At 48.5% G+C, this 88373-nt stretch carries 84 protein-coding genes and 2 tRNA genes; 34 read left to right on the plus strand and 52 right to left on the minus strand.

Annotated features, from left to right (window positions below; genetic code table 11):
* Both AAX04_RS02575 and AAX04_RS02580 read right to left on the minus strand, forming a co-directional pair.
* A partial coding sequence (locus AAX04_RS02575) for an ABC transporter permease (RefSeq protein ID WP_156519662.1) occupies positions 1–351 on the minus strand: 351 nt, incomplete at its 3' end.
* 5 nt (positions 352–356) lie between these two features.
* The gene (locus tag AAX04_RS02580; RefSeq protein ID WP_066793556.1) at positions 357–1361 is read right to left on the minus strand and encodes an ATP-binding cassette domain-containing protein; all 1005 of its coding nucleotides are present in this window, start codon (positions 1359–1361) and stop codon (positions 357–359) included.
* 98 nt (positions 1362–1459) lie between these two features.
* Here AAX04_RS02580 and AAX04_RS02585 point away from each other — a divergent pair, with 98 nt between their 5' ends.
* On the plus strand, positions 1460–2260 hold the full coding sequence (locus AAX04_RS02585) for a glycosyltransferase family 2 protein (protein ID WP_156519663.1): 801 nt from the start codon (positions 1460–1462) through the stop codon (positions 2258–2260).
* Positions 2261–2801: 541 nt separating this feature from the next.
* Here the strand turns inward: AAX04_RS02585 and AAX04_RS02590 are convergent.
* The 3 genes from AAX04_RS02590 to AAX04_RS02600 all read right to left on the minus strand — a co-directional run bounded on the left by AAX04_RS02590 (position 2802) and on the right by AAX04_RS02600 (position 4493).
* A tRNA-Ser gene (locus AAX04_RS02590) sits at positions 2802–2890 on the minus strand.
* Between the two features lie 50 nt (positions 2891–2940).
* On the minus strand, positions 2941–4335 hold the full coding sequence (locus AAX04_RS02595) for an ATP-binding protein (protein ID WP_066793561.1): 1395 nt from the start codon (positions 4333–4335) through the stop codon (positions 2941–2943).
* 38 nt (positions 4336–4373) lie between these two features.
* Positions 4374–4493: transfer RNA gene (locus AAX04_RS02600), tRNA-Tyr, on the minus strand.
* A gap of 237 nt (positions 4494–4730) precedes the next feature.
* Between AAX04_RS02600 and AAX04_RS12455 the strand changes: the two genes are divergently transcribed.
* Entirely contained in the window at positions 4731–5297 is a 567-nt protein-coding gene (locus AAX04_RS12455) for a DUF2961 domain-containing protein (protein ID WP_066793564.1), read from the plus strand.
* A gap of 10 nt (positions 5298–5307) precedes the next feature.
* Positions 5308–5796, plus strand: coding sequence for a DUF2961 domain-containing protein (locus AAX04_RS12460; protein WP_066793569.1), 489 nt, complete (start codon positions 5308–5310; stop codon positions 5794–5796).
* Positions 5797–5817: 21 nt separating this feature from the next.
* On the opposite strand, the gene AAX04_RS02615 is transcribed toward AAX04_RS12460, so the two are convergent.
* The 4 genes from AAX04_RS02615 to AAX04_RS02630 all read right to left on the minus strand — a co-directional run bounded on the left by AAX04_RS02615 (position 5818) and on the right by AAX04_RS02630 (position 10535).
* Entirely contained in the window at positions 5818–7473 is a 1656-nt protein-coding gene (locus tag AAX04_RS02615; RefSeq protein ID WP_066793768.1) for a (Fe-S)-binding protein, read from the minus strand.
* Between the two features lie 202 nt (positions 7474–7675).
* Complete coding sequence (locus AAX04_RS02620; protein ID WP_238377773.1) at positions 7676–8590, minus strand: electron transfer flavoprotein subunit alpha/FixB family protein; 915 nt, start codon at positions 8588–8590, stop codon at positions 7676–7678.
* A gap of 5 nt (positions 8591–8595) precedes the next feature.
* Positions 8596–9390 carry an electron transfer flavoprotein subunit beta/FixA family protein gene (locus AAX04_RS02625; RefSeq protein ID WP_066793572.1) on the minus strand — a complete coding sequence of 265 codons (795 nt, stop codon included), beginning with the start codon at positions 9388–9390 and terminating at the stop codon, positions 8596–8598.
* A 647-nt stretch (positions 9391–10037) separates the two neighbouring features.
* Complete coding sequence (locus AAX04_RS02630; RefSeq protein WP_066793574.1) at positions 10038–10535, minus strand: PaREP1 family protein; 498 nt, start codon at positions 10533–10535, stop codon at positions 10038–10040.
* 221 nt (positions 10536–10756) lie between these two features.
* Between AAX04_RS02630 and AAX04_RS02635 the strand changes: the two genes are divergently transcribed.
* Complete coding sequence (locus tag AAX04_RS02635; RefSeq protein ID WP_066793576.1) at positions 10757–11851, plus strand: ATP-binding protein; 1095 nt, start codon at positions 10757–10759, stop codon at positions 11849–11851.
* Between the two features lie 162 nt (positions 11852–12013).
* Here AAX04_RS02635 and AAX04_RS02640 read toward each other — a convergent pair whose 3' ends face one another.
* Positions 12014–12229 (minus strand): hypothetical protein, encoded by a 216-nt coding sequence (locus AAX04_RS02640; RefSeq protein ID WP_238377774.1) that lies wholly within the window; start codon positions 12227–12229, stop codon positions 12014–12016.
* 118 nt (positions 12230–12347) lie between these two features.
* Between AAX04_RS02640 and AAX04_RS02645 the strand changes: the two genes are divergently transcribed.
* The 3 genes from AAX04_RS02645 (at position 12348) to AAX04_RS02655 (ending at position 16308) form a co-directional block, all read left to right on the plus strand.
* Complete coding sequence (locus tag AAX04_RS02645) at positions 12348–12680, plus strand: hypothetical protein (protein ID WP_066793578.1); 333 nt, start codon at positions 12348–12350, stop codon at positions 12678–12680.
* 361 nt (positions 12681–13041) lie between these two features.
* Positions 13042–15027: a 3-hydroxyacyl-CoA dehydrogenase/enoyl-CoA hydratase family protein gene (locus AAX04_RS02650; protein ID WP_202904413.1), complete on the plus strand. Its 1986-nt coding sequence runs from the start codon at positions 13042–13044 to the stop codon at positions 15025–15027.
* 63 nt (positions 15028–15090) lie between these two features.
* The gene (locus AAX04_RS02655; protein WP_066793580.1) at positions 15091–16308 is read left to right on the plus strand and encodes an acyl-CoA dehydrogenase family protein; all 1218 of its coding nucleotides are present in this window, start codon (positions 15091–15093) and stop codon (positions 16306–16308) included.
* A gap of 75 nt (positions 16309–16383) precedes the next feature.
* Here the strand turns inward: AAX04_RS02655 and AAX04_RS02660 are convergent, their stop codons facing one another.
* The gene (locus AAX04_RS02660) at positions 16384–16974 is read right to left on the minus strand and encodes a DNA-directed RNA polymerase (RefSeq protein ID WP_066793584.1); all 591 of its coding nucleotides are present in this window, start codon (positions 16972–16974) and stop codon (positions 16384–16386) included.
* A gap of 113 nt (positions 16975–17087) precedes the next feature.
* Between AAX04_RS02660 and AAX04_RS02665 the strand changes: the two genes are divergently transcribed.
* The gene (locus tag AAX04_RS02665) at positions 17088–18935 is read left to right on the plus strand and encodes an aldehyde ferredoxin oxidoreductase family protein (RefSeq protein ID WP_066793587.1); all 1848 of its coding nucleotides are present in this window, start codon (positions 17088–17090) and stop codon (positions 18933–18935) included.
* Here AAX04_RS02665 and AAX04_RS02670 read toward each other — a convergent pair.
* The 4 genes from AAX04_RS02670 to AAX04_RS02690 form a co-directional block, all read right to left on the minus strand.
* Positions 18909–19523 carry a LysE family transporter gene (locus tag AAX04_RS02670; protein WP_066793589.1) on the minus strand — a complete coding sequence of 205 codons (615 nt, stop codon included), beginning with the start codon at positions 19521–19523 and terminating at the stop codon, positions 18909–18911. The genes AAX04_RS02665 and AAX04_RS02670 overlap by 27 nt on opposite strands.
* A gap of 426 nt (positions 19524–19949) precedes the next feature.
* Positions 19950–21095, minus strand: coding sequence for a mandelate racemase/muconate lactonizing enzyme family protein (locus AAX04_RS02680; RefSeq protein WP_066793595.1), 1146 nt, complete (start codon positions 21093–21095; stop codon positions 19950–19952).
* Positions 21096–21101: 6 nt separating this feature from the next.
* Entirely contained in the window at positions 21102–22268 is a 1167-nt protein-coding gene (locus AAX04_RS02685; protein WP_066793776.1) for a UxaA family hydrolase, read from the minus strand.
* Between the two features lie 5 nt (positions 22269–22273).
* The gene (locus AAX04_RS02690) at positions 22274–22573 is read right to left on the minus strand and encodes a UxaA family hydrolase (protein WP_066793597.1); all 300 of its coding nucleotides are present in this window, start codon (positions 22571–22573) and stop codon (positions 22274–22276) included.
* Between the two features lie 149 nt (positions 22574–22722).
* Between AAX04_RS02690 and AAX04_RS02695 the strand changes: the two genes are divergently transcribed.
* Positions 22723–23070, plus strand: coding sequence for a hypothetical protein (locus AAX04_RS02695; protein WP_066793599.1), 348 nt, complete (start codon positions 22723–22725; stop codon positions 23068–23070).
* 70 nt (positions 23071–23140) lie between these two features.
* Positions 23141–24298 (plus strand): aminotransferase class V-fold PLP-dependent enzyme, encoded by a 1158-nt coding sequence (locus AAX04_RS02700; protein ID WP_066793601.1) that lies wholly within the window; start codon positions 23141–23143, stop codon positions 24296–24298.
* Between the two features lie 170 nt (positions 24299–24468).
* Here AAX04_RS02700 and AAX04_RS02705 read toward each other — a convergent pair whose 3' ends face one another.
* Positions 24469–24681 (minus strand): hypothetical protein, encoded by a 213-nt coding sequence (locus tag AAX04_RS02705; RefSeq protein WP_066793604.1) that lies wholly within the window; start codon positions 24679–24681, stop codon positions 24469–24471.
* Positions 24682–24859: 178 nt separating this feature from the next.
* Between AAX04_RS02705 and AAX04_RS02710 the strand changes: the two genes are divergently transcribed.
* Positions 24860–25321: a PaREP1 family protein gene (locus tag AAX04_RS02710; RefSeq protein WP_066793607.1), complete on the plus strand. Its 462-nt coding sequence runs from the start codon at positions 24860–24862 to the stop codon at positions 25319–25321.
* A 21-nt stretch (positions 25322–25342) separates the two neighbouring features.
* Here the strand turns inward: AAX04_RS02710 and AAX04_RS02715 are convergent, their stop codons facing one another.
* From AAX04_RS02715 to AAX04_RS02735, 5 genes are all read right to left on the minus strand, one after another.
* Positions 25343–26782, minus strand: a complete 1440-nt coding sequence (locus AAX04_RS02715) for an L-aspartate oxidase (protein WP_066793610.1) — start codon at positions 26780–26782, stop codon at positions 25343–25345.
* Positions 26779–27729: a quinolinate synthase NadA gene (nadA, locus tag AAX04_RS02720; RefSeq protein WP_066793612.1), complete on the minus strand. Its 951-nt coding sequence runs from the start codon at positions 27727–27729 to the stop codon at positions 26779–26781. Before nadA ends, AAX04_RS02715 begins: the two co-directional genes overlap by 4 nt.
* A gap of 401 nt (positions 27730–28130) precedes the next feature.
* The gene (locus AAX04_RS02725) at positions 28131–28676 is read right to left on the minus strand and encodes a DUF996 domain-containing protein (protein WP_066793779.1); all 546 of its coding nucleotides are present in this window, start codon (positions 28674–28676) and stop codon (positions 28131–28133) included.
* A 270-nt stretch (positions 28677–28946) separates the two neighbouring features.
* The gene (glmM, locus tag AAX04_RS02730; protein WP_066793614.1) at positions 28947–30317 is read right to left on the minus strand and encodes a phosphoglucosamine mutase; all 1371 of its coding nucleotides are present in this window, start codon (positions 30315–30317) and stop codon (positions 28947–28949) included.
* Between the two features lie 72 nt (positions 30318–30389).
* Positions 30390–31154 carry a helix-turn-helix domain-containing protein gene (locus AAX04_RS02735; RefSeq protein ID WP_162270103.1) on the minus strand — a complete coding sequence of 255 codons (765 nt, stop codon included), beginning with the start codon at positions 31152–31154 and terminating at the stop codon, positions 30390–30392.
* A gap of 273 nt (positions 31155–31427) precedes the next feature.
* Here AAX04_RS02735 and AAX04_RS02740 point away from each other — a divergent pair, with 273 nt between their 5' ends.
* Positions 31428–32858 carry a cytochrome ubiquinol oxidase subunit I gene (locus AAX04_RS02740; protein ID WP_066793619.1) on the plus strand — a complete coding sequence of 477 codons (1431 nt, stop codon included), beginning with the start codon at positions 31428–31430 and terminating at the stop codon, positions 32856–32858.
* Positions 32859–32869: 11 nt separating this feature from the next.
* Positions 32870–34135: a cytochrome ubiquinol oxidase subunit I gene (locus AAX04_RS02745; protein WP_066793782.1), complete on the plus strand. Its 1266-nt coding sequence runs from the start codon at positions 32870–32872 to the stop codon at positions 34133–34135.
* 126 nt (positions 34136–34261) lie between these two features.
* On the opposite strand, the gene AAX04_RS02750 is transcribed toward AAX04_RS02745, so the two are convergent.
* The 3 genes from AAX04_RS02750 to AAX04_RS02760 all read right to left on the minus strand — a co-directional run bounded on the left by AAX04_RS02750 (position 34262) and on the right by AAX04_RS02760 (position 37184).
* Positions 34262–35275: a zinc ribbon domain-containing protein gene (locus AAX04_RS02750; RefSeq protein ID WP_238377775.1), complete on the minus strand. Its 1014-nt coding sequence runs from the start codon at positions 35273–35275 to the stop codon at positions 34262–34264.
* Positions 35179–35589 (minus strand): transposase, encoded by a 411-nt coding sequence (locus tag AAX04_RS12350; RefSeq protein ID WP_066793625.1) that lies wholly within the window; start codon positions 35587–35589, stop codon positions 35179–35181. Before AAX04_RS12350 ends, AAX04_RS02750 begins: the two co-directional genes overlap by 97 nt.
* Before the next feature lie 425 nt (positions 35590–36014).
* Positions 36015–37184: an NAD(P)/FAD-dependent oxidoreductase gene (locus AAX04_RS02760; RefSeq protein ID WP_066793628.1), complete on the minus strand. Its 1170-nt coding sequence runs from the start codon at positions 37182–37184 to the stop codon at positions 36015–36017.
* 155 nt (positions 37185–37339) lie between these two features.
* Here AAX04_RS02760 and AAX04_RS02765 point away from each other — a divergent pair, with 155 nt between their 5' ends.
* The 5 genes from AAX04_RS02765 (at position 37340) to AAX04_RS02785 (ending at position 42148) form a co-directional block, all read left to right on the plus strand.
* Positions 37340–38410, plus strand: a complete 1071-nt coding sequence (locus tag AAX04_RS02765) for a MupG family TIM beta-alpha barrel fold protein (protein WP_066793631.1) — start codon at positions 37340–37342, stop codon at positions 38408–38410.
* A gap of 36 nt (positions 38411–38446) precedes the next feature.
* Entirely contained in the window at positions 38447–39367 is a 921-nt protein-coding gene (pyrB, locus tag AAX04_RS02770; RefSeq protein WP_066793634.1) for an aspartate carbamoyltransferase, read from the plus strand.
* 112 nt (positions 39368–39479) lie between these two features.
* Positions 39480–40184, plus strand: coding sequence for a phosphoribosyltransferase (locus AAX04_RS02775; protein ID WP_066793641.1), 705 nt, complete (start codon positions 39480–39482; stop codon positions 40182–40184).
* 167 nt (positions 40185–40351) lie between these two features.
* Positions 40352–40954, plus strand: coding sequence for a hypothetical protein (locus AAX04_RS02780; protein ID WP_066793645.1), 603 nt, complete (start codon positions 40352–40354; stop codon positions 40952–40954).
* Positions 40955–41242: 288 nt separating this feature from the next.
* A complete protein-coding gene (locus AAX04_RS02785; protein ID WP_066793648.1) occupies positions 41243–42148 on the plus strand; it encodes an MBL fold metallo-hydrolase in 906 nt (301 codons plus the stop codon).
* On the opposite strand, the gene AAX04_RS02790 is transcribed toward AAX04_RS02785, so the two are convergent.
* The 3 genes from AAX04_RS02790 to AAX04_RS02800 all read right to left on the minus strand — a co-directional run bounded on the left by AAX04_RS02790 (position 42149) and on the right by AAX04_RS02800 (position 47668).
* Positions 42149–43831 (minus strand): glycoside hydrolase family 2 TIM barrel-domain containing protein, encoded by a 1683-nt coding sequence (locus AAX04_RS02790; protein ID WP_066793652.1) that lies wholly within the window; start codon positions 43829–43831, stop codon positions 42149–42151.
* A 94-nt stretch (positions 43832–43925) separates the two neighbouring features.
* Positions 43926–46250 carry an ABC transporter substrate-binding protein gene (locus AAX04_RS02795; protein WP_084761159.1) on the minus strand — a complete coding sequence of 775 codons (2325 nt, stop codon included), beginning with the start codon at positions 46248–46250 and terminating at the stop codon, positions 43926–43928.
* A 353-nt stretch (positions 46251–46603) separates the two neighbouring features.
* A complete protein-coding gene (locus AAX04_RS02800; RefSeq protein ID WP_066793658.1) occupies positions 46604–47668 on the minus strand; it encodes a histidinol-phosphate transaminase in 1065 nt (354 codons plus the stop codon).
* An 86-nt stretch (positions 47669–47754) separates the two neighbouring features.
* On the opposite strand from AAX04_RS02800, the gene hisD reads away from it, so the two are divergent.
* The 4 genes from hisD (at position 47755) to hisI (ending at position 50684) form a co-directional block, all read left to right on the plus strand.
* Positions 47755–48969 carry a histidinol dehydrogenase gene (gene hisD, locus AAX04_RS02805; protein WP_084761157.1) on the plus strand — a complete coding sequence of 405 codons (1215 nt, stop codon included), beginning with the start codon at positions 47755–47757 and terminating at the stop codon, positions 48967–48969.
* A gap of 41 nt (positions 48970–49010) precedes the next feature.
* Positions 49011–49304: a phosphoribosyl-ATP diphosphatase gene (gene hisE / locus AAX04_RS02810; protein WP_238377776.1), complete on the plus strand. Its 294-nt coding sequence runs from the start codon at positions 49011–49013 to the stop codon at positions 49302–49304.
* 2 nt (positions 49305–49306) lie between these two features.
* Positions 49307–49915 (plus strand): imidazole glycerol phosphate synthase subunit HisH, encoded by a 609-nt coding sequence (gene hisH / locus AAX04_RS02815; RefSeq protein ID WP_066793664.1) that lies wholly within the window; start codon positions 49307–49309, stop codon positions 49913–49915.
* A 355-nt stretch (positions 49916–50270) separates the two neighbouring features.
* Complete coding sequence (gene hisI / locus AAX04_RS02820) at positions 50271–50684, plus strand: phosphoribosyl-AMP cyclohydrolase (RefSeq protein WP_202904414.1); 414 nt, start codon at positions 50271–50273, stop codon at positions 50682–50684.
* Here hisI and hisF read toward each other — a convergent pair.
* The 9 genes from hisF to AAX04_RS02865 all read right to left on the minus strand — a co-directional run bounded on the left by hisF (position 50665) and on the right by AAX04_RS02865 (position 59593).
* A complete protein-coding gene (gene hisF, locus AAX04_RS02825) occupies positions 50665–51429 on the minus strand; it encodes an imidazole glycerol phosphate synthase subunit HisF (RefSeq protein WP_066793667.1) in 765 nt (254 codons plus the stop codon). The genes hisI and hisF overlap by 20 nt on opposite strands.
* Positions 51429–52007 (minus strand): imidazoleglycerol-phosphate dehydratase, encoded by a 579-nt coding sequence (locus AAX04_RS02830; RefSeq protein WP_066793789.1) that lies wholly within the window; start codon positions 52005–52007, stop codon positions 51429–51431. The genes hisF and AAX04_RS02830 overlap by 1 nt, the downstream gene beginning before the upstream one ends.
* Complete coding sequence (locus tag AAX04_RS02835) at positions 51991–52683, minus strand: HisA/HisF-related TIM barrel protein (protein ID WP_066793668.1); 693 nt, start codon at positions 52681–52683, stop codon at positions 51991–51993. Before AAX04_RS02835 ends, AAX04_RS02830 begins: the two co-directional genes overlap by 17 nt.
* Positions 52683–53534: an ATP phosphoribosyltransferase gene (hisG, locus tag AAX04_RS02840; protein WP_066793670.1), complete on the minus strand. Its 852-nt coding sequence runs from the start codon at positions 53532–53534 to the stop codon at positions 52683–52685. The genes AAX04_RS02835 and hisG overlap by 1 nt, the downstream gene beginning before the upstream one ends.
* A gap of 105 nt (positions 53535–53639) precedes the next feature.
* Positions 53640–55607 (minus strand): hydantoinase/oxoprolinase family protein, encoded by a 1968-nt coding sequence (locus tag AAX04_RS02845; RefSeq protein WP_066793673.1) that lies wholly within the window; start codon positions 55605–55607, stop codon positions 53640–53642.
* Between the two features lie 49 nt (positions 55608–55656).
* The gene (locus tag AAX04_RS02850; protein WP_066793676.1) at positions 55657–56931 is read right to left on the minus strand and encodes an RsmB/NOP family class I SAM-dependent RNA methyltransferase; all 1275 of its coding nucleotides are present in this window, start codon (positions 56929–56931) and stop codon (positions 55657–55659) included.
* Between the two features lie 161 nt (positions 56932–57092).
* On the minus strand, positions 57093–58685 hold the full coding sequence (locus tag AAX04_RS02855) for an NCS1 family nucleobase:cation symporter-1 (RefSeq protein ID WP_066793679.1): 1593 nt from the start codon (positions 58683–58685) through the stop codon (positions 57093–57095).
* A 76-nt stretch (positions 58686–58761) separates the two neighbouring features.
* Complete coding sequence (locus tag AAX04_RS02860) at positions 58762–59313, minus strand: hypothetical protein (protein WP_066793685.1); 552 nt, start codon at positions 59311–59313, stop codon at positions 58762–58764.
* A gap of 49 nt (positions 59314–59362) precedes the next feature.
* On the minus strand, positions 59363–59593 hold the full coding sequence (locus AAX04_RS02865) for a hypothetical protein (protein ID WP_156519664.1): 231 nt from the start codon (positions 59591–59593) through the stop codon (positions 59363–59365).
* Between the two features lie 316 nt (positions 59594–59909).
* Between AAX04_RS02865 and AAX04_RS02870 the strand changes: the two genes are divergently transcribed.
* The 3 genes from AAX04_RS02870 (at position 59910) to AAX04_RS02885 (ending at position 63388) form a co-directional block, all read left to right on the plus strand.
* Positions 59910–61082, plus strand: a complete 1173-nt coding sequence (locus AAX04_RS02870; protein WP_066793690.1) for an ATP-binding protein — start codon at positions 59910–59912, stop codon at positions 61080–61082.
* Positions 61083–61569: 487 nt separating this feature from the next.
* Complete coding sequence (locus tag AAX04_RS02880; protein WP_202904415.1) at positions 61570–62745, plus strand: hypothetical protein; 1176 nt, start codon at positions 61570–61572, stop codon at positions 62743–62745.
* A gap of 88 nt (positions 62746–62833) precedes the next feature.
* Entirely contained in the window at positions 62834–63388 is a 555-nt protein-coding gene (locus AAX04_RS02885) for a flavin reductase family protein (protein ID WP_066793699.1), read from the plus strand.
* A gap of 7 nt (positions 63389–63395) precedes the next feature.
* On the opposite strand, the gene AAX04_RS02890 is transcribed toward AAX04_RS02885, so the two are convergent.
* The 3 genes from AAX04_RS02890 to AAX04_RS02900 form a co-directional block, all read right to left on the minus strand.
* A complete protein-coding gene (locus tag AAX04_RS02890) occupies positions 63396–64724 on the minus strand; it encodes a sulfatase (protein ID WP_156519665.1) in 1329 nt (442 codons plus the stop codon).
* A 10-nt stretch (positions 64725–64734) separates the two neighbouring features.
* Entirely contained in the window at positions 64735–66210 is a 1476-nt protein-coding gene (locus AAX04_RS02895; RefSeq protein WP_066793706.1) for a sulfatase, read from the minus strand.
* Between the two features lie 153 nt (positions 66211–66363).
* Positions 66364–66825 carry a hypothetical protein gene (locus AAX04_RS02900; protein ID WP_066793710.1) on the minus strand — a complete coding sequence of 154 codons (462 nt, stop codon included), beginning with the start codon at positions 66823–66825 and terminating at the stop codon, positions 66364–66366.
* Between the two features lie 168 nt (positions 66826–66993).
* Here AAX04_RS02900 and AAX04_RS02905 point away from each other — a divergent pair, with 168 nt between their 5' ends.
* The 4 genes from AAX04_RS02905 to AAX04_RS02920 all read left to right on the plus strand — a co-directional run bounded on the left by AAX04_RS02905 (position 66994) and on the right by AAX04_RS02920 (position 71429).
* Positions 66994–67668, plus strand: coding sequence for a hypothetical protein (locus AAX04_RS02905; RefSeq protein WP_066793712.1), 675 nt, complete (start codon positions 66994–66996; stop codon positions 67666–67668).
* A 24-nt stretch (positions 67669–67692) separates the two neighbouring features.
* Positions 67693–69426, plus strand: coding sequence for an ABC transporter substrate-binding protein (locus tag AAX04_RS02910; protein WP_156519666.1), 1734 nt, complete (start codon positions 67693–67695; stop codon positions 69424–69426).
* A 137-nt stretch (positions 69427–69563) separates the two neighbouring features.
* Positions 69564–70880: a hypothetical protein gene (locus tag AAX04_RS02915; protein WP_066793718.1), complete on the plus strand. Its 1317-nt coding sequence runs from the start codon at positions 69564–69566 to the stop codon at positions 70878–70880.
* A gap of 102 nt (positions 70881–70982) precedes the next feature.
* On the plus strand, positions 70983–71429 hold the full coding sequence (locus AAX04_RS02920; protein WP_066793721.1) for a hypothetical protein: 447 nt from the start codon (positions 70983–70985) through the stop codon (positions 71427–71429).
* Here AAX04_RS02920 and AAX04_RS02925 read toward each other — a convergent pair.
* The 6 genes from AAX04_RS02925 to AAX04_RS02950 all read right to left on the minus strand — a co-directional run bounded on the left by AAX04_RS02925 (position 71422) and on the right by AAX04_RS02950 (position 78081).
* Positions 71422–72861 carry a hypothetical protein gene (locus AAX04_RS02925; RefSeq protein WP_066793724.1) on the minus strand — a complete coding sequence of 480 codons (1440 nt, stop codon included), beginning with the start codon at positions 72859–72861 and terminating at the stop codon, positions 71422–71424. The genes AAX04_RS02920 and AAX04_RS02925 overlap by 8 nt on opposite strands.
* An 87-nt stretch (positions 72862–72948) precedes the next feature.
* The gene (locus tag AAX04_RS02930) at positions 72949–73662 is read right to left on the minus strand and encodes a helix-turn-helix domain-containing protein (RefSeq protein WP_066793727.1); all 714 of its coding nucleotides are present in this window, start codon (positions 73660–73662) and stop codon (positions 72949–72951) included.
* Between the two features lie 111 nt (positions 73663–73773).
* Entirely contained in the window at positions 73774–74940 is a 1167-nt protein-coding gene (locus AAX04_RS02935) for a cation:proton antiporter (protein ID WP_066793730.1), read from the minus strand.
* Between the two features lie 50 nt (positions 74941–74990).
* Positions 74991–75842 carry a carbon-nitrogen hydrolase family protein gene (locus AAX04_RS02940; protein WP_066793733.1) on the minus strand — a complete coding sequence of 284 codons (852 nt, stop codon included), beginning with the start codon at positions 75840–75842 and terminating at the stop codon, positions 74991–74993.
* A gap of 36 nt (positions 75843–75878) precedes the next feature.
* The gene (gene nadC / locus AAX04_RS02945; RefSeq protein WP_066793735.1) at positions 75879–76763 is read right to left on the minus strand and encodes a carboxylating nicotinate-nucleotide diphosphorylase; all 885 of its coding nucleotides are present in this window, start codon (positions 76761–76763) and stop codon (positions 75879–75881) included.
* Positions 76756–78081, minus strand: a complete 1326-nt coding sequence (locus AAX04_RS02950; RefSeq protein WP_066793737.1) for an MFS transporter — start codon at positions 78079–78081, stop codon at positions 76756–76758. Before AAX04_RS02950 ends, nadC begins: the two co-directional genes overlap by 8 nt.
* A 142-nt stretch (positions 78082–78223) precedes the next feature.
* Between AAX04_RS02950 and hemL the strand changes: the two genes are divergently transcribed.
* Complete coding sequence (gene hemL / locus AAX04_RS02955) at positions 78224–79516, plus strand: glutamate-1-semialdehyde 2,1-aminomutase (protein ID WP_238377781.1); 1293 nt, start codon at positions 78224–78226, stop codon at positions 79514–79516.
* Between the two features lie 38 nt (positions 79517–79554).
* Complete coding sequence (locus tag AAX04_RS02960; protein WP_066793742.1) at positions 79555–80862, plus strand: MFS transporter; 1308 nt, start codon at positions 79555–79557, stop codon at positions 80860–80862.
* Between the two features lie 26 nt (positions 80863–80888).
* Here the strand turns inward: AAX04_RS02960 and AAX04_RS02965 are convergent, their stop codons facing one another.
* Positions 80889–81392 carry a PaREP1 family protein gene (locus AAX04_RS02965; protein WP_369818402.1) on the minus strand — a complete coding sequence of 168 codons (504 nt, stop codon included), beginning with the start codon at positions 81390–81392 and terminating at the stop codon, positions 80889–80891.
* A gap of 266 nt (positions 81393–81658) precedes the next feature.
* On the opposite strand from AAX04_RS02965, the gene AAX04_RS02970 reads away from it, so the two are divergent.
* The 3 genes from AAX04_RS02970 to AAX04_RS02980 all read left to right on the plus strand — a co-directional run bounded on the left by AAX04_RS02970 (position 81659) and on the right by AAX04_RS02980 (position 83217).
* Positions 81659–82027: a hypothetical protein gene (locus AAX04_RS02970; protein WP_066793744.1), complete on the plus strand. Its 369-nt coding sequence runs from the start codon at positions 81659–81661 to the stop codon at positions 82025–82027.
* A 75-nt stretch (positions 82028–82102) separates the two neighbouring features.
* Positions 82103–82711 carry a DUF2848 family protein gene (locus tag AAX04_RS02975; protein ID WP_066793746.1) on the plus strand — a complete coding sequence of 203 codons (609 nt, stop codon included), beginning with the start codon at positions 82103–82105 and terminating at the stop codon, positions 82709–82711.
* A 35-nt stretch (positions 82712–82746) separates the two neighbouring features.
* Positions 82747–83217 (plus strand): hypothetical protein, encoded by a 471-nt coding sequence (locus AAX04_RS02980; RefSeq protein ID WP_066793749.1) that lies wholly within the window; start codon positions 82747–82749, stop codon positions 83215–83217.
* 279 nt (positions 83218–83496) lie between these two features.
* On the opposite strand, the gene AAX04_RS02985 is transcribed toward AAX04_RS02980, so the two are convergent.
* From AAX04_RS02985 to AAX04_RS03010, 6 genes are all read right to left on the minus strand, one after another.
* Positions 83497–84465, minus strand: a complete 969-nt coding sequence (locus tag AAX04_RS02985; RefSeq protein ID WP_066793752.1) for a hypothetical protein — start codon at positions 84463–84465, stop codon at positions 83497–83499.
* Positions 84465–84776 (minus strand): hypothetical protein, encoded by a 312-nt coding sequence (locus AAX04_RS02990; RefSeq protein ID WP_066793755.1) that lies wholly within the window; start codon positions 84774–84776, stop codon positions 84465–84467. The genes AAX04_RS02985 and AAX04_RS02990 overlap by 1 nt, the downstream gene beginning before the upstream one ends.
* A gap of 60 nt (positions 84777–84836) precedes the next feature.
* Complete coding sequence (thiI, locus tag AAX04_RS02995) at positions 84837–86084, minus strand: tRNA uracil 4-sulfurtransferase ThiI (protein ID WP_066793758.1); 1248 nt, start codon at positions 86082–86084, stop codon at positions 84837–84839.
* Positions 86085–86146: 62 nt separating this feature from the next.
* Positions 86147–86707, minus strand: coding sequence for an inorganic diphosphatase (gene ppa, locus AAX04_RS03000; RefSeq protein ID WP_066793760.1), 561 nt, complete (start codon positions 86705–86707; stop codon positions 86147–86149).
* Positions 86708–86971: 264 nt separating this feature from the next.
* Positions 86972–87175: a hypothetical protein gene (locus tag AAX04_RS03005; RefSeq protein ID WP_156519667.1), complete on the minus strand. Its 204-nt coding sequence runs from the start codon at positions 87173–87175 to the stop codon at positions 86972–86974.
* 168 nt (positions 87176–87343) lie between these two features.
* The coding region (locus AAX04_RS03010) for an amino acid permease (protein WP_084761161.1) at positions 87344–88373 on the minus strand (1030 nt) is incomplete at its 5' end.

Here is an 88373-nt window from a genome sequence, read left to right on the forward strand (position 1 = left end):
CTGCATGAAAGCCCTAATGATTGATGCAGAGGATCTACCAAGTACTATGGCAATTCTGGGTGCTGGCGTCGTCAATAATTTCTTTAATATCCCTGATTCCCTCTCCCATACAATTGTTAATCCATAAAATATAGATACAAAGGTGATTGATTGCAGTATCACACCGGGCGTTATAAAGGCTACGTACGGTATACCGCCAGTTGGTAGTGCCCTAACCCTCGCCATAATTGGCCCAAAAACCACTAGCCAAAGTATCGGTTGAACAGCCCTCGTAATCACCTCAGTCATGTTGTACTTGATTCTACGTGCCTCAAGCTCCACAAAGGCAAGGACAGCGTCTACAAAGTACATGAAACTTACCCCCTCTTGATCATCGTTCTTACTATTCTTGCCTCATGTAATCCGCCCTCTTCCATAATTTTACCACCAGCGTACTTAAGGAATGCATCATCAAGTGTGGGCCTGGACATGGAGACCTTTATGATCCTTACACCAGTGTCTTTCAATGACGTAATTATTATTGGTAAAGCTTCTTCGGCGTTATCTACGATTATTCTAACAATATTTCTATCACTTTCGGTATTTACATCATTAATCCTGAGACCATTCATCTCATTAATTACATGAACAGCCCTATCAGCATCATCCACCGTAAGCTCCACCACCTCGCCACCGACGGATTTCCTTAACTCATCAACCGTCCCCTGAGCCACAACCTTACCTCTGTTGAGCATTACCAACCTATCAGCGTACATCTCTACCTCATCCATATAGTGGGAGTTGAAGACTATTGTTACACCTAATTCCTTATTCAACGTCTTTAGCTTATCCCACACATTCTTCCTAGCCGCCGGGTCGAGACCAACCGTTGGTTCATCTAAAAACAACACCTCAGGTTCTATTAAGAGCGCTGTCGCGATTTCGAGTCTCCTAATCATACCTCCAGAGTATGTTCCAACAAGTCTCCTTGATGAGTCAAGTAAATCCATGAATTCGAGGACCTCCCTAATCCTTTCGTTAACTTCATGCCTAGGTATACCGTATATCTTAGCGTATATCAACAAGTTCTCATAACCAGTTAAGTCGGTCCAGACGCTGAATTCCTGCGGCACATAACCAATGACTTTCCTCACTTTATCATCCTCACTAACAACGTTATACCCCAGAACATAGGCTTCCCCAGATGTAGGCTTCAACTGCGTAGTTAATATCCTCATTAATGTTGTCTTCCCTGCACCATTAGGACCTAGTACTGCAAAAACTTCACCGCGATTAACGTTTATCGAGACATCATCGAGGGCCCTAACAGAACCGCCGTAAACCTTTACCAGGTTACGTGTACTTACAGCAATACCAGCCATGCATGGCAGATGAAAGTAACACTTATAAAGCTTTCTTTGTTTCACCATATGAAAGTAAATAATGTAGGCGTGTCTCCTGCAATTACGTGGCGATTCATATGAGGATCAGCGTCGTGGTTATGAGTAACACGGAGACCCGGGTGCACTTCCTTAAGCATGCCATTAAGTCTGTTGTCAATCAGTGTAGGAGACCTGACGAGGTTATCGTAGTCATGTCTTATAGGGACCGTGAAGTTGAGGAGTTAGTTAACCCCCATGGATACGTCATTCACCGTGTCAGCAATAGGGTTGGTCCCATGTGGGCTACTGGTATTAAGGAGTCAACAGGTGATGTTATAGCTTTTCTCGACGATGATGATGAGTGGCTTGCAGGTAAACTGGGCGATGTTGAGAGAGTGTTTAGCACTGTTGATGACCTAGGCTTATATCATAATGCATTTCAATTTATTGACGAGTCAGGTAGGGCGTTAAGCTGCAGCGAGTTGCATCCATATTACTGCTCACTAGTACTCAAGGATAGGGTTATAGTTAAGGGTGGTGTGGATAGGTACCTGAGGTTAAGTTACCTGGATTGGTTAACAGCGGATTACTGGGCCTTGTACTACAATACATCAAGCCTATCCTCTCTTAGGGATCCTTTGATCAAGGACTTGGATGTTGTTGAAAGGACTAACCTGTACTCGGATGCAATGTTTTTCATCATTGCGCTTAGCCAAGGATATGTAATTCTTCATGACACTGTTGTCTTAACTAGGTACAGGATACATACTGGTCAGACATCAAGGCGCATATTAAGTAAGGAGTTCACGGATCTCGTTAACATGGACTATGAATTGTTTAGCTCAGTTATTAGAAGAACACTTGACCATTTTATTAATCCTTCCCACCCTGAGAAGTGAGACCAAAGAAGTGTCGTAAAATCAAGCGGCTCCATAAACCCGTAGGGAATTTAAGAGATATTATCATAGGTACCACGGCCATGAGCAATGATTCGAACTATTTTCGCCCAATTCTCATCAAATGGTTGAGACCATTAATATTAATATCCTTCAATATCACCGCTCCATTAGAGGCTCTATTCTTAAAGCCCCCATAACTACATAGCGGTACATTTGTTAATCATTCTTTACATAATTTCTTGCTATTCTTTAGAATATGTAGGCTATTAAACCTGTGATTCACGTTATTACGAGACCAATCCCAACCCCCTCTAAAGTAGACATTTCCTGCCATGTACGGCATTACAGGAAATACCAGTCTTAAAATCAATTCAAATACCATAGTACATTGCGATGCTAAGGTTCCCTTGCCATAACATGCTTTAATTAACCTCACCCCTTACTCATTACTAATGCTGTTGATGATTTTCACAGTTAATTCGCAATATACTGTAACAAGGTGAACTTAGATTAGAAAGAAGAAATCGCTAGGTTTCATTGCTGGCGCCGGGGCCGGGATTTGAACCCGGGCCCCCTTGCGGGGACGGGATCTCCAGTCCCGCGCCTTAGACCAAGCTCGGCCACCCCGGCTACACCCTTTGCCTCAATTCTACTCATATAAAGTTTTCCTAACGTTACCGCTACGCATGGCTTGGTTTAACAAGGCTTATTGCGCCCCTACTGCATGCATTAACGCATAGGCCACAGCCGATACACTCGCTTGGGTCTATTCTTGGGTAGCCCTGCTCATCAATCTTAATCGCCCTGCACTCCAAGGCTATGCAGTCGCCACATAGGTCACATAAACCCTTATCAACGTTAGCCCTTAACTCACTCCGGGATTCACTCAACTTAACCCACACCCTTCCCCCGCTTAACGCCTCATTAACCAATTGGCAAACCCTACTCAACTCACTACCAGTGCTAACCTCGGTCACATTGACCACCATTGGCGGTGGGCACTCCTCCATGGCGACTATTACGGCGTTGGGGCCTGCATCGTCAAGGGGATCGCATGAGGTGGTGATGGTGAGTCTACTGCCGTACTGGTAGTCGCCAATGCCCATTAAGACGCCGAGTGGGTTTACGTGAGTTGCATCAACGACGTCATTAATGTTCCTGGGCATGAAGTAGGTTGGGTCTGGGTTGTAGTCAGGGCGCATGGCGGTGCCACTGGGCCTAATTAAGTATGGTGACGACACGATGATTGGTACGTTGCCTAGTTTACCATCCCTAATAAGCTTAAGTAGGCAGAACCTAACTGGGGCCGCTGGGTCAATTGGTCCATTGTCTATCAGCCTCCAAGCCTCCCTAACAACCTCCTCGTACCTGACCCTAGAGTCCCTAAACTCAACATTAGGGTTAACAGCCCTAATGAGGTTAACCATGAATGGCCTACCCTCCTCAACAACCCTCACCTTGGCTAATTCATCAACTGGTAGTGGGTTAACGTACAGGCTCCTGGCAGCTGAGTTGTCGGCTTGTAGGTAACCCTCAACGAGCACATCACCCCCCTTCACATGTTCCCTAGCCCTACTTAAGGCGAGCCTAACCCACTCATCACTGCTAACCCACTGTTCAGGTAGTCTCCACCTATCCCTCAACTCCCAATTCCTGTTAAACACGGGCCTCTCGCCAAGAGTCCTTATTCCGCTTACCGCATTGCATAGTTGTCTTGCCAAGACTGGGTTAAGCCTAACCACGTAGGGCTTCTCAATGACCGAGCTGTAGCTGAACGCCTCCCTCAACGCCTCGCCGAGACTATCCTCATCCCAGGGTTCAAGGCAGGGGACGCTGATTGCCCTGCAGATTGGCCTAATGTCCCACAGGTCAACCACGGCCACCACCATAGACCCCCTCACTGAGGATAGGGCCAACTCACCCAGCCAATTCACGAAGCCGTAGGTGTCCAGTATGGTCAGTGAGTCCTGGGCTGTCATTGAGGCACCCTGGGCCACGGCCACCGGGTCATGGGCCGTTGAACCGCAGTTAACCAGCTTACTGACTACTGGCGACCTCTGCCTTATAATCCTCATTAAAGTTGATCAAGGCTTGGTTTTAATAAGGTTGACGCTGGTCGGCCCGCCGGGATTTGAACCCGGGACCCCCCGGTTTCCGACCACGGGGATTTTTTGGTGTTTGTCCCCCGTGGGGCTGACTACAGCCGGGTGCTCTGCCGCTGAGCTACGGGCCGCCTACATCCTCCTCTACCTCATGAGTAATTTTTAAGCTTTTCTGGCGGTGGTGTTGAGACCGCACCCCTTAATGATACTGCTCAGTGATTTAAAGATATAAAGAACCTTTGGGTTTCACATTACGGCAACCCACTCTGGAGCTAGCTCATAGTTATATTGAGGCATTTCTCTTTTTAATAAAATGTGTTTTTAGTAAAATGTGTGAAACTTTTAAGTAAGCGATGCCTCGAATCCACATGCTACTTCAACTACCTAGGTTAAAGGATCCTAAAATAAGAATGAGGTATGTCTCAAGCACGCATGATGTTGATGCTAAGGAATTACTTGGGACTTTACCCAACTGGTACGTTGATCACCTCAGGGAAAAGGGTATACTGAAGAATGAATTCGGCAAGGCATGGCGGGACTACTACACCCTTAAACCTGGAGGCAAGTTAGAAATCTTTAAGGTAGATGAACCTGGAGTAGTAGCAAGCCTCTGGGTGACAATAGCCGCTAAAGATCACCGGTTCCTAAGAAACATTGTAATCAGGGCGTACTGGGATGGTGAAGGCGAACCCAGCGTTGAGTCGCCAATCGGTGACTTCTTTCTACAGGGTCACAGGGTCCATCAATTGGGGACCTTCACTTCAACTCATGGTGCCCCTAATTGGAATGCCTATTCGCTACTGTTAGGTGCTAGCAGTGGTGGCTTTTACAGTTTCCTACCCATGCCGTTTGAAAAAGCCAGGATAGAAATAGAGAACCTAGGTGTAGAGGAGGTTAGTAGTCTTTATTATATTTGGTTACTACACTGGGGTTGATGTTTCCGAAATGGGTAGGCTTCACGCAGTTTGGCGGCGAGAGAGGCAGGTAAAACCAGGTGAATCCTACATGATTTTGAAGGCTAAAGGGCGGGGTCATTACGTTGGTGTTTACATGTATATGAGGGGGCTTAGCCTTAAAAACCCACCAGCCGGTGGTTTGGGCTTCCTTGAGGGGAACGTGAGAATTGAGGTTGATGGTGAGGTTGCCTATCAGGCAACCGGCACTGAAGACTACTTCCTTTCTGGCTGGTACTTCTCTGGTGGCCCTTACACGGCGCCATTCCACGGTTTAATACATAAGAGTGATGAGAACCATGAAATCGCGGCCTACAGGTTCCATATATTGGATCCAATTTCCTTCAGGGAATCGCTAACCGTCACCACCCCACATGGTGAGTGGAATGAGGTTGAGGCTGACTACAGCAGTGTGGCGTATTGGTACCAATTGGAGCCTCACATAAGCTTCTATAGGCTTAGGGAAGAGGATCTTTACTAGCTAATTGTGGGGGAATTTAACTCAAGACCTTAAATGAGCCCTAATCACCTCAGCGATGTCAATGACCTTAACCTTACCCTCAACACCCTTAACTCTGGCTGCATCGTTAAGCATTGCATTGCAGAATGGGCACAGCGTTACTATTGCCTGGGCCCCCGTTTCCATGAGTTGCCCAAGCCTAATGTGGCTTATCCTCCTCTCCTCAGGGACGTCATACCAGTAGTTGGCTCCACCTGCACCGCAGCAGAACGTCTGAGCTCCATGGTATCTAACTTCCCTCAACTTACCAATCCTGCTGATTAAAACCCTCTGCGGCTCAACAACACCATTGTACCTGGCTAGGTAGCAGGGATCGTGGATCGTGAACACGATGTTGCCCATTGACACCTTGACAACACCCTTCTCCACCAATCCCCTTAGGAACTCCACGTGGTGGTAAACCTCCACACCCCTCATCCAGGGGTCAACCTTGGCGTAGTCGTTCTTGAAGGTGTTGTACCCATGGGGGCATATTGTTATTATCCTCCTCACCCCATACTTCCTGAACAGTTCTATATTCCTCAGGGCAATCTCCTGGAACCTACCCTCCTCACCAAGTCTCCTAGCAGGGTCCCCACAGCAAGTCTCCTCATCACCCAGGACGGCTATCTCATCCAGTAGCCCAGCCTCCCTCAAGACCTCGATTAGTGCCTTCACAATCTCCCTAGCCCTACTATCGAAGCTACCCATGCAGCCAACCCAAAGTAGGTACTGGAAGTTTGGATTTTCCTCAACAGTCTTAACCCCCAGCTCCCTCAACCATTCATGCCTACCGTAATTGGGTGTCCCCATTGTGTTCCCGTACTGCGATAGGTTAAGTAGTAGGTTTGACTTCTTCTGGTCAAGCCTACCAAGCTCAACCAGCCTCCTCCTCAGGTCGATTATTATGTCTACGTGCCTAACCCCCACTGGGCAATTGTACGTGCATGCGCCGCATGTGGTGCAGGCCCAAAGCTCATCATCACTAACAACGTCAAGTGGGTTTGAGCCAGGGCCCGTGGTGCCCTTGAGCATGGCTAGCTTCCTAACAAGGACCCTAGGTGACAGTGGCCTACCAGCCACCGTGGCTGGGCACGACTCCTCGCAGGCACCTATCTCAACACATGCATCCAGGCTAAGTGTCTCATACCTATCTAGCTCGCTTAACCTACTAACCCCCATGCTCACCTGGGATGCGTCAACCCTACCCTCAATAACGTCCTTAATGTTGAAGGGCATTCTAATATCATGGAGTGCCCTGTCGAAGTCGGCGTACAGGTTAACCTCGGGTCTTACGTAGAAGATTGCCACAAGCATGTAATCCACGGCGGCTACGGTCAACTTCACGTTCAGGTAAAGCAACCCAGGCAGTATTGAAGTGGCCAGGGTGGTTGCCGTCAACGCTATTACGCCCATTAAAACGCCCTGAAGCCTAATCGACCTACCCCTAAACTCACCGCTAACGTTAAGCTTCCCGTGAACCCTAAGGGACCTGGCCAGGACCTGAACCCTCCACGCAAAGGCGCCAATGAGACCCACTATTAATGGCGACGCTACCCCGAACATGATGTAGTGGGCTAGTTGGCTCCGGTAAACCCAGGGGTATATTAACGTGTAGAGTATTGACAAGGATACTGCGCCTAGGATGGCTAGGTGCATAGCCCCAACAACGCTCTTCCTAATGCTCTTAACCTCATGCGTAATAAACCTAGTGAACCTATTCACGCTTATTGGCGCACCACTACCTAAGGCCTCCTTAACTAGCCTAGTGATTATCAACACTATTAAACCGACGTTGGCTGCGTATAGGATGTATGCCAATAACAACCCTTGGTTAATCACCCTTAAGCACCTCTGCAATTCACCTCTTCAAAATGTCCCTCAGCCTCCTGGTTAAGACCGGGATGAAGCTGTAGAGGTCCTCCACAACACCGTAGTCGCAGTTCCTGAAGAAGGGGGCATTTGGGTCGTTGTTAATGACCACCACGGTCCTGGATTCCATCATGCCTGCAAGGTGCTGAGGCTGTCCGCTTATGCCAATGGCTATGTATAACCTTGGCCTAACCCTACGTCCACTTAACCCAATCCAATGATCCTCACTAAGCCACTTAAGGTCAGCGGCTATGGGCCTTGAGCAACCCACCTCAGCCCCCAGGACCTCGGCGAGCTCGAAGGCTAGTTTCAAATCCTCCCGTCTCCTAAACCCCCTACCAACGGCCACTATGAGCTCGGCATCCTCAATCCTAACCCCACCCTTAGCCTTACCCTCCGTTGAAACGACTTTAACCACATTAACCACCCTAGGCTGGAGTGGCTCAATTGATGCGTTGACAGGGTTCTCACTTGGCTTAAACCTGGCGGGCGGTGCCATTAGTAATACCCTACCGGTCACCTTAACCGTAACCTGCGCCCTATTACCAAAACTGTTTAACACCACCTCAAGTTCATTGTCAATTGGCTTAACATCTATCACGTCAGTTAGGAGGGGTGCCGATAACCTCTGCGCAGCCATGGGCACAGCCGTCCTGTAAAACCTATTCACAGGCGTGATGATGATGGAGTAGCTCCCCCTATTGACTAGGTCTGTCAGGGTTTCGGAGAATGAATATTCATCGATGCCGGTGGTTAATTGGTAAACCCTGGATACGCCATACCTACCCAACTGCACCACATCACCCTGCCCAGTGAGTAGGTAATGCACATCCTGCCCCCTAAACCTCTGCGCCAGGCCCACTAGGCCAATGTCGCCTATGGAGCCAACCACGAGCACCCCCATGGCCATCACCTAGGTGTCAAAAGCCCCTCCTGGATTAAAGCCTGCACAAGCCTATCCGCTTTCTCGTCAACAGTCCCCTCCCTGATTACCACACCCCTCCTCTTAACCTGCATTGGCACCGCTGACTCAACCTTAATAGTAGGCTTCAATGTTAAGCCTAGGTCGGCTAGGGTTAGCTTACCTATGGGCTTCCTCACGGCTGCCCTAATCTGGAGTAGTGTCGGTATCCTGGGTGTGTTAATCTCCCTCGTAACAGTGACTAGGGCTGGTAGGGGGGTTTCCACAGTTTGCACAGCATCCTCAAGGTCCCTCTTAGCCACAACCCTACTGCCCTCAATCCTCAACTCCCTAACGTAGGTGACCACGGGTATGCCTAACTCAGCCGCAACCCTGGGGCCAACCTGCCCAGTGTAGCCATCCACAGTGGCCTCACCTGCAATGACAAGGTCGTATTTGCCCAACCGCCTTATGATGGATGCTATCACCTTAGCTGTCACCGACTGGTCACTGCCGATTAAGGCTTCATCAGCCACTAGGTACGCGTCGTCAGCCCCCATTGCCAACACCTCCCTAAGGAGCCCCTCAGCCTCCTGCAACCTCCTCTGAATGGGACCATACTTAAGGATCGAGACCACGTGAACTAAGCCACCAACCCTCTCCCTAACCCTAACAGCCTCCTCAACGGCATTCCTATCAATGTCACTCACCTTAAGCGGCGTCGACTCAACGTCAACCTTACCCTCACTAACCCTCAACTGCCCAGTATCCAGAGCCAGCTTTACAAGAACCACCACATCCATACGGCGTGGCCATATTGCATATTTTTAAATATAACCTATTATATAATGTATGTATATCACCACCATATTATATATTTATCCATAAAGTATACCGGTAACATCAATGAGGAGACCATTCTAAATTTAAACACTATAAAGACTAGCCAATCAACTACTCATCAATGCAATCAACCCCACAGTCATCCTCAGTCTCATTCTTAAAGGCCATGGTGTTAGGTAGTATATTGTTTTGAATGATGCTACCTAACACCTAATTTCGTAGGGTATGTTGCATATTCCCTGGAATTCATGCTGGGGCCTTAGTGTGAGCAGGGAATGTGTTAAGTGCTTATCATTCCGCGCTAAATTATTGAGGTGTTAGGTAGCATCATTCAAAACAATATACTACCTAACACCTTAATAGAAGGCTAAGAAGCTAGCCTACCCTCTTAAACTAAGAAACATCAACCTAAAACCTCACCGTCTCTCTGGAGGCGGCGAGCCTTGTCGTTAATTTTATTAATTTGGTGCAGGTGTCTCGAAGCGATGCTGCCTTAACTGTGAATACACCCATTGTTATTACTAAATTACCTTCTTACTGCTAAATTATTCCTTGAGTGTAGTGAATTAATTTATTTTTGCCATAAAGCCCGTTTCATGCGGCGCCATTATGCCTGGCTTAGGCGTTTTACCCACTCGATTGTCTTCTCGGCCAGGTACTTTACGTCCTTCTCCACATCGTTTAGGTTCGTGTATCGGCTCACTATGCCCTCTGGGTCTAGGCCGTTGTATTGGAATTCGTGTAGGTTTAATGCCATGTCTGTTAGGTGAATTAATTCCTTACCGTAAACTTCCTCAAGCATCGACGCCACTTCCCTTAGCCTAGTGGTTGGCATTAGTGCTATTATGAGGTCTGCCCTAGACCTAACCTTACCAGTCCTATCCCTAACCATGCCCGTATAATGCCTAGCGATTAATTCCCTGTTCTTCGCCGCGGCAGCCGATATCATGGCCTTCCAGGCTTGAAAGACTTTCCCCGAGGCATTCCTATGAAGACCTTGATCAAGGAATTTGAGGGCTAGCTCCGCCTCCTGCACAGCCTCCTCAAGCCTAAGCTTTATGTACTGTGAGGTGTCCAGCCATGGAGGTGTATGGGTTAGAGCCACGTACCTCAATCATCATGGGGAGTTTTAAATCTTAGAGGCGCCTTTAGGAGTTGTTCATTAACAATCCCATAAATCCAAGCAAAGAAATAGAGAAACCACCTAGCTCAAGAGAGCCCAATCTCCAAAATAGAGCAGGGTTGGTTCTTTTATATCTTAGGCTTGACTGGTATGGGAGTGAGTTTATTAACAGGGGTGTTAATAATTAACAGGGGTGTGAATTAATGCTCTTCGATCCGGGTCCGAAGGAGAGTAGGGCTGATTTGTTTGGAAGGGATGAGGAGTTAGGTGAGGTGGATCGTTTCCTTAAGGGTCCATCTAGGTTGTTGGTGATTTACGGCATTAGGCGTATTGGCAAAACCTCAGTGCTTAAGGCTGCCCTCAATGAGTCTGACATTCCATACTGCTACATTGATGCTAAGGGTCTTGAAGGTGATTTATCGGTTAGAAGGCTGTATGGGTTAATTTCTAGGTGTTTGGGTGAGGTTGGGGTTAGGTTTAGGCTTGAGGGTGTTTTGCGTAGGGTTGCTAGGTCTTTGCGTGGTGTTCATGTTTTTGGTAGTGGTGTTGATTTCTCCATTGATGTTGAGTGGAATAGAGTCCATCTAACCGATCTGCTAGGTAAGATTTCGGATAATGTGGATAAGTTCGTTCTAGCTATTGATGAGGCTCAGTGGCTTAGGTTACTTAGGGGCCATGGTAAGGTGAACATGGCTCTCGTGCTAGCCTACGTCTATGATAACCTAAGCAACATAAAGGTCATCTTAACTGGTTCCGAGGTTGGTCTCCTCCACGATTTCATAGGCTTTAATAACCCAAGGTCACCGTTGTACGGTAGGGTTATGGATGAGTTAACCCTCAAGCCCTTCGATAGGAACAGGTCCATGGAGTTTTTGAGACTTGGCTTTAGGCAGTGCGGTGTTGATGTTGGTGAGGATGAGATCGCAGAAGTTGTTGATAGGCTTGACGGTGTTGTTGGTTGGCTAACGTACTACGGCTACATGAGAGCCATCAAGGGCGTTAAACCAGTGGAGATCTACAACGAGGCCCTTGCACTAATCGATAATGAGTTGAAATCCCTCCTGGGCAGATCTAGGTATTACGAACTCATCCTCGAGGCCCTCGCCAGAGGTAGGTCCAGGTTTAGTGAGGTTAGGGATTACGTCTCCACTAGGCTTGGTAGGTATGTTCAACCCACGGAGGTGAGTAGATCCCTAAACAACCTGGTTAAGCTCGGCGTGGTAAGGAGAAGTAGCCATGGTGTCTACGAGGTAGTGGACCCCATGGTTAAGGCTATGTTTGGCCAACAGGTTAAGTAGCCAACCGCCATACATGGCTTAAAGTTCCTAGCAGTGAATACGCCATCCCATGCATGAATTACCCCATCAGCTTAACCATACTGGGATTTGGCTGCCTAGTAGAGGAGGAGTCTCCTCCCCCTAAGCCTACCGGTAACCGGATCCATCTTAAGCTTAAGGACCTCAAGCGTTGTCACGCCTACGAGGACCTTTTATCAATATATCAAAGATCACCACGGGTACGATCTCAGACTTACCCTCAACATCAATAAATGCTCTGGATCCATCAACCTCAACTACCCCTACACCAGTCTCAACCACCGTTAAAGTTGCTTCAGTGTCCATAAGAGCCTTAACCTCAATAACCCTTGACGCATCCTCACTACCTACCCTTGCCATTACCTAAACGTAACCCATCAGGTATAGGTGAGTCTCCACCTTTTTAAAGTGGAGGTAATGTTAGGCAATAGGTGCAGTGGGTATGGTTTATAGGCTCAGCGGCTCGCCTTAATGCGTAATGCCGGTATACTCATGGACATTAAGGACCTATGAAGTAGGCAAGGGTCTGCTTAAACTACCTAACGTCAAGGAGAGCCCACTCTACATTAAGCTTGGTGATAACATATGGAGGAGGGCTAGGAGGGAACTCGACGTATACACAGGTAATGTGCCTAGCCACCCAGGCCAACACACATACTGCCCTAGGTGCAGCGCGGTGCTTATCAAGAGGTCTGGGGATAGGGTCATTGACGTTAGGTTTAATGGTTTAAAGTGCCCCAGGTGCGGCTATGAGGTTAAGATAAGGGGCTTCATAGGCAAGTACGGTAACCTGTACAGAAGATTCATCTGAAAACAGTGAATGTTAACTCCCCTGAAATACCAGTTACAATTCCTCTATCAAGTACTATGTTACCACCAGTATCGTTAAATTGGTTATAACCCCTTCCCCACCCTGTAAGGTGGGGTTTTTCACCGTGGGAGTCTTGGTTGTTGCCCTCTTTGGGGCTACTGAATACCCTGCCTAGTGTTAGTTATAAAATCCACTGCCAATTAAACCTACACAGTGGGGTAACTCAGCCATAAAGAGCGAGATTTATTGTTTGTTTTATCACCGGTTCAAATGGTTCGTATTAATTCGTGGTGGTATGTAATGTAGGTGGGCTATAGTCTCTGTAATGTTTAAATAGCTATAAAGCTGTAGTTACCCACCCATGAGTGTTTCCATTAGGAGGGTTGCGGTGTTGGGCGCGGGTACCATGGGTCATGGGATTGCTGAGGTCTTTGCGATGGCTGGTTTTGAGGTTAGGCTCATGGACATATCCGATGAGATACTTAAGAATGCGCTTAGTAGAATTAGGGATAGCCTTGAACGGTTGGGTAAGAGGGGTGAGTTGAGGGAGGGTGTCAACTCCATAATGGCTAGGGTAACCACGACAACTAACCTAGCCGCGGCAGTTAGTGATGTTGATCTGCTTGTTGAGGCCGTTCCGGAGAATGCGGAGTTGAAGAGGAGGGTTTTTAGGGAGGCTGATGAGCATGCCCCACCCCACGCCATATTCGCCTCAAACACGAGCACAATACCCATAACCGAACTCTCTGAGGCTACCAATAGGGAGAGTAGGTTCATTGGCATGCACTTCATGAATCCACCACCGTTGATGAAGCTTGTCGAGGTGGTGAGGGGTAGGTACACCAGCGATGAGACGGTTAACACCGTGGTTCAACTTGTTAAGGCTCTTGGCAAGGAACCAGTGGTTGTTAGTAGGGATGTGCCCGGCTTCATAGTTAACAGGGTCCTATTCAGGGTAATCCTCGAGGCCTGTAGGGAGGTGAACCAGGAGGGTGTTAAGGTTGTTGACTTGGATGCCATGGCTAGGAACGTGCTCGGCCTACCCATGGGCCCCTTCGAGCTCCTCGACTACATAGGCCTAGACACAAGCCTATTCATAGTTAAGTCAATGATTGAGAGGGGGTTTAAGGCGCACCCATGCCCATTATTAGAGGACCTTGTTAACAGGGGAAGGCTTGGCGTTAAGTCGGCTGAGGGCTTCTATAAGTACCCTGCCCCAGGGCAGTACTCAAGGCCAAGGATGATGCCGGACCAGGGCCTTGACCTGGACCCAGTTAGGCTAATGGCGCCAGCCATTAACGAGTTGGCTTGGTTAATTAGGGAGGGTGTTGCCACGGTGGATGATGTGGATAAGGCGGTGAAGCTGGGTCTCAACTACCCATGGGGCCTATCGGACTTCGCCGATGAGGCAGGTATTGATAACATTGTCGACGCCTTAAACAACCTTAGGGAGGTCAGTGGTTGGGGTGAGTATGAACCTGACCAGTTGCTTTTAGACTATGTTAAGTCGGGTAGGTTGGGTAGGAGGGTTGGGAGGGGGTTTAGGGATTACCCTGAGGTTGAGGAGAGGAGGCTTGAGGAAATTGTCCTAAGGATTGACCCACCGGCAGCCTGGATTGTGCTCAATAAGCCTGACAAGCTCAACACGCTAACACCCAGGATGGCTGATGAAATAGTGAACGCCCTTAGGACCGTTGAGGAGGATCCGAGGGTTAGGGTCGTGGTCATAACAGGTAGTGGCAGGGCCTTCTCCGCCGGTGCTGACGTGAACCAGTTCCGTGGTGCATCACCAATGCAGATGTTCAAGGCGATGAGGCATTACCATTCCATGACCCTGGAGATCGAGTACTACACTAAACCCGTGATAGCGGCGTTAAACGGCTACACCCTAGGTGGTGGCCTGGAGTTGGCCATGGCCTGCGACCTCAGGATAGCCTCAGATGATGTAGTAATTGGGCAACCCGAGGTTAACCTAGGCCTAATACCGGGCGCTGGGGGTACGCAGAGGTTGACTAGGTTAGCCGGCCCAGGCGTCAGCAAGGAGATGATACTGATGGGTATTCAGATAGGCGCCAGGAGGGCCCTTGAGTATGGGGTTGTTAATAGGGTTGTACCTAGGCACACCCTTGAGTATGAGGTTAGGAGGTGGGTCAATGAACTGGCCTCTAAGCCGCCGCTGGCGCTTATGTTGGCTAAGTACGCCATTAACTACGGCGCCGAGTCACCCATATGGAGCGCCCTTAATAATGAGGCATCACTGTTCGGGGTAGCTATATCCACTAAGGATGCTCAGGAGGGTGTAGGGGCATTCCTGGAGAAGAGGAGGCCCAGGTTTACGGGGGAGTAGCTGCATGCTATCCACGTCGCCGTGGGCTACTATACTTTTATTACCCAATCCGGCTAGCCTACAATGGACTTCGAGTTGAGTAGGGAGGAGGCCCTGTTTAGGGATTCGGTCAGGGAGGTTGGTGAGCGTTACGTTAAGCCGCATTGGGTTGAGTTGGATGAGGGTAAGTACCCTATACTTGAGGTTGCCTCTAAGCTGGCTGAGCATGGCTTGGTTGGGTTAACCCTAAGCTCAAGGTATGGCGGCCCAGATGGAACATTCCTAATGGCCTCCATAGCCGCCGAGGAGTTGGCATACGCAGACCCAAGCCTAGCAGTACCAGTCTACTTCCTCCTGGAGGCTGCGTGGCCATTCATAGTGCAGAGGTACGCCAGGGAAAGCGTCAAGGAGGAGGTTCTACCGAGACTTACAACGGGGGAGGCTTGGGTAGGCATAGCCTCCACGGAACCCCAGGGGGGTAGTGATGTGGCTGGTGAGAGGACTGAGGCTAGGCTTGTGGATGGTAGGTGGTTATTGACTGGTGAGAAGAACATGGTGACTGGCGTATCAATAGCCCTCGCCTTACCCTACGGTGGGGGCTTCGTAACCGTGACCAGGACTGGGCCTGTTGAGGCTAAGCATAGGTCAATAACAACGATGCTGTTCATGGTTAAGAGGAATGGAACGGTGAATACGGGCTTTGAGACTAGGGATTATGAGGAGTGGGGTAGGAGGGGCATACCCACCAGTTACCTGAGGCTTAACAACGCCCCAGTCGACCCAGACTTCGTCCTGGGCGATGTTAATGGAGGCTTCAAGGTGGTCATGGAGGGCTTCAATGTAGCCAGGATACTAATCGGCGCAGCGGCCATTGGGGCCGCACGTTGGATGCTTGAGCAGAGTAGAGAGTGGATTAGGGGTAGGGTAGTGTTCGGTAAACCAATATCCTCATACCAGTCAGTCAGCTTTAAGTACGCCGAACTAAGCGCTAGACTTGAGGCCGCTAGGCTGATGGTCTACAAGGCAGCCTGGCTGGTGGACAGGTTCTATAGGGGTGAGGGCTCGGTCTCAATAATGGATGTAGCCAATGCAAGCGCCATGGCCAAGATGCTTACCGTGGAGTTAGCAGTGGAGACTGGTCTCGAGGCGGTGAAGTGGTTCGGTGGTGTCAGCTACTTCAAGGAGACTCCGGTAATGAGGGCACTACTTGGGGTGTTGAGCTACTATGTCGGCGCTGAGGGTACCCAAAACATAATGAGGCTTATAGTGGCTAGGAGCCTGCTGGGTAGGGAGGTTGAGTAGCCTGTGAAAACCGTGTTTGAATTTTAAAGATAAGGAGCATTTAATTGTGCAATGCATTGATAACGCATCACAGCCTTACTGCTGCCCCGGCTTAGCCTGGGGCTTCTTCTTAGCCTTAAGTGACTCCTCAATCCACTCCAACTTACCTAGGAAGGGCTGCCTCATCGTCATTGACACGTTTAACCTGACCCCATTGGCCGTGGACACGTAGCTAACGCCGACTATCCTAGCCCTAACCACATCTCCCCTCCCAACCCTCTTCTGCCTATTCTTCTCACCCATGAAGACACCACTCTGCCTATCGAAAAGGACAACGTTCTCATCCATAACCTGCGACCTATGCACAAAAGCCGTTAAGGCCCCAACCCTGACATGTGCTCCATACTCCTTAACATCAACCACATCACCCTCAACCACCTCGTTGATCAGTGGCACGAAGACTAACGCCTTGAAGGAGACCTTGTGGTATGTTGCCCCATCACCATACACTATCACGCCCCTCTTATCAACCTTAATATCAAACACAGTTATGAAGACGCCCAGCTCCCTATCCACCCTACCCTCATAACTGGTCCTCAACTGATCGTAGGCTATCTTCTCAATGGGTTCACTGAAGGCCGACGGGGGAACCCTAATGTAGTCCTCAACGGTAATTACCCTAAACACACCCCTACATTTATTAAGCTTATTTAAACCTTGCACCCTAAGCCGTGATGGGCGTAAAGGCTAATCGCCATCCCAGAAACATTTATTAACCAAATAGCTGCCCACCTAGCTTCATGTTCAGCTATACAGGTAAGATAGCCAGGGTTAACTTAACCACGGGTAAAGTTACCATTGAGGAAACCCCCAACTGGCTAATAAACCTCTTCATAGGGGGTAAGGGGTTCGTCTACGGCATATTGTCAAGGGAGGTTAAGCCGGGGACAAATCCACTGTCAAGTGAAAACAAGATAGTTGTGGCTGCAGGCGCATTAGCCGGTCTAGCCCCAGCTTCAGCAAAGACCATTGTAGGTGCGGTGAGTCCGTTAAGCGGGTTAATCCACGATACGAGCGTTGGTGAGTGGTTCTCATACATGCTTAGGGGTGCTGGTTTTGATGCATTGATAATCGAGGGTGCGTCAAGTAGCCCAGTTTACCTGTGGGTTAACAAGGGTAGGGTTGAGGTTAGGGATGCCTCCAGGATCTGGGGCATGACAACCAGGGAGGCAACTAAGACCGTTAGGGAGGAGACTAATAGGGCAGCCTCAGTCATGGTGATTGGGCCGGCGGGGGAGAACCTGGTTAAGATATCCAACATAATGGTTGAGGGTGAGAGGGCTGGTGGAAGGGGTGGACTTGGGGCTGTGTTCGGCAGTAAGAAGCTTAAGGCCATTGCTGCTCACGGCGTGCCTGACATTAAGGTAGCCGACCCAAGGGGCTTCCTAGATGCGGCGCTAGAGATATACAGGAGGTTCCAGACCTCACCCAATACCTCCGAGTCCAGGGAGTTTGGCACAACCAATGGCCTAATGTACAGTGGCTCAATAGGCACATCACCAGCCTTCAACTACGGCAGGCCTAAGCTTGAGGAGGATTTAGCCCGCAGGTTAAGTGGGGCACACTTCAAGGAGCTTGGACTTGAGGTTAATTTCCCCCAGAAGCCCATTAAGATCGTTGGGGCCCTATGCCCAATCAAATGTTCAAGGTGGTTTAGGGTACCTGGGGAGGAGGACTTCATCAAGCCTGAGTACGAGACGTTAGGCCTAATAGGCTCAGCCACCGGAGTCTTCGATGAGAGGTACTTCCTTAAGGCTAATAGGCTCGCCAATGACCTAGGGCTAGATGCGATAGGGGTTGGCAACGTGATTGGGTGGGCAATGGAGCTCTACGAGAAGGGCCTCATAACTAAGCAGGATACCGAAGGCTTAGAGTTGAGGTTCGGTAATGGAGAGGCCCTGGTTAAGATGATTGAGGACATAGCCTACCAGAGGGGACTTGGCAAGGTGCTGGCCCAGGGCGTCGCCGATGCAGCCGAGATCCTCAGCAAGGGGGCTGAGTACGCCGTTCACTTCAAGAAGATAGCCCTACCTGCATGGTACCCGAATGGCCCATTAAGGGGCCTTGTAATATCCTACCTAACGGCTGATGTTGGGGGTAGCCACCTGAGGGGTTGGCCGCAGATGCATGACCCAGATACCCCACTTAAGGATACTGTCGAGTCAATGATTAGGGATAGGGATAGGAAGGTGGCAATGGATTCACTGGGCCTATGTGTGTTCAACCCATACTCAGTGGATGACATGGTTAAGTTGTATAACCTGGCCACGGGTAAGAACATTGATGGCAATTACCTCTTAAGGGTTAGCACCAGGATTGACACAATAGCTAGGATATGGCACATACTCCTCGGTTACATTGACGTTTGGAGCCAAGTCCCGAGGAAGATGATTGTTGATGAGCAGGGTCCGAGGTTCAAGAGGGAAGAGATTGAGGAGGCTGTTAAGGAATTCTACAGGTTAAGGGGCTGGAACCCTGAAACTGGGCTGCCAAGCCACGAATACCTGAGGGACCTAGGGCTTGATTGGATGATTCCGTATAGGGATGAGGCTGAGAGAGTGCTAAGGCAGCACGGTATTGGTAAGTAAGTTTAAACTCATGTAAATGAAGTAGGCCGCAAAACCCATTATTGCAATGGTTGATGCCAAGTTAACGGCGTACTCATACTTACCCCCAAGGTACCTCTTACCTGCATGTATAGCCAGTGGGTACGTTAATATCCAGGACAGTATCCCCGTGAATAAACCGGCAACGCTCATGAGACCCATTATTGACATTAGTGTTAAACCCGCCGACAACCACCAACTAACTTGGTAGGGGTTGGTTAAACCTAAGGCATAGCCCTTAGCATAATTCTTAAGTAATCCACCCAAGCCACTAATCCTGTTGACACGTGTATTAGTCCTTGGCTTGAGCATTAATAGGGCTAGGTAAACCATGACCCCACCACCTATGAAGTACATGTACCTTGAGTAAGGCTTAATTAGTTGGTATAGGAAGTAGGTGATTACCATTAATGTAGCATCTGCGGACATAGCCCCAGCCCCAACGGCAGTACCATGTATAGGTGACTTCAATGCCTCCGAGGCTATTAGGGCGTTCATTGGGCCTGGTGGTACAGCCAATGATAGGCCGAGGACTAGGCCAAGGGCGTAGTCATATGTTGCATTAATCATCAACGTTGGGGCTGTTTCGGTTTTTATAATCTTTTGTAGTGTTTATTTTTCGTTGATGGTTAATCTCCAGTTAGGTTTTTAACCTAACCTTAGCGCCTTTATTAGTGCCCCTGGGGTCCCGAGATCCGCAGAGGCTGGGAGCCGCGGGTGACCGTTGGGGAGCTGCTGCGGTGAGCGGCCCCAGGGAGACCGTCGAGAAGGAGACGGTGGAGATATCAAGTCTCTACCGTCTCCGGAGAGACGGTAGGTGGTGGAATTTAAGCGTTAGTGTTCAAGATCACTAAACCGTTCCTCAGTAGTTCATGGGCTCCCCGCCATCTACTTCTCAACGGCTGTTTTTGCGGATGCCGCCCCTGTGTTGTGGGAATGTTACTTTGACTGGGTAGGTGTTTAGTAATGATGTTGAGGTTTTTAACACCGGTAGGATTAGTGGAAGATCAGCGGTGTGTATTTCCTCTCGTACGGGTACTTGCCCAGCATTTCCTCCCTTATACCGAGGCCCACGCCTTCCTTCTTTACAAGGTTTGTTATGTCTATTTCTCCATTTTTCACGGTGATTTCCTCATCATAGATTTCATTAATCCATACTAATGGCCACTCCACAAGGGCTATGCCATCGATTACGGAGGCAACGTGTAGTGTGTACGTGTGGGTTAGTATTGATTTATGGGGTCTATGGTGTGGTGCCGCGGGTCTCCCCAATTCATTGATTGCCTTAATAATCTCAATAAACCTAGTTAACCCACCAACCTTCGATATGTCAGGTTGGACATAGGCAAGGCCTAACCTAGCTAATTCCTTAAACCTATTCACGTAGTACTCATTCTCCCCAGCAGCTATGGGTACTGGTGATTTATCAGCGACTATACCAAGTAGCTCATAGTCATTTGGGGGCCATGTTGGTTCCTCAACCCAGTATGGTTCATACCTATGCACCTTACTTAAGAAATCAAGCGCCCTTTGGGGGTCATTGAATGCTGCATTTATGTCTAAGGCAACCTTTAAGTCATAACCAAACCTCTCTCTAACAGCCCTAATGGCATCGATTGCGTCGTCCGGGTGTTGGTGCAACTTGACCATTGTGAAGCCGCTATCCAATGCCTTACCCACAGCCCTAATAACATAATCCACGCTTGAGTACCTTGGGAAGCTCGCGTAGACAGGAACTTTATCCCTAACCCTGGCGCCAAGCAATTCACTAATTGATTTGCCCAAGTACTTACCCAAGGCATCCCACAGCGCCATCTCAAAGCCACCAATGGCTCCAGTAATGACGCCGCAAAGGCCACCTGTGAACAACAGCTTCTCGAGCCCATTAACAAGCCTTTCAATATCATTAATGCCATTGACCCCCTCATTGATTACTGCCGGCGCTATTACATCATTAATCACCCCTATATAGGCGTCAACTATGCCGCTACCGTAAACCAGCACCTCACCCCAACCAGCAACGTCACCAAGGGAAACCTTCACATAGAGTTGCACACCCCAGGAATCCCTGAATACCGTGGGTGGATCATCAACGTAAGGTATGGAAATGGGTATGGATTTTACATCCCTAATAATGGGCATTTTTAATCACGCACTTATGTAAAGCTTTATTGGCGAGAATTCATCGTGTTGAAGAACTTCAGCCGCGGTTAACCTACCATTCATGACCCTCAGGGCGTAGTTGAAGATCCTCTCACCAGCCTCAGTTAGGCTAACCTTAAGCTCCAGTAGATCTGAAACATCAACATCAATGTGCTCGCTCATCGCCTTAATGGTCTTGGGGTTGGCGGAAATTTTGATGACTGGTATTACTGGGTGACCCACTAGGTTTCCCTGGCCCGTGGTGAAGAAGTGCAGCACAGATCCCTTAGCGGCGAATAGCGTAATAGCCTCAGCTGCCGCTGATGAGGTGTTCACGAAGCATAATCCTGCATTCCTTGGCACAGGATCTAGGTAATCGGCTACGCAGGTTATTGGCCTTGTGCCCAGCTTCTGGATGTTGCCGAGGGCCTTCTCCTCTATTGTCGACAACCCACCCTTGATGTTGCCCTCCGTGGGTTGTGAACCGAGTAGATCAACCCCTTCACTCTCAATTATGCTAACGTACTCGTTGTATATCCTCATGAACTTGTTCCTCAATGCCGGATCGCTTATGCGACCTGCCACAATATCCTCACCGCCTGTTAACTCAGATGTTTCACCAAACATGACCGTGTTACCTAGGTCAACCAACTTATCCACTGTGTAGCCTAATGCAGGGTTTGAGGCTAGGCCTGATGTGGTATCTGACTCACCGCACTTAATACTGAACTGGATTCCGGTTAAATCAACCTCGGTTCTCTGAACCTCACTGGCCTCTTGGACTAGCTCCTTAGCCTTCCTGGAGGCCATTTCAATGGTCCTCAAGTCACCGTTACCCTCAATGCCGAATACGTAAACCGGCTTACCCGTCTTAGCTATGCCATCAGCCACCTTATTAGCCCAATTATCCTCAATGCCAATCACTATTGCACCGTAGACGTTTGGATTGGCGCCAGTGCCGGATAATATGTGAAAGAGCAAGTTTAGGTCTCTGCCGAACTGTAGCCTACCGTAGGGGTGTGGTATAGCCACGGTACCCCTGATTAACTTGGCAGCTCCTAACGCCGCTGTGTTAGAAAGGTCATCCACTGGGATAATCACTACGTGGTTTCTAATCCCAACACTACCATCTGGCCTAACGTAAGCCTTAATTGTTGGGTACTTGCCTGCCATGCCAATCACCTCCTCGCCAAGTTACCCCACTTTATGGATTTAACATTATGAATATGTACATGCTCCCCAACCTTAATATCCCTAGTGGCTACCCCAATAACCCTACCGTACTTAATGACACTCTCCCCAGCCTTAATGTCCCTTAACGCTATCTTATGGCCTAGTGGTATGTCCTCAAGCGCCTTAATGACAGGCCCCATAGACCTATCCTCTATATAAACCCCCTGAGCCTCATCCCCAGCCCTTATATCCTCAATAGCCACACCCACGTTATCCTCCCTATTATGTATGGCGAACCTGGGCATATTAGGTGTGCCGGCCTTGGAGTTTTATACTTTTCCGTATACTTAAAAACACGTTAATCATGACTGTGCATAATGCCAAGTGAGCAACATTGCACCTAGTGATTATTAGCACAACGTTTAAATACCTATACATTAGATATTAACCTAATATGCCTCCGAATCAACCAATAGGCGAAAAGGAGCCATTCTACTTCAAATCATTCAATAATGTAATCGGCATTGCGCATAACGTCACCGAACTTGAGGCAGAGTTAGCAAGGTTAATTAACGTTGATAAGGAGGCCGTGAAATACCATTTAAGGGAGGGTCACATAGTCCAGTGGTTAAGGTATATCGGGGAGGGTGAACTAGCCGAGAGACTAACCAACGTAACCGAACCCGAACAGGCACTCCAAATTGTGAGGGATTATCTAAGCGGTAAAGGTAGGAACGAGATGAGGGGTGGTAGGAGGGGTCAAGGCCCTAGGCGCCATCACAGGCATGCAAAACCCTACTAACCTTAAAGTGTGGTGCAGTTCGGCTCGAATAGAATTAAATAGTTAAATAAGACTACGTTAAACGTGACGCATGGGTATCTTGGAGAGGTTGGGGGTGCGTAGGATTGTTAATGCCTGTGGAACGTTAACCGTGCTTGGTGGAAATAGGGTTAGCCCATCGGTGATAGAGGCTATGAGGGAGGTGGCCGAATCCTTCGTAGACATGAATGAACTGCTCATTAAGTCTGGGGAGTATGTGGCCAGGTTACTCAATGTACCTGGGGCGTTAATCACAAGTGGTGCCGGTGCTGGGCTAGTGCTGGCAGTTGCCTCGGCGATAACCGGTGGTGATGTTGAGAAGATGAGTAGGTTACCGTTCACCGAGGGCATGAGGAATGAAGTTGTGGTTCAGTACCCACACACCGTGGGCAACCCATACGTCTACTTCATCAACATACCAGGTGGTAAACTTAAAGTCGTGGGATCTCCAGGCGGGGTCACTGAGGATGATATTAAAAACGCCATGAGTGAAAAGGTAGCTGCGGTAGTGCACTTCCAGTATGAACCACAGGAGGGTGAATTACCCCTCAGTAGGGTTATTGAGATAGCCCACGACCACGGCGTACCTGTTATTGTCGACGCAGCCGCTGAGCTACCACCAGTAACCAACCTGACTAGGTTCATTAAAATGGGGGCTGACTTGGTAGTGTTCAGCGGCGGTAAGGATATTGGCGCACCAAACGACACTGGGTTAATATTAGTCAATAACCTTAAGCTACTTGAGGCATGTAGGCTACTGGGCCCATTCAGCTATATCAACGTTAATGGGCAGGTCAGGGTATTCATAGGTAGGGCGATGAAGATCAGTAAGGAGGATATTGTCGCATTCGTCGCCGCACTGGAGAACTACGTTAAGGTTAACCATGAGGAGAGGTTAAGGGTAATGAATGAACTGGCGGATTACATAATAAGCGAATTGAAGTCCACATTACCTAAGTTACAGGTTAGGAAGAGGGTTAATGCCCCTAATGAACGTGTGAGGCCCGTCGTGGTGCCTAAAGTTGAGATTGAGTTACCCAGGGACCGCGTGAGGCTTTACATAGAACTTTTGAAGAGGGGTGATCCACCCATATACCTATGTGAATGCGACGGCCACCTATGCATAAGTACGCACACGTTAAGTAAGGATGAGACGGAACTGGTGGTTGAAAGGCTCAGGAACATAATGAATAAGTATCCACCGTATTAATGCAGCTCTAAACATCACTTAATTATTTCTTCAGATGAGTTATCTTTATCTTAGGAGTAGACGGTGAGCATGTATAATGATCATTTGAAGATGATTCTAGAGTTAGCTTTAACTTCTCAATAATAACCCTGATCATTTACCTGCATTATTAAAAAGGGATTTTAATTTAATTACGCCAGTTTATACATCCTATTTCTCCTATCGTATATTAGTGTTATTGGTTCATTTAGGTTCGGTATTATTATTACATTATCGAACTCCTGATTCCTTGCTACTGCGTCGTATTCATCGGTATGCTGTGCATTCACTGTACTAGCCATTACTAGGCCTCTCCTTATCCTAAACGCGGTACCCATAGCATTTACTACACCCCTTATGCTCATTCTTCTCACCTCGGGTGCATCACCCAGGTTAGGGTTTATATAGCTTATTGGTTTATTGGGTGGATCCTATAAATATACCCCAACAATAAATATATACTATATAGATAATGCCTAGGCTACGGTAAGACGAGTAATCATCCCAGAGTTAGGTATTTATACTACTACGCTGCATTAACTTATGCGAATACATCTAGATGTAAATGAAATTGGTGAAGCTAAGTTAATTGAATGTAAAGCTGAGTTAGAATTGGCTAAGATTCTCTTGAAATCAGGCCTGCTTAGAGGCGCCGCGGTTAAGGTTATTCAAGCTTGGAGAGCCTACTTATCCTACATCGCAAGCCTTAACGCAAACCTAATAAGGATTAATGGGGTTAGGAGGGTTAGTGAGAGTATTGAGGTTGATGCCAGTGAGTTCATTATTGCAACAATGCCAATTAAGTTAATGATGAGGGTTTCCGAGATGCTGAGGAGCGTAGACCCGGAGCTCATGGAGTTAACGGCATTGGCACTACTCACCTATGAGTATTGGTGCGCCAATTCATGCAGTGATAGTACGGGTAGGGTTATTGATGATGAATTGGCCAAGGGTATTATAGCCAAGTTACTCAGCAGGATTGAGAGGAAGATTAATTCAATTTAAGGAGTTGAATGATCCTGTAAATCACCTAGCCATTACCAAATACACCCGCCTCCCAGCCCAGTTATTCGATTTAAATGGGCAATCAACCCTGTAATGGCTCCCCCTACTCTCACACCTGGTTAAAGCAGCCTTAGCTGTTAGGTAAGATACCAAGGCTGCGTTTGACCAATCCTCACCCAGGGCATGCATGTTAACCTTCTCATACTTCTTTACTGCATCGGCTAAACCTTCACCATCCCTAACTATGCCCAACCTAAGCCAATTAATCCTCCTAATTTCACCAATGCTCAACTCTCCATTCCCATTAATCTTAACTGCCTCAACAATGCCATCACTTGGTACGAAGCCCACCCATTCATCAATGTATTGTGGAAGATTTACACCAAATACAAGGGCCTCGGCAAGTGAGTTACTGGCAAGCCTATTAGCCCCGTGTAGGCCGGTGTCGGCAACCTCACCTATGGCGTAAAGGTTCCTCACACTTGACTCACCCCTGGTATTAACCCTCACACCCCCTACGGTGAAGTGAGCTGCTGGGAATACGGGGACTTTATCCCTCCTTAACCCATGCCTACTTAGGAAGCTAGCTACCGACGGGAACCTAGACTCAAGGTCCTTGACATTGGTTAAATCCAGAAACACGCTGTTACCCTTCAGGTACTCCATGTATATTGCCCTCGCTAAAATATCCCTTGGAGCCAACTCACCTCTCTCATCGTACTTAAACGCAAACCTCTCGCCAAGGTTATTAACCAGCCTAGCACCCTCACCTCTGAGTGTCTCGGTTAGTAGAAAAACATCACCATCAGCTATGGTAACCGTTGGGTGGAACTGCACAAACTCCATGTCCGATACGTATGCGCCAGCCCTAAAGGCTATAGCCACACCGTCACCCATATTGGTGGGTGGGTTTGATGAGTACTCCCATAGATACGCATAACCCCCCGTGGCCAATACAAGCTTATCAACATCACTAACCTCACCCCTAGCCTTAGTTACAAAGCCCATTACCTCATTATCCCTAACCTTAATGGCTATGAGCTCATCCTCAACGATTGGGATCCCCTCCTTAATAGCCAGGTTAAGCAGGAAGGTTGACAATTCCCTGCCTGTCTCATCAAGCCTATGCAGAACCCTCCTCCTGGAGTGCCCACCCTCAAGCCTTAAGTCAGGGTCAAACTTAAACCCCCAATCCTCAATGGTATTAATTACCTTAGGGATTTCACTAGTGACGTAGTTGACAACAGCGGTGTCGCAAAGCCCATCACCCACCTTCAACGTATCCTCTGCATGCAGTTCAGGTGAGTCATCGGGGCTTATGGCTGCGGCCACGCCACCCTTCGCCTCATAGCTTGAACCCCCCTTAATCTTCTTAGTTATAATTGTGACCCTGTGGCCTGACTTGTGAAGGGATAAAGCCGCCGATAACCCAGCTATACCACTGCCTATTATGTAAATCATGCGACTCCGCCCTCAAGCAGCTTAATTGTTCTTTCAAACGCATCCTTAACAGCATCAGCAATGCTTTTAGGCAGCTTGACCTCATGGACCTCATCCCTTAAAGACCTGTAAACCTTATCCAACGTAACCATGGCCATGTATGGGCACCTGGCATACCCATACTCATCGAGATTTACAAGTGGGTGAAAGACCTTGCCAGGGACCTTAATCCTTAGTGAATTTAACATGCCTATTTCAGTGGCTACTATAAACTCTTTAGCGTCACTACTCTTAGCGTACTCAATCATTTGGTTCGTTGAGCCCACGAAGTCAGCTTGCTTAAGAACCTCAATTGGCGATTCTGGGTGAGCCATTAGTAGAGCGTTAGGGTGCCTCATCCTGGCAGCCTTAACCATATCTATGTTATAGCCCGAGTGGACTATGCATCTACCATTTTGCGGAACCTTAATGATCCTCTTACTATTGCCGATTAATGATTTAACATAGTTAGCCAGGTTTAAGTCAGGGCCGAATATAACCGTGTCATTGGGTATCTTCTTAATAACCTTAACAGCCGTTGACGACGTCACTATGTAGTCTGCAAGGGCCTTAACACTGGCACTTGTGTTGACGTAAAGCACCACTGGCGCATTTGGGTACATTTCCCTGTACCTCCTTAACTCATCAACACTCAACGAGTCTGATAAGGTGCAGCCAGCCCTAGGTTCCGGGGAAAGTACCTTCTTATCTGGGTTTAATGCAGCCGCCTGCTCAGCCATGAAGAAGACGCCGGCGAACACTATTAACTCAGCCCTAGTGCTCATAGCCTTTAATGCCAAATCATATGAGTCACCTGTGTAATCAGATATCAACTGAACCGCGTGTTCCATGTAATTATGGCCAAGTATCACTGCGTTCTTCTCAACCTTAAGCCTCCTAACCTCATTAATAACGGCATCCAGCTCCATATTAACCAACCCAGATTACCCACTGAAGTATTACCCTTATTGTGCAGTATCTGTACTGCTGTGTATACACCGGCATTAGTTAAGGTGCGTATTCTGCATATAGCCATATAGCAAAGGTTACCCATAATAATTTAAATAAAGAATCATGGCGTATTGAACCCATTGTTAAGTCACTAAACCATGCTGCATTTAAACCATGATGCAGTAAGTACCTAGTATTAAGCCCAATTCACTTTCACTTAAATCGAAAGTAACCGTGAATGAAGAGGGCCCTCTTCATGGGTAGTCCTAGTTCATTAAGCCTTTAAAGGTAACCCTACTATAATGACCGGTAGCATAAGGTTAACTACCCCTGAACAAAGAGTAACACAAGTTTCGAGCAAACAGGAAAAGAGGTGGGATTATTTACTAGGCTCCTTCACGCTTAACAATGCGACACCTATTATTATCCACGCTATCATAATTATGAACACACCTATAACTATGAAGGTTAACACAGCCCCTATTAGGTAAATCAAACCTCCAGTACTGAAGAGGCTTTCATTAGTGCGGGTACTCATGGTTTCCATAGCCCTACGTAGGTAAATAGCTGATAATAGGAAGAAAACCGCCGCAATGATAATGAATATTACGAGGGTTAATAAGCCTGGGAATATAAACCGCATACCACTGTAGGGTATCATGGGGTGGGTTACGATGGCTGAGTGGTATACGACTACCAAAGCCATGATGCCTGAGGCCAGTAGGATTAATGCTATTAAACCGAATATGAACCAGTAAATTACGTCTGACCTAAGCCTACTATCATTGAAGTAATTGGCCAATTCCAGCATACCAATTAGGAACAGGATTATGCCTATTATTGATGGTACAACATAACCAAATACACCCACACCCGCAAGTATAGCGCCTACCCCAGCAAGCACCTTAGCGGAGTCAAAACTCATGAGGCTAATTCTAAGCATCATTTTTAAGTATTTCGCAATTAACATGGGCTTATTCCGATAGAGCTTATCGCATATGCACTATAACTGCTGTGGATTTAAACTAGGATTAAGAGAGGTTAAAGGTTACTAAACATCAGTAAAAGCTATGATGGTAGGTGATGGGAATGCATTCTAGGCTTTTAGGGAATAGGTGCTCAGTTGAAGGCAGTGTAAAGCTGGGAGACAGGAAACCTCATACCTCAAAAGGAGTAGTCTCGCTTAGATTTTAGCCTATTGCCTTATGCTGTCGAGGAGTTCCTTTATACTCTTCATTACGCTTCCCCTTAGGTTATTGAACTTTTCAACGTTGGATGCCTCGATTGTAACCCTGAGTAGGTTCTCTGTACCACTTGGCCTAACTAGGAACCATGAGTCTGGGTAATTAACCCTAATGCCATCTATGGTTATAACCTCACCACCCCAATCCCTTTCCCTAAGCTTATCCACTAGCTTCCTGGCTGTTTCCCTATCCACCTCCAGCCTCTCCCTGGCTGTCACCATGCTCGGCATCCTTGAGTTTAACTCTGATAGCCTGGCCCTTTGCTCGGCTAGTACCTGCATCATCAGTAGTGTTGTGGATATCCCATCCCTTACCGGGTGGTGCCTTGGCCAAATGAACCCTCCATTATCCTCGAAGCCGCATAGGGCACCTATCTCCATGACCCTGTGGCTAACGTCCACTGAACCAACCCTAGTCCAAACAACCTCACCTCCAGCCCCCTCCACAGCCCACTTGACCACTATGCTTGAGGATACCGGCGTGACTACCCTATCACCCTTCTTAATCATTGACAACGCCAATATTGTACCAGTCCTATCACCCCACACCACGTTACCCCCCTCATCTATGAAGAGTGACCTATCACCATCACCATCATAGGCAACGCCGAAGTCGGCACTAGCCTCCACCACAGCTCTCGAAGCGACGTTAAGGTTATCCGGCCTAGGCTCGGGGACTCTACCTGGGAATTCACCGTCAAGGTGGCCGTTTATCGAGTTCACCTTGACGTTAAGCCCCCTGAGGACGTATGGTAACGCTATTGAGTTCACGCTGTTTGCGAAGTCAGCCACTATCCTGAATCCCCTACCCTTAATCAAATCCACGTTGACTAAGCTTAGTAGGTGTTCCCGGTATTCCCTTAACCCATCCTCAACATTTATGAACCTGACTCTTCCAATATCACGGTAATCCACCGTTTCCTTAAACCTACCGCTGTAGAATATTGACTCAACCTCCTCCTCAATGTTCCTATTAACCTCAACCCCATCACTACCCATAAGTTTAATACCGTTGTAGTGGGGTGGATTGTGGCTGGCGGTCACCATTACACCCGCCCTATAGCCCCACGCCTTAGTTAGGTATTGATGCACAGGCGTTGGTAATGGCCCAATCACGTCAACGCCAAGGCCATACATTGATAATACGCCGTACAGTGTACCCACTATTGATAGGCTGGTTAACCTAACGTCAAAACCCAGTAGGACATCGCCGTTGTTGATGTAGGTTGCAATTGCCTTACCAAGCCTAACTATGAACTCTGGGTCATAACTACCCCTCGTGAACTCCAACCTAACCCCATTGGTCCCAAATAGTCTGCCCACTCTTTAACCTCCGTTGATGTGTTTTAAATGCATGACTATTAATCTGCAGGAACTTTCATAGAGTGAATCAACTTAATGGATCCTTAGGTACTGGGCGCCTAGTATGTTTGACACCTCCTCAGCCTCCCTGCTATGCTCATCGCCAAGCAACACACTGCCGTTACTAGTTATGGCAGCGTATTTACCGTGGGTGTGCGCCAGTAGGTAGGACTCCTTGACCTTTAGGTTTAGTACGTGGTTTATCTCCACCCTCCTCTCCCTAATCCTCTGGTCTGGGTCCTTGACCTCAAGGCCCCACCCCTCCACGATATTCTCCCCGAAGAGTTCGATTAGCAGTTGAGCCTTCTCGACACTCACATCGATACTCCCCCTCTCATACTCGTAAACGCTCTTCCTACTAACCGACAGTAACTCGGCTATATCCCCCAGGCTTAAGCCGTGCCTTAACCTAAGCTCCCTCAGTAGCCAACCCTTTATCTTAACCTTGGTGACCCCACCCTCATTCTTCATCATTATCGGCTTGCCCCTAAGTAAATCCCCAAGCGTTTTGGGGGTTAGTTGAGGTATCCCAGATTGCTCATAGAGCACGCCGTCCTGAAGCTCCTCGTTCCTCCTGCTCTCACCCACTAGTATTGGCTTGGCGTTAAAGACCCTATGCATTATGAGTAGGTCTATTATGCGGCTCCTCGGTATTGCTGATGAATCCGCGCTCACCTTAAGCACAAGCCTACCCAGGCTACCCTTCACATCTGCGACTATGGTGTATGAGTAATCATCCTCATCAACAACTACAGATCTAGCCCCAACTCCATTAAGCTCCTCGGCCACCAAATCCATCAATCTCCCACTACCTCTCCCAGGCATCGCCGTTGCAGTATTATGCTGGAACCCTATTAATATTCCTTACGGTTTGCGGGTATTTAACATTCATAGAGGACTCAGAATGTCATTAAACTTAGATCTATCAAATAGGTTAAAATTGGCCTTGAATTGGTATATGAAATTAATATTGAGATTATTTTCCAATAGGTTAATTAATTTACATTTAAATAGATTTCTATTTAATGGAGTAAAATTTATAAACAATGCGATTAGATATACTTGATTAGTATGCCTATAGGCTACATCCTCCTTCCAGCGGCGTGGATTAGCTTACTGGATGAGGCTAGGTGGATAAGTGCAGTTGGTGTACTAGCTCACCTGGGCTTAGCATCAGCATTCCTTGGTACGATCTTAATGGCCGTGGTTGCTGAGTTCCTCTACATAACTAGGCATGATGAGACTTGGCGTGATAAGGCGAGGATGTTCTCCGTGGTTTCAACAATCTTCTTCGGGGTTGGTGCAGCCTTCGGTACATTGGTTGAATTTGGTCTAGTTACCATATGGAGCAATTTCATTACCATAATAGGCTCCGCGATAGTCCTACCATTCTACCTTGAGTTATTCGCCTTCCTAACCGAGGTCATAATACTGCCACTTTACGTATTCACGTGGAGTAAGATTAAGAACGCATGGGTCCATTGGGTAATTGGCCTAGCCGCAGCCTTTGGTGGTTACTGGAGTGCCTACAACATACTTGCCGTAATGGCGTCACTCAGCATGAGGCCACCTGGCCTCATAGTTCAGAACCTCGCCTCAACGACAGGGAAGACTGTTGCCGGCTTAACGGATTATTTAGTAACCTGGGCTAAGCCAACTGACGTTTGGAATATGTTTTGGTGGGGGGCTAACGTATTCATATTCCACGGTATTTTGGCGGCTGCCATATTGACCTGGTCAGTGATAAGTGCAATATACCTATATGGTTACCTGCGTGAACGCAGGCCAGATCAAATGAAGGTGCTTAGGGTTACCGTACCGGGTGTGGCTATTATGACCGCTGTCGAGGGCTTCATACTTGGCCATGAGCAGGGTGAGCTGGTGTTTCAATTTGACCCATTGAAGCTGGCCGCCATAGAGGGCTTATTCTGGAAGGGGCTCAAGGTTGATCCTTTAATGAGCCTCCTTGTCTATGGTACACTTAACCATGCCTTCTGGGGCTACTACTCATGGCCAGCTGACGTGAGGCCACCACTTGCACCATTCGACTTCCTGCCGATATTCTACCTAGGCTTCATGGTGACCCTAGGCGTGTTACTGGGCGTGTGGAGTGGTGGTCTGTCACTATGGTACCTGTTCAACGGCTTCTTCAGTAGGTTTAACTGGGCTAGGGCAATTGCCTCATTCCTGGAGAGGACTGGCCCATACGCCATGCCGCTCTTCGCAGCGTTAGCCTCCATAGGTGGTGCGGTAACCGCTGAGAGTGGGAGGGTTCCATTCATACTGGTTAAGGCCTCACCGGATCCGAACGGTGGGCCACCGGTAGTGTCAGGTGTCCCCATATACAGTGGTGGATTAATTAACCCAACCCTTAGCCTACCCGGCTGGTTAGTGGCCTTGGTTGTAATAGTTGAGGTTGCCATGCCGGCGTTAGCCGTATACATGGTCTACATATACATTAAGCGTAGGGCGGTTAGAGAGGCGCAGGTGGTTGAATACTAGGGGTGGTGGGTATGGTGTCCCCTGTGATTGTTGCGGTCGCCCTAATCGCATGGGCCTTCTCAGTGCACCTACCCCTAGTCTACACTGTGCTTGGCCTAGGTTGGTTGCTGCCGACGCTTGAGTTAATTGGTTATAGGAGTGGTAGGAGGGTTTACGTTGATGTGGCCCATGGCTTATCAAGCTACCTGATAGCCGTATATGCCATTGGAGGTGTCTTCGGGACTATAGTAACAGTGTTCCTGGCAGGTCTACTACCCGTCTTCACCAACATAGCTGGTGTCCTTCTTTGGCCGGTTTGGGGTGTTGCCATAGTGTTTGGTGTCGCTATTGCGCTACCCTTCATAGGGTTCTACAATAGGACCTTCGGTAGGGTGAGCCCGATGAGGCACATTGCCATAGGCTACGGCATGGCCATCGCCTTAACGGTTATACCAGCCATGTTTAGGCTTGTGTTCGCCTACATAAACTACCCAGTGGGCACCTCAATAACCCCAAGCAGCACCTCAAACACAGGCTTCACCCTATCCGTAAACGTAATGGAGGCGTTGGGCAATCCAACGTATCCACCGCTGTTGCTAGCCACCATATTTGGCGCCATAGCAATGACAGGCGTATTAGTCTCATCGATACATGGGTGGAGGTATGCCTCAAGCAGGAGCGAGTATCATGAGGTTGGCCACAGGGTCGGTAATATGGTTGGCCTCATCTTCGGTGTCCTTTACTCAATATTCGCATTCTGGTACCTATACACAGTCTACCAGTACTCACCCACAATGGCCTGGTCAATATTCGGCTACCCACCTTCATACTTACCATCAGCCTTCTACAGCGTCTATAAGCCAACCTTCACGTTAAGCTGGATGCTCTACATGAACATAGCCCTCGGCCTAATCATACTTGCGCTGCTGCTGATTTCACTTAAGGTGGTTAGCAGGCCCGTTGAGGCGCTTAAGCTTGTATTAACACCATTGCTAATGGACTCTGCCGAGTTGATGAATGGCTTAGCCCACATGCCCTATGCCGTAGTCCCACCTGTAAGCGCCGCTGAGGCGTTGATTAAGACCTATGGGTTAGACTTCACCCTTAACGTGGCTAAGTGGCTGACCGTTAGCCAACTCCTAACCCCAGAGATTAACGCTCTACTTAATGTGGTGTCCGTTGAGCCTGGTTTACTGGTGGGTAGCCTAGTCTTCTTCGCCTTCTTTAACGTACTGCTGCTCTACGTAATATACGCCGCCTTATCCTGGAGAAGGACAACCACGGCCATGGGGGTTTAATGCCCAGCGCCCGGGCCTTTCCCAGTGTCAAATCTTAATCATTATTCTTCCATTCCTCTCCGATGAGAACAACCTCATTAGGGCATCCCTGGCCTCATTAAGGTTGAAGTACCTATGACCCCCTCCCTACCTCGGGGAGGTAGGGTTAATCTTGGGGGTCTCGATTGTTACCCCCTCCATGGGGGTTAATGGTTTCACGCCGTTTGTTGTTACTATGTAGCTCAGTATCTTCTTTGGTATTGGTACTTCGTAACCTACCCTCTTCGCTATGTTTCTTGCCGCGTTTAGATCGGCATTGATTTTAATACCCGTTACTGGGCATATGTACAATCCACGCATTACTCTCCCGTTTTCATGCTTCATGCTGCATATTGAGCATTGCCTACTAGTACCGTACTCATTCACCATGTTTAGCCTTATCCCGTATTCCTCAAGAACATCACCAAGCCAATTAACGATTTTATTAAACCACCAAATGTTCACATTATACTCATTGCTGTTACTTTTGTTCACCATGTATGGGTAGCCAACGAACACCTCGTCAATGCTCATCTGCCACAGTGTCTTCGCCAAGAACCTAATTGCAGTCCTGTAGTAGTGTCTTAGCCTTTCATGCTGCTTGTATTCAGCGTGTAGGTAGTATGCGTGGTACTTGCGCCATGTCTTGAAGCCACGATTCCTTAGCCAGTCTCTTATTGCCTGGTAAGTGCCTACTTCCCTCTTCCAGTAATAGTACTCAGCCTTAATCGTCGAGCCCTTGATTAAAATCGCAGTATCACTGTGATTAAACACCACTGCGAATAGGTTATTCAAGCCAACATCAATAAACGCCTTATTACCACCCTTGGGTTTTTCAATTTGAATCTTCTCATAGATGCCCTTCACGTAACCCCTCGGGTTACTCCTAGCAGGCTTCTCACCAACACTAACCGGCACATAGGCGAACCACCTACCATCCTCAAACCTAATCACCAACGTGCCCTGTTTACCAGCCCACTTGATTCTACCAGCGTACTTGATTCTTAAATTCCAGTCCTTGAGGACTAAATAGCCCTCCCCACCATTGATTGGCTCCAAGTAATACCTATCATTCCTAACCAGAACCTTAGTTCCCTCTTCCCTAGGAGTCTGTCCTTCCAAAAACCAGGTGGTGATGGTTTATTCATGAACTTCAGTAGCTTGCCTTGTTCATACTGCCTAGATAGTTCGAAGAATGAATTCCACATCCAATTATTCAGGTTAATCACTTGACCAGCATTAACACCCAACACACTCTTATACCTGTGGTAGTATTCGTGCTCCGTACCCTTAAAATCAACATGCTTACCTTCCCTCCACTGAATCAGCCTAGCGTAATTCAACTCATTCCAAAGCCTAGCTGTTGTGTCGGCGATTCTTCTTAGCCTTCTCTCTTGAGAGCCATTAGGCAGTAGCCTAAGCCTAACAGTGCGCATATTTTCATCTCTCAATTTCCTACTCCCCTTTAGTTTAGGAGTGGAGGAGGAGGGAGTGCCTGGGTTGGTGGAAACAGTGGGGTATCGACCCACCGGCTCATCCAAAGAGATTGAACCCCCTCCCGGAGGCACCAACCCAAGCACCGAGAAAACACAAGGCAAAGGAGGAATTAAAGAGTAACCAGAAGCAAAAATACTGGACAATAGACTAAAACTTTAAGCTAACTCAGTTTAGCAAACACCTTAAACCCCACCGCAAACAACGAGCCTTAGGTCGTTTAAGTCATTCCTCTCGAAGACCACAGCCCTCATAGCTTAATATCCGAAATTGGGTAATTAAACCTAACTCGAGGACTCTGAAAGAATGGAAAACCTGACGGAATAGGGAATATTATTTGCGATAAAAGGTGGTTTTTCTCTATTTTTTAATATCCAAATAACTTGCTTAGGTACGTCTGCATCCAGCGGTCCTTCTGAACCGTGTACTCACGCTTGGGTTCAGGGTCCTTAATTGGCTTAGGAGTCTGCTGTGTATAGTCAAACCCAAACTGGAGACTTAACGTCTCTAACCTACCCTCAATATTGCCTAGGTACGCCCACCCAACGAAGGCGTATTGGACATTAACCCTATCGCCAACCCCCAGATCCTCAAGAATCTTATTCACGGCGAATAGGGTGCTTTCAAAGGCAATCTCCTGGTTCTTCGGGTAGGGTAACTTAGCCGCGTCACCGGCCGCCAACACATCATCGTACTTAACGTGCCTCAGGTCCGTTGGTGATCTGACTTCGAACCAATTATCACCAAGTCCAGCGTCCCTTATGAATGAGGGTGCCCTATTGGGCTCCAGCATAGCTAGTACGTCGAACTTATACCTCTCACCACTCCTCGTAACTACCTCATTACTGCTTAACTCGGTTATATCCTGGTTCGTAACCAGCTCTATGCCAGCCTTATCGTAAAGCTCCTTAACCTTATCCGCTATTATGGGCGGCTGTGTCTTGTCATTGGCATCCACGTGAATTATCCTAACCCTATCCCTAACACCCCTATGTTTAAGCACCGTGTGAGCCAGTAGGGCGGTCTCTGTGGGTGCAGGGGCGCAGCGGTATGGAGCCTTTGGGGCATATATGAGCACTGTGCCTTGGTTAATGCTCCATAGCTTACTCTTAAGCTCAGTCAACATACCTGGGTCGTAGACGTTACTGTTAACCCACCACCACTTCCCATACCCAGTAATCCCACTGCCATCGAAGACCACGCCGGGCGCCACTATAAGGTAGTCATAGCTTAACGCACCGCCTGCTGTGCCGTAGGGTGGGGATTCAACATACTTAACAACCCTATTACCAGGGTCAATGCTGGACACGGCACCGTAAACCACCTTAATACCCAGGGAACCGACGTAGCCGTAACCCCTAATTATCCTCTCAAACCTCTCCTCATCCGTAAGTATTAATGGCCTTGTTGGACCACTAACGTAGTAAGGCTCCTTAGTTAATACAATCACCTCTACCTTATCCCTCAGCCTCGAGGCTAACGTTGTGGCTGCGGTTAGGCCAGCTATCCCACCACCAATCACAACCACCTTAGCCATACGTGAACTTGGACTGAGGGTTAATAAATCTTTTCCGAGTCAAATATTCATTATTCTTTGGCGTGGTCAAATTTGTGACATAAAATTCCCTAACATTTTTGATTAGTGAAATATTTCAACGGTAATGCTTAAAATTATCCAGTTTAGTATCCGACATGGTTAAGAGGATTGGCATATCCTTCGCGGTGGGTAGGAGGGAGACTGTTCCAAGGACCATGGAGATTATGAAGAAGGCGGCTGAGCTCGGCTTCACTGAGGCTTGGTCTGGCGTGGGGCTTGATACCCTGGAGATTGTTAAGGAGATTGCTAAGCTAGCTAACTCACTGGGCTACTACTACTTCGTCGATATAAACCCCAAGGTACTCTCAGACCTGGGCGCCTCCCCAGGCGACCTGGGTGTTTTCAAGAGGATTGGGGTTGGGGGTGTTAGGGCTGATTGGGGGTTTAACCTGGAGCAGCTAGCCGCAATGGCTAATAATGACCTTGGCCTCAAGGTTGAGTTAAACGCAAGTGTGTTCCCGGTTGACGAATTAGATAACTTACTGAAGCTCGTTAAAAAGCCGGAGAACCTAATGGCGAGCCACGACTGGTATCCGTGGGAATACACTGGGTTAAGCCTTAATGACGCCCTGGCCAAGTCTAAGGAATTCCATGATAGGGGTATACCAGTGGGCATATTCATATCCGTTAAGGATGGTGAGAGGACTACGGTTGAAGGCCTTAGGCATATGGATATTGAGAACTCGGCAACAATACTCTTGAACTCGAAATACATAGACAGGGTCCTCATAGGGGACCCATTACCCACAGACGAAGACCTAGTTAAGGTTGCCAACGCCAGGAAGAGGACTAGAATAAGGGTTGTGGTTTACGATGGTTTAACTGAAGAGGAGGCTAAGGTGTTTAATAGGGAGTTTAGGGATGTTAGGATTAAGGAGAAGACCATTGGCCTAACAGCCGGTGGTAAGAATAGCATTAAGCCAAGGAACATTGTGAGGAGGTTTAAAGGAGCAGTGACTGTGATTAACAATAACCCAGATTACATACAGGTCTGGATATTTAAGGAGGATGCTCCACCAGACCCCAGGTTCAACGTGATAGGTGAGGTGTACCCGGAGGACATGGTTATCATTGAGCATCTTGCTGAAAGAACCAGGAGCATACTGTCAGTGCCAACTGGCGAGGAGGAGGTTCCCGTGGTTCTAATACCTTATAAATCCGCTTAACTTAAAAACCCCTCAACAGCGTTAAGTGAGGGTCCCTTGGGTTGGTTAAACAGGGACGTTATATCAGCCCTGGACTTCAATAGGGAAGACTTGGTGACGCTCTTCAATGAGGCTAGGGAAATGGAGAAGTACGCCAGGTCAAGGTTAAACATACTTGAAGGTAAGATAATGGCCACGGCTTTCTTCGAACCAAGCACAAGAACTAGGCTAAGCTTCGAGACGGCTATGATAAGGCTTGGTGGGCATGTGCTTGGATTCGGCTCGGTGGAGGCTTCATCCATGGCTAAGGGTGAGAGCTTGGGGGACACCATCAGGATGCTCGACTCCTACTCAGACGTGATAGTGATTAGGCATAGCCTTGAGGGGGCCGCCAAGTACGCTGCTGAGATAGCCACGGTGCCCGTCATCAACGCTGGTGACGGTACCCAGAACCACCCAACACAGGCTATGCTGGACGCCTACACAATTTGGAGGGAGTTCGAGAGGATTGACGGATTGACCATAGGGGTGCTGGGTGACTTGAGGTACGCCAGGGTGGTTGTATCGTTAATACAGCTGCTTAGCAACTTCAACGTTAAGCTACGCCTAATATCACCTGAACTGCTTAGGCCGAGGAGGGAGCTGGTTGACTTCATGAATAGTAGAGGCATGAGCTATAGTATGCATTCAAACCTAAGTGAGGTGTTGGGTGAGTTAGACGTCCTTTACGTGGTTAGGATTCAGAGGGAGAGGTTCCCAGACCCCGTTGAATATGAGAGGGTTAGGGGAAGCTTCAGGGTTACCCCAGAGACACTTGCCGGCGCCAAGGACACTTTAATAGTACTCCACCCACTACCCAGGGTTGATGAGGTTGACCACAGGCTGGACTCTACCAAGTACGCAAGGTACTTTAGGCAATCGGCACTGGGGGTACCATTAAGGATGGCCCTACTCAAACTGATACTGAAGGGTGAATAGGCCGCTGAAATGCCAAACCGATGAGTAATGGTTTAATAGTATTTAGTACGCAGAGGCGATGAGGTTATGATGAAATGTTTATAAATCTAGGGTATTCCCTTAAAAATTAATTGTGGTTAAGGTTCCGGTTAAACTGGTTACCTGGGATGACATAGTGACCTGGGCCTCAACGCTGGCTGGTAAAATAATCGAGAGTAGGTGGATGCCGGACATAGTAGTAGCTATAGCCAGAGGGGGGTATGTACCAGCTAGGCTACTCTGTGACCACATGGGGATTAATGACCTCGTTAGCCTGCAGGTGGTTCACTGGCCCAGTAGCGCCCAGGTGGCTGAGAAGGCCTACATAAAGTACCCCGTGGCCCAAATGGACCTTAACGGTAAGAGGGTTCTAATCGTGGATGACATTGTTGACACAGGTGACAGTGTGTTAATAGCTAGGGACCATGTGCTGTCAAGGTGGCCCAAGGCTGATGTGAGGACTGGTGCACTTCAATGGATATCCACAGTGGCCAAGTTTAAGCCGGATTACTATGCATATGAGGTTAAGGATTGGGTTTGGTTCATGTACCCATGGAACCTCACCGAGGATCTATCTAACTTCATAACTAGGATAATGGTGGAGGAGTATAAGGCCAGTGGTAAGGTTAACTGGAGTTTACTGGAGTTGACTGAGAAGTTAAGTGAGTGGTATGGTGATGAGATACTTAAGGTGCCTGTATCATACTTAGGTAAGGCCTTAGCTAACCTGGAGAGGAATGGTGTTGTTTTAAGGCTGAGGGAGGGTAACGTTGACCTCATTAAACTGGCTAAGGGTTAACACCTAAGGCCTTTACATTAATCAAGTTGTTAAAAGTTTAAACCAACACCTACCATTAAGCCCCAGCCCATTTATCATTCAACTCTTTATAAACCATTTTCTTATGATCGATATATTTAAATATTATTAGCGTAATACTTAAAAATGGGTTGAAAGTATAGGATACTGTGAGTCAGAATCAAGGGGGCTTAGTACCAGGGATAATAGTGGATATATTGTATTGGGGCGGCATATTAACGGTACTTGCAATAGCCTACACGATAGACTACATGCTGATACACCTATGGCTTTATGGAACCGCCACATTAAACATAGTGCTCGACGCTTTAATACTAGCGTCATTACTATCCTTCGACGCGCTATCACTAACCTCAACCATACTTTTCATTAAAAACGTGAGGAGTAGGGCTAACATGTGGATACTCCTAATCTACGCCATCGGTGCCTTCGTGGTTTTAACCTACTACACGTACATGGTTATGGCTAACCACACGGCTATACTAGTTGAGGTTTATGGTCAAGGTGTAGTTGGGGATAAGTACATTGGATACGGCATAGTCCTCTACAACCTAGGTGTGGCACTGTTAACCTGGCTTGTAATTCAAGGCAAAGGCACCCTAGACAGGTTACGCTCAATACCAATAATATTAACTCCCTCCCCGCCACTGCACAACAATAAGGGGGCTAACACGAGGAGGGAGAAGGAGTGTTCCGTTGTTGATGTTTACGATGAGGATGGGAACAGGATAAGCGAAATCTACAACTGCTAAAGAGTCAGAATCAAAGGTAACTACCCATTTAGATTACGGTTATTCAATGGGTATGCGAAATTGCTTATTTTTCATAGTCACATTGACGAATGGGGATTTATTGTAGTTCTTAGCATAAACTGATTACCCTAGTTTTTCAAGACCCACAGTTGGCCGAGATCCCCCCCAGCGACGGGTAAGAAGCCAACCGCGGTGAGGAGACAGGGAGATCGTTGGGATAGGTGGTTTGTTACCGCTACCTGCTGAGAAGCGGTAAAAGTAGATAACTGGGTTAATTTAGGGCTGAACGTGCTTAAGGTAACTATACTCGGGTCTGGTGGGGCAATACCTAGGACCTGCAGGGAGTTGGTTAGCGCACTCATTGAGGTTGATAGGTATAGGATACTCATAGATCCGAGTGAGGGGGTTACGAGGAGGCTGGAGGCTATTGGCGTCAGTGCCCTCAGGTTAACGCATGTAATGGTAACCCACCTGCACGCTGACCACGTTAATGGGTTACCCGGATTACTTGCAACCATGCTCATGCTCAGTAGGGTTACTCCATTAACCATAATAGGCCCCGTGGGCATCAGTGACCTAGTCCCCGCATCCGTTAACTCTTCATTCAAGGTTAACTTAATTGAACTTAAGCCCACCGACAAGGTTACTTTAATTGACGCCGCCGATAACGTTGAGCTTAGGTACGTGACCACTAGGCACACGATCCAGAATAACTCATACCTTGTTACCTTAAAGAGGCCAGTGGGTAGGTTTAACCCTGTTAAGGCTAGGGAACTTGGGGTGCCTGTGGCCTACTGGAGGAGGATACAGATGGGTGAAACTGTGAAGCTGCCTGATGGTAGGGTTATTGAACCGTCAATGATAATGGATGATATCGGGGCCAAGTCGCTCTCCGTGGCGTATACTGGTGACACGGCACCGAGCGGCAGCCTAGTGGATCTGGCTAGGGGGTCAACTATACTGATCCACGATTCATCATACCTGCCCAGTGATGTGAATGAGGCTAGGAGCCGGGGCCACTCAACATGCGTAGACGCCGCCTTGGATGCCAGGGAGGCTGGGGTTGGGTTACTGGTACTCACCCACATCAGTTACAGGTATGGTTGCGAATACCACTGGGACTTCCTCAAGTGCGCCGCCTCAATATTCCCACGCACACTTGTCGCCAGTGATGGCCTAGTCATCAGCGTTTAACTACCTTAACCCGGCGAACAACTCCCTAATCGCCCTAACAGCGAGTTTCGGTCTTCTATCCCTCGTGAACACGCCCTTAGTGTTCAGTATAACCCTGTAGACTCTTTGTGGGGTTCTGAAGTCTGCGTAGTTCCATATGTGCAACCCCCTCACGTAAGGTCTCTTACTCAACTCCTCAATGTACCTCCTTATGAATAATTCCTGGTACTCCTCACTCCACGCCACCGGTGGGTCGTGGTGAAGCCCTGGGTAACCCTCAGCACCGAACTCAGTTATTATGATTGGCCTATCAGGGTACCTCGCATGCACCTCATCAACCAGCTTAGTAACCCTAGCAACACCAGCCTCAATGTCACCAGTCTCACTGTACCAGCCGAAGTAGGTGTTTAGGGCTATTGCATCACCAAGGCCAAGGGCCTTATCCTCAAGGTGCCTATGCGACGTGTATATGACGGGCCTGGTTGGATCAATGGACTTAACGTGACTAATCAACTCACCTAGGAAAACCCTAGCCTCATCCACTATGCTGTTTGGCTCATTGGCGACACTATACATGACTACTGAGGGCCTATTCCTATGCTGCCTAACCATCTCACTAATAACAGCCTTGGCCTTAGCCAGGTAAGCCTGGTCCTTAAAGTGCTGCTCCCTCAAACCAACCAGCGGCGCCTCTAGGATGACTAGGATTCCGAATTCATCGGCAAGGTCAAGGTGTTGGTTTGAGTATGGGTAGTGGCTTGTCCTGAATGAGTTTGCGTTAATCCCCTTAAGCTCATGGAAATCCCTAACAAGCACTGGGCCAGGTAGGCTGCGGCCGAAGATTGGGAAGTCCTCATGCCTACCGAACCCCTTCAGGAAGATGGATTCACCGTTTAGGTAGAAGCCACTTGGCCTAACCTCAAATGTCCTGAAGCCAACCCTCTCCATGACCTCATCATGCTCCTCACCATTAATCAGCAGCTTAACGGCAAGCCTATAGAGGACCGGGTGCTCAATTGACCAAGGCTCAACCTTAACCCTATCCTCAACTGCCACAAGCCCCCTAGACTCAACAACCCTACTGTAAACCGTTGAGCCCCCTGAGTCAATAAGCTCAAGGGCTATGTTATGGGTCTTACCGCAATTCGACTCAACCTCAACCTTAAGGTAACCATCATGCCTAGTGGTCACGAATAAATCACTGATGAAGCATTCACGGGTAAACTCAAGGTAAACAGGCCTATGAATACCACCATAGTGGTAGAAGTCGAAGTACGTTGAAATCATACCCTCACCAGGTGGTATTGAATCTGGTTTAAGGGTGTTGTCAACCTTAACCACAACCCTATTCCAATCACCAAACCTAACACCATTAACCCTAAGCCTAAACTGGGTAAAGGAACCCTCATGACCACCTATGGACAAGCCATTAAACCAAACCCTAGTTAAATAACCGGCACCCTCAAAGACAAGCCAAGCCGTTAAACCACTAAACTCCCTCGGGATGTGGAAGTCATACTGGTACCAGGCAACACCACCGTAACCATCCCAATCAGGATTCTGCTCATTCCAGGAGGCTGGGACGTAAATCAAGTCACCGTCGAAACCCCTAAACCAACCACTAGACTCACCAACATCCCCAGGATCCGGTTTAAAACGCCAGAAGCCACTCAACTCAACCCTAGGCCTAACACCAACAACCATAGTAAACCAGGGCAAAACAACCTTTAAAGCATTAACCAGGGGTGAGGAAGGGAAAACAAGGCTTTTAAGATTAAGGACTCTAGGAGTTAAGCCGTCACCTCCTTCTTAAGGCTAATACAGCCGCAATAGCGGCAACAACAATAACAACCACGACAATGGCAACCACCACGCTAGTTGAAACCACAGGCTTCGTTACAGTAACAGTAGTTACCGCTGTTGTTGTTGCTACTGATGTGCTTGTTACGGTACTGGTCACAGTAGCCGTTGATGTGACTGTTGATACTGCCGTAGTGGTTACTGCAGTAGTCGTAGTGGTTGTAGTTGTAGTCGTTGTGGTTGTTGTTACTGGTGTGTATGGTATGTGGAAGTATGATGCTACGCAAGCCTGCACGTTGGTGTCTGGTGTTGGTAGGCCTATGAATGCCGCTAGCTGCGGGTACTTTGTCCATAGTGTGCCGTTTGCAATGACCTGAGCCATTGTTGGTACCTGGCCTGGTGGTGCCCATGCACCAAAGAATAAACCAGCCAACACAGTGTTAGGCCAGCCAAATGGCATACCGGACAGTGTATTCTCGTATATTAAGGTTTCCAACGTGTAGAATGGTAGGCACTGGTAAGCCCAAAGCGGATCCATAAGGCTCTTAGCATACTCGAGAGGCTCAATCTTCTCACCAAGTGGTATTATCGGTATGTAGTAGCCGTACCAACCGAAGATAGTCTTAACCATCTCATCGTAGAACGGTGTACCGGGGGCAGCCGCACCAAAGGCAATCTGCCAATTAGTCAAGTTAATGTAGCCGAATGTCGAGTTAACACACCAAACAATGGTACTGTTGGGCAAGTTCAGTGATGAGGGTGCTGTTACTGGTGTGCAGGTTCCATTAGGCCAGGCGAATGGGAAGACGCTGTGGTTAGTGTATGGCTGAATGGCAACACCAAAGACCCACCAAGGCCAATTCAGGAACGTCCACGCACTATCAAGACTCTTAATGTATGTGACCCACGATATTGCAGCCGGGTACTGACTCTGAGGTATCGTGGTACCCCAGTAAACACCCACATCCTGTCCGATTAACTTTGCGTTGACGCCAAAGGCTTGCATCTGCTCCACGGCGTCACTGGCCATCGTCATCCAGTCAGTCCAACCACTTGGGCCATAGACGTAGAGCGTTAACTGTGTTCCATTAGGCAGATACCAATACCCACCCTTCTTGTAGAAGCCCAGGCTTTGAAGCATCTGGGCAGCCTTACTTGGGTTGTATTCGCATGGTACTAAAACATCCTTGAAGCTTGGTGGGTATAGGTTAACCGTGTATGATAGGGCTGGTTCTGGGTAGTAGTCTGGGTAGTTTAAGCCCCATGCGGCAACAACCTCACTCCTATTAATCACATCACACAAAGCCTGCTTAAACTGTGGCAGGTTCCAAGGCCAACCCGACTGCGGATTTATAGCTATACCAAAGGCTGAGAAGTCAGGGCTCAGGTAAACACCAACAGTGCCAGTCTTGTTAAGTACAGCAACCTGCTGTAGTGATAAACCCACGAAACCCCAATTAGCCTTACCGGATAGGAAGGCGCTCATGGCCTGGGTGTTACCACCAACATACCAGTCAATGGCTGTTGGGTTGTATAGGCTCCAAGTATTCACTGGGAAAATCTCCAACCAACTGGCCAATAGCGGCACACCATTGTAGTACATCGGCTCGAGGGTATAGTCTATGTAGGTGGTGCTTATGTAGGATAGGTAGTATGGGTTAAGGCCCCAGTACGGTGCAACAAACTCAGTGACATTCGTCGAGTACTTAGCTGCCTGAGTAGCATTCATCGTCTTAAGCTTATCCACAATAGGCTTCCAAACCGGGTATGGTGTGCTTATCCAGCTTGGAAGCATCCAGTAGGGTATCATTGGGGTCCATTTCTGGAATAGGAACTGTATAGTCGTGTCGTTAAGGACCCTAATATCCTCATCAACGTAGGTTAGGTTGATCCAAGGCGTGTACCAGGCAAGGGACTTAATGCCTATGTAGAAGTATGCGTAAACATCCCATGCAGTGAATGGTATCGTGGCTGAGCCGTTAAACCAGTATAGGTTTGGCCTGAGGTAAATGGTGAAAATACCGCTACCATTAGGTAAGGTCTGAACAGTCCAATTCTCAGCCAAAACGGGGTAGAATTGGCCGGTGAATGGGTTGTAGAGTGCAAGTGGTAGGTAAGTCATGACAGTGCCCACCAGGTTACTTGGAGCATACGGATTATACACAGGAGTACCAGGAGTGTAGATTATCGTAGTAGGGGCAGCAACAATAATCTGAGGCGGGGAGGCTGCATAGGTGACTAGGCTGGGTACTACTAGGATTAGCGTAGCTACTACTGCAGCGGCCATTAGTAGATATGGGGTATACCTACCTATGGTAGACATAAAATGGTTATACTTAGTACCCTTATAAGTTTTATCCATATGATCAGTATTGATTGATCAATTATTTAAATGCCTTTTAAACCATATATATTTACTACTATAGTCTGTATTAATGAATTTGATGAACTTAGTCCCCCTTCAGGGATGAATCCCGTGTAATAGTGAATTAACCCTCTTGGGCTATTGGGGTTGTTGATGCGTAACTGGTTTAAACAATTGTTTACCGGTGAATTCAACAGCAAGGCACCTAAGGCCTGCTGAGATTGTTAACAGCGCCGTTAGACATGCCACTACATAGAGAATACTAAGCAATGTACCTTACAGGGCTTGTTAGCCAGTTAATGGTGAGGCGCCTATTGTTGAGACTTTAGTATATTGGCTAGGTTATTCACCAGTTCCTCGGCTATTGGTTCAGGTGGGACTGTTGCCCTTAGGCAATCCTCACACATTACCTTACCGCTTAGGTTCCTTAACACAAATCCCCGCTGGTACAGCTCTTCGTAGACCCTGTCCGTGTTGGGTGTGTGGAATGTTACGAAATTTGTGACTGTCCTCAGTGGTTTGAGGCCTATTTCAACCAACCTATTGGTTAGGTACTCCCTGGCCTTAACCATCCTCCTTATACTCTCCTCAACGTAATGCCTCAGCTGCAATGCCCTACTTAGCATGGCTATTGATGGGTAGGGTATATTGTGGGGTAGGGATATCCTCCTAAGCCCATCAATAACCCTCTCACCGCCAACCACGTAACCAACCCTAAGCCCAGCCAGGCCCCAGGCCTTTGAGAATGTCCTAACCACAGCCACGTTATCGTAATGCCTAACAAGATCCATTAAGGTCACATCAGCAAAGTCGGCGTAGGCCTCATCAATGATGATCAGTGAGTTCAGCCTAGACGCAACGTACTCCACGTCCGACTTGCTGAACAGGTTACCCGTTGGGTTGTTGGGGTTGCATAGGTAAACCACGTCAACATCACCCCCGCTCTTAACCACGGCCTCAGGGTCCAGTTGGTAATCCTGCCTTAGCAAAGTCTCCCTAACCTCAATATTCATCGACTCCGCTAAGGCCCTGGGCATTGAGTAGGTTGGCTCAACAACCAGTATCCTCCTACCGCCGTGTAGGGCCATCTGTATGAGGAGCCTAATACCCTCATCACCACCGGCCGTGGCGAACACACTGGCCTCATCAACCCCAAGGTGCCTAGCTATCAATCCGTTCAGCGTTGGGTTGAGAGGCTCAGTGTAGTACCTAACCAGGTCTGGGTCCATGGCAACTCTGAGGATTTCCTCATAGTACTCCCTGGGCAGGAAGAGGTTCTCATTGAAGTGCAGCCTATACTTGCTGTAACCCACGTTGGGCTCCTCGTAGAACTCAACGTTAAGCACCCTTAGCCACGAGGCCCCCTCACCACGCACCCTGGCTCTTCGACTGAGCCTAAATAAGCCTTACGTGAGGCCATATGTTACAATAATTATTATTAAGGGGCGTGTTAAGGGCCTCTGTGAGGGTTAGGAGGAGTGAGCTGGTAGGCCAACTGGCTAGGATGAGCAGCATAGATCAGTATATTGACAGGGTTAGGGGCATTGTTAATGAGGTTAGGGATCATGGTGATGAGGCCCTGGTTAGGTTGACTAGGGAGTTTGATAAGGTTGAGTTGAGGGGCGTTGAACTAAGTGGAGATGAGCTCAGTAGGTTGGCGGGCCAAGTAGACCCCAGGGTTAAGGATGCCCTCGAGGAGTCCATTAGGTCCGTTGAGGCGCTTAACGGCAGGATTAAGCCACCTGACGTGGAGGACTACTACATGGGGTTGAGGAGGGTTGTGAGGTGGGTTCCGGTGAGGAGGATTGGCGTATATGTGCCTAAGGGCTACTTCTCAACACTCGTGATGACCGGGGTTTTGGCTAGGGTTGCCGGTGTCGAGGAGGTCATAGTAGCCACACCACCCAAGCCCGATGGCTCAGTGGACCCTGAATTAGCCTACCTGGCCCTCAGGATTAACGTGAGGGTGTTTAGGGTTGGTGGGGCACAGGCAATAGCGGCAATGGCCTTTGGAACGGAGTCTGTGCCTAGGGTTGATAAGGTGGTGGGGCCTGGTAACATATACGTCCAGGCCGCTAAGGTCCTGGTGTCAGGCCACGTGGGTATTGACGGAGTCGAGGGGCCAACGGAACTGGTCACCTGCGCTGACCCCTCCATCAAACCTGGTTTAGTGGCCGCCGACCTAGCAGCCCAACTTGAGCATTCAGGAGCCGTTGGTGTCCTAGTTACCTGGAGTGAGGATTACCTAAGCAGGGTTGAGACTGAGTTAGGCAAGTTAACCAACGCCCCATACCTATCAACACTGGTTAATGAACCCAGGGAGTGCGTGGATGTGATCAACGAGATCTCCCCCGAGCACGCATCAATATGGGGGAGCAACGTGCCCATTGGGGAAATTAGGAATGCGGGCGCCGTCTCCCACCTGGCACCCTCAGCGCTAGTGGACTACGTAGCGGGCCCAAGCCACGTACTACCCACCAGCGGCTCAGCCAGGTGGAGGGGTGTCTTAACGCCCATTGACTTCATGAAGCCGATAGCCTACGTAACACCAGTGAACAGTAACGCAGCAGTTAAGCTAGGCGAACAGGCGGTGGTGATTGGGTTAAGGGAGGGTTTCAGGAGGCATGCGGATTCAATAATCAGGTGGATTAGCGAACAGACACCCAGCAACGCTTAATGAACCCTAAAGCATATATTGGCACTGCTAATGGGGGTTGGGTGGATGAGTGTCAATTCCTCAACACACTTGAGAATGTGATAGACGAGAGGATTGCCTCTAAGAGGCAGGGTAGCTACACGTACAGCCTCTACACCGGTGGGGTTAGCTTAATTAGCAAGAAGGTTGGGGAGGAGGCCGTTGAGGTTGCCGTGGCCGCCATGGCTGGGGATAGGGATTGGGTGATCAGGGAGTCGGCCGACTTAATTTACCACCTATTGGTGCTGCTTAGGGCTATGGGGCTAAGTTTAAGTGATGTGTGCAGGGAATTGAGGAGGAGGCATGAGGGTGGTTGAACATGGTTAAGCTGGGGGTTGTTGATTACAGGGTTGGGAACGTGGGAAGCGTCTTCAATGCACTACGCAGGGTCAACGCAGACCCCCACCTAATCAAGGATATTAACGATTTAAGCAACGTGGACGCCATCATACTGCCGGGCGTCGGGTCATTCAACGCCGCTGTCGTTAACCTGGTTAACAGCGGCATAGCCGAAGAACTGAATAGGTTTAGGGGTTCCGTGCCGATACTGGGCATATGCCTAGGCCTACAGTTAATGTTTAGGGGCAGTGATGAGGGTAAGCTAAGTGGTTTGGGTTGGTATGGTGAATGGGTTAGGAGGATTAATGGGCCAAGGGTACCCCACATAGGCTGGGGCTACGTTAAGGTGAATGGGGAATGCGGCCTAGCCCCCACGCAGGGCTACTACTACTTCATGCACAGCTACGCCGTAGCAAACCCAACCCCAAGCAAACCCTACATAGGCATAACCAAATACGGAAACTCAACAATACTAAGCATACTGTGTGATGACAACAAATTAACCTACGGTACGCAATTCCACCCTGAAAAGAGCAGTAAACTGGGCTTAAGCATACTGAGGAGCTTCATAAGCATCACTAAGCGTTAAAACCATATCCGAAGATAAATAAAATTTATTACAGCACGCCCTACGCTTAATAAAGAGTGTTAGTGATGAGTAGTTGAGGGAGCTTCCGATGTGTTAAGTAGTTTCTATTTTATCCAGTCAGTGATTTAACGGTAAAGAGGGCTATAATATCGAGGGACCTATTCCCAATAACGGGGTTAACCGATGGAATCGCATTTGCGTTCATGAGTGAGTGCGGTGAATTGCGCTTAATATAATAAGGACATAGGCTGTGGAGGGGATGGTGAGGGCTTCGGTTAAGGAGGATTACATAATATTCATGGGCGCCTGATCATAAATTAATTAAAGTTATAAAGCCCTGGACCTGCGTAATTCAATGCTCCCTGATGGTATTAAGGTCATGAGGCTCAGTATTGAGGATGCGCTTAAGGTTGCCGAGTCACTGTGGTATAGGCATACGGATAACACGGTTATAGCTGTTGCCCAGGATTGGCAGAGTAAGGACGTATTAATGGTGGCTAGTATGAATAAGGATGCTGTTGTGAAGACACTGACAACCGGCATGGTTCACTACTGGTCACTCAGCCGTAAGAGGTTGTGGCTTAAGGGTGAGACGAGTGGTCACTATCAATACTTAGTTGATTTCAGAGTTGATTGCGATGGTGATGCGCTTTTACTCAAGGTTTACCAGATTGGTAATGCCTGCCATTTAGGCACCAGGTCCTGCTTTGACGCGAGGTATGTGAATAAGATTAGGCTAGACACGAATCTTAATACAGGCGAACCTTGATTCCAGCCTCATTTAAATATGCCTTAAGTTTCATGATATTTATTACACCCATATGAAAGACACTCGCTGCCAATGCCGCATCAGCGTACTTAAGCACTTCAAGGAAGTGCCTAGGCTCACCGGCACCGCCACTGGCTATTATAGGTATGTTCACGGTTTCGGACAACCTCCTGTAAAGCTCATAGTCATAACCAGCCTTAGTGCCATCCGTATCTATGCTCGTCACAAGCAGTTCCCCGGCACCAAGTTCCTCAACCATCCTAGCCCAGTCAACGGCGTCTAGCATGGTTTCCTTCTTACCACCCATTATGAAGACCCTCCATGACTCATTAACCCTCTTGACGTCAATGGCAACGACAACGGACTGGGAACCGTACTCCCTGGCCAGCCTACTCACTAGGCTTGGATCCTTGACAGCCGCAGTGTTTATGCTCACCTTATCTGCACCAGCCTTGAAGGCTGCATCAGCATCACTAATACTCCTAATGCCCCCACCAACACCTAACGGTATACTTACCGCCGAGGCCACTTCCCTAACCGTCTTTAGGAAAGTTGACCTACCCTGCACAGTGGCGGTTATGTCGAGTAGGAAGAGTTCATCAGCCCCCTCATCCTCGTACCTTGAGGCTAAGGCCACTGGGTCACCGATTACCCTAAGCCCCTCGAAGTTAACCCCCTTAACCACGACGTTTGCGTCAACATCCATGCATGGTATTATACGCCTAACCACGTTAATTGGTCTCATTAAACAACACCCTTGAGACTCGGTACCCCACCACCCTTAACCTCAATTGCCTGCCCCATGGCTAACCCCAGGGCCTTAAATATTGACTCAGCCACGTGGTGGCTGTTCTCGCCGTAAAGCACGTTAACATGTATAGTCGCCCTTAATGAGGAGGCTAGGCTCCTTATGAAGTGCGGTATCATTTCCGTGGACATGTCACCAACGAACTCCCTGTTAAATGAACCCTTGAAGGTGAAGTAAACCCTACCACCCAGATCCACTGAGGCCAGGGACAGTGCATCATCCATGGGCACTATTGCCCAGCCGAACCTGGCTATGCCAACCCTATCACCAAGCGCCTTGTCTATGGCTGAACCAAGCACTATGGCCACATCCTCAGCCACGTGGTGGTCATCAAACCCCCTTAGGTCCACTGCCTTAATAACCCCCGACGCACCCATGTAGAATATGAACGTCTCAACCATGTGGTTCAGGAACTTGACCGGGGTCTCAACCTTAACCTCACCTGGCTCCAGGTTCAACTCAACCTTAATCTCCGTCTCCCTGGTCCTACGCTCAACACTAGCCCCCCTGGCCACCACACCTCACCCCCTTAACGTACAGTGCGTAGCCGATTATGACCCCATCAAACCCAAGCCTCCACAGCTCCTCAACGTCACTGCAGTTAGAGACTCCGCCGGCGTAGTAAACTTCCTTACCAATCCCCTTGAGCACCTTAACCAGCTCCGGGTTAACCCTAGGCCCCATTCCAGTGCCCTCAACGGACACATTCGTGTAAACCACCGCACCAACCCTGGGTAATTCATTAATGGCGTCGGTTATTCTCTTGGCCCTAAACCTCCAACCCCTCGTCACAAGCCATTCCCCATCGGCATCCAGGGATACGCCAACCTTATCCTCACCCAGCTCCTTAACCATTGCCAACAGCTCCTTGGGCTCCTCCACAGCGATTGTACCAACTATGACCCTTGAGCAGTATCTTAGAAGCAGCTCTACATCCTCAATCCCCCTAACCCCACCACCAACCTGACACCTACCCCCCATTGCCGAGCCCACCCTGGCTATTGAATCCACGTTGACCGGCCTACCCAGCTCGGCCCCATCCAGGTCAACAACGTGGACCAGTGGATACCCCTTAACCAGGTTGAGGGCCTCAGTCAGGTTGAGCCTAACCAGTTCACTGCCCCTAATACCCCTTACCCTCTTAACCACTAGGCCTCCGCTTAGGTCTATTGACGGGATGACTAGGCCCATTAGGGTATCACCTTCTCTATGCTCAGGATAAGTATGTCCTTGGCCCCAGCCTTCTTCAACAGGGGTAGTAGGTCTGGGATTGAGTCCTCCGGGACCACTGAAATAACCTCCTTCATGGGCCTACCTGAGGCTACGTCAGCCACCGTGGGCCCCTCCATGGCTGGGAGTACCTTAAGCACTTCGGCTAGGCTTGGCTCAGGCACGTTCATTAGTATGAGCTTCCTGCCGTTTGACGATAAGGCACCCCTCGCCAGCACTAGGAACTTCTCCACGAACTCCCTCTGATCCCCATTAAGCTCCCTGGGCGTTATTAAGACGGCTTCACTCTCCATGATGACCCCTATGGACTTGAGGCCGTGTAGCCTCAGTGTGGTGCCAGTCGACATGACGTCCACTATGCAGTCGGCCACGTTGAGCATCGGCATGACCTCGGCGCTGCCGGAGATCCTGACTATCTTAACCCTTTTACCAAGCCTACCGAAGTATGATGAAGCTATGTTAACGTATTTTGTAGCCACCCTCACACCATCCTTAACATCATCAATGCTCCTGATCTCTGAGTTCACGGGTGCTGCGGCAACTATCTTACCTTTACCAAAGCCCAGCCTATCGACAACGTTAACCGAGGCACCACTTTCAATAACATAGTCTAGGCCCGTTATACCCATTAGCACTGAGCCTGACTCAACCACGCTCGGTATATCCTCCGGCCTGACCCTGACGAGGCTTAGGGATTGCCAATTCGTCGGTATTACAAGGGATCTGTCGTCCATGGCCTGGGGCTTGATGCCGATGTAGCTTAGGAAGCCCATTACGGGCTCTACCAGGCGCCCCTTGGATGGGATGGCCATTAGGTATGTTGGAGGTTCATCATCGGTTAGGTGGGCTAACTGGAGTATATAAGCGTTGCTGGTTAATCAATAGTGCAAGTGGATTAGTAAATAACCTATAACCTACTATCGGCGGCTTAGGGTTAATTCAAGGTGCTCACCAGCCCTAACCCTCCACCTGGGTGGGACAACCACCGTTGAGCCATACTCCTCAACCAAGGCTGGGCCCTCAATAACCTGCCCCACGGGTAAGTCACCACGCCAGTAGACAGGGGCCTCAACCCACTCGTCGAAGAGCACCTTCCTGAAGGACCTTGGCTTAGTCTCACCGCCAATCCTCTGCGGCCTGAAGACTGGCTTAACCCTCCTAACAACAGCGAAGACCCTTATTGTTACGACCTCAATGGGCCTGTTAAGCCTAAAGCCGTAGGTGGCCTCATGCCTATCGTTAAAGGCCCTCTCCACATCCTCAAGCCTAGCCGGCCTACCAACCGGTATCGTCAACTCCCAGCCCTGCCCAACGTACCTAACATCAGCATACCTCAGGAAGTAGTCAACCTTACCCAACCTACCCAGTAGCTCACCCTCAAGCCTACTGAACCCCTCCTCAAGGTCCCTTGGGTACGATAACCTGGCCTCAAACCTAGAATCAGCCATCAATAGGCCTAAGGCGCTGAAGGCACCCGGCTCAGGGGGTATGATAATGGTTCCTATACCTAACTCCTCGGCTATGAATGGGGCGAACTGCGGCCCAGCGCCGCCAAAGGCCATTAGCGTGAAGTCACCTGGATCCAACCCCCTCTCGACCGTAACAAGCCTAATGGCCCTAGCCATCTCCAGGTTGGCCATCCTAACCGCATCTAGGGCTATGGACACCGGGTCACCTAGCTTGGCAAGGCTCCTCAAGGCCAAATCCCTGTTGAGCCTCATACCACCGCCGAGTAGGTAATCCCCAATCCTACCTAGGGCTAGGTTCGCATCGGTTAATGTTGGCTCAACCCCACCCCTACCATAGCATGCTGGACCCGGCTCGGCACCAGAGCTCACTGGACCAACCCTAAGGGCCCCAGCCTCATCACGCCAAATAATGGTCCCACCCCCAGAGGACACCTCGGCTAGGTCTATGAAGGGGAACCTGACTGGGTAGCCTGAACCCTTAATCAACCTGCCGTGGTGAACCTCACCCCCAACCTCATACTCCGTGGTTACCTCGGGCTCGTGGTTGACTATTGATGATGCCTTAGCCGTTGTACCACCCATGTCGAAGCCTATGACATTGCCTACCCCAATCACCCTGGAGAACTCGGCTACAGCTATGGCTCCTGCAGCTGGGCCAGACTCAATGAGTTGCACTGGCCTCTCCACAGCCTCCTCAACATCCACCAGGCCACCTGCACTGGACATTATGAAGAATTTACTGACGCCAACTTCCCCAAGCCCCCTTGAGAACCTAGCCACGTAGTCGCTGACTATGGGCATTAAAGCCGCATTCACAACGGTTGTTGACGTCCTCTCGTACTCACGGGGCTCTGGGGCAACCCTGCTAGATAGGCTTACGTAGTTGAAGTACCTCCTAAGCACCTCACCTGCATCCTCCTCGTTAACTGGGTTAATGTAGGAGTGGAGGAATGAGACGGCCACGGACTTAACCCCCATTGACCTTGCCTTGGCGGCGTAGTCCTCAACCTCACTTGGGTTAACTCGCCTAATCACGGTTCCATCAGCAGCCACCCTCTCCTCAACCTCAAACCTAAGCTCCCTGGGGACCAGTGGCCTTGGCTTATCGAAGAATAGGTCATAGAGCCTTGGCCTATTTTGCCTACCAATCTCAATAATGTCCCTAAACCCCCTTGTCGTGAATAAGGCCACTTTAGGTAACTCAAGGCCGACTTGGCCTAGTAGGGCATTAGTCCCTATTGTGGTTGCGTGGAGCACCTCATCAATGCGCTGCCTAATCTCCCTCAAACCCCTCAAAACAGCTACCTCCGGTTCTTTAGGTGTCGTAAGTACTTTAAACGACTCTATGGTTCCATCATCCCTAAGCACCACGAAATCCGTGAAGGTACCGCCGACATCAACGGCAACCGTAACCATAGCTCAACCTGGACCTATGAGCTTAAAACCACTCCACCTTGACCGGCCGTTAAACCAGGAGCTTAGATACGAAGAAACCCTCGCCACCGTGTATATGGGGCATTACCCTACCCACAAGTTGCGACACTGGGTAATTCCTGTATCCATCACTCAAACCCCCAACGTCAGGCTTAACCAGCTTAACACCAAACACCTCAGTTAACCTGCCCACAACCTCCTCACCCTCCTCTGGCAGTATTGAACACGTTGCGTAAACCAACTCAGCATCCTTAAGTTGACTGACTATGTTTGAGAGTATTGCGTATTGTACCGCTGATTGGCGGTTAACTAAATTCGGCCTACGGTCAAGTATCAGCTTAATCCCTGGGTCCTTAGACACTGCCCCACTTGAGGTACAGGGTGCATCAATGAGCACCTTATTGATTTCACCACCCTTGAGCTTAATGAGCCTTGAGTCAGAGCGCGCAATGTGAACCCTAGACTCATTGACGTTCATAAGCCTCATTAAGCGCCTCATCTTACTAAGCCTACCCTCGGAAACATCAACCGCAATAACCTCAGCCCTACCCTCAGTCAACTGCATTATTAAACTGGTCTTCATGCCTGGGGCGGCGCAGGCGTCGAGAATTACGTCGCCGGGCTCTGGCTTCAGGTTAAGCACAACCAGGGCTGACGCCAAGTCCTGGGGCACCACAAGCCCCTGCCTGAATAGCCTTAGGTAGCCCAGTGGCTTCCTGTAACCCTCAACCATGAGCATGAAGGGGTATTGCCTGTTTTGCCTAAACTCAACACCCTCATCCTCAAGGAGCTTAATGGCCCTGTCTAAGTCAATTTTCAAGGTATTGACCCTCAGCCAAGTGACCCTCCTGTTTAAGTGGCTTAGATAGGCCTCAAGTTCACTAATGTTCATGCCCTTACTCAACTCCTCAACTATGAACCTGGGAAACGAGTATCTTATGGATAGGTACGTTAAGGGATCCTTATCCCTAATCTCAAGTAGCCTACCCTCAACCTCCTCCACAGTGGCCCTAACCTTCCTCCTAAGCCTCCTAGAGTAGTGGCCATTGGTGTTTAACATAAGCCAAGCCTTAACCATAGCCTTCCTTGATGTTGAGCCCAGTAGTTGCCTAGCCATGAAGGATAGGTAGGCGTAATTCCTAACAACGTCACTGACGGCGTTGTAGTAGACCCTCAATGGGGCCCTTAACCTATGCCTAAACCTGGCGTAGTGGAAGGCCTTATCCATGGAGACTAACCTATACTCAATAATGTACATGACCTCCGAGGCAAAGTCAACGAAGTCATCGCCAAGCTCAATGGACATTACTTGAAGGTTGTTAACTCAGTTAAATTAAGCTAACTCCCTTAACCAGCACGCAATGAACCGTTGAGTAATGAAGGCTTCCTAAACCATCCTTAATAATTAGTGGGAAAAACTGTATTTAACTATATTATAATTTAACTATATTATAAGTTAATATTAAATCATTTGAATATCTCCTTAACCTCGTCTGAGACGTAGCCACCCCTCCATATTGAGCCCTTGAGGTGCGGCTGGTATTTGGGTATGACCCAGTATACCATGAGCGGCGTGTATATTAGGCCTGACAGTATGAAGGCTAATATCCAGGCGTTGTTGAAGAATACGGCGTGGTATGGTATAGGTGCGTATATTATGAAGGTGACCACGGCGAAGGTTATGAAGGCCGCTGGGTTAATGCCCATCCAATACCTAAACCTGCCCCTGCTCAGGAAGACATCCCTCAGCTCAAACTTAAACCTCCTGATTAGGGCGTAGTCAAATATTATGATGCCCTCCACCGAGCCCAATAAGCCACCGTAGGTCAGTAGCCAATTGTACAGGTAGCCATAGGCTGAGCCGTAGAAGGTCCAGGCGCCTAGGGCAACGGCCACAGCCACGACTATTAGGACACCCTTGAACCACGTTATGTACCTGGGCAGCGTGTTTGCGAAGTCGTAGGCTGGGCCAACTGTGTTTGCGAAGACATTGACCGCAAAGGTGGCTAGGAGGAAGAGTAGGTTAACGGTGACGCCGGCAATAGGCCCCATGTAGAGTGTCGCCAGCAGTATTGGGTCCCATATTGGGTGACCGGTTATCTTCATAACAGCCCCGGTGGTCATTGTACCAAGCACGGCGACCGCAAGCATCATGAATGGCATTGGGATTTGGCCAGCTGTCTGGGCTAGTTGGCTCTTGGCGAACCTGGTGTAATCGGGCATTGAGAGCGCCATGGTTGCCCAGTAGGCTATGTTGGCGTTTAGGAACGCCAACCAAGCCATCCAGTAGGTTGAGCCGCTTAGGCTGCTGTGTATCGCGAAGATACTCCCATAGCCCCAGTGGGTTAGTGACATGAAGTGTAGCCATAGGGCCAGGAACCCGGCTAGTATCAGTGGTGCCGATAACCTGGCGAACCACTTTAAGGCTGGTTGGGCATTGGGCACCGGTGAGTGGTATAGTAAGGCCAGTTGGAGGAGTATTATCAAAACGAAGGTAACCCAGAAGACCTGCGGGAAGGCTAGGCTTATGGTGAAGGGTGATGCAATTCCCCTAGTCACCAGGGACTCTAAGGCGGGTAGTTTACCGCTTAGTATTGCGTATATGCCCACGGCCGCCTCCGTCATTATGTAGGTTTCAATGCCCCACCAACCAGCACCTATGATCGCCCTGATCCAACTAGGGAAGATTGCACCGTAGATGCCCCACCTGGTCCTCGTTAAGACTGGTTCAGGTATGCCGTACCTTGCACCACCGTGGGATTGGATTATCATGGGTACTAGGACTATTAGGTTGCCTAGGAAGACCACCATTATTGATTCAAGTGTCCCTAGGCCAAAGGATAGGCCAACGCTTGCCAGCGACCAGCTTGGCACTATGAAGGCCATGCTGAACCATATTGCTGCATATGTGTACCAGTCCCAGGTCCTCCTGCCTATTGGCGTTGGGTGTAGGTCTCTGTTCCAAAGGTACTTCTCCTCGGGGAAGGAGACTGTTAACTCTAATTGACCCCTCTCTTTATTGTAAGTCACCGTGGATTGGGTGTTTATGGTTTCCCCCACGGACGCCCTCGACCCGTCTACCAGTCCCCATTTAAACTTAACCCTTCCGTTAACTGGTTATACCAGGATGAGCAACTCATGGTGCCCCTCTACTCACTGATTCAAGCATCCTCTTCAACCTGGCCTCAATGGCACCTAGTATGGCCAGGTACTCGGCTGGGTTAACGTACTCCAGCTGTGTCTTGTCCAGGGGGCACCTGTAGTCGTACATTAGGGCATCGTCCTCGCTGTACCTCTTGAAGCACCTTGGGCATATGTAAACCGTGGTGCTGGTTAATTGACGCATCAAGGCGTCTATCTTATCCAGGACTCCACTTATCAGGTTAACCATGAACCTCCTAATATCCTCATCCTTTATGGACCAGGACTGCTCAAGCTTACCCGCAGACTCACTGAACTCCTCAATAACGGAGGCCAGCCTCATGTTGTAGAGGACCTGCAGAACCCTCCTAACGTCAATGGCGTTGTAGCCGACTATCGAAGTCAACTTATCATCAGTCATAACCTCCCCCCTACTAAGCAGGGTGTTCAATATGGCGACGGCCAACTTACCCAACTCATCATCACCAAACTCGATGAGAACCCTCCTGTAAACGTACCTCCTAACCAACTCAATGTAAGGCTGCATTAACCAACCCCCTCAAGCCAGCATTATTAACACTACCGCTAGGTAAGCATCACTCTTCCTCCTCATAGGGCGACTCACCCTCAAGGCCGTAAAACCTCATTACCTGGTTCATGGCTAATTCCAGATGCATTACTTCGTTCTTCTTAATGCTTTCGTGTGGGAAATCGTCGCCAAACGCCTTAAAGTATGGGATGGTGTACCTGCTGAACTCCATGTAATCCTTAAAGTTACTTATGAAGCCCCTAAGCCTCCTCTCCAGCATCCTACTGTCCTCACTCACTTCACCCTTAAACACCCTAATGCCCAGTGACTTAATTACAGTCCATTCAATTTGTTTGAAATAGCTTTTAACTTATCCCCATAATCACTCCTACTTTTAACAAAACCCCAATAACCAACCTCACTGGGCTTCTCACCAAGGATAAGTTTTAGACTCAGATAAATACTTATGGTTAAGCTAGGTAATCCTCATCCATGAACATTGCCCTAATTATCTTATTCACTGCATTCCTAATTTAGCTGTTCAGAATACAATGTTTCTACCGGTGGCTTAAAGTTTAAAAATTCCGGTTCCGGAATAATTCCGGTGGCGGAAAATTCTCTTCGATACGAGACCTAAAACAGAAAGGAAGGATTTCTTTGATAGGGAAAAAGAGATTGAGGAATTAAAAGACGTAATCTTGCACAAGGACTTTGGGGCTGTGCTGGGGATTAGAAGGATAGGTAAAACAAGCCTCGTAAAAGTAACGCTTAATGAGCTTCATGATTACGTTACCTTGACGATCAATTTAGGTAGGCTGGGGAGTAAAAAGTCCTACCCCATGGAGTCCTTTTCAAGACTATTTTTAGAAGGGGCTATGGAGGTTTTAAGGAAGTATACCTTCGCCGGAAGGGTTTCAAAGATCATTGCAAACAGATTAGGTGTAAATCCAGAGGACATTTTAGAATTGAACTGGGCTAAAGTAGGTGTTAAGCTAAGGGAGTTTAAGACTGAAGACGTTAATGAGGTCATTAGGGCGTTGAATTCGATTGCTAAGGATAATAAAAAAGAATTGGTAGTTTTCATAGATGAGGTACAGAACGTTAAGAAGGTTAAGGGGTTTGATATGGGTTCGTTCCTTCACGATATTTATGAATGGTGCGAGAACACGATTGTAATAGTTTCCGGTAGCTTTATTGGAGTTGCTGAGGAGGTTTTAAATCAAGTGGAGGAGGAAAGGCCCTTCTACGGTAGGAGGTTCTTTAGGATAAAGCTTGAAAGGTTTGATGAGAATAAGTCTAGGGAGTTTCTAAGGAGGGGGTTTGAAGAGGAGGGGGTTAAGGTTGATGAAAAGATTATTGATGAGGCTGTAAAACTTTTCGATGGGATTCCAGGGTGGTTAGCCCTTTTTGGTAGAAGTTATTCTTACTCAGTAAAGCACTCCCACCCTATAGACGTTAAAGTTGTGGTGAAGGAAGCGGCTAAGCAAGTTTCTAAGGAGTTTACGGGGTTTCTAATAAACTCTAATTCACCTAAGCGGTATGCTGAAATTATACTTTCCCTTTCAAGATTAGGTAATAGGGCAAGTCTAACAGAGATTAGGGATGTAATGAACTCATTGTATAGGGAAAATATCGGAGATTCAAGGCTTTACGAGTTGCTGGGCACATTAGTTAGTTACGGCTTTGTTCTTAAGGCTGGTAAAGGTAAGTATTCATTACCTAACGACGTACCTACAAGGCTTGGACTAAAGCACTCCGCAAAAATGTGGTTGAGAAAGATGACTTAATCGCTTTTAAGCCGTTAGTCTTTAATACTAATAGACGATGTCTATGGAGGTGAAATGGGTTTGCCCTTAATGGGACGGTGCAATTCAATGGGCGCTAGAGAAGTCAGCGCACCTACCAGTATGTTACCGGAGTTAAGGTGTGTTAACAATGAAGAACAAGTGAGGGGATTAAAAACCTTGGGAACTCCCTCCTTACTCTATAGCATACCTATAAAGAGCCAAATCCCAAAGCAGATCGCTCAGATTATCCTCAACAACCTTAGTCTCAGCCTTGAGCGCCTTATGATACGCACCCTAAGGGGGCCGCTTGCCCAAGTGGACAACCCCCATCATTGGGTACCAATTAAGCTTTAGGCACATAGGCTTATAGATCTACTGCACCGAGAACGCATAGTTCACGTAATTACAATTACTCACAAATATTTACAGTTAACCTAGAATTTACAACGGCTGCAATACTTAAATAGTGTTTAACTGGGTGTGGTTTATGGTTCCTTTGATTAGGCCTGTCCTGGTACCTTCTAGGCTGCCTGTCGGTGACCTGAGGGGTGGGGTTGGTACACCCTACATGGTTTATGATGTTAGGAGGGATAGGTATTGGCTCCTGTTCACCGGCTGGAGTGACCCAACTGGCCTTAAGAGGGAGGGCTTTGTTGCGCCTGTTGATGAGGGGCTTAACGTTGATTTAAGTGGCTTGAGGAAGATACTACCATCAACCTTCCCTGAGCCGGCCGAGTACACTAATAATGCGATTAGGGGGCTTTACAATGAGGCTAGGGATGAGTTCTACGTAACCTCAACGCACGGTAAGGACGCCTACATATTCGTCTTTGATCATGAATGGGTTCTTAAGGGGTATAAGGTGCTTGTCGGTGGCTTTAACAAGGATTCAGGCTTCCCCATTAGGCCAACTGGGGCCTACGGTAACATTAGGGATGCCTTAGCCGTAGCCCCGATAGGCGACTCCTCGGCCGTTGGGTTATTCATGGTTAGGAACTTTGACGACCTCAATGAGCTTAAGGTTGAGGATTGGGGTGAATTGGGTAGGTGGGGTAGGGGCAACGACGTCATCGACTTCACCACTATGCCAAGGTTCCAGGTCTTCGTTGAGGTCGACTCACCCAATAAGTGGGTCCTGCAGACCTACATAGGCCCAAGCCTCGATGAGGTTTGGGCAATAGACGACTTGAAGAATGTGGCCCTACTGGAGGCATCACTAATGCCGCTACTGGGCGTTGAGGATTCACTAACCCAAATCGGTCACCCACACTACACAACCCTGCCTGATGGTAAGCCGAAGCTGCTCTTCGCATCCTTTAGGGATACATGGAGCACGAGACCAGACACCAAGAGGGAGGGGTACACCCACGAGATTTGGGCAGTCTACGTGGACGAATCCATATTCAACCCAGCCAGCTACGGCGAATTAAGGGGAGTCTTCACGGGCATTGAGAGTAAGTGGTACTACGTGCCACACGCAGACAGGCTGCTAATATCGATAAGCGGGGAGGCTGAGCTACACCAGAAGCTAGACCTCCACGATGAGGTGGAGCAGGTTACTAAGCTAAGTAGGGGGATTAACGTCATTGATAAGCCAGCCACCTGGGTTAAGATTAAGGCTGGAGCCCAAGTTAAGGCAACTATAAAGGCAGTCATTAAGTAAATACCCCCAAGGGCAAGTGGAGTATTATTAAAACAACTCTTACCATGCCAACATTAATAATATAAACCCTCAAGCCCACTCAATCTTAATGAGTCTGGTTAACTACGAGGGTGTCTTCTATAGGCCACTGCACCCAAGGCCAACTATACTGCTGGTTACCCTATGCCCGAACGGTAAGGTTAATGTTATGCCGGCCAGTTGGAACATGCCAATCAGCGAGGAGCCGCCTACCATAGGGGTGTCCGTGTATAAGGGTGCCTACACGTACCAATGCCTGAAGCACCACCCTGAGGCCACGGTTAATGTTCCGTCACATGAGTACGTCGACTTGGTTTACGCATTAGGCACGGTTTCAGGTAGGGATATTGATAAAGTGGCTAGGTTCAACATTAGGTTAACCCCAAGTGAGACCGTCAAGGTGCCCACATGGGCTGATGCGGTAGCGGTATATGAGACTGTTGTTGATAGGGAGGTCGAGGTTGGGGAGGTTGGCTTATTCGTGCTTAGGGTGCTTAGGGTTAAGGTTAGGGAGGGTTTGGTGGATAGGTGGGGTATTAACCTCAATAAAACCAACATACTGCTTCATGGGGTTGGGAGGTCTTTTTACCTTGTTAACCCGAGGAGGATCATGGCGAGGCAGTGATTTAACTTCACCTTACGCCTATTGGCATGCTTATCTCCTGCATTATGAGTGGATCACTACCTCCCGTCAACCTCCTGTACCTATCCTCCAATGTGCCAAGCATCCTCATTGCAATGTCCCACTCCTCATTGGCTAGGTTCCTTAATTCACCTGGGTCCTTGGACATGTTGTATAGTTCAATGTGGCCTGGCCCTCTCCCGTATGTATCAGCCCTAATCCACTGGATTAGCTTCCACTCCCTAGTCCTAATCATCCTAGCAGTCTGCCTAGTATTCTCAAGGCTATAGACCGCATCGTAACCACCCCACTCACCCCTTGCAACACCCAGTAGGCTACTCCCAGTCATTACACTGGGCCTTTTAACCCCGGCAATGTCAAGTATTGTTGGTGCGATGTCGGTATTCTGAACGAGCGCATCGTAAACCACACCTCTAACCCTACCCCCACCAATTTCACTAGCCAACTTATCAGGTAGCCTTATTATCAGTGGGGTGTGTACATCCCACTCATAGAGCCCGTGGTGGTCGAAGTAAACCCTATGCTCACCCAGGGCCTCACCATGGTCTGAGGTTATTATGATGGCTGTGTTGTCGAGTAGGCCGGCATCCTCAATAAGCCTAAGCACCTTACCAAACCTCTCATCAACATAAGCAACCTCACCATCGTAAAGGGCCCTAACGTAGTCCAGGTCCCTAACACCAGACTTAACAAGGTTACCCAACCACTCACCCTTAAGCATAAACCTACCCCACAGTGTTGAATTCAAGGCATCAATTAAATCACCCTTAGTGTAATCACCCCTATAGAACCTCTCAGCGTAACCCCTCGGTGGAATGTATGGTGTGTGGGGGTCCCAATAGTGTATGAAGAGGAGGAATGGTTTACCACGATTCCTATTAACCAACTCAAGGGCCTCCCTAACCCTAGCATTAACAACCTCACCATTAACCTTAACACCCATTGAAATTGTTGCAACACCACCAATGTCAAGGTAGTAATCAAAGCCCCATGCAAACCAACCGGAGTAGAGGTGTGTGGCTAGGTTATCGACTGCAATGGTCAAGTAACCAGCATTCTTAAGTAGCCTAGGTATCGTTGGTATGTCTCTACTCAACTGAACAGAACCATCGTGGCAAACCACCCCATGCACCAGTGGGCTGACCCCCGTGAATATTGTCGTGAATGATGGGTGTGTTGGAATACCCTCAGAGTAATGCCTAGTGAAGAACATCGAGTCGCGTAGGAGTGAGTGGACATTCGGCATGTGAACCTGGTCAACCCTATCAAACCTAAGCGTATCAAAGGCAACCAAGATAACGTTAAACCCACCACCCATACTAACCACCCTAGTACTTGAGTTTCTCGAATGGTTTTACGTATTCCTCCCTTGCCCCCAGTTCCCTTAGTAGTTTCAGGAATTCACCATGAAGCCTATTGACGACCTCTGGGTGTTCGTTTGCTACGTTCCTTAACTGCCCTGGGTCGTCCCTTAGGTTGTATAGTTCAGTCCTAATAGTGCCGTATGGCCTAAGCACCCTCTGCACACCATCAACAATCATGGTGTAGACTACCTCATCAAGCCTCTGGGATTCCGCCGAGGCCATGATTAGGCTCCAGTCATCAAAACTAGTCACAGTGGGCCTCAAGCCACCTGCTGACCCATGTATAATTGGTGGGCTTGTCACCGCAATGCTCCTCAATGGCTCCTTGGCCTCACCCGTCATGTAGGGTAGGAGTGACTTACCCTGAATATTGAACTTAGCTGGGTTTAAACCGGCTAGGTCCAGTATAGTTGCGGTTATGTCTGGTGGTTGGGCTAGTTCATTAACCTCAACATGCCTCACACCCATTGAGTCAGGTAGCCTAATTATGAGTGGGGTGTGTGCAACCTCCCCGTAGAGTGGTAGGTAGCCTTGGTAGTTACCCATGACGACGGACTTACCGATGAAGCCGTGTTCACCCAGGTAGAAGCCGTGGTCTGAGGTGAATATTACCGCCGTGTCCTCAAGTAGGCCCAGTTCACTAACCTTCTCAATAAGCCTACCAATCCACTTATCCACGAGCAGGGCCTCGGCGGCGTATAGGGCCCTAATATGCTCAACCTCATCACTACTCAGGTAGTCTGATGGACCGTAGACGGGGTAGATAACCTCCTCACCCTTATAACCAGGGTCAAGCGCATTGATAAGCCACCTTGGCGGGTCCCATGGTTCATGCGGGTCGAAGAAGTCAACGTAGAGTAGGAATGGCCTATACCTGTAATTCTCCTCAAGCCAATGCATAGCCTCAGTGGCGGTTTTAACTGGTATCCAATCCTCCTCCCTAAGCCTATTCGCATTATTCCTAATATGCTGAATAGTAGTCTCAACACTCCTAAGCTTAACTGGGTTGCAGGGTAGTTTAACATCCCTTGGACTAGTCCTAAACCTATCATTCTCCTGCCCACGAATCCAAACCCAACCATCAAACCCCCTATCATAGTTAAAACCATCCTTAAGAATATGAGGCGTGTCGGCAATAAGCATACTAACGTAACCAGCATCCCTAAGCATCATGGGTAGGGTAACCTCACCCCTAGGCAAAGGCTCCCAATCACTATAAGTGAAGGTGAACCTACCGGTTAATAGGTCATGCCTATTGGGGACTGTTGGGAATGAGGCGGTGTAGGCCCTATTAAAAACAACAGACTCAGAGGCAAGCCTACTCAGGTAAGGAACCTTAACAACCCTATTCCTAACCCTAAAACCACTCAACAGGTCAAACCTAAACGTATCCGAAACAACCAAGATAATGTTAAACCCACGGCCACTCACACCAACCACCAGCAAACACCACCCCCACCATTTTAAACAAACAACCCAAACCATTGAGGCTTAGGCCCACGGTAGGGAGCTCCATGATAACCACGTCAGATCATTCACTTTTAAACATTGGCATGAACAGGTTAAGGTCCCTTTAATGTGCCTTATTGCGCTTTACTTCTCAATCTTCACGTAATATTTGCCGTTGCATGTTACTACTGGTATTGTTATTTTGAGGTTCCTTATCCTTATGGTGTATTGGAATCCTGGGTTCACCACTAGGTTTCCCTCACTGCCGCCTAGGCTTATGGTTACGTTGTAGTAAGCCACTGATGAGACAATACTCTTCAATGCACCGCAGTACATTGAGGTTTCAACTGGCATAACCACTAGGCTAAGTTGATTAACCTTAGTTACCAATGGTTTAATATCTGATCCAAGGTACATGGATGTTACGTTAATGAACACTACATTACTCAGGTTTAGAATTAAACTCGGGTTAATGCAGTTTGAGGAGTTAAGAATAATACTACTGTAACTAAACCCATTAACATGGGTAGTGTTAATCAGCATAAGGCACACTACTAAGGAGACACTAACCAGTGAGGCAATGATTAAGGCAATAAACCACCTCATGAAGAAGCAAACAACACGGCTAATATAAGCACTGGGTAATCATAGGGAATCAAACATGTTAGTACCAAATGAGAAGGTTAATTTAAATAGTTTAATCATTAGGAGTAAACATGTTAGTGTAGATGCATTACAACAAATCTTATAAGAATTGCGTAAAAACACCTGCATATGAGTCCTGGTAGGCTCTGGCTAATCCCAGTAATAATAGGTGCAGCAGCCATAATGGCGTTAACGGCTACTACTGTGCATGCACAACAAGTGACGTTTAAGATAGCGATAACTGGTTCATGGCCATACGCGCCAGGAATGCCGATATGGAACCCATACGCACCAAACAATATAGCTGGAGGTGTATCAATACCAAATGTCTTAGTCTTGGCCATGCTTGATTACTCAACTGGTAGGCTTTACCCTGTTTTGGCTGAGAATTGGACTGTTCAGACCTTACCTAATGGTTCAGCCTTATTAACAATCTACCTTAGGAAGGGCTTGTACTGGTTTAATGGTACGGCTACGATACCCTTCACCGCTTGGGATCTTTACGCATTCTTTTACATTGGTATTAAGGCCTTCGGCTGGTATTACCCATGGATTAATACTTCACTTGCAGATGAGGATGTCAGAGTGTTGAACAACTACACATTCCAGTTACTATTTCAAAAGTGGATACCTATAGCATTATGGTGGGTGATAACATCGGCGCCTGCAACGCCCTATTGGGTTTGGAAGCCTATAGTTGATGAGTTGAAGACTGTTAATGCTACATATGCGCAAGAGGTTCTATCGCATAACATTACTAAGTTTGCACCGCCATACTGGGGCCTATCCAGTGGTTACCTGTGACACGTAGTATGGTCGCCGAGTGTCGTGTTTAAGCTTGAACCACCTAATGTGCTGAAGCAGTGGTACTCAATATTCCCAATAAACAGCTTCCAATACTACCCAGAGATTGATATAATGTGGACGCCGAGCTATGCTACATCATACGCAATACTACTTGGTCATCAGACTGATTGGATATGGTCTGCCTTAACAACAAAGGAGATGCAGGTGTTGAACGCCACAGGTAAGATAGACATAGGTACACCTTACTTCGATATGTGTAATAGTAAGGGTATGTGGCTTAATCCTAATGTTTACCCATGGAATTACCCACAAGCCAGGAGGGCGATAGTCTATGTGTTGAATAGGACTGCAATACCATTAGTGTATGAGCCATCATACTTCCCAACCACACATAACTTATGGGATGATAGTGCAATACAATGGTTAACATTCCCGAAGAGGATAAGGGATATTGTAATTGACTTCCCGATAAACTGGACTCACGCACGTGAACTACTTGAATCCGTCGGTTTAGTGTATAAGAATGGTCAATGGTATTACCCGAATGGGACGCCATTAACGTTAACAATCATTGTTCCGAATTCCCTAACTGACATGGTTGAGGAGGCGACTCTAGCGGCTGAGGAGTTAACTGAGTTTGGCATCCCAACTAAGGTTCTTGCAGTGGATCCAAGTTACTTCTGGGGTACTGTTATGCCTGAAGGTCAATATGTTGCCGCCTATGGGTTCTTTGACACAGCTTACGGTTATTTAACAGCTAGCTTAACCTACTTAGATTACCCATGGGGCTATTGGTCGTTTGGTGCTGTTTATAATTTGAGTAAGCCTTATCCGTTTGCTTGGCCTAATGTGACTAATCATCACCTTGTTGGTTGGTATTGTAAGCCTTATAATGCCCCAGCCTCAATGAACCTGCCCAATAGTACCATTATTTGGTGTGTTAACTCAACCTTCGGCTACATTAACCTAACAAACTGGACCTGGATGATGCAGGCCGCTGTACCTGGCTCACCTGAGTATGAGGAGGCGGTTCTAATATACACTGCATGGTGGGAGTACTTCGCACCAGGTATTGAGGGTACTGCGGTGGATTGGGTTCCATTTGGTGGTGCACACTGGAGAACTGATCTAGACTTTGACTGGGCATACTACAGTATGCCGCTTGCTCTAGCCCAGGCAGTACCATCCAGCCCATATACCACTTACTGCTGCAGTCCAACTCCGGCAATATTCTTTGGGTTTGGTGCCCCTGAAGGTGTTATTCCACCGATGGCTCAAGCCATACTTAATGGTTCACTCTGGACTAAGTACTACAATATTGCCTACTGGCTTGGCTTAACTGATGAGGACCTACCTAAGTATGGGCCAGCAATGATAACGGTCCCAATCACCATTGGCGGCGTGCAGACTTACAACGGTAGTGTCGTAGTCCCAGTATTCACAAGCATAACCCAGGTACAGGAGGCAGTAGCCAAATACTTCCACACAACGTACACACCAGTCACCATTACCCCGGTTACCACCACATCAACGACAACCACTACAACTACAACCACCACTACGGCAGTATCAACAGTCACCTCAACGGCTACTGTGACCAGTACTGTAACAAGCACATCAGTATCAACAACAACGGCGGTAAGCACTGTAACAGTAACCAAGCCAGTAATCAGCACAGCACTAGTAATCGGAATAGTAGTCATTGTGGTAGTCGTAGCGGCAGTGGCAGCCCTAATAGCATTAAGAAGAAGATGAAAATAAACTAAAGCCAAACCCCTCAAAATCAAATTCTCTCCCTTCAATTCTCTCCCTTACCATACCATTCAACTACACACAAAGAAGCCTAACATGTTCAAACGAATACTTAAAATGCTAAGTTTAGGTGAAGGCTTATGCAGGTTTTGAGGATTCCAGTTGTTTTCCTTGGGCCCTTTGAGCCTGATTTCCTTAGTGTTGATGATGTTTTGAGGGTTCTTAGGGGTAGGTTTCTTGGTGTTGACTTTAGGCCCTATAACGTTAACAGTGTTAATGATGCCTATGCCTTCCTTAGGGCTGAGGGTGATGCTGTCGGTTACCTGGTTTTAAATGTTAGGGTTGTTCACCAGGGTGTTGTTAGGGCTATTGTTGAGAGTGGTAAGCCCATAGTCTACATCGCCAGGACTATGGAGGGTTCACCGAATTACCTGATGGATGTTGTTGAGGCTAGGAGGTCTGGTTACCCAGTCCTCAGTGTGGCCACTGAGGATGTGCTTAGTGATGCTGCGCTTAACAGAGTTAGGTACCTGGTTGCCCTAGGCCAGATTAGGGGTAGTAGGGTCCTCCTGGTTACGGCTAGGAACCTGATTAATTATATGAGCTGGGCCTTCCCCAACGCCACTGAGTTGTCTAGGGCTGTGGCTGAGCTTCAGAGGAGGGTTGGCTTAACGGTGGATTTCATGGATCTGAGGGAATTCATCGATAGGTATTACAGTAAGGTTACCGATGCCGAGGCTGAGCCTTGGGTTGAGGCTTGGGTTAAGGGTGCATCCCAGGTTGTTGACCCATCAAGGGTCGACATCGTTAAGGCGGCTAGGCTGTACCTAGCGATGCTTAGGGCTGCAAGGGAGAGGGGTGATAATGTGGTTGCCTTCGACTGCATAATGAACGTAAGCACAGGGCTCATTGACGCCTGGCCGTGCCTAGGCTACATGCAGCTCTGGTACGATGGCCTAATACCTGTCTGCGAGGCAGACTTATATGCAATACTACCCCTATTAATCGGCAGGTACCTCTTCAACAGGCCCGGCTTCGTCAACGACCCCGGCGTTGATGAGGTTAACAACAGGTTAATTTACTGGCATTGCTACGCCCCAACCAATCCATATGGTTCAGGTAAACCTGAGGTACCCTACATAATCACTGATGCGCACGGCGGCAGTAAGCATGCCTCAATACACGTCAAACTGCCCGTCAACGAACCAGTAACCGTCATGAGCTATAACCCAGCCACAAACACCCTTAGCCTACACGTGGCTAAGGCAATTGATAACATTTACTGGAAGCAGTTATGCGCCACTAAGCTTGTCGCCACCGGTGACGCTAGGAGGATTGCGGCCAAGTGGACTACTGAAAACGGGTACCACAGGGTCCTAATATACGGCGACTTCAGGGGGGAGGTTAAGGAATTCGCAGTACTAATGGGTATTAGGGTTGTTGAGGAGGATCAATAACGTTGAAATTATTTAAATAATTCACTTAAAATATTTAAATAATATTAGTAAGCTACAATTTACGTTAACTAAAACTTATTAAAACTTAGCCTAAGGGGGCTTGTGCCTGATTGGCTGGGGTTTCTGATAGCCGTAGCCTTAGCCATAGAGGACGCCGTTGAGACTTACATAGGCGTCTTTATCATGGGCTTCACGGAGTTTGATGCCTTGACTCGCATGATGATTAGTGCCTTTGGCCCATTGGGCATAGTCCTTGGTACTGCATTAACTATACTACTGGCATACGCCCTATTTAGGCTAACATACCTAGACGGGTTGGCTTGGGTTTTCGGTGAGGCCATGTTAAACACCCTCAATACCACCAGGGCCATGGTTGTCATTAGCAACCTACTCCTCATAACACTCAACGCTCAGCTACCAATCATCACTGTTTACGGCATTGGTACAGCCACGGCAGTGCTTATGAATGCCAGGCTAGCTAGGCACCTATTAAGCCGCAGGGTGCGTGGGGTTTTGACTGTTAAGGTGAGTGAGAAGAGGGTTAAGTGACCTTGATTAGTTGCGTTCCGGTTAACCTGGCTAGTAGTTCAAGTTCCCTCACGTAGTCTCCGTAGGCCATTACCCAGTGGAAGCCCTGCCAACCCTCTAACGCTGCGGCTGCATCACTAACCTTGACCTCTATTTGGTCCCTGCAGATCCTGAGGTATGTTGGCCCAGTTGCCTCACCCCTAATGACAATCAGCCTACTTAGGTCGTAGGAGAAGCCCGCTATAGTTACTATGCCTGGTTCGTAGAGTACTTTGGGTGCGACTGATGTGTTTGATTCGTGGTGTGTCGTGGCTATGTACCTGAATGGCTGCTCACTAAACCCCCTCATCCTTGTTGGTGAGGTGCAGTGGGCTAGTATTAACTTACCCTCGCCAATGTTGACCGTTGGGTCGTAGAAGGCGACTGGCTTATTGGCTATCCACCTCATAAGGTAGTGAATGACCATTGCGGTTGGGTCAGCCTCACAGGTAGCCACAAGACCCCCATCATTCATGATGCTGAACGCCATACACGGCGTAGCCCTAACCCTACCAAGCGTGTTAACACTGAGGCAATTCACAGTAACCCAATCACTACCCGAAGTCTCACTCAAGTAATCCCTCAACGTCAAGTAGTAGACCCCAGCCCTAACCCTCCTATCCTCATCAGGCTCAGGTAGCTCATACTTAACCCTAATGCCCGCGTCAGCCTGCCCCCTCTGCACGTAGTCGTTAGCTATCCTTTTAGCCTCCTCAACGTACCTCGGATCCTTTAACCTAGCCTCGAAGTCGCTGGCGAATTTACTGTAGGTTATGTGCCTAACCTTAAACCCAAATTTAGCCACACCCCTGGCTAAGGTGGTCCAGCCCCCGAAGTCGTAGTTGGGTTCACCAACCATGACAACCGTAGTGCCCCTCAGCTTCTCAAGGGCGTAAACCACCCTAACCGCGGACTTAACTAAGCCCAAGTCACCCTCGGCCAAAACAACCCTCCTAGCCAAGTCAGGTGCATCAGATGAAAGCCTCTGCCATAGTGGTGGTGCGAATAATGTGCCTGCGTATATGTGGCCACCAAACTTATCGTAGATAACTAAGTAATCCACCAGTGAAAGCAGTGCTGTCATCACGGACCTCTCTGGGTATTGGTAGAGGTTGGCTGGAGCTATTGGTAGGAGAATGGCAACGTGCACACTCCTTAAGTCATCTGCGTGATTCATGATGTCGTCCATTCCTGAAACCTCAATAATGGGCTTAACCACTATTAAGTAACCCTCCTTAGTCAAATCGTTAATGATTCCATTCAATTCACTTGAAATAACCTTCAACTCATCCTCGTAATCACTCCTACTCCTAACAAAACCCCAATAACCAACCTCACTGGGCTTCTCACCTAGGAATACGTCACCTGGCTTGAGGACTATGGGCTGAACCGTTAGTTTAAAGGGGTTAGGCATAATTCATCACTAATGCTGTGGTAAAATCTTAGAGATTTAAGTATTTTGGATGTAGTAACTTAAGGTTTAGACTAGATAAATACTAGGTTAAGTTAGGTAATCCTCGTCTGTGAACATTGCCTTAATTATCTTATCTACGGCGTTCCTGATGTAGCTGTCCAGGGTTGCCTTGGATATGCCGAGTTCCTTGGCTAACCCATCAAGCCTAATCCTCCTGGGCACCTCGAAGAAGCCCCTATCGTAGGCGTACTTCATGGCTTTCAACTCCCCTGGGCTTAGGAGTAGGGTAGCCATCTTCATGACCCTTGGGATTAGGTCATCAATAGTGACCCTCCCCTCCTTAACGTGGCTAACCTTACCATGGCTATTAACCATGCTTATGAATGGGTACGCCTTTTCACTGCTTGGGAATAGGAACCCCCAATGCTCCACCCCATCCTCATAAACCGCCTTAACCTCAACACCACCCAGTATGTGGGCCAGGTACCTTGTTGAATCCCCCGCATCACCCTTAAGAACCACCTGAATGTTCTTAGGGTAGCCGTCGTTAAGCGGCCTAATGCTCAACACACCCTTAATGTTCCTATGCCTACTTATGACCCTAAGCAGCCTCTTTAAGTCGGCCCTACTCCACACCTTTACAATAGCGAACTCAAGTATATAATCCATTGACGTGTCCACGTAGGTGTTGAATACCGTGAAGACGTACCTAAGTTCAGTGGTGTTTATTGTCCAGTCCGTGGTATGCAGGTAATCGAATTCAACGTAATCATACTCATTACCCTTAATGAGTAACTGCATACTTCCACTAAAGCTGCAAATCTATTTTTTAAGTTTTCTCAAAATTACCTATGGGAAATTTTTACTGTAAAAATTACTATGCAACTTATTATTAAACACGCAAATGCGTGTCTACCTTATGCTCCTCCTGTAGGTTATTGAGCCAATGATGGTTGTTACGAGGACCATGAGGAGGGCTATGCTGTACTCATCCTGATTTATCACCCCACCTGACAGCCCTATGGACGCGACCACGAGGCCCATTTCACCCCTGGGCACCATGCCCAGGGACACGGATAATGCATGTGACGTGTTCCTTAACTTGGCGTAGGCGAATGGGTAGACCCCAGCCATCTTGGCCAGTATAGCTAGCGTTGAGATTGCCAGTGACTGGGCGATTACCTTAAGGCTGGTTAGTGTCTCTAGGTTCATCTGGAGCCCTATGGTTATGAAGAATATTGAGCCGAATATAGCCAATAACGCCCCCGCCGACTCCCTAATCCTACCGGACACCCTACTCTCAGCCACGGCTACCCCGGCTATGAAGGCTGCTATGACAGCTGAGAAGCCGGCTACGGTCATGGTGACCACTAGCCCAAATAAGACGACCAGTGATGCGTAGATCACCAAGTGTTCGTTAATCCTATTGAGCAACCTAGGTACGATGAATATTGATGCAGTGAGAAAGATGATCCACAGGATCACTATCCTAACCAACTCCCACACCATGCCTGATGATGATGACTTAGGGCTCATTAGGACCAGTGAGAGCATTATTAAAGCAACCACGTCATCCACTGATGCAGCTGCTATCAACACGCCTGTACTTGGGTGCCTCTGCAACCCCTCCCTCTCCACAACCCCAGCCACAACAGCCAGGCTGGTTGGGGCTGTTGTTAATGCGATTAGCGACGCCGCACCTGGGTTAAAGCCAGCATTAACCGCATACTCAAACACAATAACATATGGCACAACTGCACCGGCCACGGCAGCAATTAATCCCATTAAGCCGCCTTGCCTAAGCGAGGATAACCCATGCTCAAGGCCTGAGGCGAATAGTAGGAGAACAACTGAGAACTCTGAGAGGAAGATTATGTACTCGTTTATTGAGAATAGGTCAACCTTAAGCACCGTGTTAAGTAAGCCACCTAGGGCGTAGGGACTTAGGGCAATGCCGGTTAGTAACTCACCCACTATGCTGGGGTACCTATACCTATTGAGGATGAGACTCAAAGCCTCAGCGGCCGTAACCAGGATTGAAAACTCCAGTAATGTTAAGTAAACCACGTTAACGTCCATTAGTGCATGCCATTACCTTCAGTTATTAAAGGATTACCCATATGGAGCGGTTAAGGTAGTAGGTAGCCCCTCTCCCTAAGGTGCTGGGCCCATCCACTCCCCTTAACCGGCCTTGGCACAATGGGCACGTTAACCTTAATGACCTCAGCGGCGTCCACGCCCTCCCTACCCTTAGCCAACACCACACCCCCTGGGCCCACTGCCAGTGAACTCCCTATCAACTTATACCCACTCCAATAGCCCTTCGTCATCTCCCCCACGCTACTGACCCCTATCACCGCTATATCGTAGAGCCTTGCTATGGTTGTGTAGGCTATGACCCAACCCTTACCCCATGGCCCATCCAGGTAATGCTCCTTATTCAAGTCGTAATCGCCCGGTACCGCCCAGCCCGCTGGGGATAGTATCATGGATGCCCCCATCCTAGCCATGGAGTGGGCTAGGGTTAAGTTATCAACGGCGTTGTCTACGCATATGTCAACCCCAACCCTACCGAACTCCGTCTCAGCAACCCCAAGCCTATCACCCACCTCGTATATCTTCTGCTCATCAGGCAGTAGGTTAATTTTCCTATACTTAAGCAGCAGCTCACCCCTGGGTGATATTAAGACCGCCGAATCATAGACTCTACCACCCTCGCCCTCGGTTAAGCCAGCCACTACGTATATTCCGTTAGCCCTAGCTGCATTAGCCAGGGCGTCGCTGTATGGTCCTGGTATTGGTTTAGCTAGCTCCCTGGCGTCTGGGTTTAGCCACCCCACGTCAAGCGTCTCAGGTAGGACGATTATCCTGCAGCCTAGCCTAGCTGCCTCATTAATAGCCTCAATTGCCCTATTCAAATTACCCTCAACATCGCTGAAGGTAACCTTAATCTGGCCGAGGCAGACGCTAACCTCAACCATACTGGTGCTTCTAAGAATTGCTTTTAAGCGTTGAATTCAAGTACCGTCACTTGGCGTCTCCTGGTTCTTAATCACCTCAATAACCTCTAGGCTTATATCAACTGGGCTGGCCCTCATGGTTATGTGGCTTGTGCTTATGACGTCTGGGCCGGCCTCGGCGTATAGGGCTATGTTTTCCGGTTTCACCCCACCTGAGGCCTCAACGATAACCCTGTCCCTCAAACCCTCAGCCTTAAGCCTTTCAATCACCTCCCTTAACTGTTGGGGTGCGGCGTTATCCACCAGCACTGCGTCTGCCCCAGCCTTAACTGCCTTAACCGCATCATCGGCGTTGCTGACCTCAACCTCAACCTTATGCATGAAGGTTGACTTAGCCTTAGCCCTCCTAACCGCAGCCTCAACATCACCAATAATCGCCAGGTGGTTATCCTTGATTAGGATTGCGTCACTTAGGGAGAGCCTATGGGTGTCTGCACCACCCACTGAGACAGCCTTCTTCACCAGCATCCTAAGGCCTGGAATCGTCTTCCTCGTGGCCGCAACCCTAACCCTAGGGTTAACGCTACGGACCAGCTCAACCACCCTCCTAGTCTCCCTAACGACACCCATCAGGTAGCTTAAGGCATTCAGTAGGCTCCTCTCCAATACAAGCACCACGCGGGCGTCCCCAGTAATCTCCATTAACACCTCCCCCCTGTGGAATGGTTCTCCATCAGCCTTAAGCGCCCTTGCCCTAAGGCCGAGGGTATTTAGGGCCTCGGCGAAGTCGGCTAGGCAGCAGGCGTACCCATAATCCTTAGCCAGCACCACGGCCTTAACGGCAACACCCTTATCTATAAGGGCCTCTGTCGTCACATCGCCGAGGGGTGCATCCTCCTCAATCCAGCTTAGGATTAGTTTAACTAAACCCTGGCTAATCATGCTTAACCACCCTGCCCAGGGCTATGGATGAGGCCAGTGAGGTCACGGATGTTGCAACCATTAGCAGTGATACCAGGTACCAGGCGGAGTAGCCGAAGGCGCTGATTACTGGGGATAAGATGAAGCCTGAGGCAATCCCCGTCATTAAGCCACCGAACTGGTAAGCCAAACCAGACCCAGAGTACCTGTACTCGGCTGGGAAGGCTTGGGTGAAGAACTTTGTTAATGAGCCAAAGCCGAAGTATTCACTTAACATGTAGGCCTCAAGGCCAATCATTATTAACATTGGGTTCCCCGTTGAGAGAATTGGGTAGAAGGCTATACTCATTAATGCCGTAGCCACCGAGCCAATGATCAATATCCTACCTGCATCAACCCTATCAGCCAGGTAACCACTCAACAGCGTTGAGGCAACTCCACCCGTCAGTAGTGATGCTGCGTAGGCTAGGAGCATGAAGGACTTTGAGGGTAAGCCGGCTAAATAAGCAATACCCCTAACCTCACTGACGTAGACCAGTGAATACGGTATTATCGCCACCACCGTCACTGCAGTTATGTAGAGCCAGGATAATGCTAGGAGAAGCACCTTACCCCACTCCCTCCTTAGCACGGCGGCTGCGGGCTGCCTAAGCAATTTACCACCCTTGGCCAGCTCCATGAAGATTGGCGACTCAATGAACCTGTACCTTATTATGGCTGCCACGACAACGACCACTGCGCCTATGTAGAAGAGAATCCTCCATCCCCATGCATAGAAGGCACCAGTGGGCATTAGTATTGAGGTTAGGGAGAATGCTAGCGAAGCCAGCGCAATGCCAGCCGTGCCGAAGGCCTGGTAAACCCCACCCCAGTAGCCCAACTCACCGACCCCATTAGCCATCAGCAGCTCACTCACCCAAGTCGCACCACCACCCCACTCACCACCGAAGCTTAACCCTAGGATTAACCTGAACAGCATTAGGAGGATCACTGAGTAAACCCCTATTTGGGCGTAGGTTGGCGTGGCCCCCATCCCAACCATTGATATGAAGGCCAGGAGCAGCGTTAGGACGAGGGTTGATTGCCTACCCATCCTATCCCCCATGTGGCCGAAGATGAATGCGCCCAGGGGCCTAACCACGTAGGATATGGCGTACGTCAATATGGCTATGGATAGGGCCAGGCTAGGTATTTTGAAGGCCGGCTTGAAGTATAGGGTAAGCCACACGGTACCTGCTGCGTTTGCGGCTAGGAGGAAGTCGTAGTAGTCCATCATTGTGCCTAGGCCAGCCGCCAAGACAGCCCTCTTAGCCGTGCCGCTCAATTCCAGGCTCCTCATGGAGGGGGCGTTAAGCTGAGTTGCTCATTAACGTGAGTGTGCAGATTTAGCCTAGGATCCACGGCACTGCCCACGGTTAAGCATGCAGGTTTAAGGAGGGTTAATGTGGAAACGTTTAACTACACGGTGCATTAACCAGGGTGTGGTTAACCCAAGCGAGGTCTTCAAGGAGGCCCTAGGCCTATTCCCAGGTGGCGTTAACAGCCCCGTGAGGGCCATGAAGCACCTCCCAACGCCCATAATTGTTAAGAGGGCTGAGGGCGCCTACCTATACACAATCGACGGTGGGAGGCTAATAGACTACTGCATGGGCTTTGGGCCGCTCATACTTGGGCATAGGCACCCAGCCGTCCTTGAGGCTGTTAGGGAGGCGCTTAACGATGGGTGGCTCTACGGCGCCTTAACGGAGAGGGAGGTGGAGTTGGCTAAGAAGATAACGAGTAATACTAAGAGCATTGAGATGATTAGGTTCGTTAACACGGGCACCGAGGCCGTTATGAATGCTGTTAGGTTGGCGAGGGGGTTCACGGGTAGGAAGTACATTGTTAAGTTTGAGGGCAACTACCATGGCGCCTTCGACTACGTCCTTGTTAAGGCTGGTAGTGGGGCAGCCACCTGGGGCGTGCCCACGAGTGCCGGCATCCTTGAGGAGGCCACTAAGTACACGCTAGTAGTCCCCTACAATGATGCTGAGGCCCTTGAAAGGGTCTTCAGGGAGTACGGCAGCGAAATAGCGCTACTGCTCGTGGAGCCAATAGCAGGCAACTACGGCCTAATAATACCGGACCAGGTCTTCATAAAGGCGACGAGGGAGTTGACTGAGAGGTATGGCGCCCTACTGCTCTTCGACGAGGTGATCACCGGGTTTAGGGTTGGGTTGAGTGGGGCCCAGGGCATGTTTAACATAAAGCCCGACCTAACGACGCTTGGCAAGATAATTGGTGGTGGCTTCCCAATAGGGGCCTTTGGTGGTAGGAGGGATGTAATGGGCATGGTCACACCCCAGGGGCCCGTCTACAATGCAGGTACGTTTAATGCGCATCCAATTTCAGTGGCCGCTGGTTTAGCGACCCTGAGGGTTATTGAGGGTGGGGGTGTTTACGAGGTGGCTAATGGGGCCGCTGAGAGGGTGGCTAAGGCGATTGAGGATTCAGCCTCAAGGAACGGCTTCGACGTTGTTGTTAAGCAGATGGCTTCAATGTTCCAATTCTACTTCAAGAGGGGTGACGTGAGGACGCCTTCAGATGTTAGGGCCAGTGATGAGAAGCTTTACCTAGCCTTCCATAGGGAGGCCCTGAATAGGGGAGTCTACTTCACGCCAAGCCAATACGAGGTTAACTTCACCTCGGCGGCCCACACCAGGGATATTGTTGAAGAAACTATTAGGGTTATTGAGGAGTCCTTTAAGGCCTTAAGGGCCAATAAACCCACTTAACCCAAAACACTTATAAGGTGACTTAGTTAAGGGGTCTCGTGTCCACTGGGGAGGTTAAGGCTAGGTACTACACCCTGGCCTCCGTATCAACAATGCTTGCGTGGGGGCTTGAGTACTACGACATAATACTGTTCTCCACACTCTCATCCATACTTGAAAGCGTATTTAGGCTCAGCCTAGTCACCTTCTGGTTCGCCTTCGCAGTGACCTACTTCGCCAGGCCCCTGGGGGCGTTAATATTCGGTTACCTTGGCGATAGGTTTGGGAGGAGGTTAACAACGGCGGTTGACGCGGCCCTAATGGGCCTGGCCAGCTTATCCATAGGCCTCCTCCCATCCTATGCTCAGATAGGTATTGCGGCGCCGATAACCCTCTACGTCATTAGGATTATCCAGGGTATTGGGCTTGGCGGTGAGGCCGGTGGCGGGGCTACCTGGGCCCTTGAGCAGGTGAACCCTAGGTGGAAGCCACTCCTCAACGGTGTAATGTACAGTGGCTTATCCTGGGCGGTATTCCTAACTGGGGCGATTAGCATACTGGTGGAGGGTGTGATTGGCCATAAGGCGTTTACCGTTAGTGGATGGAGGATTCTGTTTTACATAGGCGCTGTGCTGGCTCTAATAGCGCTCGTGATTAGGCTACTTGGCATTGAATCGCCTGAGTGGTTGAAGGCCAGGGAGTCAGGGACCTTGAGGGGTGTGCCCATAGCTAATAGGAGAGTTTGGGGTATTAACATGCTGATACTCCTAATGATAAACCTAGGCCTAACCATATACTACTACGGTGGCCTAGGCTACTGGCCATACATACTACCCAATATAATTGCGCCACACATGGGTATAAGTAAGAAGGTGGCCGAGGACTACGTGTATTGGCTAGTGGTGTATGGTGGCCTTGGAGCCGTGATTGGTGAGGTTTTGAGTGGGTTAACTGTGATTAGCCTTGGGATTAGGAGGAGCTTCATATACCCATCAATACTCCTAGCCTTAACCTCACCAATAGCCGTCTACCTAGCCTTCACCCTAAGCCCAAGTGCAATCTACGCCTCATTAATAACAGGCATATTATTCGGCCTGGCCGCGGCCCCACAGACAATATACTTCACATCACTCTTCCCTGTTGAGAGCAGGTGGTCCGCAGTCTCACTGGGCTGGAACATAAACGCAGCCATAGGCCCCTTCGGTTCACTAGCCCTCGCGCTACTAGTTAAGTCGACGGTGGCGTCACCTAACGTTTTAATTGCAGGGTCATTGATAATGATACTTGGTTCACTACTGGTGCTCACCGGCGCCTTAATCAAACCAAGCAGCCTATACGCCAAACCCGGCGAAGACTACATTCACTAAGGCCACTAGTAAACCTTAAACGAACCTTAGGCATGCGAACCCTTGCACGTCTCCTCAGCTCTCTTAACCAAATCCTCTACGTCCTGCAGCCTATCCTTAACATCATCCGCGCTTAACTTAGCTTCGTGAAAGCCCCAAACATGCAGCACCCACGCGGTATCCCACTCACCCCTAACTTCCTTGCCAACTATCCTTGACGTAGCCCTAACCGCCGTGACTAAGTCAGTGACAGTCCACCTGCCCTTACCCTCTATGGACTTGGCAATATCCAGGTTTAGGCATATTGCCATTGCCTTAATAGCCTCCTCAGCGGCCTTATACAACTTCTCACTAGCCTGAACAGGATCCTTGCCTATAAGCCCCTTACCCTCATTAAGGTACTTGGCGGCTAGTTCAAGACGCACCTCTGGGATTACCCTTGGGTCAATGTTAAGGAAACCTAGCAGTAGATCTATTACCACGGACTCCGCATCAAGCCCCCTCCTCCTAAGCTCCTCGATAAGTACCCGTGGCAATACCACACTTTCCACAGTTGATAAACTGCCTAAATCATTAATATAAGTTTTTGTCTAATACCACCGAAATGAGCATTTTCATTACCCTAAATTAAGGCTGCTGCAGTCAACGTATTAATGAGCAGTTTAAAGTAGTTTAATGCTGATGGAATTCCATTAAGTTGGCTATATAACCTATAATCATGAGTATAACAACCATTTGCGGCATTCTTTGACTCATTAAAGCATAGCTAATGCTACTCATGGGTTAAAACTTTAAAGTTGATAAGGGGGTGAGTAATGTGGGTTCTTCTGCCGATAGGGCTAAGATTAGGGAAGAATATGGGAGGGTGGTGCTCGACGTGTTGAGGGGCAGTGTTAAGGCTCCCTACGACTCCTACATTAGCGAGTTCATTGATCAATTAGCGGTTATGATGGAGAAGCTTAATAACTCTGATGCAGAGACTAGGAATAAGTTCAGGTATGGCTTAAGCATATTGACTAGTCCCAGTAATAAGCCCAATATAATTAGGGCTAAGATAAACGCCTACTACGCCTACCTCGTGTATAGGGGTTACGTCTCAGCCTACAGCGTATTGAAGAGTAAGCTGGTTGCGGGTGGTGAGAGCCTATACACGTGGATTAGGATGTATAGGAGTCTCAACATTTAGGGTAATGCCCCTAGCCTTCCCTGAAAACCCGAAGTCGGCATTATAGTTTATAAACCGGAGTGTGTCTACTTATTGATGCATAGGGTGAATATAATTGCTGAGTATGGTAATAAGACTGAGAAGGACATTGAGATAACCGTTGGCTCGCTCCTGCTTGTCCAGCAGGATTCAGGGAGCATATCAACGCTAGCCCTCCAGCCATACTTAATCACAACCAGTAACTATGTTAAGAAGATAACTGCATCATACGGCAGCAACATAGCCTATGCCCTACTCATTAAGAATAGGGAAGATGTCTTCGTAACCATAGCCAGTGACCATACGGATCCTGATGCAGAGAGGTGCAACTTGATTTCGGGTAAACACACGTACCCGAAGGTCATAGCCCGCAGGGCCTGGTCCCTGGACAGTGTTGAGGATCATTGGGACTCCATAGAGCTCAGGAACATGGCCATTATTAATGATGAGAAGAAGATTGCGCAACAGTTAATGGGGAGAGAATTGCCGCAGCCAAGCATAGTGCTGGAGATGATTGAGGACACTATGGAGGAGCCGAGGAACATGATAATCATAGTTGAGCGTAGGGTAATGCCTGAGGATTACGTGGCCAGTAACTACTATGAAATATCCATCATTGATAATGCTAATAAGAGGAGTATTGAGCATTACTACTGGGTTGATTAGGAAACGTTTATTTAGCAGTGCGGATTACTAAATATGTGGTTAACTGGGTAACTGTATCAGGGATAGTTGTCTTGGTGGCTGGTATCGCACTTGCCTTCGCCGGCTCACTAACAGCCGCCAACAGTGCCATTGGCCTATTCAACCAGTTAAAGCAAACCCCCTTATCCTCACTAAGCCCGGGAGGCAGCGTTAGCCTGTCCATCTACCCATCCTCGGTGTTAATAATTGAGTCGAGTAACCCGTCATGCGTGTTCCCAAGCCCAACACCCTATGCATCTAAGACAACGGCTAACGTAACAATAATAGTCTATAACCAATCGTCAGCGGTGAGGTTAATCAATAACTGCACATTCAGTATAATGATTAGGTACAGGGTGTTCTCCGCATCATCAGCGAGCAGCCCATTCATAACATCAGGCTTCCTAATACTACTTGGTGGTGTAATGTTCATAGTGGGGGCTGTAACTGCCATAGTGGGCTTGGTGATTGGGCGTAGGCGGTCTTAAGTCTTAATTTTGCGTTATTTTTGATAATTATACTCCTGGTTACGTTGCTTCATGACCACAATGCTTAATTAATGACTGCCCTACCAGGTAGTTTGGGTTGCTGGTTATGATCCGCGCTGCGGTGAACCAGCATCCACAAAGGCCTCACTCAAATGGTGGTTGTGGCGTATCCCTCGATGGGATCCCATTAACTGCTGGTGACTGGTGATTCAGTGACAAGGTGCAACCCGCCCAACGGTAGCTGAGTGGGAAACACGGGCCACACACCACGGGTAAACATTAGGTGAAGTGTATTGATGCGTATTCACCCGCATCGAGGAGTAATTCACCGCAGCCTTGGTTTTCGTAATCCTTAGCCTTAACAACGCACCTACCCTTAACCCTAGGCTCATACCTAATGGAGCTATTAGTGTTATTAGCTATGAAAACCACCCCCCAGTTCCTAGGCTTCATTAGCAGTTCAACGGTTACAGGGCTTGTGCTTAAGGTTGGTTCAACGCCGCTGACCACTAACCTACCCCCCTCCACCTGCACGGGGCAGTTTGAGACCGTGTATGGTTTTTCAAGGCTCTTGAATTGGACAACCACGCACACATCATCCCTATACCTAACAGTCGTTAACACCCAATCCGAGGCGTTTAATGTGCCTGTTGATAGTATTAACCCCCTGTGCCACGGTGTCAGGTTCATGAAGCCCCTTAAAAGTATCCTGAGGACAATTAACGGGTACTTAATAATGGTGTTAAAGCGCCTTTCGAGAAGCCTAACGGCCCTATCATACAGTTCATAAATAACCAATGCATACGCAAGCTTAGCGGTATCCTCCTCGCTGAGTTGGTTGCTAATGGCCATTTCATAAAGCCTATCCAACATACCAATTGCCTCACTATGCTTAACCAACCTTAACTGAAGCCTATCAAGCACCCCTACGCATTCCTCAAGCGCCAGGGCCCTAACTCTCCTGAGCTCGCTTAAATTAGAGGTAGTGGGCCAGGTTACCACGATTAGCTTAGCCACCTGGTATGCATCACAGGGGTTCATTGAGCCTAGGTTTAACTGGGGCATTGGGCCAGGCCACATCAATGACCTCACGAATTCATTACCAGCGTACGCACCCACCATGTACAGGATTAGCTCATCAACAGGGTTAAGCGGCTTAACATCATTAAGGGTACCCAACACTGATGATGAGTATCTGTTGAGGACTGGGTTACCGTAGACTAAGACACCTGGTTTAATACCCTGCATCAACGCCCTCTACCAATGCCCCTCGTGGAGATTAGCAGGTAGACTAGGGCAGCCACTATTAGGATGACCACCGTGGCTATGATTATCACGTTCTCCGGGTATGGGACAGCCAGTAGTGAGGGCCTACTGGTTAATGCGTAGCCGAGGAAGCTGAAGATCAGTGAGTATGCGCCCAGTATGAACACTATCAGCAGGCTTAACTTAACTATGGTTACGTAGGACTCCCTATCCGGCTTCCTAGCCCTCCTCAGTATCCACGCGACATCCTTAAGCAACCCACGCAGCTTCTTGCCTAGGTCGCCGACAGCCACATCGAATCCTCGTCCCTAGGTTAAATAAGCTTTATGCATTATTGAGAGTTAACCACGCCCTCACCTGCATGAACCCAAGCCACCCGTGTCAGCGTCCGTTAGGTTAATTCTCCAGTTCCACAGGGGTAATGAGTTAACCCGGCTTAGCTCACTGGCCTTAAGCTTAATTAAACTGGCCTTAACCGTACCCAGCAGGTCTATCACCTTACCCAGCTCTGCATCAAGCCTACTGGGCGTCGACCTTGTCCTCGGCTTCCTGGAGAAGACACTACATGGCTCAATCATCCTGGCCGACTCCTCGTAGGTGCCTATCCTCTTAGCCAACTTAATAATGTCATCCTTATCCAACCCCACCAAGGGCCTGAATATGGGTACGTTAATGCCCATTGATGCTGAGTATAGGTTGCTTAGGGTTTGGCTACTGACTTGCCCAAGGGATTCACCAGTCACCACACCCATGTAGCCGCCCTCCACGGCTATGGACTCCGCCAGTTTATACAGGAACTTCTTAAACACCGTGTTCATTAGGTGTGGGTTAACCCCACTCCTCAAGGCCTCGACTAGGGGTTCGCAGTTGACTATCATCACCAACGGGTCGTATCCAAACATCCAGTGGTCGTAGAGCACCTTAATTACCCTAGTGAAGCCTACGACATCCACAGGTGGGGCTAGGCTGCAGAACAGGGCATCGACGAAGGCCCCCCTCCTGCTCATCAGCCAATAGGCCACTGGGGAGTCGAAGCCGCCTGAAACCAGGGCAAGTACCCTACCACCCTGTGAACCCAGGGGTAAACCACCTGGCCCCTCTATGACTTCGTCGAACAGGTAGGCGTAGCTACCCCTAACCTCCACGTACAGTTCAACCTCAGGGTTATCCAGGTTAACGCCACTGGAGAATGGGTACAGGGCCGCGCCAACACGCCTGGCCACGTCAATGGACGTGAAGGGGTGGTTACCGGCCCTGCTAACCCTAACGGCGAAGCTCCTCCCAACCACCTTATCCCTCCATAGCTCATAGGCGGCCGTGGCTATGTCATTAATGCTACTGAACCTTAGTGCGTAGGCTGGTGACGTGGATACTACGCCAAAAACCCTGGCTGCCGCTAGGGCTGCCTTGAGCAGATCCTCCCTGGGTACATTAATCAGAACCCTACCACTAACCTTACTGACCTCATAATTCACCACGCCACCCCTGCTTAACGACTCTTGGATATTCTTCATCAGCAGTCTCTCTAACCTAACCCTAACTAGGCTACTCTTCAGCCCAATTTCACCATACCTAACCAATACAATTGGGTTAAGGTCCACAGGTTAGTCCCCATCAGTGGCGTTAATATTCCTAATCCAGCAATGCACCATTTAGGCGATGCCTACTTGTCATTGTTGGCGTGGACCCTAGCCGCTAAGGCTTGACCATTCCTAATGTATTTTAACACGAGTCTCTTAGCCTCCTCACTCCCCTGGAACTCGTGAACCTTAGTCCACTTGCCTGGTTCAAGCTCCTTATAGTGCTCGAAGAAGTGCCTAACCTGGTAAAGTATTACGTCGGGTAAGTCCTTCACGTCGTTTATAGTGGAGAACCTTGGATCCACCTTGTTGATGGGTACCGTTATTAACTTATAGTCAACACCATGTTCATCCTCCATGTTTAAGATACCCACAGGCCTAACTGAAACAACAGTACCAGGTAGGAATGAGACACCACTTATAACCACTGCATCAAGTGGATCCCCATCCTCAGTCAGTGTGCCAGGTATGAATCCGTAGTTAAATGGGTATGACATTGCCGTGTAAAGCACCCTATCAACTATGAAGACCTTATTAACCTTATCATACTCATACTTAACGTTTGAGCCAGCTGGTATCTCAATGACCACATACAGCTCATCCGGTGGATTCCTCCCAGGAGGCAAGTTAACCATGTCTATCATTAGGGACACTGACCAGCGACCCCTTAATAATGTTTACTCAGTCAACCTAGCCATAAATGAGTTTAATAATATATAGTTTTATATAGTTCATGATCAGTTGTCTCATGCCATCATCACCCATCCGCGCATGAATGGCTCATCACACCGAAAAGTTACTTGAAGCGTGAAAAATAAACTTAACGAGAATGTTTTTAAGATAGAAATAGAAAGAGAGTTAAAAAGGCCTTAATTAAGGAGACTGTTACGTTAAATATCCAGGGTATTTTAATTAACCTTGAACATCCTGTTTTTCTCATCGTAGGTGTACGTTATCGGTGCCAATACCCCATATATGACCGTGAAGCTTCTCTCATATCCATTACCTATATAGTTTATGTTCCTTCCATTACCAGTTCCTTTACTGCCATTGACCAGTCTCCTCCCGCTAGTTCCGTTTACTAAGCCTAATAGGCCTTTTATACTTGCCATGTTCATTTCACTCACCTCAAATAGCCTAACAGCGGGGGCCTTTATATACCTTACGCGGTTAACTAAGTTAAATAAATATCATCCGGAAGGAACTAAATAATTATCACAACAAAACAAGCAAACATCAACACTATGACCATTTTAACTCCTGTGAACCAACCCAGTTCATTACTCCGGTGGTATTTCGGTGTATGTTATGGCTATGTCTATGCCGTACCTTTTAATGTTTATGCTGCGGGTTATGAGGTATATGGCTATGCCCAGCGCCACCGCGAATATCTCTACACCGTATGCTAGCCAGTTCCCACCCCATATTGATGGGTATGCCAGGAACTGGTAAGTCAGGTAAGCCATCACGGCTGCCTGGGCTAAGCCGGCTGTTGCTAGGGCCTTACCAAGCATCCTAACCCCCATCACCGCTGACGCTATGCCAATGAACATGTAGTATATTATGGCTTCAACCACTGCACCGTAGAGCGCCGTGAATGTTTCATAGAGCACCCCAGCCAGGATGATTAGCGCCGCCGTTATTGTTAAGTCTAGTAGGTGGGCATATATTGGAGTCCTAAACCTAGGGCTTAGGTAGGCTAAGAAGCTTGGTAGCACCCTGTCGAAGGACATTGCGAACCAGTACCTAACCACGATTATTGCACCGTATGCTAATATGGCTAGGTACCATGTTACTGATCCTATTGCTATTATCCATTTTATTATCGTGTTTCCTGATGCTGCCATTGCCACTGTCCAGTAGTTGATTACACCATTCAACTGGCTATTCGATAATGCAGCCATGGTGAATTTAAAGCCGAGGGAGTAGTAAAGGGCGGCGAAGCCGAGGGTAGCCATAGTCATAGTTAACAATGCGGCCGTGGGCACGTTAAGCTCCACAGACCTCCTCCCCCTAATCTCAGCCGCCATTGCCGGTCCTGCGTTTAACCATGGGTATATGAATATTGCGAAGAAGGGGAGCATCATCAAGGTAGGGCCGAGGGAGAAGAAAGAGCCAGAGTACTTGGAGGCAACGTCAGAGTAGGAGAAACCACTGGGTAACAATTGATTAATGCGGCTTATTATTAATGACCTGGGAGTTATGAATAGGATTACTAGCGATATCACTAGGCTGGTTATTGAGAATAGAGTTAAACCCGTCATCAACCTAATTCCGTGTTTAGTACCCAATATATTCACCACAACTATG

Origin of the sequence: Caldivirga sp. MU80 (genome assembly GCF_001663375.1) — an archaeon.
Classification (GTDB): Archaea; Thermoproteota; Thermoprotei; order Thermoproteales; family Thermocladiaceae; genus Caldivirga.

Coding starts and splice junctions, on each gene's coding strand:
- AAX04_RS02695 (WP_066793599.1), top strand. CDS start 22,723: ATGCCTCCGAATCAACCAATAGGCGAAAAGGAGCCATTCTACTTCAAA.
- AAX04_RS02985 (WP_066793752.1), bottom strand. CDS start 84,465: ATGCAGGGTATTAAACCAGGTGTCTTAGTCTACGGTAACCCAGTCCTC.
- AAX04_RS02690 (WP_066793597.1), bottom strand. CDS start 22,573: ATGCCCAGGTTCGCCATACATAATAGGGAGGATAACGTGGGTGTGGCT.
- AAX04_RS02930 (WP_066793727.1), bottom strand. CDS start 73,662: ATGCAGTTACTCATTAAGGGTAATGAGTATGATTACGTTGAATTCGAT.
- AAX04_RS02765 (WP_066793631.1), top strand. CDS start 37,340: ATGGTTAAGAGGATTGGCATATCCTTCGCGGTGGGTAGGAGGGAGACT.
- AAX04_RS02850 (WP_066793676.1), bottom strand. CDS start 56,931: ATGTCCATTGAGCTTGGCGATGACTTCGTTGACTTTGCCTCGGAGGTC.
- AAX04_RS02885 (WP_066793699.1), top strand. CDS start 62,834: ATGAGTCTGGTTAACTACGAGGGTGTCTTCTATAGGCCACTGCACCCA.
- AAX04_RS02890 (WP_156519665.1), bottom strand. CDS start 64,724: ATGGGTGGTGGGTTTAACGTTATCTTGGTTGCCTTTGATACGCTTAGG.
- AAX04_RS02935 (WP_066793730.1), bottom strand. CDS start 74,940: ATGGACGTTAACGTGGTTTACTTAACATTACTGGAGTTTTCAATCCTG.
- AAX04_RS12460 (WP_066793569.1), top strand. CDS start 5,308: ATGGGTAGGCTTCACGCAGTTTGGCGGCGAGAGAGGCAGGTAAAACCA.
- AAX04_RS02710 (WP_066793607.1), top strand. CDS start 24,860: ATGCGAATACATCTAGATGTAAATGAAATTGGTGAAGCTAAGTTAATT.
- AAX04_RS02705 (WP_066793604.1), bottom strand. CDS start 24,681: ATGAGCATAAGGGGTGTAGTAAATGCTATGGGTACCGCGTTTAGGATA.
- AAX04_RS02615 (WP_066793768.1), bottom strand. CDS start 7,473: ATGCACCTAGCCATCCTAGGCGCAGTATCCTTGTCAATACTCTACACG.
- AAX04_RS02915 (WP_066793718.1), top strand. CDS start 69,564: ATGCAGGTTTTGAGGATTCCAGTTGTTTTCCTTGGGCCCTTTGAGCCT.
- AAX04_RS02790 (WP_066793652.1), bottom strand. CDS start 43,831: ATGGTTGTTGGTGTTAGGCCTAGGGTTGAGTTGAGTGGCTTCTGGCGT.
- AAX04_RS02745 (WP_066793782.1), top strand. CDS start 32,870: ATGGTGTCCCCTGTGATTGTTGCGGTCGCCCTAATCGCATGGGCCTTC.
- AAX04_RS12350 (WP_066793625.1), bottom strand. CDS start 35,589: ATGCGCACTGTTAGGCTTAGGCTACTGCCTAATGGCTCTCAAGAGAGA.
- AAX04_RS02585 (WP_156519663.1), top strand. CDS start 1,460: ATGAGGATCAGCGTCGTGGTTATGAGTAACACGGAGACCCGGGTGCAC.
- AAX04_RS02670 (WP_066793589.1), bottom strand. CDS start 19,523: ATGATTAATGCAACATATGACTACGCCCTTGGCCTAGTCCTCGGCCTA.
- nadC (WP_066793735.1), bottom strand. CDS start 76,763: ATGATTAGCCAGGGTTTAGTTAAACTAATCCTAAGCTGGATTGAGGAG.
- AAX04_RS02845 (WP_066793673.1), bottom strand. CDS start 55,607: ATGGTTACGGTTGCCGTTGATGTCGGCGGTACCTTCACGGATTTCGTG.
- AAX04_RS02635 (WP_066793576.1), top strand. CDS start 10,757: ATGCTCTTCGATCCGGGTCCGAAGGAGAGTAGGGCTGATTTGTTTGGA.
- AAX04_RS02950 (WP_066793737.1), bottom strand. CDS start 78,081: ATGAGGAGCCTGGAATTGAGCGGCACGGCTAAGAGGGCTGTCTTGGCG.
- AAX04_RS12455 (WP_066793564.1), top strand. CDS start 4,731: ATGCTACTTCAACTACCTAGGTTAAAGGATCCTAAAATAAGAATGAGG.
- hisF (WP_066793667.1), bottom strand. CDS start 51,429: ATGAGACCAATTAACGTGGTTAGGCGTATAATACCATGCATGGATGTT.
- AAX04_RS02715 (WP_066793610.1), bottom strand. CDS start 26,782: ATGATTTACATAATAGGCAGTGGTATAGCTGGGTTATCGGCGGCTTTA.
- AAX04_RS02735 (WP_162270103.1), bottom strand. CDS start 31,154: ATGGATTTGGTGGCCGAGGAGCTTAATGGAGTTGGGGCTAGATCTGTA.
- AAX04_RS02645 (WP_066793578.1), top strand. CDS start 12,348: ATGCCGGTATACTCATGGACATTAAGGACCTATGAAGTAGGCAAGGGT.
- AAX04_RS02905 (WP_066793712.1), top strand. CDS start 66,994: ATGAGTCCTGGTAGGCTCTGGCTAATCCCAGTAATAATAGGTGCAGCA.
- ppa (WP_066793760.1), bottom strand. CDS start 86,707: ATGATAGACATGGTTAACTTGCCTCCTGGGAGGAATCCACCGGATGAG.
- AAX04_RS02760 (WP_066793628.1), bottom strand. CDS start 37,184: ATGGCTAAGGTGGTTGTGATTGGTGGTGGGATAGCTGGCCTAACCGCA.
- AAX04_RS02685 (WP_066793776.1), bottom strand. CDS start 22,268: ATGGCAGGCAAGTACCCAACAATTAAGGCTTACGTTAGGCCAGATGGT.
- AAX04_RS02740 (WP_066793619.1), top strand. CDS start 31,428: ATGCCTATAGGCTACATCCTCCTTCCAGCGGCGTGGATTAGCTTACTG.
- AAX04_RS02640 (WP_238377774.1), bottom strand. CDS start 12,229: ATGGCAAGGGTAGGTAGTGAGGATGCGTCAAGGGTTATTGAGGTTAAG.
- AAX04_RS02900 (WP_066793710.1), bottom strand. CDS start 66,825: ATGAGGTGGTTTATTGCCTTAATCATTGCCTCACTGGTTAGTGTCTCC.
- AAX04_RS02880 (WP_202904415.1), top strand. CDS start 61,570: ATGGTTCCTTTGATTAGGCCTGTCCTGGTACCTTCTAGGCTGCCTGTC.
- AAX04_RS03005 (WP_156519667.1), bottom strand. CDS start 87,175: ATGGCAAGTATAAAAGGCCTATTAGGCTTAGTAAACGGAACTAGCGGG.
- AAX04_RS02655 (WP_066793580.1), top strand. CDS start 15,091: ATGGACTTCGAGTTGAGTAGGGAGGAGGCCCTGTTTAGGGATTCGGTC.
- AAX04_RS02925 (WP_066793724.1), bottom strand. CDS start 72,861: ATGCCTAACCCCTTTAAACTAACGGTTCAGCCCATAGTCCTCAAGCCA.
- AAX04_RS02650 (WP_202904413.1), top strand. CDS start 13,042: ATGAGTGTTTCCATTAGGAGGGTTGCGGTGTTGGGCGCGGGTACCATG.
- hisG (WP_066793670.1), bottom strand. CDS start 53,534: ATGGCCATCCCATCCAAGGGGCGCCTGGTAGAGCCCGTAATGGGCTTC.
- AAX04_RS02625 (WP_066793572.1), bottom strand. CDS start 9,390: ATGGATGTGGTGGTTCTTGTAAAGCTGGCTCTGGATACTGGGCAGTTG.
- nadA (WP_066793612.1), bottom strand. CDS start 27,729: ATGGAGCTGGATGCCGTTATTAATGAGGTTAGGAGGCTTAAGGTTGAG.
- AAX04_RS02975 (WP_066793746.1), top strand. CDS start 82,103: ATGCATAGGGTGAATATAATTGCTGAGTATGGTAATAAGACTGAGAAG.
- hisI (WP_202904414.1), top strand. CDS start 50,271: ATGCTCCCTGATGGTATTAAGGTCATGAGGCTCAGTATTGAGGATGCG.
- AAX04_RS02725 (WP_066793779.1), bottom strand. CDS start 28,676: ATGAGTTTTGACTCCGCTAAGGTGCTTGCTGGGGTAGGCGCTATACTT.
- AAX04_RS02680 (WP_066793595.1), bottom strand. CDS start 21,095: ATGCCCATTATTAGGGATGTAAAATCCATACCCATTTCCATACCTTAC.
- AAX04_RS02580 (WP_066793556.1), bottom strand. CDS start 1,361: ATGGCTGGTATTGCTGTAAGTACACGTAACCTGGTAAAGGTTTACGGC.
- AAX04_RS02595 (WP_066793561.1), bottom strand. CDS start 4,335: ATGAGGATTATAAGGCAGAGGTCGCCAGTAGTCAGTAAGCTGGTTAAC.
- AAX04_RS02795 (WP_084761159.1), bottom strand. CDS start 46,250: ATGTCTACCATAGGTAGGTATACCCCATATCTACTAATGGCCGCTGCA.
- AAX04_RS02700 (WP_066793601.1), top strand. CDS start 23,141: ATGGGTATCTTGGAGAGGTTGGGGGTGCGTAGGATTGTTAATGCCTGT.
- hisH (WP_066793664.1), top strand. CDS start 49,307: ATGGTTAAGCTGGGGGTTGTTGATTACAGGGTTGGGAACGTGGGAAGC.
- AAX04_RS02620 (WP_238377773.1), bottom strand. CDS start 8,590: ATGGGGGTGCTCGTGGTTGGCTCCATAGGCGACATTGGCCTAGTGGGC.
- AAX04_RS02940 (WP_066793733.1), bottom strand. CDS start 75,842: ATGGTTGAGGTTAGCGTCTGCCTCGGCCAGATTAAGGTTACCTTCAGC.
- AAX04_RS02860 (WP_066793685.1), bottom strand. CDS start 59,313: ATGCAGCCTTACATTGAGTTGGTTAGGAGGTACGTTTACAGGAGGGTT.
- AAX04_RS02665 (WP_066793587.1), top strand. CDS start 17,088: ATGTTCAGCTATACAGGTAAGATAGCCAGGGTTAACTTAACCACGGGT.
- AAX04_RS02835 (WP_066793668.1), bottom strand. CDS start 52,683: ATGGGCCTAGTCATCCCGTCAATAGACCTAAGCGGAGGCCTAGTGGTT.